This window comes from Variovorax sp. MSC1_012 (assembly GCF_023667525.1).
Lineage (GTDB): Bacteria > Pseudomonadota > Gammaproteobacteria > Burkholderiales > Burkholderiaceae_C > Variovorax > Variovorax beijingensis_B.
In genome coordinates, this window is record NZ_JAMOZJ020000002.1 from 341690 (window position 1) to 454386 (window position 112697).

The 112697-nt window shown below is 66.9% G+C and carries 107 protein-coding genes and 1 pseudogene (1 of these 108 cut by a window edge); 53 read left to right on the forward strand and 55 right to left on the reverse strand.

From position 1 onward, the window contains the following. The 4 genes from L1081_RS26955 to L1081_RS26970 form a co-directional block, all read right to left on the reverse strand. Positions 1-212: the 5' portion of a DUF2169 domain-containing protein gene (locus L1081_RS26955; RefSeq protein ID WP_489417695.1), read on the reverse strand. It extends 1129 nt beyond the left edge of the window; only the first 212 of its 1341 coding nucleotides appear in the window; the start codon lies at positions 210-212; its stop codon lies off the left edge, out of view. Between the two features lie 7 nt (positions 213-219). Continuing rightward, complete coding sequence (gene tssI / locus L1081_RS26960; protein WP_489417696.1) at positions 220-2481, reverse strand: type VI secretion system tip protein TssI/VgrG; 2262 nt, start codon at positions 2479-2481, stop codon at positions 220-222. Positions 2482-2580: 99 nt separating this feature from the next. Beyond that, positions 2581-3063 (reverse strand): Hcp family type VI secretion system effector, encoded by a 483-nt coding sequence (locus tag L1081_RS26965; RefSeq protein WP_319427133.1) that lies wholly within the window; start codon positions 3061-3063, stop codon positions 2581-2583. A gap of 243 nt (positions 3064-3306) precedes the next feature. Then, positions 3307-3540, reverse strand: a complete 234-nt coding sequence (locus L1081_RS26970) for a hypothetical protein (RefSeq protein ID WP_489417697.1) — start codon at positions 3538-3540, stop codon at positions 3307-3309. 517 nt (positions 3541-4057) lie between these two features. Here L1081_RS26970 and L1081_RS26975 point away from each other — a divergent pair. From L1081_RS26975 to L1081_RS27040, 14 genes are all read left to right on the forward strand, one after another. After that, a complete protein-coding gene (locus L1081_RS26975) occupies positions 4058-4552 on the forward strand; it encodes a pentapeptide repeat-containing protein (protein WP_489417698.1) in 495 nt (164 codons plus the stop codon). A 124-nt stretch (positions 4553-4676) separates the two neighbouring features. Then, a complete protein-coding gene (locus tag L1081_RS26980) occupies positions 4677-5576 on the forward strand; it encodes a LysR substrate-binding domain-containing protein (RefSeq protein WP_489417699.1) in 900 nt (299 codons plus the stop codon). Positions 5577-5711: 135 nt separating this feature from the next. Then, positions 5712-6722 carry a tripartite tricarboxylate transporter substrate-binding protein gene (locus L1081_RS26985; protein ID WP_489417700.1) on the forward strand — a complete coding sequence of 337 codons (1011 nt, stop codon included), beginning with the start codon at positions 5712-5714 and terminating at the stop codon, positions 6720-6722. Between the two features lie 29 nt (positions 6723-6751). After that, complete coding sequence (locus L1081_RS26990; RefSeq protein WP_489417701.1) at positions 6752-7660, forward strand: amidohydrolase family protein; 909 nt, start codon at positions 6752-6754, stop codon at positions 7658-7660. Continuing rightward, positions 7657-8643, forward strand: coding sequence for a tripartite tricarboxylate transporter substrate-binding protein (locus L1081_RS26995; RefSeq protein ID WP_489417702.1), 987 nt, complete (start codon positions 7657-7659; stop codon positions 8641-8643). Before L1081_RS26990 ends, L1081_RS26995 begins: the two co-directional genes overlap by 4 nt. A 41-nt stretch (positions 8644-8684) precedes the next feature. Further along, entirely contained in the window at positions 8685-9374 is a 690-nt protein-coding gene (locus L1081_RS27000) for an RraA family protein (RefSeq protein ID WP_489417703.1), read from the forward strand. After that, a complete protein-coding gene (locus L1081_RS27005) occupies positions 9371-10297 on the forward strand; it encodes an NAD(P)-dependent oxidoreductase (protein WP_489417704.1) in 927 nt (308 codons plus the stop codon). Before L1081_RS27000 ends, L1081_RS27005 begins: the two co-directional genes overlap by 4 nt. 74 nt (positions 10298-10371) lie before the next feature. Next, entirely contained in the window at positions 10372-11349 is a 978-nt protein-coding gene (locus L1081_RS27010; protein ID WP_489417705.1) for a tripartite tricarboxylate transporter substrate-binding protein, read from the forward strand. A gap of 54 nt (positions 11350-11403) precedes the next feature. After that, positions 11404-12360 (forward strand): tripartite tricarboxylate transporter substrate-binding protein, encoded by a 957-nt coding sequence (locus tag L1081_RS27015; RefSeq protein WP_489417706.1) that lies wholly within the window; start codon positions 11404-11406, stop codon positions 12358-12360. Positions 12361-12367: 7 nt separating this feature from the next. After that, a complete protein-coding gene (locus L1081_RS27020; RefSeq protein ID WP_489417707.1) occupies positions 12368-13255 on the forward strand; it encodes an amidohydrolase family protein in 888 nt (295 codons plus the stop codon). Between the two features lie 32 nt (positions 13256-13287). Continuing rightward, on the forward strand, positions 13288-14214 hold the full coding sequence (locus tag L1081_RS27025) for an SMP-30/gluconolactonase/LRE family protein (RefSeq protein WP_489417708.1): 927 nt from the start codon (positions 13288-13290) through the stop codon (positions 14212-14214). A gap of 134 nt (positions 14215-14348) precedes the next feature. Further along, positions 14349-15479 carry a saccharopine dehydrogenase C-terminal domain-containing protein gene (locus L1081_RS27030; RefSeq protein ID WP_489417709.1) on the forward strand — a complete coding sequence of 377 codons (1131 nt, stop codon included), beginning with the start codon at positions 14349-14351 and terminating at the stop codon, positions 15477-15479. Positions 15480-15573: 94 nt separating this feature from the next. Continuing rightward, entirely contained in the window at positions 15574-16035 is a 462-nt protein-coding gene (locus tag L1081_RS27035; protein ID WP_489417710.1) for an Lrp/AsnC ligand binding domain-containing protein, read from the forward strand. A gap of 12 nt (positions 16036-16047) precedes the next feature. Continuing rightward, positions 16048-16722, forward strand: a complete 675-nt coding sequence (locus tag L1081_RS27040; protein ID WP_489417711.1) for an aspartate/glutamate racemase family protein — start codon at positions 16048-16050, stop codon at positions 16720-16722. Here the strand turns inward: L1081_RS27040 and L1081_RS27045 are convergent. Genes L1081_RS27045 through pcaB form a run of 3 tightly spaced genes read right to left on the reverse strand, consistent with a single transcriptional unit; the run spans position 16717 to position 20533 of the window. Then, a complete protein-coding gene (locus L1081_RS27045) occupies positions 16717-18144 on the reverse strand; it encodes a lyase family protein (protein WP_489417712.1) in 1428 nt (475 codons plus the stop codon). The two genes, L1081_RS27040 and L1081_RS27045, sit on opposite strands and share 6 nt — an antisense overlap. 2 nt (positions 18145-18146) lie before the next feature. After that, the gene (locus tag L1081_RS27050; RefSeq protein WP_489417713.1) at positions 18147-19121 is read right to left on the reverse strand and encodes a tripartite tricarboxylate transporter substrate-binding protein; all 975 of its coding nucleotides are present in this window, start codon (positions 19119-19121) and stop codon (positions 18147-18149) included. Between the two features lie 35 nt (positions 19122-19156). Further along, positions 19157-20533 carry a 3-carboxy-cis,cis-muconate cycloisomerase gene (gene pcaB / locus L1081_RS27055; protein WP_489417714.1) on the reverse strand — a complete coding sequence of 459 codons (1377 nt, stop codon included), beginning with the start codon at positions 20531-20533 and terminating at the stop codon, positions 19157-19159. Between the two features lie 96 nt (positions 20534-20629). On the opposite strand from pcaB, the gene L1081_RS27060 reads away from it, so the two are divergent. After that, positions 20630-21379 (forward strand): UTRA domain-containing protein, encoded by a 750-nt coding sequence (locus L1081_RS27060; protein WP_489417715.1) that lies wholly within the window; start codon positions 20630-20632, stop codon positions 21377-21379. Here the strand turns inward: L1081_RS27060 and L1081_RS27065 are convergent, their stop codons facing one another. The 7 genes from L1081_RS27065 to L1081_RS27095 all read right to left on the reverse strand — a co-directional run bounded on the left by L1081_RS27065 (position 21380) and on the right by L1081_RS27095 (position 28982). Then, complete coding sequence (locus tag L1081_RS27065) at positions 21380-22348, reverse strand: tripartite tricarboxylate transporter substrate-binding protein (RefSeq protein ID WP_489417716.1); 969 nt, start codon at positions 22346-22348, stop codon at positions 21380-21382. A gap of 20 nt (positions 22349-22368) precedes the next feature. Continuing rightward, the gene (gene argH / locus L1081_RS27070) at positions 22369-23904 is read right to left on the reverse strand and encodes an argininosuccinate lyase (protein WP_489417717.1); all 1536 of its coding nucleotides are present in this window, start codon (positions 23902-23904) and stop codon (positions 22369-22371) included. Between the two features lie 105 nt (positions 23905-24009). Beyond that, positions 24010-25464, reverse strand: a complete 1455-nt coding sequence (locus tag L1081_RS27075) for an FAD-dependent oxidoreductase (protein WP_489417718.1) — start codon at positions 25462-25464, stop codon at positions 24010-24012. Next, positions 25461-25769, reverse strand: coding sequence for a 2Fe-2S iron-sulfur cluster-binding protein (locus L1081_RS27080; RefSeq protein WP_489417719.1), 309 nt, complete (start codon positions 25767-25769; stop codon positions 25461-25463). Before L1081_RS27080 ends, L1081_RS27075 begins: the two co-directional genes overlap by 4 nt. Then, positions 25753-26886, reverse strand: a complete 1134-nt coding sequence (locus L1081_RS27085) for an FAD-dependent oxidoreductase (protein ID WP_489417992.1) — start codon at positions 26884-26886, stop codon at positions 25753-25755. Before L1081_RS27085 ends, L1081_RS27080 begins: the two co-directional genes overlap by 17 nt. Positions 26887-27116: 230 nt before the next feature. Continuing rightward, positions 27117-28016 carry a LysR substrate-binding domain-containing protein gene (locus L1081_RS27090; RefSeq protein ID WP_489417720.1) on the reverse strand — a complete coding sequence of 300 codons (900 nt, stop codon included), beginning with the start codon at positions 28014-28016 and terminating at the stop codon, positions 27117-27119. A gap of 39 nt (positions 28017-28055) precedes the next feature. Then, positions 28056-28982 (reverse strand): LysR substrate-binding domain-containing protein, encoded by a 927-nt coding sequence (locus tag L1081_RS27095; protein WP_489417721.1) that lies wholly within the window; start codon positions 28980-28982, stop codon positions 28056-28058. Positions 28983-29107: 125 nt separating this feature from the next. Here L1081_RS27095 and L1081_RS27100 point away from each other — a divergent pair, with 125 nt between their 5' ends. Both L1081_RS27100 and L1081_RS27105 read left to right on the forward strand, forming a co-directional pair. Then, positions 29108-29515 (forward strand): Rid family hydrolase, encoded by a 408-nt coding sequence (locus L1081_RS27100; RefSeq protein ID WP_489417722.1) that lies wholly within the window; start codon positions 29108-29110, stop codon positions 29513-29515. Between the two features lie 185 nt (positions 29516-29700). After that, positions 29701-30399 (forward strand): HAD-IA family hydrolase, encoded by a 699-nt coding sequence (locus tag L1081_RS27105; protein WP_489417723.1) that lies wholly within the window; start codon positions 29701-29703, stop codon positions 30397-30399. A 31-nt stretch (positions 30400-30430) separates the two neighbouring features. Here L1081_RS27105 and L1081_RS27110 read toward each other — a convergent pair whose 3' ends face one another. The 3 genes from L1081_RS27110 to L1081_RS27120 all read right to left on the reverse strand — a co-directional run bounded on the left by L1081_RS27110 (position 30431) and on the right by L1081_RS27120 (position 33123). Further along, positions 30431-31747: a HipA domain-containing protein gene (locus L1081_RS27110; protein WP_489417724.1), complete on the reverse strand. Its 1317-nt coding sequence runs from the start codon at positions 31745-31747 to the stop codon at positions 30431-30433. After that, entirely contained in the window at positions 31744-31968 is a 225-nt protein-coding gene (locus L1081_RS27115; RefSeq protein WP_489417725.1) for a helix-turn-helix domain-containing protein, read from the reverse strand. Before L1081_RS27115 ends, L1081_RS27110 begins: the two co-directional genes overlap by 4 nt. Positions 31969-32223: 255 nt before the next feature. Then, positions 32224-33123, reverse strand: coding sequence for a LysR substrate-binding domain-containing protein (locus L1081_RS27120; protein WP_489417993.1), 900 nt, complete (start codon positions 33121-33123; stop codon positions 32224-32226). Positions 33124-33165: 42 nt separating this feature from the next. Here L1081_RS27120 and L1081_RS27125 point away from each other — a divergent pair, with 42 nt between their 5' ends. From L1081_RS27125 to L1081_RS27135, 3 genes are read left to right on the forward strand one after another with little or no spacing between them, the layout of a single operon-like run. Then, a complete protein-coding gene (locus L1081_RS27125; RefSeq protein WP_489417994.1) occupies positions 33166-34644 on the forward strand; it encodes an amidase family protein in 1479 nt (492 codons plus the stop codon). Between the two features lie 43 nt (positions 34645-34687). Next, positions 34688-35653 carry a tripartite tricarboxylate transporter substrate-binding protein gene (locus L1081_RS27130; protein ID WP_489417726.1) on the forward strand — a complete coding sequence of 322 codons (966 nt, stop codon included), beginning with the start codon at positions 34688-34690 and terminating at the stop codon, positions 35651-35653. Positions 35654-35660: 7 nt separating this feature from the next. Further along, on the forward strand, positions 35661-37151 hold the full coding sequence (locus L1081_RS27135; RefSeq protein ID WP_489417727.1) for an MFS transporter: 1491 nt from the start codon (positions 35661-35663) through the stop codon (positions 37149-37151). Positions 37152-37171: 20 nt separating this feature from the next. On the opposite strand, the gene L1081_RS27140 is transcribed toward L1081_RS27135, so the two are convergent. Then, complete coding sequence (locus tag L1081_RS27140; protein WP_489417728.1) at positions 37172-37600, reverse strand: Rid family hydrolase; 429 nt, start codon at positions 37598-37600, stop codon at positions 37172-37174. Positions 37601-37694: 94 nt separating this feature from the next. Here L1081_RS27140 and L1081_RS27145 point away from each other — a divergent pair, with 94 nt between their 5' ends. After that, positions 37695-40097, forward strand: a complete 2403-nt coding sequence (locus tag L1081_RS27145; RefSeq protein ID WP_489417729.1) for an acetamidase/formamidase family protein — start codon at positions 37695-37697, stop codon at positions 40095-40097. Positions 40098-40305: 208 nt separating this feature from the next. Here the strand turns inward: L1081_RS27145 and L1081_RS27150 are convergent, their stop codons facing one another. From L1081_RS27150 to L1081_RS27165, 4 genes and pseudogenes are all read right to left on the reverse strand, one after another. After that, entirely contained in the window at positions 40306-40593 is a 288-nt protein-coding gene (locus L1081_RS27150; RefSeq protein WP_489417730.1) for a hypothetical protein, read from the reverse strand. A 92-nt stretch (positions 40594-40685) separates the two neighbouring features. Continuing rightward, positions 40686-41691, reverse strand: a pseudogene (locus L1081_RS27155) (IS30 family transposase); the annotation flags it as partial. Positions 41692-41788: 97 nt separating this feature from the next. Beyond that, positions 41789-42241: a hypothetical protein gene (locus L1081_RS27160; RefSeq protein ID WP_489417731.1), complete on the reverse strand. Its 453-nt coding sequence runs from the start codon at positions 42239-42241 to the stop codon at positions 41789-41791. Beyond that, positions 42241-46734, reverse strand: coding sequence for an RHS repeat-associated core domain-containing protein (locus tag L1081_RS27165; RefSeq protein WP_489417732.1), 4494 nt, complete (start codon positions 46732-46734; stop codon positions 42241-42243). The genes L1081_RS27160 and L1081_RS27165 overlap by 1 nt, the downstream gene beginning before the upstream one ends. Positions 46735-47573: 839 nt before the next feature. Here L1081_RS27165 and L1081_RS27170 point away from each other — a divergent pair. Then, on the forward strand, positions 47574-47789 hold the full coding sequence (locus L1081_RS27170; protein WP_489417733.1) for a hypothetical protein: 216 nt from the start codon (positions 47574-47576) through the stop codon (positions 47787-47789). A 68-nt stretch (positions 47790-47857) separates the two neighbouring features. Here the strand turns inward: L1081_RS27170 and L1081_RS27175 are convergent, their stop codons facing one another. From L1081_RS27175 to L1081_RS27190, 4 genes are all read right to left on the reverse strand, one after another. Next, positions 47858-49072 (reverse strand): MFS transporter, encoded by a 1215-nt coding sequence (locus tag L1081_RS27175; protein ID WP_489417734.1) that lies wholly within the window; start codon positions 49070-49072, stop codon positions 47858-47860. A gap of 31 nt (positions 49073-49103) precedes the next feature. Further along, complete coding sequence (arsN2, locus tag L1081_RS27180; protein WP_489417735.1) at positions 49104-50963, reverse strand: arsenic resistance N-acetyltransferase ArsN2; 1860 nt, start codon at positions 50961-50963, stop codon at positions 49104-49106. 304 nt (positions 50964-51267) lie between these two features. Further along, positions 51268-51591 (reverse strand): metalloregulator ArsR/SmtB family transcription factor, encoded by a 324-nt coding sequence (locus L1081_RS27185; RefSeq protein WP_489417736.1) that lies wholly within the window; start codon positions 51589-51591, stop codon positions 51268-51270. Between the two features lie 452 nt (positions 51592-52043). Further along, positions 52044-52943, reverse strand: coding sequence for a LysR substrate-binding domain-containing protein (locus L1081_RS27190; protein ID WP_489417737.1), 900 nt, complete (start codon positions 52941-52943; stop codon positions 52044-52046). Between the two features lie 99 nt (positions 52944-53042). Between L1081_RS27190 and L1081_RS27195 the strand changes: the two genes are divergently transcribed. The 3 genes from L1081_RS27195 (at position 53043) to L1081_RS27205 (ending at position 55203) form a co-directional block, all read left to right on the forward strand. After that, positions 53043-53372, forward strand: a complete 330-nt coding sequence (locus L1081_RS27195; RefSeq protein WP_489417738.1) for a nuclear transport factor 2 family protein — start codon at positions 53043-53045, stop codon at positions 53370-53372. Continuing rightward, positions 53369-54151 carry an oxidoreductase gene (locus tag L1081_RS27200; RefSeq protein ID WP_489417739.1) on the forward strand — a complete coding sequence of 261 codons (783 nt, stop codon included), beginning with the start codon at positions 53369-53371 and terminating at the stop codon, positions 54149-54151. Before L1081_RS27195 ends, L1081_RS27200 begins: the two co-directional genes overlap by 4 nt. 272 nt (positions 54152-54423) lie before the next feature. After that, positions 54424-55203 carry an alpha/beta fold hydrolase gene (locus L1081_RS27205; protein WP_489417740.1) on the forward strand — a complete coding sequence of 260 codons (780 nt, stop codon included), beginning with the start codon at positions 54424-54426 and terminating at the stop codon, positions 55201-55203. A gap of 79 nt (positions 55204-55282) precedes the next feature. On the opposite strand, the gene L1081_RS27210 is transcribed toward L1081_RS27205, so the two are convergent. From L1081_RS27210 to L1081_RS27275, 14 genes are all read right to left on the reverse strand, one after another. Beyond that, positions 55283-55885, reverse strand: coding sequence for a hypothetical protein (locus L1081_RS27210; protein WP_489417741.1), 603 nt, complete (start codon positions 55883-55885; stop codon positions 55283-55285). 97 nt (positions 55886-55982) lie between these two features. Further along, on the reverse strand, positions 55983-56672 hold the full coding sequence (locus L1081_RS27215) for an Imm70 family immunity protein (RefSeq protein WP_489417742.1): 690 nt from the start codon (positions 56670-56672) through the stop codon (positions 55983-55985). Continuing rightward, complete coding sequence (locus L1081_RS27220; protein WP_489417743.1) at positions 56635-57876, reverse strand: acetamidase/formamidase family protein; 1242 nt, start codon at positions 57874-57876, stop codon at positions 56635-56637. The genes L1081_RS27215 and L1081_RS27220 overlap by 38 nt, the downstream gene beginning before the upstream one ends. A gap of 22 nt (positions 57877-57898) precedes the next feature. Next, complete coding sequence (locus L1081_RS27225; RefSeq protein WP_489417744.1) at positions 57899-59548, reverse strand: ABC transporter permease subunit; 1650 nt, start codon at positions 59546-59548, stop codon at positions 57899-57901. 1 nt (position 59549) lies between these two features. Continuing rightward, the gene (locus L1081_RS27230) at positions 59550-60419 is read right to left on the reverse strand and encodes a transporter substrate-binding domain-containing protein (RefSeq protein WP_489417995.1); all 870 of its coding nucleotides are present in this window, start codon (positions 60417-60419) and stop codon (positions 59550-59552) included. 256 nt (positions 60420-60675) lie between these two features. Beyond that, on the reverse strand, positions 60676-61170 hold the full coding sequence (locus tag L1081_RS27235; protein WP_015865681.1) for an Lrp/AsnC family transcriptional regulator: 495 nt from the start codon (positions 61168-61170) through the stop codon (positions 60676-60678). 72 nt (positions 61171-61242) lie between these two features. Beyond that, the gene (locus tag L1081_RS27240; protein ID WP_489417745.1) at positions 61243-62646 is read right to left on the reverse strand and encodes an aminotransferase class III-fold pyridoxal phosphate-dependent enzyme; all 1404 of its coding nucleotides are present in this window, start codon (positions 62644-62646) and stop codon (positions 61243-61245) included. Between the two features lie 150 nt (positions 62647-62796). Next, entirely contained in the window at positions 62797-64155 is a 1359-nt protein-coding gene (locus L1081_RS27245) for a DUF3526 domain-containing protein (RefSeq protein ID WP_489417746.1), read from the reverse strand. Next, entirely contained in the window at positions 64152-65579 is a 1428-nt protein-coding gene (locus L1081_RS27250) for a DUF3526 domain-containing protein (RefSeq protein WP_489417747.1), read from the reverse strand. Before L1081_RS27250 ends, L1081_RS27245 begins: the two co-directional genes overlap by 4 nt. Continuing rightward, complete coding sequence (locus tag L1081_RS27255; protein ID WP_489417748.1) at positions 65576-66343, reverse strand: ATP-binding cassette domain-containing protein; 768 nt, start codon at positions 66341-66343, stop codon at positions 65576-65578. Before L1081_RS27255 ends, L1081_RS27250 begins: the two co-directional genes overlap by 4 nt. A 19-nt stretch (positions 66344-66362) precedes the next feature. Further along, on the reverse strand, positions 66363-68453 hold the full coding sequence (locus L1081_RS27260; RefSeq protein WP_489417749.1) for a TonB-dependent siderophore receptor: 2091 nt from the start codon (positions 68451-68453) through the stop codon (positions 66363-66365). Positions 68454-68653: 200 nt separating this feature from the next. Further along, on the reverse strand, positions 68654-69013 hold the full coding sequence (locus L1081_RS27265; RefSeq protein ID WP_489417750.1) for a hypothetical protein: 360 nt from the start codon (positions 69011-69013) through the stop codon (positions 68654-68656). Positions 69014-69074: 61 nt separating this feature from the next. Next, a complete protein-coding gene (locus L1081_RS27270) occupies positions 69075-70007 on the reverse strand; it encodes an NAD(P)-dependent oxidoreductase (protein ID WP_489417751.1) in 933 nt (310 codons plus the stop codon). Between the two features lie 9 nt (positions 70008-70016). After that, complete coding sequence (locus tag L1081_RS27275; protein ID WP_489417752.1) at positions 70017-70895, reverse strand: GNAT family N-acetyltransferase; 879 nt, start codon at positions 70893-70895, stop codon at positions 70017-70019. A 501-nt stretch (positions 70896-71396) separates the two neighbouring features. Between L1081_RS27275 and L1081_RS27280 the strand changes: the two genes are divergently transcribed. The 14 genes from L1081_RS27280 to L1081_RS27345 all read left to right on the forward strand — a co-directional run bounded on the left by L1081_RS27280 (position 71397) and on the right by L1081_RS27345 (position 86715). Continuing rightward, entirely contained in the window at positions 71397-72062 is a 666-nt protein-coding gene (locus tag L1081_RS27280) for a haloacid dehalogenase type II (RefSeq protein ID WP_489417753.1), read from the forward strand. 31 nt (positions 72063-72093) lie between these two features. Next, positions 72094-73386, forward strand: coding sequence for an FAD-dependent oxidoreductase (locus L1081_RS27285; RefSeq protein ID WP_489417754.1), 1293 nt, complete (start codon positions 72094-72096; stop codon positions 73384-73386). Between the two features lie 78 nt (positions 73387-73464). Beyond that, positions 73465-75087, forward strand: a complete 1623-nt coding sequence (locus L1081_RS27290; protein ID WP_489417755.1) for an ABC transporter substrate-binding protein — start codon at positions 73465-73467, stop codon at positions 75085-75087. Positions 75088-75109: 22 nt separating this feature from the next. Continuing rightward, positions 75110-76066 (forward strand): ABC transporter permease, encoded by a 957-nt coding sequence (locus L1081_RS27295; RefSeq protein ID WP_489417756.1) that lies wholly within the window; start codon positions 75110-75112, stop codon positions 76064-76066. A 10-nt stretch (positions 76067-76076) separates the two neighbouring features. Continuing rightward, positions 76077-76985: an ABC transporter permease subunit gene (locus L1081_RS27300; protein WP_489417757.1), complete on the forward strand. Its 909-nt coding sequence runs from the start codon at positions 76077-76079 to the stop codon at positions 76983-76985. Beyond that, positions 76985-78634, forward strand: a complete 1650-nt coding sequence (locus L1081_RS27305; RefSeq protein WP_489417758.1) for an ATP-binding cassette domain-containing protein — start codon at positions 76985-76987, stop codon at positions 78632-78634. Before L1081_RS27300 ends, L1081_RS27305 begins: the two co-directional genes overlap by 1 nt. After that, positions 78631-79719, forward strand: a complete 1089-nt coding sequence (locus L1081_RS27310) for a tartrate dehydrogenase (protein WP_489417759.1) — start codon at positions 78631-78633, stop codon at positions 79717-79719. Before L1081_RS27305 ends, L1081_RS27310 begins: the two co-directional genes overlap by 4 nt. Positions 79720-79749: 30 nt before the next feature. Further along, the gene (locus L1081_RS27315; protein ID WP_489417760.1) at positions 79750-81228 is read left to right on the forward strand and encodes a succinate-semialdehyde dehydrogenase; all 1479 of its coding nucleotides are present in this window, start codon (positions 79750-79752) and stop codon (positions 81226-81228) included. Between the two features lie 89 nt (positions 81229-81317). Continuing rightward, positions 81318-82322 (forward strand): MerR family transcriptional regulator, encoded by a 1005-nt coding sequence (locus L1081_RS27320; RefSeq protein WP_489417761.1) that lies wholly within the window; start codon positions 81318-81320, stop codon positions 82320-82322. Positions 82323-82570: 248 nt separating this feature from the next. Then, a complete protein-coding gene (glnH, locus tag L1081_RS27325; RefSeq protein WP_489417762.1) occupies positions 82571-83320 on the forward strand; it encodes a glutamine ABC transporter substrate-binding protein GlnH in 750 nt (249 codons plus the stop codon). 22 nt (positions 83321-83342) lie between these two features. Next, complete coding sequence (glnP, locus tag L1081_RS27330; RefSeq protein WP_489417763.1) at positions 83343-83999, forward strand: glutamine ABC transporter permease GlnP; 657 nt, start codon at positions 83343-83345, stop codon at positions 83997-83999. After that, entirely contained in the window at positions 83996-84724 is a 729-nt protein-coding gene (gene glnQ, locus L1081_RS27335) for a glutamine ABC transporter ATP-binding protein GlnQ (protein ID WP_489417764.1), read from the forward strand. The genes glnP and glnQ overlap by 4 nt, the downstream gene beginning before the upstream one ends. A 1-nt stretch (position 84725) precedes the next feature. Continuing rightward, positions 84726-85784 (forward strand): C45 family autoproteolytic acyltransferase/hydrolase, encoded by a 1059-nt coding sequence (locus tag L1081_RS27340; protein ID WP_489417765.1) that lies wholly within the window; start codon positions 84726-84728, stop codon positions 85782-85784. After that, positions 85744-86715, forward strand: a complete 972-nt coding sequence (locus L1081_RS27345) for an SIS domain-containing protein (protein ID WP_489417766.1) — start codon at positions 85744-85746, stop codon at positions 86713-86715. The genes L1081_RS27340 and L1081_RS27345 overlap by 41 nt, the downstream gene beginning before the upstream one ends. A gap of 9 nt (positions 86716-86724) precedes the next feature. On the opposite strand, the gene pyrF is transcribed toward L1081_RS27345, so the two are convergent. Continuing rightward, positions 86725-87420 carry an orotidine-5'-phosphate decarboxylase gene (gene pyrF, locus L1081_RS27350; RefSeq protein WP_489417767.1) on the reverse strand — a complete coding sequence of 232 codons (696 nt, stop codon included), beginning with the start codon at positions 87418-87420 and terminating at the stop codon, positions 86725-86727. Between the two features lie 111 nt (positions 87421-87531). Between pyrF and L1081_RS27355 the strand changes: the two genes are divergently transcribed. After that, complete coding sequence (locus tag L1081_RS27355; protein ID WP_489417768.1) at positions 87532-87972, forward strand: NUDIX domain-containing protein; 441 nt, start codon at positions 87532-87534, stop codon at positions 87970-87972. A gap of 27 nt (positions 87973-87999) precedes the next feature. Here the strand turns inward: L1081_RS27355 and L1081_RS27360 are convergent, their stop codons facing one another. Then, complete coding sequence (locus L1081_RS27360; RefSeq protein ID WP_489417769.1) at positions 88000-88539, reverse strand: cupin domain-containing protein; 540 nt, start codon at positions 88537-88539, stop codon at positions 88000-88002. After that, positions 88536-89285 carry an NAD-dependent epimerase/dehydratase family protein gene (locus L1081_RS27365; RefSeq protein WP_489417770.1) on the reverse strand — a complete coding sequence of 250 codons (750 nt, stop codon included), beginning with the start codon at positions 89283-89285 and terminating at the stop codon, positions 88536-88538. The genes L1081_RS27360 and L1081_RS27365 overlap by 4 nt, the downstream gene beginning before the upstream one ends. A gap of 87 nt (positions 89286-89372) precedes the next feature. Here L1081_RS27365 and pdxR point away from each other — a divergent pair, with 87 nt between their 5' ends. The 3 genes from pdxR to L1081_RS27380 all read left to right on the forward strand — a co-directional run bounded on the left by pdxR (position 89373) and on the right by L1081_RS27380 (position 92554). After that, complete coding sequence (gene pdxR / locus L1081_RS27370; protein WP_489417771.1) at positions 89373-90818, forward strand: MocR-like pyridoxine biosynthesis transcription factor PdxR; 1446 nt, start codon at positions 89373-89375, stop codon at positions 90816-90818. A gap of 64 nt (positions 90819-90882) precedes the next feature. After that, complete coding sequence (locus L1081_RS27375) at positions 90883-92127, forward strand: glycerophosphodiester phosphodiesterase family protein (protein ID WP_489417772.1); 1245 nt, start codon at positions 90883-90885, stop codon at positions 92125-92127. A 148-nt stretch (positions 92128-92275) separates the two neighbouring features. Then, positions 92276-92554, forward strand: a complete 279-nt coding sequence (locus L1081_RS27380) for a hypothetical protein (protein WP_489417773.1) — start codon at positions 92276-92278, stop codon at positions 92552-92554. Between the two features lie 40 nt (positions 92555-92594). Here the strand turns inward: L1081_RS27380 and L1081_RS27385 are convergent, their stop codons facing one another. The 5 genes from L1081_RS27385 to L1081_RS27405 form a co-directional block, all read right to left on the reverse strand. Beyond that, positions 92595-93764: a hypothetical protein gene (locus L1081_RS27385; protein ID WP_489417774.1), complete on the reverse strand. Its 1170-nt coding sequence runs from the start codon at positions 93762-93764 to the stop codon at positions 92595-92597. 27 nt (positions 93765-93791) lie between these two features. After that, positions 93792-94499 (reverse strand): MOSC domain-containing protein, encoded by a 708-nt coding sequence (locus tag L1081_RS27390; protein WP_489417775.1) that lies wholly within the window; start codon positions 94497-94499, stop codon positions 93792-93794. Continuing rightward, positions 94496-95188, reverse strand: a complete 693-nt coding sequence (locus L1081_RS27395) for a glutamine amidotransferase (protein ID WP_489417776.1) — start codon at positions 95186-95188, stop codon at positions 94496-94498. Before L1081_RS27395 ends, L1081_RS27390 begins: the two co-directional genes overlap by 4 nt. A 4-nt stretch (positions 95189-95192) precedes the next feature. Continuing rightward, positions 95193-95762, reverse strand: coding sequence for a redoxin family protein (locus L1081_RS27400; RefSeq protein WP_489417777.1), 570 nt, complete (start codon positions 95760-95762; stop codon positions 95193-95195). A gap of 64 nt (positions 95763-95826) precedes the next feature. Then, positions 95827-96372, reverse strand: a complete 546-nt coding sequence (locus tag L1081_RS27405; protein WP_489417778.1) for a peroxidase-related enzyme — start codon at positions 96370-96372, stop codon at positions 95827-95829. A gap of 108 nt (positions 96373-96480) precedes the next feature. Here L1081_RS27405 and L1081_RS27410 point away from each other — a divergent pair, with 108 nt between their 5' ends. Beyond that, on the forward strand, positions 96481-97332 hold the full coding sequence (locus tag L1081_RS27410; RefSeq protein ID WP_489417779.1) for a cupin domain-containing protein: 852 nt from the start codon (positions 96481-96483) through the stop codon (positions 97330-97332). Positions 97333-97681: 349 nt separating this feature from the next. On the opposite strand, the gene L1081_RS27415 is transcribed toward L1081_RS27410, so the two are convergent. Beyond that, positions 97682-98593, reverse strand: coding sequence for a LysR substrate-binding domain-containing protein (locus L1081_RS27415; RefSeq protein ID WP_489417780.1), 912 nt, complete (start codon positions 98591-98593; stop codon positions 97682-97684). A gap of 125 nt (positions 98594-98718) precedes the next feature. Here L1081_RS27415 and L1081_RS27420 point away from each other — a divergent pair, with 125 nt between their 5' ends. The 7 genes from L1081_RS27420 (at position 98719) to L1081_RS27450 (ending at position 105457) form a co-directional block, all read left to right on the forward strand. Beyond that, on the forward strand, positions 98719-99882 hold the full coding sequence (locus tag L1081_RS27420) for a CoA transferase (protein ID WP_489417781.1): 1164 nt from the start codon (positions 98719-98721) through the stop codon (positions 99880-99882). A gap of 48 nt (positions 99883-99930) precedes the next feature. Continuing rightward, the gene (locus L1081_RS27425; RefSeq protein WP_489417782.1) at positions 99931-100848 is read left to right on the forward strand and encodes a dioxygenase family protein; all 918 of its coding nucleotides are present in this window, start codon (positions 99931-99933) and stop codon (positions 100846-100848) included. A 12-nt stretch (positions 100849-100860) separates the two neighbouring features. Further along, on the forward strand, positions 100861-101667 hold the full coding sequence (locus L1081_RS27430) for a citryl-CoA lyase (protein ID WP_489417783.1): 807 nt from the start codon (positions 100861-100863) through the stop codon (positions 101665-101667). Next, on the forward strand, positions 101664-102632 hold the full coding sequence (locus L1081_RS27435; protein ID WP_489417784.1) for a tripartite tricarboxylate transporter substrate-binding protein: 969 nt from the start codon (positions 101664-101666) through the stop codon (positions 102630-102632). The genes L1081_RS27430 and L1081_RS27435 overlap by 4 nt, the downstream gene beginning before the upstream one ends. A 52-nt stretch (positions 102633-102684) precedes the next feature. Then, positions 102685-103671, forward strand: coding sequence for a tripartite tricarboxylate transporter substrate-binding protein (locus tag L1081_RS27440; RefSeq protein ID WP_489417785.1), 987 nt, complete (start codon positions 102685-102687; stop codon positions 103669-103671). Positions 103672-103722: 51 nt separating this feature from the next. After that, the gene (locus L1081_RS27445) at positions 103723-104532 is read left to right on the forward strand and encodes an AadA family aminoglycoside 3''-O-nucleotidyltransferase (protein ID WP_489417786.1); all 810 of its coding nucleotides are present in this window, start codon (positions 103723-103725) and stop codon (positions 104530-104532) included. 64 nt (positions 104533-104596) lie between these two features. Further along, entirely contained in the window at positions 104597-105457 is an 861-nt protein-coding gene (locus L1081_RS27450; protein WP_489417787.1) for an NmrA family NAD(P)-binding protein, read from the forward strand. Between the two features lie 27 nt (positions 105458-105484). Here L1081_RS27450 and L1081_RS27455 read toward each other — a convergent pair whose 3' ends face one another. The 6 genes from L1081_RS27455 to L1081_RS27480 all read right to left on the reverse strand — a co-directional run bounded on the left by L1081_RS27455 (position 105485) and on the right by L1081_RS27480 (position 111255). Then, positions 105485-107272 carry an alkaline phosphatase D family protein gene (locus tag L1081_RS27455; RefSeq protein WP_489417788.1) on the reverse strand — a complete coding sequence of 596 codons (1788 nt, stop codon included), beginning with the start codon at positions 107270-107272 and terminating at the stop codon, positions 105485-105487. A 144-nt stretch (positions 107273-107416) separates the two neighbouring features. Beyond that, entirely contained in the window at positions 107417-108010 is a 594-nt protein-coding gene (locus L1081_RS27460) for a hypothetical protein (protein ID WP_124960812.1), read from the reverse strand. A gap of 151 nt (positions 108011-108161) precedes the next feature. Next, the gene (locus L1081_RS27465) at positions 108162-108422 is read right to left on the reverse strand and encodes a hypothetical protein (protein WP_489417789.1); all 261 of its coding nucleotides are present in this window, start codon (positions 108420-108422) and stop codon (positions 108162-108164) included. A 122-nt stretch (positions 108423-108544) separates the two neighbouring features. Continuing rightward, a complete protein-coding gene (locus L1081_RS27470; RefSeq protein ID WP_489417790.1) occupies positions 108545-109366 on the reverse strand; it encodes an ABC transporter permease subunit in 822 nt (273 codons plus the stop codon). Between the two features lies 1 nt (position 109367). Then, positions 109368-110216 carry an ABC transporter permease gene (locus L1081_RS27475; protein WP_319442644.1) on the reverse strand — a complete coding sequence of 283 codons (849 nt, stop codon included), beginning with the start codon at positions 110214-110216 and terminating at the stop codon, positions 109368-109370. Positions 110217-110247: 31 nt separating this feature from the next. Then, positions 110248-111255, reverse strand: coding sequence for an extracellular solute-binding protein (locus L1081_RS27480; RefSeq protein WP_489417791.1), 1008 nt, complete (start codon positions 111253-111255; stop codon positions 110248-110250). 319 nt (positions 111256-111574) lie between these two features. Here L1081_RS27480 and L1081_RS27485 point away from each other — a divergent pair, with 319 nt between their 5' ends. Then, positions 111575-111988 (forward strand): RidA family protein, encoded by a 414-nt coding sequence (locus L1081_RS27485; protein ID WP_047783773.1) that lies wholly within the window; start codon positions 111575-111577, stop codon positions 111986-111988. Positions 111989-111993: 5 nt separating this feature from the next. Then, positions 111994-112665 carry a DUF1028 domain-containing protein gene (locus L1081_RS27490; RefSeq protein ID WP_215245500.1) on the forward strand — a complete coding sequence of 224 codons (672 nt, stop codon included), beginning with the start codon at positions 111994-111996 and terminating at the stop codon, positions 112663-112665. Positions 112666-112697: the final 32 nt, after the last annotated feature.

Consider the following 112697-nt stretch of genomic DNA (forward strand, 5'->3'; position numbering starts at 1 on the left):
CGCGGGCTGGATGCGCCGACCTCGCCCCAGTACTCGTCGGCCAGCGTCAGCGGCGCGGGATCGTCGTCGTTGACCATGGCCTTCCAGCGGCCCGAGGCATCGCGCCGCAGCCGGTAGCCGACCTTCATCGCAATGACGCGATAGCCGCGGTCCTTCTGGTCGAGGGCGCGGAAGCACAGCGCATCGAAGGGCGTGAGATTGCGAAACTCCACGGCGCGCTCAATTGAGGTCGATGTCCTTGCCGCTGACCTGCACCGGCCCGCTGGCAGAGAAATCGAACGACGAACCGTTGATGGTGACCACGCCGTCCGAGGTCATGACCAGCGAGCTCTTGCCGCACACCAACTGGATGCGATCGCCGGCCTGCAGGATCAGCGTCTGGCCCACGTCCACGCGCTTGGACTGCCCGACCTGCTCGGTCTGCATCAGCGCCACGCTGGTGTTCATTGCCGCGCCCACCGACACCTGGTAGCCCAGGCCGATGGTCAGCGCCTTGGCAAGGCCGATGGTCTCGGCCTTGGCCAGGGCCACCGTCTCGGCCTTGTTGCCGCCGATGGTCACCACGCGGTTGTCGCCGATGTCGATGGTCTCGTTCATGCCCACCGTCTCGGTGCGATTCATGCCGATGCCGATGGTCTCGTTCAGGTCGACGGTCTCGGTGCGGTTCTTGTGCACCGTGATGGTCTCGTCGAGGTCCACGGTCTCGGTGCGGTTCTTATGGATCGTGATCGTCTCGTTGCCGTCGACCGTCTCGGTGCGGTTGTTGTGCACGGTGATGGTTTCGTCGTGGTCGACGGTCTCCGTACGGTCGTGCTTCACATGCACGGTCTCGTCGTGGTCGATGGTCTTGGTGCGGTCGTTGCCCACCCAGTGCGTCTCGTCGTGCTCGACCTCGATGTCCTGGTTGCGCTCCGCATGCAGCCACAGCTGCTCCTGGCCCTTCTTGTCCTCGAAGCGCAGCGCGTTGGCGTTGGCATCGGTCGCGCCTTCGGAGCTGCGCGTGAGCAGGCCGCTTTGCGTGGCGTTGTCCGGCAGGGCCCATGGCGGCATGTTGTCGGCGTTGTAGACGCGGCCCGTGACGATGGGGCGGTCGGGGTCGCCGTTCTCGAAGTCGACGATCACCTCCTGGCCGATGCGCGGGATCTGGATGCCGCCGAAGTTGGTGCCCGCCCAGGGCGAAGACACGCGCACCCAGCACGAGCTGTTCTCGTCCTTGGTGCAGTAGCGGTTCCAGTGGAAGCTGAGCTTCACGCGGCCGTATTCGTCGGTCCAGATCTCGCGCCCGGCCGGGCCGGTGACGATCGCCGTCTGCGGGCCGGTGGTGCGCGGCCGGGGCACCGGCGGCGCGGGCGCACGGAACACCTTGCTCGCCGGGATCACCTCGAAGTCGACGCGGCACTCGAACTCCTGCTGCGCGCTGGCATCGCCCACGTCCTGCAGCCGCAGGCGGGCGTCGGTCACCAGGTACTGACGGTTCGACTCGTTCTGGGGATGGCGCTCCAGCGTGACGAGGCAGCCCGGCACCACCGCGCGCAGGTTGCCCGCGCCGCTGGCGCGCTCGCCCTGGCTGCCGGTCTCTTCCATGCGCGTGCGCACCAGCTGCTCGCCTTCGGACTCGACCACGTAGTCGCCCGGCCAGCCGTAGCGCTCCCAGCTGGCCTGCGCCGTCTTGCGCGGCATGGCGCTGACCTGCTGCAGCTCGGCCTTGGGGCGCTTGAAGTCGAAGTCGCTGGTCACCCAGCGGCCGCTTTGCAGCGCCTCGCAGGCATTGAAGCGGTCGCAGTGCTCCTCGCGCACGGTGGCTTCGGCCGCATGGAAGGGAATGCGCTGGTAGCCCGCATGGGCGAAGGGCTGGTGCGAGGCCATGTCGTCGACGATCACCAGCTTGTGGCTGCGCTCTTCGTGCTCGAAGTAGAAGTACAGGCCCCACTCGTGCAGCAGGCGCAGGACGAAGTCGTGGTCGCTCTCGCCGTACTGCACCTGGAACTCGCGCGGCGGATAGCTGCGTGTCGCACGCACGTCGAAGGGCAGCCCGTATTTGCCGAGCACCTCGCGCACGATGTCCAGCACGTTCTGGTTCTGGAAGATGCGGTAGTCGCTGGTGCGCGTGGCCAGGGTGAGCCAGGGCTCGATCACGGCTTCGTACAGCGCGCGCCGGTTCTCCAGGCGCAGGAAGCGCACGCGCGTCACGAGACCCGAGAGATGGCGTTGCTGCGGCCCCGAGCCGGGGCGCCCGTCGAGCACGATGTGGGCGGTGAGGGCCTCGCCCACCAGCTGCTTGATGGCCACGTTGGCGGCCTGGCGCTCGTTGTAGCCAGGCTGCTCGGGAGTGGCCAGCGTCAGGGTGTAGTGGAACAGCCGGCTGAGCCCTTCGTCGCCTTCGATGGCGATGGGCTCCAGGGCCGGCTCGCCGCCCAGGGTGGGCATGGCCGACGATGAAACGCTGAGAACACGCGCCAGCTGCGCGGAACCTGATGGCATGAGATCCCCCTGGTCGTCGGGCTCATGGAATGAGCCGTGGCCGGAATGCCCGGGACCTCGGCTTCGGCGAGGCCGCGCGGGCAGGAAGGCAAAGGGAAATCAGGATTCCCGGTTTTCCTTGATGTTCCAGGCCAGCACGGTCTCCGCGCCCTTGCCGCCCTTGTCGGTCTGCTCCCAGTACTGCTGCTTCACCTTGGCCGCCTGGAACGCGAACTGCACCAGCACCGCATCGCCGCCCTGCTCGGCCGTGTACTGCACCGAGGTGACCAGCACTTCTTCCAGCGTCACGCGCGTGTATTCGATCTGCGAGCCCCCGGCCTTGCACACCGACACTTCCACCTTGCTCAGGTGCTTGCCGCTCGCGCAGTTCTTCATCACCGACGGCGCCGCCTTGTCGATGCGCGCGAGCACCTGCAGGTCATTGAAGCTCGCCTTGCCCACACCGCCCCCGCCACCGCTGACCATGTTGCCAGGCTGCGTCGCTCCCCATGCGAACGACTTGATATCCGTCCAGTCCTTGTGGTTCGAGTCCTTGGATTCGCCGTTCGCGCCCTCGACGCGCATGAACATGTCTACTGCCATAGTGAATTTCTCCTGAAGTCATTGAAGCGAAGCTGTCTGCTGAGATGAACAGCACGGGATGCGTCGATGAGCTCCTGGTGGGAGTCATTGATCAAGCGTGACTCTAGTAAGAGTCCGTTACTTGTGCATGACCAAAACCGCCCTCGCGATTTTTTAGAACTCGTTCGTGAATTTTTTCCGTCAGCAATACGAAGTAGTTTTTGACCTGATATCGCTTTCGAATTATTTTTGCGTCGCCTTCATTCATTCATGCGAACCGCAGGATCGCCGCAACTCGTCATAGCCTTTCTGCGTGATGGTCAGCACCTGCGCGGCTTTCTCGATGCCCGAGAGAGTCAGCGGGCGCGAAGGTGCGGGAACGAATGCGACCACCAATCCGGCGGCTCTCAAAATCCTGACCCTGTCGATGTCTTCGGGCGAGGTGATTGACTTGGGCAGGCGGGTCGATGCGATGCTTCGGAGCAGGTCCATGGTCATGGCAATCTCCTTGTGTTCAGTGATCGCCCTGATGTGCGATCGATGAGATGCCGCCGGCCTCGAGGACCCGCACCGCAGGCGGGTGCCAAAGGCAACCTCTACCAGCGCCGGCGAGCATCTTCTGCAGTATTGCTCCCCGACGTGAAGGGCAGATGACGGTGCGATCAGCAGCCAGGCTCAGCGGCGCAACGGCGCGAGACGCGCCCGACCCACTGTCACATGCATTTGTTCACGCATGGCGCACCCAGCCGCATGCATTGCTACTTTCGGGTGCTTACGCGGCGTCGAGCAGGACTTACATAATCAAACAACGGACCGCCCTGTCACAGAGGCGGTCGTCCACGGGGAGGATCCATGTCAATTCACGGCGGCGCGTGCATGCGCGCCGGCTTGTCGCCATGACCAACGCGCCATCAGCCAATGTGCTGTGGAAGCCGGTGGACAATGCTCCACGCGTCATGGCTCGCCCGACGATCTGTTCATGCCAACTGCTGGCGCCTGAGTTCTCTCTTCCATCATGAGTTCCCAAAAAATCATCACCGACCACGACCTCTGGCGCAAAGGCATGGGAGGCGCACCCGCGGGGCTGGTCGGCCAGGCCGACAGCCTGGCCTATGCCGGCCTCGATCTCGACCTGGCCCAGTTCGTCAATTCCACTTTCAATGGCAGCAGCTTCGCGGTCACGACCTTCAGGCAGGCAGTCTGGCGCTCCTGCGGGTTCACTGGCTGCAACTTCACCGGCTGCGACTTCGAAGGCATCGCGCTCACCGACTGCGTCTTCACCGGCAGCGTGTTTTCTCAATCCCAACTGCGGCACAGCCGGCTCAGCGGCTGCCGGTTCAGCAACTGCCAGTGGGACGCCCTGAACTTCGACAGCAGCCATTGGACCCAGGTCGCCATCCTGGGCTGTACCGGAACCAGCGTGCGGGCCGACGGCCTGTCCGGCGAGCAGGTCGACTTCACCGGCAGCCATTTCGAGCAACTGGAATTTCGCAACGCGCGGATCAACTGACGCGCCTTCTTTCCAGGGTGCGGGGCGCTATATTGCGAACAGCCCGTGCCCGTCGGCACGGGGCAAGACCATTCGCTCGAGGGCCTGGCGCCATGCGTCGCGCAAGAGCAAACCAGGAGGCATTTTGGATCTGCGCGACCTGCAGTACTTCGAGGTCATTGCCGAACTCGAGCACATGGGCCGCGCCTCCCAGCGGCTGCACCGCACCCAGCCCGCGCTGACGAGCTGCGTCAAGCGCCTGGAGGAAGCCTGCGGCGCGGCCCTGTTCGAGCGAACGGGCCGCGGCATCCGTCTCACGGCCGCCGGCAAGGCCCTGCTCAAGTGGGCGCAGCGCACGCGCTTCGACGTGGAGAGCGCGCGCCGCGAGATCGGCGACATCGGCCGCGGCCTGGCCGGCAACATCCGCATCGGCATCGTGCCCACGGCCGCGCAGTTCCTGCTGCCGCCGGCGGCGCGGGAGCTGATGAGCGAGGCGCCGGGCATCACGCTTCGCACGACAGTCGCCCTGGGCGACATCCTGACGCCGCTGCTGCGGGCCGGCGAGATCGACCTGATGGTCGGCACCGAGGGCACGCAGGAGCCGGGCTTCACCTCGAAGCTGCTTGCCGAAGACCCGATCGTCGTGGCCGCAATCAGTTCGCACGAGATCTTCAAGAAGACGAGGCCGACGCTCAAGGACCTGGCGGGCTATCGCTGGGTGCTGCAGCCGCCCGGTGCGCCGACGCGCGACTGGCTGGACCAGACCTTCGACCGCAGCCACCTGCCGCGACCCCAGGTGCAGGTGGAAAGCACGATGCTGCTGATGCTCCCGAGCCTGATCGCCGAGACCGGCCTGCTGAGCTTCATCTCGCGGCTGCATCTGCAGGAAGGCCGCTCGGGCGCGGCGCTGCGCGAGGTGAAGGTCCGCGGCGTGACCATGCGCCGCCGCATGGTGGTCACCTACCGCGAGAGCGGGTACCTCTCGCCGGCGGCGCAGCGCCTGGTGGTGCTGCTGGCCAAACACGGGCGCTTTCGATCCCGCTGATACCCCAAGCGGCATTTATCGGTTCCAAGAAATTATCGATTGGACCGTTAAGGCTGCAGCTCGAATACTTGCCTCCATCGAACGCACCGGACCCGCTTCACAGGGCCGGGCAGTTCGGCCACTGGAGACAAGTTCATGCCCTCTTTCCCGCTTCGTGCCGGCGCTTCGCGTCGTCTCGCCATTGCCGCCGCAAGCCTGGTTGCCGGCGTCACCCTCCTCGCGCCCGCCGGTGTTCTTGCGCAGGCCTCGTATCCTTCGCGGCCGATCCGGCTGATCGTGCCGTTCCCGGCCGGCGGCGGCACCGACCTGATTGCGCGTGAGGTCGCCAACAAGGTCGCCACCAGCAACGGCTGGTCGATCGTCATCGACAACAAGCCCGGCTCGGGCGGCAACCTCGGGGTCGATGCGGCCGCCAAGGCCGCGCCCGACGGCTACACGCTGGTGCTCGGCCAGACCAGCAACCTGGCGATCAATCCCACGCTCTACGCGAAGCTGCCCTACAACCCGGAAAAGGACCTGACACCGATCGGCCTCGTTGCCAGCGCGCCGCTGGTGCTGGTGGTGGCGGCCGATTCGCCGTACAAGACACTGGCCGACCTGGTGGCCGCGGCCAAGGCCAGGCCCGAGGCGCTCAACTATGCAAGCTCGGGCAGCGGCACGGTGGCGCACCTGGCGACCGAGCTCTTCCAGAAGACCGCCAACGTCCGGTTCACGCATGTGCCCTACAAGGGCGCCGCGCAAGGGTCGACCGACCTGATCGGCGGCCAGGTCCAGATGTACATGTCCTCGGTGCCGACGCTGATCGGGCACATCAAGAACGGCAAGATGCGCCCGATCGTCGTCACCTCGCGCAAGCGCACCACCGACCTGCCGGATGCGCCGACGGTGGACGAGTCGGGCTACAAGGGCTTCGAGGCCGCGACATGGTTCGGCGTCGCGGGCCCGGCCGGCCTGCCGAAGGACATGGTCGCCAAGCTCAACGCGGCGTTCAACAAGGCGCTGCAGGACCCCGAGGTCAAGCGCAAGCTCGCGAGCCAGGGCGCCGAGGTGAAGGGCAGCACGCCGGAAGAGTTCGGCGCCTACATCCGCGAAGAAACCGTGCGCTGGGGCAAGGTCGTCAAGGACTCGGGCGCCAAGGTCGATTGACCGCAAGCCGCCGCGGATCGAGGCTCGCCATGCAGACGCTGGATGAAGAGAAGGTGACGGCACCGTTCTCTGCGGGACAAGGCCGCACGCAGGTCCGCGTGCCCGCCGGCGCATGCGATTGCCACGTGCACGTGTACGACGGGCGCGTTCCCGCCGTGCCGGGCGCACGACTCATGCCACCGGACGCGAGCCTCGCCGACTATCGGCAACTGCAGCAGCGCACCGGGACCGAACGGGTGGTGTTCGTGACGCCATCGACCTACGGCACCGACAACCGCCTGACGTGCCAGGCGCTGGCCGGCTACGGCGAAGGTTCGCGTGGCGTCGCCGTGATCGACGAATTCGCCGGCGATGCGGAACTCCAGATGCTGCATGCCGCGGGTGTGCGTGGCATTCGCCTCAACCTCTCGCTGGGGGTCGCGAATTCGCCGCAGCAACTCGAAGCGCTGGCGGCGCGCGCAGCGCCGTACGGATGGCACCTCCAACTGCTGGCTGCGCCGGACGTGCTGGCTGCACTCGAAAGCCGGCTCTTGCAATTGCCGGTCCACCTCGTCTTCGACCATCTGGGGCGCATCCCGCCGTCGCTTGCACGACGGCATCCGGCCCATCGGCTGATCCATCGCCTGCTCGACGCAGGCCGCGCCTGGGTGAAGCTGTCGGGCGGCTACATCGTGAGCGAAGCCGGCCCGCCGGCCTATGCCGACGTCGCGCCGCTGGCGCGCGGCTACCTGCAGGCCGCTCCCGAGCGCGTCGTATGGGGAAGCGACTGGCCCCATGCGTCGGCCACTGCGGGCCATCAACCGCTGCCCGACGACGCCCGACAGATGGAACTGCTCGCGCAGTGGGCCGGCGACGCGGCGGCCCTGCGGCGCGTGCTGGTCGACAACCCGGCCGTGCTCTACGGCTTCGATCTCGCTCTCCACAAGGGACAATCATGACCCTGTTCCGCCGGCGCGCACTTGCCGCCATCGCCCTGTCGCTTCTGGCCATTGCAACAGCCCCAGCCAAGGCGCAAGGCGATTGGCCGGCCGGCCGGCCCATGACATGGGTGGTGCCCTATCCGCCGGGGGGCACGACGGATATCCTGGGCCGCGCGATTGCCTTGCGCCTGGGCGCGTCGCTCGGCACAACGCTGATCGTCGACAACAAGGCTGGTGCCACGGGCACCATCGGCTCCGCCTTCGTCGCAAGGGCGGCGCCCGACGGCTACACCCTGCTCGGAACCTCGATCGGACCGCAGGCCATCGTGCCCAACCTGGTGCCGAAGATGCAGTACGACCCGATCAAGGCCTTCGAGCCTGTCGCGCTGATCGGAACGATCCCGCACGTGCTGGTGGTCGGCAGCAGCCAGCCATTCCGCACGGCGGGCGAACTCGTAGCGCAGGCCAAGGCCCAGCCCGGCGCATTGTCTTTCGCCTCGGGCGGCACCGGCACCATCTTGCAGATGCAGGGCGAACTGCTGCGTTTGCAGACCGGCGTGCGCATGACGCATGTGCCCTACAAGGGCGATACGCCAGCCCTCCAGGACGTTCTCGCGGGCCACGCGAGCTTCATGTTCGCGCCAGTGGCCGCGGCGCTGCCGCACATCCAGGGCGGCCGGCTCCGTGCACTGGCCGTGACCTCGGCGGCGCGGCTCAAGGCCCTGCCCGACGTGCCGACCATGGGCCAGGCGGGCTTCAAGGACTTCGTGGTGGAGCAGTGGCAGGCGGTCTATGCCCCCGCCGGCACGCCCGCAGCGGTGGTGCAGCGCCTCAACCAGGAGATCGTGCAGGTCCTGAAAGACGCCGAGCTTGCCGCCATGGCCGACCGGCTCGGCATCACGCTGGTCGGCAGCACGCCGCAGCAGCTTGCCGACACCCAGAAAGCCGACCTCGCCAAGTGGGGCCGGGTCATCAAGGACGCCGGCGTCCGGATGGACTGAGTCCGTCCACCCACACCTTTTCCATTCCCGAAAGAAAACCCATGTCCTCCAACCCTCCCGACATCATTCGCGATTTCGAGCGCGTACCCGCGCACATCGTGGCGCAGGCCGCGCAATTCCAGCCCGCCATCCTGGCCGACGTGGCCGGCCGCCGAGGCGCGATGCACGGACGCATCAAGGCGCTGCGCCCTCGCATGAAACTCGCCGGCCCCGCCTTCACGGTGGAGGTGCGTCCCGGCGACAACCTCATGGTTCACGCCGCCATCGCGATGGCCAGGCCCGGCGATGTGCTGGTGATCGACGGCAAGGGCGACCAGGGCTCGGCGCTCATGGGCACCATCATGATGACGGCCTGCCAGAAGCTCGGCATCGCGGGCGTGGTGATGGACGGCGCCTGCCGCGACAGCCTCGAGATCGACGAGATGAACTTTCCCGTGTTCTGCGTGGGCACCAACCCGAACGGCCCGACCAAGAACATCGCGGGGCGCATCGGCCATCCGGTTTCGGTCGGCGATGTCACGGTGCGCCCCGGCGACTTCGTGATCGCCGACGGCGACGGCGTGGTGGTCGTCGAGCGCGAGAAGATCGAGACGCTGCTGCCCGCAGCGGCCCGCAAGGTCAGCGACGAGGCCGCGCGCATTGCCGCCATCAAGGAGGGCGACACCGCGGCCAAGTGGTTGAACGGCGCGCTGCGCGCGGCCGGCGTGCTCAAGGAAGGAGAGGCCCTGTGAGCACCATCCTGGTGACCGGCGCCGACCTGGCGCCGCAGGCCATCGCGCTGCTCGAGGGCCACGAAATCGTCTATGCCGGCAAGGCCCCGACCGAGGACGACCTGGTGGCGCTGTGCCGCGCGCATGACCCCGTCGCCATCATCGTGCGCTACGGCAAGGTCGGCGCCGTTGTGATGGATGCGGCGCCCTCGTTGCGCGTGATCTCCAAGCACGGCAGCGGCACCGACACCATCGACAAGATTGCGGCCCAGGCGCGCGGCATCGAGGTGGTCGCGGCCGTGGGCGCGAACGCCGCCGCGGTGGCCGAGCAGGCGCTGGCCCTGCTGCTGGCCTGCGCCAAGTCCGTGGTGCAGCTCGATGCGCGCATGCATGCCGGTCACTGGGACAAGGCCACGCACAAGAGCCTCGAACTCGGCGGCCGCACCATCGGGCTGATCGGCCTGGGTGCGATCGGACTGCGCTTTGCCCGCATGGCCGATGCGCTGGGCATGCGCGTCATCGGCTTCGATCCCTATGCCGCGAATCTTCCGCCCCATGTGACGGCCGTCGACCTGCCGACGATCTGGCGCGAGTCCGATGCGATCTCGCTGCACTGCCCGCTGACGGAAGACAACCGCGGCCTGGTCAGCACCCGCACGCTGGCCCGGTGCAGGCGCGGCGTGATCCTGGTCAACACCGCGCGCGGCGGCCTCGTCGACGAGGCGGCGCTGCTGGCCGCAGTGCGTTCGGGCCAGGTGGGCATGGCGGGCCTGGACAGTTTCGCGGTGGAGCCGATGGCTGCGGGCCACCCTTTCCAGGGCGAGAAGAACTTCGTGCTGAGCCCGCACATCGGCGGCGTGACCGGCGATGCCTATGTGAACATGGGCGTCGGCGCGGCGAACAACGTGTTGCAGGTGCTCGCACGACAGCCGGCCACGAACTGAACTTCGGCGGCTCCGCGTCCGCCGAACGCATGCCTGACAAACGCGCCGCAGCTTCCAACAACGAGAGACAAGCCATGAAGATCTATCTGACGACGGTGTCGCTGGCCGTTTCGGTGGGGCTGTGCACGGCACTGCCCGCCGCTGCACAGACCGCCTGGCCCGCCAAGCCGGTACGAATCCTTGTGGGCTTTTCCGCGGGCGGCCCCACCGACGCCATCGCGCGCGCATTCGCCGAGCATGCCGTGCGCGCGCTCGGCCAGCCTTTCGTGGTCGACAACAAGCCGGGCGCCAACACGATCCTGGCGGCGGAAGCCGTAGCCGCAGCCGCACCGGATGGCTACACCTTGCTGCTGGGCGCGACCAACCACACGATGATCCCGGCGCTCTACAGCCATCGGGTGAAATTCGACGCGGTCCATTCGTTCGCCCCGGTGTGCTCGCTGGCAGTGAGTCCGACGGTGCTGGTGGTCGGGCCGACGATGGCCGCCAACACGGTCAGCGAGTTTCTGCGGGAGGTGAAGGCAGCGCCCGGCAAGCGCACCTATGCCACACCGGGAAGCGGCAGCTCCGGTCATTTCGCGAGCGAACAGTTCACGCGGCTGACCGGCACGTCGATGAACCACATTCCCTACAAGGGCGCAGCCCAGGCCATGACCGACCTGATGGGCGGACAGGTGGACAGTTCCTTCGCAACCCTGGGGTCGGTCCTCCCGCAGGTGCAGGCCGGCAAGCTGCGCGCACTCGCTGTCGCTGCGCCCAGGCGTTCGGCACTGCTACCGGGCGTGCCGACCTTCGAGGAGGCCGGCATCCAGGGCTACGCCGCCGACGCCTGGTACGGCCTGCTGGCGCCGGCGCAAACGCCGCCGCAGGTCCTGGCCGCGCTAAGGCGCATGGCGACCGAGTTTGCCAACGCGCCCGCGACGGTGGAGAAGCTTCGGATGCTCGGAATGGAAGCGCGGAGCACCTGTGCCGGCGAGTTCGGCGCGCAACTCGCCAACGAAGTGAAAGCCTATGGCGAGCTCGCGCGCGCCCTCGACCTGAAAGCAGAGTGAGTGGGTGCGCTGCGCTCTTGCTCCTGTCTACCCAACCATTCATCGAGACGACAAATGAAAACCATCATCCGCCGCGTGCTGGCGATCTGCTTCCTGGCTGCAGCCTCGGCGCATGCCGCCTTTCCCGAGCGGCCGATCACCCTGGTCGTCCCCTACGCGCCCGGCGGCTCGGCCGATGCGCTGGCGCGCGTGCTCGCCGTGCGCATGGGCGCGAAGCTGGGCACCAGCGTGATCGTCGACAACCGCCCCGGCGCGAGCGGGACCATCGGCGCGAGCTTTGCCGCCAAGGCCCCGGCCGACGGCTACACCGTGCTCTACGACGCCACGCCCTACTCCATCAATCCGCACCTGTTCCCGCGCATGCCGTATGCGGCCAATGCGCTGCAGCCGCTGACGCTGGTCTCGCTGGCGCCGAACATCCTCATCGTCAGGGCCGAGTCTCCGATCAAGGACGTGAAGGACCTGGTCGCCAAGGCCAAGGCCGCACCGGGCAAGCTGAATTTCGCCTCCGGCGGCAGCGGCACGGTGCAGCGGCTGGCGGCGGAGCTGTTGCGCCAGCGGCTCGACCTCGACATGGTGCACGTCGGCTACAAGAGCGGCGGACCCGCCATCGTCGATGTGACCGGTGGCCAGGTCGACTTCATGTTCAGCACCATCGCGGCGTCCTATCCGCTGGTTTCCTCGGGCAAGCTGCGGGCTCTCGCGGTCTCGTCGCCCGAGCGCTCCAAACGCCTGCCGGACGTGCCGACGGTGGCCGAATCGGTCGTGCCGGGCTACGAGGCCTTCGAGTGGAACGGCCTGCTGCTGCCGGCCGGCACGCCCGAGCCCGTAGCCGCCAAGCTGCACAAGGCGCTGGTCGAGGTGCTGAAGGAAGACGAGGTGAAGCAGCGCTTTACCGACGTCGGCGTGCAGGCCGTCGGTTCCACACCGGCCGAGTTCGCAGCCTTCCTGAAGAAGGAAGACGCGAAATGGGCCGAGGTGATCCGCAAGGGTCAGATCAAGCTCGACTGATCCGTCGATGGCCGATCTTCCGCTCAGGCATCCCGTGCCGCATTCGGTCGGGCTCGAGCAACCGTCCCGCAGGCTGCCCGCCGGTGCCTGCGACAGCCACATGCACATCTTCGATCCGAGGTTCGCACCCTCGCGGCACTGGAAGCGGCAGCCACCCCGCGCCGAGGTCGCCGCCTATCGCCAGCTCCAGGAGCGGCTGGGCACGTCGCGCACTGTCGTGGTGAACCCATCGACCTATGGCACCGACAACGCCTGCATGCTCGACGCGCTGGCGCAGCTCGGGGCGAGCGCGCGCGGCGTCGCAGTGGTCGGCGCCGAGGTGGACGATGCGCAGCTCGAGTGCCTCGCGGCGCAGCGGGTGTGCGGATTGCGCGTGAACTTCGTGACGCCGCAATCCTGGGGCGCCACTACGCCGGACATGCTGACGACGCTCGCGCGCAAGGCGGCGCGCCTGGGATGGCACATCCAGGTCTTCGTCCACCCCGGGCAGCTGGTCGAACTGGCGCCGTTGCTCGAGGCCTTGCCGACCTCGCTCGTGATCGACCACATGGCGCGCATCGATCCCGTCGAAGGGCCGGCCGGCGCGGCCTTCGCCACGCTGCGCCGGCTGCTCGACAGGGGCAACACCTGGGTCAAGCTGTCGGGCGTCTACATGCGCTCGCGAGAGGGTGCGCCGGCCTATGGCGACGCCCATGCGCTGGGACGTGCGCTGGTGCAGGCCGCGCCGGAGCGCGTGCTCTGGGGCAGCGACTGGCCTCACACCACCGAGGCACCGGGCACGGTCGACGACGCCGGCCTGCTGAACGTGCTGCGCGCCTGGTGCGGCGACGACGGCGTGATGGACCGTATCCTCGTCGACAACCCCGCAGGGCTCTACGGTTTCGGCAAACCCTGATTGCGGCGCCTGTGCCGCGACGGAGACTTCCCTTGTTCCTTCTTCAGCCTCCCGAAGTTCGAGACCTCGAAGTGTTCACGCGCATGCCTGATGCCTTGCGCCGGCGCGAACCCAGCGCCTGGGCCGACGCCAACCGGGGCGGCCAGGCCACCGACTCCTTTCTCGAGGGGCCGGTGTTCGACGAGGCCGGCAATCTCTACGTGGTGGACATCCCGTTCGGCCGCATCTTCCGCATCGACCCGGCCGGCGTGTGGACCTCGGTGGCCGAATACGACGGCGAGCCGAACGGCATGAAGTTCCTGGACGCGCACACGCTGCTGGTCACCGACTACAAGAACGGCCTGATGCGCGTCGACGTGCGCACGGGCGCCGTCACGCCTCACCTGCAGCGGCGCAACACCGAGCGCTTCAAGGGCGTGAACGACCTGGTGCTGGACGCGCAGGGAAACATCTACTTCACGGACCAGGGCCAGACCGGGCTGCACGATCCCACGGGCCGCCTCTACCGGCTGCGTCCGGACGGCCAGCTCGACCTGCTGCTGGGCAACGTGCCCAGCCCAAACGGCGTGGCGCTCTCGCCCGACGGCAGGCTGCTCTACCTCGCGGTGACGCGCGGCAACTGCGTGTGGCGCGTGCCGCTGCTGGCCGACGGCAGCGTCGCCAAGGTGAGCCAGTTCTTCACCTCGTACGGCCCGAGCGGGCCTGACGGGCTGGCGGTCGATGCAAAAGGGCGCGTGATCGTCGCCAACCCGGGCCTGGGCTACGTCTGGCTGCTGAACGCCCGTGCCGAGCCGGTCGTCGTGCTTCGGGGACCGGCGGGGGCTTCCACGACCAACCTTGCCTTCGGCGGCAAGGACCGCAGCACACTCTACGTGACTGATTCGACCCATGGGAACATTCTGATGGCGCAGCTGGACGCGCCGGGATTGATGCTGCACCGCGGGCGGCGCGGAGCCTGAGTCCTCCGAAACGTCACGCGGCTTCGTCGAAACGTCGAGAAGACTGCCGCCTTCGACGTTCTGCTCTCTACCGCCTGCCAGCCTTCGCTTCTACATTTTCTCTACGGAGCCATAGCTCCTTTCTGGAGAAAAAAATGTCGAAGCTACACGTCAAGAATGTTCTGGTGCTGGGCGCGGGCAAGGTGGGCAGCACAGTGGCGGACATGATCGCCGAATACCACCGCATTCCCGTGACGCTGGCCGACCAGCGCGCCGGCCAGCCGTCCAGCGATCCGCTGGTGCGGCAGATCACATTGAACGTGGAGGACGAGGCGGCGCTCGCCAGCGAACTGGCTTCGCACACCGTGGTCATCAACGCGCTGCCGTTCTTCCTGGCCGCGCGCGTCGCCAGGCAGGCGGCGCGGTTGGGCGTGCACTATTTCGACCTCACGGAAGATGTGGCGGCCACGCATGCGATCCGCCAGCTTTCCGACGAAGCCACGTCGGTGCTGATGCCGCAAAGCGGACTTGCGCCCGGCGTGATCGGCATGCTCGGCGGCCACCTCGCGGGGCACTTCGACGAGCTCTACGACCTGCGCCTGCGTGTCGGCGCGCTCACGCGCAATGCCACCAACAGCCTTCGCTACAACTTCACCTGGAGCATCGACGGCGTCATCAACGAATACTGCAACGCCTGCGATGCGATCGTGAACGGCCAGCTCGTGTCGGTGCAGGCGCTCGAGGGCCATGAGACCTTCACGCTCGACGCGGAGGCCTTCGAGGCCTTCAACACCTCGGGCGGACTGGGCACGCTGTGCGAGACGCTGCGCGGCAAGGTGCGCAACCTCGACTACAAGACCATCCGCTATCCGGGCCATCGCGATGCGATGAACTTCCTCTTGCACGACCTGCGCCTGATCGAACGCCGCGACCTGCTGCGCCAGGTGCTCGAACATGCGGTGCCGCACAGCCGCGAAGACGTGGTCATCGTGTTCGCCTCGGCCTCGGGCATGCGCGGCGGCCGCTTCGAGCAGGAAACCCGCCTGGGCCGCGTGTTCGGCGCCAGGCTTCGCGGCAAGGACCGCACCGCGATCGAGCTCACCACCGCGGCGGGCGTGGTCGGCGTGTTCGAGCTGCTGCTGCAGGGCAAGCTGCCCCGCGCCGGCTTCGTCGGGCAGGAGCAGGTGCCGCTCGAGCAGTTTCTCTCGACGCGCGTGGGCCACTACTATCAGGGGCTCGGCGTGACCGCGTCCCGCCCTTCGCAGCAGGAACTCGCCGAAGCCTGAGCGCCTTGCGACTCCGCGGGCGCCATGATCAGGCAGCCTCGTGTGCGCAGTGCTTTAGCATGCCGCACGATTCCCACTTTCACGAGGCTGCCCGATGGATGGAAGACTTGACGACCTCGACCGCCACCTGCTGAGCCTGCTCCAGGCCAACGCCAGGGAGCCCGCCGCCAACCTGGCGCGAAAGCTCAACATCGCGCGCACCACCGTGGTCGCGCGCATTGCCCGGCTCGAGCGCGAGGGCATCGTGGCGGGCTACGGCGTGCGCCTGGGGCACCAGCTCGAACATGCGGCCGTTCGCGCGATCTGCGGCCTCAGCGTCAATGCGAAGAATGCTCCTGCCGTGATCCGGGCGCTCGAGCGCGTGCCCGAAGTGGAGGAGCTCTCGGCCGTGAGCGGCCAGTTCGACTACATGGTCTTCCTGCGCTGCGACACGCCCGAAAAGCTCGATGTCCTGCTGGACCAGCTCGGCCAACTGGACGGCATCAACCAGACGCAGACCTCCATCGTCCTGAGCCGGAAGATCGATCGCCGCAGCGCCCTTCCCTCGGTCTCCTGAGTTGACTCCGACATGAACGCTGCTGCGCCTGGCTTTCTCGGTGTACTCATGCTCGACACGCGCTTTCCACGGCCGCCGGGCGATGTCGGCAATCCGCAGACCTATGCGCGGGCCGGCATCCCGGTGCGCTTTCTCACGGTGGAAGGTGCATCGCCCCGACGCATCGTCAAGGAAGCCGATCCGCGCCTGGTCCAGCCTTTCGTCGACGCCGCGGTGCGGCTGGTTGCGGAAGGTGCGTCGATGATCACCACCAGCTGCGGCTTCCTGGCCGCGTACCAGGACGTACTTTCCCAGGCGGTTCCGGTGCCGGTGCTGACCTCGAGCCTGCTGCAGGTGCGGCACTGCGTCCGGCCGGGCATCGTTACCTTCGATGCGCAATCGCTGACGCCGCGGATCCTGCAGGCTGCCGGCGTGCCCGCGGGGACACCTATCATGGGCGTGCGCCCGGGCTGCGAATTCCATCGCCGCATCCTGGACAACGACACCGTGCTCGATCTTGCCGAGGCGCAGCGCAATGTCGTCGAAGCAGCAGTGCACTTGGTGCAAGCCTGCCCTTCCATCGAGCGCATCGTGCTCGAATGCACGAACATGCCGCCATACCGCGAGGCCGTGGCTGCGGCCGTCGAGCGCGAAGTGCACGACATCGAGACGATGATCCTGAAGGCGTGGCGTGATGGGCTTTCATGACCCCCCGCTGAGATTCCCTCGCGAATGCTCTGGGCTCCCGGCCAGCGTGCGGGCATCCACGAGCCGGTCGTAAGTTGCTTCGTCCAGCAATCCGAGCGACAGCGCTGCCGCACGCGGCGTGATTCCCTGCTCGAGCGCCGCGGAGGTGATCCGCGCGACCTTGTCGTAGCCAAGGACCGGATTCAACGCCGTCACCAGCAGCAATGCGTTCTCGACATTGCGGGCCAGTTGCACACTGTTCACCTCGACCTCCTGGACCAGCCGAAGGGCAAATACGCGCGATGCGTCCGCAAGCACCCGGATCGATTGGAGCAGATTGGCAATCAGCACGGGCTTGGCCACGTTGAGCTCGAAGTTGCCTGAGGCGTTGGCCATGGTGATGGTCGCGTGATTTCCGACGACCTGCATGCAGGCTTGCACCAACACCTCCGCGATCGTCGGATTGCGCTTGCCCGGCATGATCGAACTCGTCAGGCCGTCGTCCGGAATCTTCAGTTCCCCCAGGCCGCACCGCGGACCGGACCCGAGCCAGCGCACGTCGTTGGCCACCTTGATCAACGAAGTCGCAATCACGTTGAGTGCGCCGGACACTTCAACCAGGGCATCGTGGGCCGCCATGCCCTCGAACTTCGACGGATTGGGCGAGAATTTCCGCCCCGTGAGCGCACGGATCTCCTCGCAGAAGAACACGTCGAAACCGGGCGGCGCATTCAAGCCGGTGCCGGCCGCGGTTCCGCCCTGCGGCAGCGACAGGAGCCGCGGCATCGTGGCGTCGATCCGATCGATCCCGTGCGCGACCTGGCGGGCAAAGGTGTCGAACGCCTGTCCCATCGTCATGGGGACGGCGTCCATCAGGTGGGTGCGCGCGATCTTCAGGACGTCGGCAAAGGCATTGGCGCGCTCGCGCAGGCTGTCCTGCAGAAGGACGAGCGACGGCTTCAGCCGCTCCTCGAGTTCCAGCACCGTGACCAGATGCATCACCGTCGGGAAGCTATCGTTCGAAGATTGGGAGGCGTTGACGTGGTCGTTGGGATGCACCGGAGATTTGCTGCCCAGTGGCTGTCCGAGCATTTCATTCGCCCGGTTCGCGATCACCTCGTTCGCATTCATGTTGGTTTGCGTACCGGAGCCTGTCTGCCAGACGGTCAGCGGAAAATGCGCGTCGAAGCGCCCGTCGCGCAGCTCGCTGGCCGCTGCAACAACAGGCTCCGCCAGCGCCGGGTCGAGGGCGCCGCACCGCAGGTTCGCACGGGCCGCCGCCATCTTCTGCAATCCGAAGGCGTGGATCAGGCAGGACGGAAAGCGCTCTTCGCCGATGTCGAACACGCCGAGCGCGCGCTGTGTCTGCGCGCCCCAATAGCGATCAGCGGCAATCTCGACCGGACCGAATGCATCGCCCTCGAAGCGAGTGCTGCTGCGCATGGTCAATCCAGAGAGATATTTGCCTTGGCCGCCACGGCCTTCCAGCGAGCGACCTCGCTCTGGGTGTGCCTGGCCAGCGCCGCGCCGGTGTACTGCTCGGCCGGCAGCAACTGGATGGCCTGCTCCGCCATGCGGTCGGTGAACGCCTTGTCCGTCATGACCTTCTGGTAGGCCGCCTGTACCTTGTCGAGCACCGCCTGCGGCGTGCCCTTCGGCGCGTAGATTCCATACCAGGTCGAGGCCTCGAAGTTCGGCAGCACGGTCTCGGCCAGCGTGGGGACGTCTTTCAATTGCGTGAGACGCACCTTCGACGTCACGGCCAGCGGCCGCACCTTGGCTTCCCTGATCTGGGGCAGCGCGGTATTGGTTTGATCAAATATCCCGTCGACTTGTCCGCCGATCACGTCGATCAGGGCCGGTCCGGCTCCCTTGTAAGGCACCTGCGAAATCTTGATGCCGGCCGAGGAGGCGAACAACGCTGCGATCAGGTGCGAGCTGGAACCCACGCCCGCGTTGCTAATGAACATCTTGTCGGGATTGGCCTTGGCAAATTCGACCAGCGCCTTGATGTCCTTGGCCGGATGCTCCTTGCGCACCATCAGCACCAGCGGCGTGTCGGGGAAGCGGAACACCGGCGCGAAGTCTTTCACGGGGTCGTAGTTCAGCTTCTTGTACAGCGCAGGCGCAGCGCCCATGTACCCCATGTGGCCGACGAGCATCGTGTAGCCATCCGGTGCGGCTCGCGCTGCCTTGGCGGCGCCCACGGTTCCTCCCGCGCCGGGCGCGTTGTCGATGACGATTGGCTGGCCGATCTCGCGGGCCACGCGTTCCGCGATGGTGCGCGCCAGCGCATCGGTCGGGCCACCCGCCGCGAACGGCACGATCCAGGTGACAGGCTTGGCGGGATAGGTCTGGGCCAGCGCGGTACCCGCGACAAGCGCCAATGCCAGCACGGCATACTTCCAGGTCGGCTTCATCTTGATTCCTTGGGTTGATTCGAATTCCGGACGCCTCAGGCGCCGGCTTCGGCAGACAGCGCCAGCGCGCGGTCCACCATCTGTGGCGCAAGGCCAAGGTAGTTGGCGGGATCGGTGAGCCGATCGATGGTGGCGCGGTCGAAATGCTTGGTGACCTCCGGCAGGGCTGCCAGCGCCTCGGCCAGGGTGCCGCCCTTCTCGTTCACGGTGCGGCAGGCGTCATAGACCACGTCGTGCGCCTGCTGGCGGCCAATGTGCGGGGCCATGCCCATCATCACGGCCTCGGCCACGATCAATCCCCGGCTGATGCCCAGGTTGTGGGCCATGCGCGCTTCATCAACGATCAGTCCGCCGAGCGCGAACTTCGCCTGGTGCAAGGCACCCGAGGTCAGGATGAAGCTTTCGGGAATGGCGATCCACTCGGCATGCCAGGGACCGGTGGCCCGTTCGAAGTCCTGCACCATCGCATCGACCATCAGGCCCGCGTGCTGCCGCACCGCTTTCGATGCCGCGAGCATCAACTCGCTGGAGATCGGATTGCGCTTCTGCGGCATCGTGCTCGATGCGCCGCGTCCCTTCACGAAGGGTTCGTAGACCTCGGCGAACTCCGTCGACGCCATGATCATGATGTCGAGCGCGATCTTGCCGAGCGAGCCGGTCACGAGTGCCAGCAGGTTCACCGCCTCCGCGAAGCCGTCGCGCGCCACATGCCACGTGGTGGCGGGTACGCCGAGTCCCAGTTCCTCGGCCATCGCCTGCTGGACTTCGAAGCCCTTGTCGCCCAGGGAAGCCAGCGTGCCGGCGGCGCCGGCGAACTCGACCACGGCCACGCGTGGGCGCAGTTCGGCCAAGCGCTGCTGGTGCCGGTCGAACATCGCCAGCCAGATCGCTACCTTGTAGCCGAAGGTCACCGGCAGCGCTTGCTGCAGATGGGTGCGGCCGGCCATCGGCGTATCGCGATGCTTTCTCGCCAGCGCGGCCAGAATGCCGCGCAGCTCGCGGATGTCGGCTTCAACGCTGTCGAGTGCGTCGCGCATCTGCAGGGCGACAGCGGTGTCCATGATGTCCTGCGTCGTCGCACCCCAGTGCACGTAGCGGCCTGCCTCCCCGCACATCTCGGCCAGCTGGTGCACCAGCGGCAGGATCGGATAGCCGACGATGTCCGTCTCTTCCCGCATGTGGTCGAAGTCGATGCACTCGATCCTGGACTCGCGTGCGATCGCTTCGGCAGCCTCTTGCGGAATGACGCCGCAGCGGGCCTCGGCTTTGGCCAGGGCGACTTCGGCATCGATGTAGCGCTGGATCAGCGCGCTGTCTGAGAAAATCTCACGCATCTTCCGGGTGCCGAATGCATCGCGGAACAGGATGGAATCAACCACGGTGCTGGCCATGGGGAGCGAAGGAATCGGCATGGATACTGGTTTGCTGAAGTTGGACACCAATATGTCCGGACATATTCAACTTTATATGTCCGGACATAACTACAACACGGGGTTTACCCTGAAGTCATGAACACAACCCTCGAACCCGCGCCGCAGAAGGCCAATTTCTCCAACATTGCGCGCCACCTGACCGAGGCCATCACGTCGGGGCATTTCGCTGTGGGTACGTTGCTGCCGACCGAGCTCGAGCTCTGCAAGCACTACGGCACCAGCCGGCACACCGTGCGCGCCGCGCTGGCCGAGCTGCAGCAGATGGGCCTGGTGTCGCGGCGCAAGAACGTGGGCACGCGCGTCGAGTCCGCAAAGCCGCGCGCCAGCTTCAGGCCGTCATTGGCGTCGGTGGACGATCTGCTTCAGTTCGGCGCGGAGCACGTGCGCGTCGTGCAATCGATCGAGACGGTGAGCGCCACCGGCGATCTGGCAACCGAGCTGGGTTGCGGCGAGGGCGTAGCGTGGCTGCGCATTTCGAGCCTGCGCATGGAGGGAAACGAAGATGGGGTGCCTATCGGGTGGACCGACGTGTACATCGACCCGAACTACGCGAACATCGCCGGCCTCGTGAAGGCGTCGCCCGACACGCTGATCAGCTCACTCATCGAGGAGCGCTACGGCCGGCACATTGCCGAGATTCACCAGGATGTCCGGGCAGTCACCATGGAGGACGGCGCCGTGGCCCGATCGCTCCAGGTCAAGGCCGGCTCTTCTGCGCTGAAGATCGTCCGGCGCTACTTCGATGCCCAGGGCGAGGTGTTCGAGATTTCAGTCTCGGTGCATCCGGCGGACAGGTTTTCGGTTTCGATGCGACTGCGCAGATGATCAATCGAGCTTCACACCCACGGCCTTGACCACCTTGTCCCATTTCTGCGAGTCGGCAGTGACCAGCTTCGAGAATTCGGCCGGGCCGAGCGCGCTGGCCTCCATGCCCATCTTGCCGATGGTCTCGCGGATGGCGGGGGTTTCGACCACGGCCGCGATCTCCTTGGCGAGCCGGTTGACGACCGGCTGGGGTGTTCCTCCGGTGGTGAACACGCCATACCACGAGACCACTTCGTAGCCGGGCAGGCCCGATTCGGCGACCGTCGGCACGTTGGGCAGGGCATCGACCCGCTTGCTGCTGGTCACGGCCAGGATGCGCACCTTGCCCGTGTCGGCGCCCGCGCGCGCCGACGGCAGGCTGGCGAAGGTGACCTGCGCCTGCCCGGCCATCACGTCCTGCATGGCGGGGGCATCGCCGCGGTAGGGAATGTGCGTGATGAACACGCCCGCCATGTTCTTGAAGAGTTCGGCCGCCAGGTGCGAAATGGTGCCGTTGCCCGGCGAGGTGACGTTGAGTTCGCCGGGATGCGCCTTCGCATAGGCGATCAGCTCGCGCACGGAACGCACGGGCAGCGCGTCGTTCACGACCAGCGCATTGGCCGACTTTGCGACCAGCGACACGGCCTGCACGCCCTTGATCGGGTCATACGGCAGCTTGCTGTAGATGGAAGGCGCAATGGCCTGCCCGCCGACCGAACCGAGCAGCAGGGTCTGGCCGTTGGGCTTGGCGCGCGCCATTTCTCCAGTGGCCACCGTGCTGCCGCCGCCCGGCTTGTTTTCGACCACCATCGTTTCCTTGGTCTGCAGCTGGAACTGCGTGGCCACGGTGCGCGCGATCACGTCGTTGCCGCCGCCCGGTGCAAAGCCGACGAGCAGCCGCATCGGCGAAGGCGGCAGATCCTGTGCGAAGCCCTGGCTCGCGGCCGCGGCCATGACGAAAAAGGCCGGAATGAACCTGAAAAAACCCATGTCTGTTCCTTGGTTGAATTTCAGCCAACCGTCTCGGGCTGGCGCTGTACCGTCGTCGAAAGGGCGAGTCTCCGGATGCTTGTCTTGAGGCCTTGCCTGGCCTCGGTGAACCTGTTCCTGCGCGCGTCGTTCGCCGCCTGGTCGGCGGCAGCAATCGCTTCGAGTTGCGAGATGCGCTCCTTCAGGCGCGACGGTGCCGGACCGCCCACAACCACGCGGCCGGCCACGCTGGCGAGCGGGTCGAGGCTCGCGCGCACCTCTTCCTCGCTCAGGTCCAGCGGCGCGCCGAGCTGCTCGGACGCCGCGGCATTCACCATGGCAAGGTCGACTTCATCGGCGCCCAGCGACCGGTCCATCGCCTGGCGCACGACGGCGCCCACCACGTGGTGCGATTCCCTGAAGGACAGCCCGCATTTGCGGACCATCAGGTCGGCCAGGTCGGTTGCGGAGCTGAAATCCCTGCGCACGCGGCGCAGCATGCCTTCGGCATTGGGCGTGGCGCTGCGCACCACCAGGTCAAGCAGCCGCAGGCTGCGCAGGCATTCTTCGCCGGCTTCCCAGAAGCTGCGCATGCCTTCGCGGTTGCCGTCGCCGGTGTGGCTGAAATTGACGCCCTTGATGGTGGACAGCGACGCGCCGAGCAATCCGAGCAGGTGGCCGGCCTTTCCCTTGAGGTACTCGAGCACCACCGGGTTTTTCTTCTGCGGCATGATGCTCGAGGTGCCCGCGACGCGGTCCGGAAAATCGATCAGCCCGAACTCATGGGTGCACCAGACGAAGTAGTCCTGCGCGAACCGGCTCCAGCCCACCGCGCAGATCGCCATGGCCGAGAGCAGCTCCATTGCGAAGTCGCGCGAGGCCACGGCATCGAGCGCATTTGGCACGACACCTGCGAAGCCCAGCATGCGAGCCGTCGCCTCGCGATCGATGGGGAACGAGGTGCCCGCGAGTGCACAAGCGCCCAGCGGGCAAAGGTCGATGATGCGTTCGACCTGCCGCACCCGCTCGATGTCGCGCGACAGCGCCTCGGCAATGGCGCAGAGATAGAAGCCGTAGGTGATGGGCTGCGCGGGCTGCAGGTGCGTATAGCCGGGCATGACCGTCTCGCCATGAAGGCGCGCACCTTCGAGCGCCGAACGCCGCACGGTGCCCAGCGCGTCGATGAGCTGGAGCGCCATCTCGCGTGCCCGCATGCGGTCCATGGTGGCGAGGATGTCGTTGCGGCTGCGCGCCATGTGCAGATAGCCGCCGACGTGGCTGCCCGCCACTTCCATCAGGTAGGCCTCGTAGTTGAAGTACGCGTCCTCGATCGACGGATCGAGCGGCACTTCGGCCATGCCTTCGGTCTCGATCTTCCCGAGCGCGGCAGCCAGCTGGGCCGCCTCTTCCGCCGGGATCAGATCCACGTCGCGCAGCATCAGCAGGTGCGCCTGGTTCACGTCGTTCAAATGCTCGAACACCGCCGGAAAATCCTTGGCCAGGCGTGGGCCGTAGATGTTCTCGGTCACTTCCGCGGCGGTGCCTTCGGTGAGGCGTCGGCTGACTTTTGATTTCATGCGGCCAGTATCGGCAGCCAGCCCGAATCCGGTCAAATAGGAAAATGGCGGGTGCCTATGCATTCCTGATATGCCCTCTCGGCACTTGGCAGAAAAGGCGTTCACTTACTTGCGGATGCGGATGACGGCATCGCGCGACGCATCGGTCTGCGGCAGCGTCGCGAATTCGCCCAGCGTCACCGGCTTGATCGGAAAGCGGATGCGGTAGTAGCCCACGTCGCGCGGATGGCGGCCCTGTTCATCGGCGATGAGCTCCGTCACGGTGAGCCCGCAGAAGCGCCCCTGGCACGGCCCCATGCCGCAGCGCAGGAAGCTCTTCATCTGGTTGGGCCCCTGGCAGCCCAGGCGCGCGGTCTCGCGCACCTGCGCAGCCGTGACCTCCTCGCAGCGGCAGACGATGGTGTCGCCCGTGGGGCGGCGGAATGTGTCGGGCGCGCGATAGAGAGTTTCGAAGAACTCGCGGCCCCGGCTTGCGCGCGCGAGGGCCCGCTGGTGCGGCCGGCCTTCGCTGTCGCGGCGGGCCTTGTCGATCTTGCCGAGCGACATGGCTGCGTGCAGGGCTGCGAGCCGGCCGCGATGTTCGGCCGCCATGGCGCCTGCGATGCCGGCGCCGTCGCCGGCGATCGTCACGCCGGATACCGAGCTGGCACCCCACGCATCGACCACCGGCTCCCAGCAATCCTGGCGCTCGCTCCAGGCATGTTCGGCGCCGATGGCCCGAGTGAGATTGGTGTTGGGAACGACGCCCTGGTGCAGCAAGAGCTGCTCCGCCGGCACCGTATGCGATCGGTCTTGCGCGCTGTAGCGCACCTGCTGCAATGCGCCCTTCTCGCCCAATGCTTCGATCCCGGTGACGCCGCTGACGATGGGAACGCCGGCGCGCACCGCGCGCAACAGCTTGAGCCCCTTCGCGAGGTACGCAGAACGCAGGAAGCCCCAGGCATGCGGCAGCGCCTGGCGCCAGCGTCCGGGCGGCGTGATCTCCAGGATGGCATCGATCCGCACGCCGGCGTTGAGGTATTGCCAGGCCAGCAGGTAGAGCAGCGGCCCGCCACCCGCGAGCACCGTACGGCCGCTCGGCACCACCCCGGCGGTCTTGAGCAGGATCTGCGCGGCACCGGCCGTAATGACGCCGGGCAGCGTCCAGCCGGGAATGGGAAACGGGCGCTCCTGCGCGCCGGTGGCCAGGATCACGTGGCACGCATGCAGCAGATGCGTCTGGCCATCGGCCGTGTACGCGACCTCGAAGCCGCCCTTCTCCAGACGGTTCATGGCCCAGACCATCGCGCCAGCCACATGCCGCGCGCCGGAGCGGGCGAAGGGCTCCAGCAGTTCGAAGCCGTGCCAGTAGTCCTCGCCCAGGATACGGCGGTCGCGCAGCGGCGTGGCGCCCACGGCGCGGTAGATCTGCCCGCCGGGCGCGGGCTGTTCGTCGATCAGCACCGTGTCGGCGCCCAGGCTCGCTGCCTGCGTGGCGGCGACCAGGCCCGCCGGGCCGGCGCCGACCACGAGCAGGTCGCAGGCGCCGATGGGCGTGTCGTTCGAAGCGCTGCGGTTCATGCGGCCACCTCGCGCGCACCGGACTGGCGGCCAACCACCATGCCTTCGCGCACGGGCGTCATGCAGGCCTGCTGGTTGGCGCGGCCGTCGATGGTGACGAGGCAGTCGTAGCACACGCCCATCATGCAGAACGGCCCGCGCGGCGAGCCCGACACAGCCGTGTCGCGGCAGGCGTTGGAACCGCCGGCAAACAGGGCCGCCGCCAGGCTGTCGCCCTCGCGGCATGCCAGCACGGCGCCGTCCACCGTGACGCGCACCGTCCGCGCCGAGAGTTCGGTGGCGGCCGCATCAAGTCTTCTGAACATGGAATCTCCGGGTTGAAAACGGGTCGAGCTCACTCGCCAGGGCGCCCTCGCCGATCATGGGCGCGAGCCTGAGCGCATGCGCCGCGGCCAGGGTGACGCCGCTGTGGCAGGTGGCGATGAACGCGCCGGGGTGCGTGGCGGATTGCTCGTAGACCGGGAAGCCGTCTTGCGCGCGCACCCGCAGCGCCGACCAGGAGCGCACCACGCGCACCTCCTTCAGCGCGGGCAGCGTGCGCACCGCGCGGTCGGCCAGGGTGGCCAGCACGGGCAGGGTCACGACGTCGTCCGCGTAGCCGGCATCTTCCTGCGAATCGCCGATGAGCCAGCTGCCTTCGTCGTTCTGCCGCAGCGTGACGAAGGGCGTGGTCAGCAGCCGGCGCGTGCGTTCGAGCACCAGGATCTGGCCGCGCTGCGGCGCCATCGGCAGATGCAGCCCCACCTGCGCGCCGAGCACCTGGTTGTGCAGGCCCGAGGCCAGCACGATCTTGCGCGCGCGCACCCTGGCCTTGGCCGTTGCGAGCACAAACTCGCCGCCGCGCTGCTCGATCGACTGAACGCCGTGGTGCGGCAGGTAGTGAATGCCGGTGCGGTCGAAGGCAATGTGCAGCGCGCGCAGCAGCTTGAGCGGATTCACCGTGCCATCGACGGGCGTCCAGATGGCGCCGGTCACTTCAGGTCCCAGGCCGGGCACCAGCTCGGCCGCCTCGTGGTAGTCCAGCAGCTTCCACGGATAGGGCTCCATGCCGGGCTGCGCGAGCAGCCGCTGCATCCAGGCGACACGGGCCTCGACCTCGAGGTCGCCGAGGAGCGGGATCATGCCGCCGTTCTGCTCGAGCGCCACGTCGACGCCGGTGAGTTCGAGCAACTGCGCGGCAAGCCGCGGCCACAGGCGCGTGGAGCCCAGCGTCCAGCGTCCGTAGTCGCCCATGCCCATGCCCTTGCTCTGCACCCAGACCAGCCCGAAATTCCCGCGCGAGGCCCGAAAGGCCACGTCGCCCTCGTCAAGCACCGCCACATGCTCGGCCGAGTCGCGCAGCCCGTAGGCGATGGCGCTGCCGACCAGGCCGCCGCCGATCACGGCCACATCGAAGACGGCCGGTGTCGTCGCGGACACCATCAATCAGTTCTCCAGGCAGTTGCTGCAAGGAAAGGAAACAACGAAGGGGGGCTCCAGGCCCGAGGCAAGGTCATCGATCGAACTCGTGGAAGAAGTGGCAACAGCTGCGCGGTCCGCCCGCGTCGCACGCGGGAGGCACGGTGTCATCGAGTATTGCGGCACCCTTCCCCGGGCGCAAATACGGTTCCGTCAGGCGCCCATCCGGAAACCGTATGGGCTGCCGCAGCGTGTCAGTCCGCGAGGGTCTGCAGTTCGCTCGTGATGACCTGCTGCACGAGCTCGGCGAAGCGCTCCACCAGCGCGCTACCCGGTCGGTTGCGCGGCAGCAGCAGGTAGCTGACGAAGGGTACCTTGGGCCGGAACGGCCGCACGTGAATGCCCATATGCACATAGTTGCGCGCGACCAGCGGATTGACGATGCTCACGCCCAGCCCCAGGCCGACCATGTGGCAGATGGTCGAGCCATAGGGCGTCTCGAAATGCATGATGCGGCGGTCGCGCGCCGCGAAGGCCTCGTCGACCGCCGCGCGCAGGCCGTCGCCGTGCGCCATCGAGATGAAGGACTCGCCGTCGAGGTCCGCGGGCTCGATCCAGGACTTGCCGGCCAGCCGATGGCCCGGCGGCAGCACGCAGCAGCCCGCCACGTCGCAGACCGCATGCGCATCGGTGGTCGAGCTGCCGGGCAGGTAGGAGACCAGCCCCAGGTCGCACACATGGCCTGCCACCCACTCCGACACCATCTGGGAGCTGTTGGTGTCCATGGCGACGGTGACCTCGGGATGGCTCGCGTGAAACTGCTGCAGCACCGTGGGCAGCACGCTCATCGCGAGCGAGGGCACGGCGGCAACGCGCAGGCGGCCCTTGCCGAACTGCCGGATGTTGCGCGCCGCGTCCTTGAGCGCATCGAGCCCGACGAAGGCGCGGTCGACCTCGCGCATGAAGGCCAGCCCCTCTTCAGTGGGTGTCAGGCGGCCCGCATTGCGGCGGAACAGCTCGAGGCCGGTGGAGGCTTCGAGCTGCGAGATCAGCCGGCTGACGTTGGGCTGCGAGGTGTACAGGTCGGATGCGGCCGCCGTCATGGAACCGGAGCGCATGACGGCACGGAATGCGTCGACTTCCTTGAACTTCATGGGCGGGAGTCTAAGTTGGACGCAACTGCGCCCGACGGGTCACGCATCGCCCAGCGCGGCAATCGGCGCATGGCGCGCCATCAGCTCGTCGATCCAGTCGATGAACACCCGCAGCCTCGCGCTGGCATGCCGGTTCGGCGGGAACACCACGTACATCGGCATCGCGCCGAAGTGCCAGCCCTCGAACAGCGGCACCAGCTCGCCCTGGGCCACGTGGGGCGCGGCCATGTAGTGCGGCAGCCAGAGAACGCCCATGCCCGCCACGCCGGCCGCGAGGTAGGCATTGCCGTCGTCGACCGCGACCACGTGGCGGCCCTGCAGCTCGATGTGCTCGGCGCCCCGCTGCATACGCAGTGCAGCAACCTTGCCGCTGCGCGTGCTCAGGTAGCCCACGATGCGGTGGTGGGTGCCCTCGAGCTCGCTCGGGTGCACGGGCGTGCCGGCGCGTTCCAGGTAGCACGGCGCCGCAAAGACACCGAGCCGCAGCTCGCCCACGCGGCGCGCCGTCAGCGATGAATCGGTGAGCTCGCCGCCGCGCAGCACGCAGTCGACGTTGTCGCCGATCAGGTCGACCATCCGGTCGCTCACGCCGAGGTGGAGCTGGATCTCGGGATGGCGCGCATGGAACGCCGGCAATGCGGGCACAAGGATCATGCGGGCGAAGGGGGTGGGCACGTCCACGCGCAGGCGCCCCCTCGGCGAGGCCGAGGCGCCGGACAGGCTGGCGTCTGCATCCTCCAGGTCGGCGAGCAGCCGCACCACGCGGTCGTAGTAGGCGGCGCCATCGGCCGTGACCTTGACCTGGCGCGTCGTGCGGTTCAGGAGCCTCACGCGCAGCCGCGCCTCCAGCTGCTGCACCAGCTGGGTCACGGTGGTCTTGCTCATGTGGAGCGTCTGCGCCGCCTTGGTGAAGCTGCCCGCCTCCACCACGCGGGCGAAGGCCTGCAGCGCATCGAATCGGTCCATCTCTGTGCCTCGGGTCGATTGTTTGGGCTGAGCAAACAGTCATTGTGCGTCCTGCCTGTTTATCCAGCGGCCGCACAGTCCTAGAGTCCACCGATCGCAACCTCCCTTTCCAAGAAAGCCGATCCATGTCCGCACGCAACGTTGTCTTTCCCGCCGGCCGCCAGGCGCTCTACGAACGCAACCGCTATTCGCCCGCCATCCGCTCCAACGGTTTTCTCTTCGTGTCGGGGCAGGTCGGCAGCCGGCCCGACGGCTCGCCGGAGCCCGATCTGGAAGCGCAGGTTCGGCTCGCGTTCGACAACCTCAACGCGATCCTCTCGGCGGCGGGCTGCAGCTTCGACGACGTGGTCGACGTGACGGTCTTCATCGTCGACCCCGAATCGAAGTTCGAGACGATCTGGAAGGTGGTCGCGGAGTATTGGGGCGAGGCGCCACACCCGACGCTGACGGGCATCGGCGTGACCTGGCTCTACGGCTTCCAGTTCGAGATCAAGGTGATCGCGAAGCTTCCGGACGAGCCCGCGGCCGGCTGACGGACCGCCCGCATGGGCCATGGCGATACAAGATGCCGCCACGGCATCGATTGCGAAATCACATGCTGATTGGTGCGCCCACTTCGATCCGGAAAGGAACAGCGAGGCTCCTATGCTCGTGGCGAACGACCCGTGTCGTCTCTTCGCCGCTGCGCGCCTTTTCCATTTCGATTGGAGCTGTTCCCATGTCCCTGCAGGATTTCAAGGTTCTCACCTTCGACGTCGTCGGCACGTTGATCGACTTCGAGGGCGGCATGCTCGCCTACCTCCGCTCGGCGGTGCCCGATGCCCGCGTGAGCAACGACGAATTCCTGGCCGCCTACCGCCGGGCACGCGCTGACGGCCAGGCCGGCTGGTACCCCGACGACCTGGAGCGCTGCTGGCACGCGATCGCACCCGCGCTGGGCCTGCCCGACAGCGATGCGCTGGCCCGCGGCCTGCGCGATTCGGTGGCGCAATGGCCGGCTTTCCCGGACTCGGTGGAGGCACTGCAGCGGCTGCGCAAGCGTTTCAAGCTGGTGACGATGACCAACGCGCAGCAATGGGCGCTGGCCCATTTCGACAAGACGCTGGGCTCGCCCTTCGACATGCTGCTGAGCTGCGACGATGCGCTGTGCGAAAAGCCCGACGCGCGCTACTTCGCCTATGCGCGCGGCCGCTTCGAGGGCGCCTGGGGCTACAGGCAGGCGGACAACCTGCACGTGGCGCAAAGCCAGTACCACGACATCGGCATCTCCAAACAGCTGGGCATCGCCACCTGCTGGATCGAGCGCCGCCATGCGCAGAAGGGGTCGGGCGGCACCATCGAATCCAAGCACACCGCGCCCGACTTCCACTTCCGCACGCTGGCCGAACTGGCCGATGCCGTCGAGGCGGGCCGCTGACCATTGCGCCACGGCGACCTCCTGCGGGGCATCAGCGCTTTCCCAGGAGCGGCGAGCGGCCCATCTTTTCCCGCGGGGCCGATATCGCGGGCTTCACATCCGAGAAACGCGCCCGCTTGATCGCGACGTCCAGCGACGGCAGGCTCCAGGTCCTCTGCAGGCGCAGGCTGTTCATTCCGGCGTTCCAGGCATGCAGCATCCGCTTGCCCGTCTCGCGGAATCCGGGATAGCGGCCGGCCGCCTCGACCACCTGCGGGGTCACGTGGACGATGGACTCGCAGATGCGATCCACACGCTCTTTGGTCTGAGCAGGCATCACGCCGCAGCGTGTCTGCAGAAACCGCTCCAGCGCCTTGCCCGGCATCCAGGTGCTGCGCCCTTCGACAGGCATACCCGGCGGATTCTTCGCATAGTCGTCGTAGACCGTCGTGGTCAACATGTCGTAGACGGGAGCCAAGGCGATGCTCTCGCGCGACGTGTAGAGCAGTGCGATGTTCTTGGTGTGGCAGTCCGCGTTGCGCAGCGCATAGGTCAGCAGCAACAGATCCGCCAGCTGCGACAGCGCCGCATTCTGTTGTGCTGGCGAATCCACGACATCCTTGATGCGGCCGACCACACGCTCCCATGTCGACTGGTACTTTTCTTCAGGCCGCAGCGACAGCAGGCTGCAAAGGTCTTCCATGCCTTTGCGCATGGTGCCGTCGTCGTCGAAGCGATGCACCACAAGCGCTTGGCCATCCTCGGACACTTCGGTCATCGCGGCAGGAATGCCGGCCTGGCGCGACACTTCCATGCACAGGTGTTCATTGAGCGCGACGCCCGGGAGCCGAGCGGTGGCCCCCTTGATGATGTACCGATCGGTGGCCAGCGTCCCTTTGCCGTATTCGGTCAGTGCGTTCGGCGACAGGAACTTGGGGACGACGCCGGACACCCCGGACACGGCGTATCGGCGCACCAGGTCGACAAAGGCCGCCTCGGAGTTGTCGCCGCGCAAGATTTCCCTCAATTCGAAGGGTACGGGTGGCTGTGTCGGGTCGGCACCGGGCGTGGCGACCTTCACGCGCCCGATGGCATTGCGTCCCACCACTGACAGCAGGTTGAGCGGCGATGCGCCGACCTGCGGCCCGAGTTGCTCCTGCAGAATCGACAGCAGGAAGCCCTCCGGCAGGTTCATCCGAAAGACGGGATGAAGGTCGGGATAGGCATAGGACTCCGTTCGCGCAGGCATCAGCAGCGAGACGAACTGGGCGGGTTCGACCTCAGGGTGATAGGCCATGACGTGGCGAAAACCATCGGCAGACTCCAGGGTCGCCACCGGCCTGTCATGGACGAAGACGTGCAGCTTCATCCGTGTGTTTCGCTGTCCTGCGCGAAGGCGCGTTGCCGCTCCGCCAGCGCGTCATCGAGCGTGAAGCTGCGCTTCATCGGCACGAAGCTCATCTCGTGGCCGAGCACCTCCAGCAAACGCAGCAGCTTGCGCGAGCCGAACTCGGCGACACCACCCGTCTCGAAGCGTGCAAGGGTGGACTGGCCCAGGCCGCTCAAAGCGGCGAGCTCCTTTTGGGTCATGCCGCGCTCCTTGCGCAAACGCGCGAGCGCACAGCCAAGATCAGGCAAACTGTTCATAAGCTTTATTTGCTATAAAAATCCATCCAATTATCAGCAGATTCAAGCGATGCATTCGCTGCCGACGGTCGGATATTATATCAAATAAGGCATCAACTGACGTATCCAGGAAATGCGTCATATGTCATCGAGCAGGGACCCAAACCCAAGGAGGAATCGTGAAATTCCCTTCCGTTTAATAGCAAATACAGCATTCAGCTAAGCCGCTTGCCGCAGCGAGGCGCGCGCGCACGCCAGGAACGGCTCGATCAGGGGACTCTGCCAATCGCTGCGCCAGCAGGCGGCGATGTCCATGCTGGCATCGGCGTTGCGCAAGGGCCTGAACACCACGCCCGGAGGCCGGCCGATCCGCGCGCAGGCGGGCAGGATGGCCACGCCCTTGCCCGCCAGCACGAGCGCCAGCGCCGACACCATGGTCTCGACCCGCTGTGCGATCGGCATGCTGACATCGTGCCGCCGAAGCATCGAGGCGACGACGGATTTGTCGACGTCTCCTTCGGGCATAGGGAGCCCGATGAGGGGCATGCCTGACAGCCGCTCCAGTGGAATGCTGGACATTCGGGCCAAAGGCGAATCCGCGCGCACGGCCAGCATCAGCGGCTGGGTTCCGATGCGTTCGGCTGCAATGCCTGCGTGGGCGATGGGCGGAATGCAGATCGCCACGGACACGTCCGAGTCGGTGATGGCCGAGACGTTGTTGAGGGCGTTCAGTTCCACATACTGGACTTCCACGTCCGGCAGCTTCGCCCGAAGCATGTTTTCCAAACGGGGGAGCACCAGGTACGACAGCACGACCATGGTCCCGATCGTGAGCCGGCCCCGGCGCCCCGACCCGATCGCCCGCGCCGCGTCGAAGCCTTCGTTGGCAAGCAGCAGTGCTTCCTTCGCACGCTGGAAGAGCGCATTGCCGGCGTCGGTGATCTCCATGCCGCGCGCCGCCCTGCGGAACAGCGGCGTGCCCACCGCCGCCTCCAGGTTCTTGATGTGGACCGACAGCGGCGGCTGGGCCATGTTGAGCCGGCGTGCCGCCTTGCCCACGCTGCGTTCCTCGGCCACCGCCACGAAGTAGCGGAGCGTTCTGAAGTCGGGTGCTGCCATACGCTGGTCGTATGCCTTTTCAAGAAAACAGTATTGGACTCGATGTTGCGGCGCATCAATCATTTGCGCATGCAAAAGTTTCCTCGTCTTCCGAAGTCCGATATCTGCGAGATGTCCGCCGCGGCGATGCGCATACTCGTTGCGCAGCGCAAGCTCTCGCCGGTGGAGATCGTGGAAGAAGTATTGCGCCGGGCCGACGCCGTCCAGCCGCACCTGAACTGCTTCATCACGCTTTGCCACGAGCAGGCGATGGCGCAGGCCCGCGAGGCGGAAAGTGCCGTGACGAGGGGCGAGACACTGGGCCTGCTGCACGGCCTGCCCTTCACGGTGAAGGACATCGTCGACACCGAGAACGTCAGGACGACCTACGGCTCCTTGCTGCATCGCGACCACGTTCCCACGCAGGACGCCGTCGCCGTGGCGCGCATGCGCCAGGCCGGCGCCATCCTCATCGGCAAGACGACCACCTCCGAGTTCGGCGCCAAGTGCCTGACCGACGCCCCTCTGTTCGGAAGCACCCGCAACGCATGGGATGCGACACGCACGAGCGGCGGCTCGAGCGGCGGGGCGGCCTCGTCCATCGCGGCCGGCATCGCGCCGCTGGCCATCGCCACCGACGGCGGCGGCTCGACCCGCATTCCCGCCGCCTGCAACGGCGTGGTCGGCCTGAAGCAGAGCCTGGGCGTGGTGCCCCACAGCCAGGTGCAGGACGCTTTCGGCAACTACACCTATGTGACGCCCACCACGCGCAACGTGGCCGACACCGCGCTCATGCTGCAGGCCATGACCGGCGCCCACGGGTCCGATCCCTGGTCACTGGGTGTGCCGGCGCAGCGCTACTTCGACGCCCTGCAGCCCGGCGGCGATCTGCGCGGCAAGCGGATCCTCTACTGCGCAACGCTCGAGGGGCGTCCGATCTCCGCCGACGTCGCCGCCGCCTTCGAAGCCGCCCTTGCCACGTTGCGTTCGATGGGCGCGGAGCTCGAAGAGATGTCGAGCGAGGGATACGACGTCGAGCCGGTGTGGCGGGTGATCAACCACACCAGTTGGCGCGGCCGCTTCGCCCCGCTGGTCGCGGCGCATGCCGACCAGCTGAGTCCGTCCTTGCTTCAACAGCTCGCGCTGGCAGAGCACGTCGACGGGGTCGCCTTCCAGCAGGCCATGTTCGCCAGGACTGCGCTCTTTCGCAAGGTCCAGGCCCAGCTGGAGAGCCACGACTTCATCTTCACGCCGACGCTCTCGCGCACGGCGCTGCCGATCGACCAGGACCTGTTCGGCAGCATCGAGATCGACGGCGAGACGCATGCCGAAGTGCGGGCGAACTGGTTTCCGTGGACGATGCCCTTCAACCTCACGGGCCACCCCGCCATCAGCCTGCCGTGCGGCGCAGGCCGTGACGGCCTGTCCATCGGCATGCAGCTCGTCGGCCGGTTCCGCGAGGACCTGCAGCTGCTGCAGGCCGCGTCGTTCTTCGAAGCTGCGCACCGGCCGGCGAACGCGCTGCCCACCCTCGCTTTCTGAGCCCGCCTCTCTCGTTTCGTTCTCAACTCAGCAGGTACCCACCATGGCCTCGTTCTTCAAGACACTTCTTCTCGGTGCGTCGATCGCCCTGATCGGCGCCGCCGCGCATGCCGATGCGCCCATCCGGCTGGTCATCGGCTTTCCGCCCGGCGGCGCGCTCGACAGCCTGGCGCGTTCGCTGGCCGAAGACTTGCGCACCACGCTCAAGGAGCCCGTGCTGGTGGAGAACCGGCCCGGCGCCTCGACGCGCATTTCCATCGAGGCCGTCAAGGCCGCGCGGTCCGACGGCCGCACCATCCTGCTGGGCTCGACGCCGCCCTTCGTTCTCTTTCCGATGACCTATGCGCGGCTGAACTACGACGTCGACAAGGACTTCATCCCGGTCGCGCACCTGGCGATCGTGCCCAGTGTCCTTTCCGCCGGCGCAGACCAGCCGTTCAAGACGGTTCCCGAATACGTCGCATGGATCAGGAAGAACCCCGCCGGCGCCAGCGTGGGGCTGACCAACCTCGGAGGCGGACTGCACTTCAGCGTGCTGCAGCTGTCCAAGGCCATCGGCGTGCCGCTCGCGCCGGTCACCTACAAGGGCGGTGCGCCGCTCGCGACCGACATCGTCGGAGGCCACGTGCCGCTCAGCGCCGACGCACTCGCCAGCCAGCTCGAGCTCCACCGCGCGGGCAAGCTGCGGGTCCTGGGTGTTGCGGGCACCCGGCGGCTGAGCTGGCTGCCCGACGTTCCGACGATCAAGGAATCGGGCTACGACGCCTTCGACCGCGCCAACGCCGCCTATGCCGCCTTCGTGCCGGCAGGGACGCCGAAGGACGTGGCTGCCAGGCTGGAAGCGGCCCTGCTCGCCGCCATGCGCAATCCGCAGGTGCGCGCGCAAGTCGATCGCATGGGCCTGGAGCCGACGGGGCTCCCCGGCGCGGAAGTGACGCGGATCATGAACGAGGACCGCGCGTACTGGCGCCCTATCGTGAAGGCCTCGGGGTTCAGGAGCGAGGACTGAATCGAGGATGGCCGACCACGACCGCGACGACGGCCGCAACGACGACGACGACGACGACGGCAGGGCCGATTGGGCGGTGCTCGTTGCCGCAAGTTCGGGCGCGCTGCTGTGCTGTCTCAATCTCAGCGCACTCAATGTCGCGCTGCCGGCCGTGGCGCGGAGCCTGCACGCTTCGCCAGCGCAGGCGAGCTGGATCCTGCTGTCCTACATGCTGGTCAGCACCGTCTGCATCCTGAGCTTCGGACGCCTGGCCGATCTCTGGGGACGGCGCCGGCTCTTCCTCGCGGGGCTGTGGCTCTTCGTGGCCGCCTGCGCGGCATGTGCCCTCGCACCCACCGCCGAACTGATGCTGGCGAGCCGCATCGCCCAGGCCATCGGTGCGGCCGGCGTCATGGCCAACGCCAGCGCCTTGGTGGGCGATGCCTTCGGCCGCCGCAGGATGGGGCTGGCGCTGGGCGTGCTCGCCATGGTCGCGGCGCTGGCCCAGGTCGTGGGACCGCTGGCGGGCGGCTTCGTCGTGTCGTGGTGGGGATGGCGCGCTCTTTTCATGCTCAACGTGCCGATCGGGCTTGGCATGCTGACGTGGTCATGGAAGGTGCTGCCCCGCAATGCGGCCGCCGGGGCCGAAGGCTTCGACCTCGCAGGCGCGGCGCTGTCCCTCGTCGGCATCGGATGCGTGACCTATGCACTCTCGATGGCCGGCACCCACGGCTGGACCAGCACGCCGGTGTGGGCCTTCATGCTCGCGGGGCTGTGCGCCATCGCCCTCTTCTCCGGCGTTCAGATGCGCGTGGCCAGCCCGCTGGTCGACCCCTCGCTGTTCAGCGACCCGGCACGCCGGACCGCCTACGCGGGCATCCTGCTGCTGTCGATGACGCAGGCGGCCCCCCTGCTGCTCGTGGCCTTGTACCTGCAGGCCTGCGCGGGCCTGCAGCCGTCGCAGGCGGGCCTGCGCATCGCACCGGTGGCATTCGGCATGCTGATGGCTGCGCCGCTGGCAGGCACCCTGACGCGACGCTTCAGGCCCGAATCCATCTGCGTGGCCGGCATGCTGCTCGCGGGATTCGCATTGGCGCTGCTGGCCGCCCTGCTGCAGCCGGCGATCGGCGCCGTGCAGCTGTCGCTGTGCCTCTGGGTGCTCGGCCTGGGCATCGGAAGCTTCGTGACGCCGAACAACACATCGATCCTCCAGAGCGTGGCGCCCCGGCGCCGGGGCATCGCCAACGGCGTCCGGTCGACGCTGCAGAACACCGGCATCATGATCGGCACCGCGCTGACGCTGAGCGTGGCGATGGCGCAGCTTCCACCCGGCTCGCAGCGCATGATCCTGGGAGGCGGCGGCGCGGGGCTTTCGAACCCGGATGTGGCGGCCTTTACCCAGGGCGCCAGTCACGCGCTGGTTGTGCTGGCGGTCCTTTGCCTTGCCGGCGCGGCGCTGATCGCCGCGACCCTCTACCGGAACGCCAGCGCAGGGCCGGCAGTCCGCGCGGGCGCATAGGGCCTCGCGCGAGTTGCCGCTCAGAACATCCCGGGCAGGCCGGCCGCGGCCTGCGCGTCGCCACGCCGTGCCACGAGATCGATCTCGATGCGGGCCCCTTTCGCCAGGCCGGTCACGCCGACACAGGTCCGCGCGGGCCGCCGACCGCTCGCGAAATGGCTGGCGTAGACCGCGTTCATCGCCGCGTAGTCTTCATCGAAGTGCGTGAGGTAGACGCGCACCGACAGCGCGTGCTCCAGGCCCAGTCCGCAACCAGCCAGCACCGTCTGGAGGTTCTTCAACACCTGGCGCGTCTGCGCCTCGATGCCTGGGGGATAGGGTGCGTCCAGCGAGGTGCCGGTGAACGGCATCTGCCCGGTGACGAACACCCAGCCGTCCGCTTCGACCGCGTGGCTGAACGGAGCGACCGGTTCTGGTGCACCGGGGATCATGTGAAAGATGGGGGACATCGCATCACTGCAAGCCAGTTGCGTGCCAACTGCGGCGCCGTGGCGAGTGGCACGTGTCTTGCGCGCCCTGCGCAAGCAACCAGAAAGCGCCACCGTGCAGTTCGAACAGTTCTCGACCGACTCCTATCCGGTGCACCAGCGACCCCACGCCTGGCGCGATGCCCTGCACCTGCACCGCCTCAGGCCGCAGATGGCGCCGGCGGCGGCGCCCCTTTATGGCACGCTGACCGCCGGGCGCAGCGCACGCGGAGTCGGGATGGCGCGCATCACCTCGTCGCCCCAGACCATCCAGCGGCTGGGCGACGCAGCCGATGCCGTCTGGCTCGCGCTGCACCTGAGCGGCGATGCGGCGCTGCACGATGGCCGGCGGACCATCGAGCTGGCCCCCGGCGACATCGTCTTCGGACCGGCCCAGGCGCAGGCGGGGCTGGATTTCCGCTCCAACTTCCGGCAGTTCATGGTATCCATGCCGCGTGCCAGCCTGAAGGCCCGCTTGCCCGGCGGTCCCGCATTCGCGCTCGGCCACCTGTCGGGCCGCGCCGGCCTGGGCCGCATGTTCGCGGGCACGCTCACGGCGCTGGCCGACGCCTTCGATACGCTGAGCGACGACGACGTTGCGCCGGTCGAGTCGGCCCTGTCGGAGTTCATTGCAACGAGCCTGGCCGCCCGCCAGGACCCGGCCTCCCCCGCCATCAGCAGCACGCGGGCCGCCACGGTGCACCGGCTTTGCCAGCACGTCGAGGCCAACCTGAGCGACGCATCGCTGTCCCTGGCCGCCGTGGCGGCCCACGAGCGCCTGTCGGAGCGGCTGGTGCAGAAGCTCTTCGAGGGCCTCGGCCAGACCTTCACGGCCTACGTGCGCCAGTGCCGCCTCGAACGCTGCCGTGCCGACCTTGCCAACCGCCAGTACGGGCACCTGTCGATCTCGGACATCTGCTTTCGCTGGGGCTTCAACGACCCGGCGCATTTCAGCCATTGCTTCCGCGACCGCTACAGCATGTCGCCCCGGCAGTACCGCCAGCAGGCCAACGAGGCCAGCCAGCAGTCGCTGCGCAAGCGCATCCGCCGCGGCTGGCCGTCGGGCTACTTCGAGACGCCGGCCGAGGACCCGATGGCCTCGGCCACCCGCATCGACGCACGGGCCATGGCCGATGACGGCGCCGCAACCGCAGCACAGGCGGCGTCGGCCCTGCAGCACGGCAGCAGCGTCGTGGCCGGCCACCATCACCACCTGCCAGCCACCGCGCAAACCATCCACTGGGGCTACTTCGGCCGCTCGATCCCGCCCGTGCTGACCATTGCCTCGGGCGACATCGTGACGATCGAGACGCTGACGCAGCACGCCTATGACGACCACGAGCGCATGATCAAGGGCGACTCCGGGGCCGAAAGCGTCTTTCAGTGGACGCGCGAGCACAAGGCCGTGGACCGCCGCGGCGCCGGCCCTACCGATGCGTCGATCTACGGCCGGGGCAGCGGCGAAGGATTCGGAGTGCACATCTGTACCGGGCCCATCTACGTGAAGGATGCGCAGCCCGGCGACGTGCTGGAGGTGCGCATCCTGGATCTCGCGCCGCGCCTCGCAGCCGATGCCAAGTACGAAGGCCGGGCCTTCGGCAGCAATGCCGCCGCCTGGTGGGGCTTCCAGTACGACGACCTGATCGAGGAGCCCAGGCAGCGCGAGGTGGTGACCATCTACGAGGTCGACTGCAGCCAAGGCCATGCCTGCGCCCATGCCGTCTACAACTTTCGCTGGACGCCGCAGCTCGATCCGAACGGCGTGCTGCACCCAACCATCGACTATCCCGGCATCCCGGTCGACCGCGCATCGATCGTCGAGAACCACGGCGTGCTCCAGGGCGTGACCATTCCGGTGCGCCCGCACTTCGGCGTGATCGCGGTGGCGCCCGCCGAGACCGGCCTCGTCGATTCGGTGCCGCCTTCATGCTTCGGCGGCAACCTGGACAACTGGCGCATCGCCAAGGGCGCCACCCTCTACCTGCGGGTCGCGGTCGACGGCGGGCTGCTGTCGGTGGGCGATCCGCACGCCTCGCAGGGCGACAGCGAGCTGTGCGGCACGGCCATCGAATGCTCGCTGACGGGCGTGTTCCAGATCGTTCTGCACAAGGCCGACCGGCTGCAGGGCGAACCCTATGCCGACATCGACTATCCGCTGGTGGAAACCGCCGACGAATGGGTGATCCACGGCTTCAGCCATGCGGACTACCTGAAGGAATTCGGCGACAAGGCGCGCAGCGCGATCTACGAGAAGTCGTCGCTCGACCCGGCCATGCGCGACGCCTTCCGCAAGACCCGGCGCTTCCTGATGACCGCGATGGGGCTGACCGAGGACGAGGCGATTTCCCTGATGTCGGTTGCCGTCGACTTCGGCGTGACGCAAGTCGTCGACGGCAACTGGGGCGTGCACGCGGTCATCCGCAAGTCGTTGTTTGCCGGCCGGCAACGGCCGCCGAGTGATGACTATCAGAAGGGATGAGCCTTGCGTCACTTTGCATTGAAGCATCTACGCGCTGATCAATCACTGCGCTTGGAACCGTTGCTTCATGCAAGTTGGAATTCTTCGGGGTTTGCCTCCTTAAGTTTGGAATTTAGCGGCTAGATTGCGACCTTGACGCCGTCGCACAGGCCCGCTCCGCCAGTGAGTTGGCGGTAGCCGAAGACCGCACTCGGCCACTACCTGCCGCTCAACTATGTCCGCTTTTGGTGCGTCCACTACCTGAGGCGTGCGCGATAGCGGCTTCAAGGCTTGCAACCAATGCTTTTGCCTGCTCGACGTTTAACTCGACCTCTGTGTTTGCCACTACACAATCGTCTGTGATCGCTTCGTCGTCGAACTGCTTTTCGGAGATGTCGAGATCAGGATGAATTTCCCAAGTCTCGAGGTTGATGTGACCAGGATGAATGTTCGCGCTGACCTCCAAGAATCCCTGTCGATAGCGAACATCATTAAAGCGGATCTTTTTGGTACCCATGTCAGTAACTCGTCGGTCGGGAGCGAGAGGATAGCGCAGGGGTGGTCGTCACTGGCCTTGCTCCGAGCGAACGTCCGCTTGCCGGTGCGGATTCAACCGGTCGATGCAACACACTGACTGAACATTTCAGCCGGTGTCCGATAGCCAAGGGTCTTCCTCGGCCGCTCGTTCAATTGTCTGGCCATGGCGTTGAGCTTGGCCTGTGAGTAACCCGAGATGTCGATGCCCTTGGGCAGGTACTGCCTGAGCAAACCGTTGGTGTTCTCGTTGGTTCCTCGCTGCCAGGGATTCTGAGGATCGCAAAAGAACACCTTGATGTCGGTGGCGAGCGTGAAGCGCTTGTGTCCAGCCATCTCCTTGCCCCGATCCCAGGTCAGCGATTTGTAGAGTTCCTCGGGAAGCTTGCGAGCATGCTTGACCAGGGCGTTCACCACAGTCTCCGTGTCCTTGCCATCCAGCTTCACCAGCATGAGGTAGCGTGTCTGGCGCTCCACGAGGGTGGCGATCTGGCTGTTCTGACTACCGAACAACAAGTCTCCTTCCCAGTGACCAGGCACAGCTCGGTCCTCGACAGTCGCTGGGCGCTCGCTGATGGACACGGCATCCACGATCTGCCCGTGAAGCTCGGTTTTCTGGGTGTAGTGGCGTGAGCGACGCATCCCTCTTGTGCGCCTCAGGTGCTGCAACAGTTCCTTCTTCAAAGCGCCACGCGCTTGGATGAACAGGCTGCGGTAAATGGTCTCGTGTGACACGCGGAAGCGCTCGTCGCTGGGGGTAAGTATGCTTGAGCCACCCGGCAATCTGCTCTGGCGACCACAGCATCCGCAGCTTCCCGCTGACAATTCCCGCGAGAGCTCGATTGCTCACGAGTTTGCAGACCTTGGGTCGGCAGGCCCGAGTCCAAGCGGCACTGTCGGCCTCAATTGCACGGTAGCACTCTGCTCCCCCGTTGCGCTTGAGTTCACGGCTGATTGTCGAAGGTGCGCGACCCAGGCGCGCAGCGATCGAGCGGATCGATTGCCCTGCCACCACCAGGCGGGAGATCTCTTCCCGCTCAGCCAGCGAGAGCGCCACTGGCGAGCGACTTCTCGCAGGAGGCAGATGACATGAAAACTCTCATTCCGTCGGACCTCGATACGCGGTCCCGCGAAAGCTCTCGTGCACCGTGACTAGCAACCGCAGAAAGCCGTGCAGTTCAAGAAGATTTTTTCTCTGCTTCGATGCTCACGAAGACCTCGTCAGTGGGTTGATCCCAGACAGCACGCGCACGGTCGATGCCCCCCTCAAATTCAACCGCCAGCTTGGCGTTCCAGCAATTGGCGATGACATCTGCCAGTCCGCGAGCTTGATCTACAGAAAGATCGTCGAAGAGCCCGGTCACCTCGAGCAAATTGCTCCAGTACTGCGCGGACATGGGATCTGTAGCAAGCAGCGACGCATGCCTCTCCGGTTCGTAAAGGCTCTTCACGAACGTCTTGCCATCAACCAAGAGAAAATCTGGCCAAAACAACCTGGAGAACTGAACCACAAAGTCAACTGGCAAGTTAGCGGCTTTGTACATCGTCTGAACGTAGTCGATCCCCGTGACATGCTTCGGTGAATTGATGCGTTCGAATGCTTGGTATGAATTGTCCGATTGAGTGCTCATCAGTTCCTCGGTACTTCCTCTGGCTGGGCGGGACGCACTCGCCCCTTGTCAATGAAAACTCGGCCGTCAGGCGACGTGTTTGTGCCCCACTCCTTGACGTTAGGCCGAGGAATGCCCCCATGATCCTGGCCTGATCCCCGATATTGTTTCCCGGTTCCGTCGCCATTGTGCGTGGTGTATTGCCCGTCCTTGCCAGGAGACTCGATGATGGAGTGCGGCCGCTCATCTGCATCGGGCAATGGCGCAGGTGGTTGATTTCGCGACTTACCCCCGGTCGAGAACATTCGATCACTGATTCCCTTGCATAGGTCGAGGATCAACCCCGGGATCGTGAAATCAAGGGGTGAAACTGGCCTGGGTTGAGGCCACGAAAGCGCCGGTGGTGGGATGGGAATCCCGTCCAGATCATAAGAACTGCCTTGCGGAACTGGACTTGGACCAACCGGAATCGGTATGCCACGCGGCCCACGTACGACCGTTTGCAACCCTCTCGGATCAGTCCCGCCAAGCGGATTTCCATCAACATAGTTGAATCGGTTCCATCCGCCCACCAAACCTATGGGGTCACCTTGTTGATAGCGGCCAGTTCGGGGATCGTACGAACGGAAGTAGTTGTAGAAAAGTCCGGACTCTTCATCGGCATACTGTCCCGGGTACCTCAGGTTGAACTTCACCTCGGCGATGTTTGTGGTGCCCGGATTGGGTGTCGTCTCGAGATTGGCGAAGCGGTTCCTCGCCAGAGTCGGCTTGTCCTCGCCGAACGCGCTGTAGCTCCACTGCCAGACCGCCTGTCCGCTCGCATTGGTGAGTTTTCTTGGCGTGTTCAGATGGTCACTGTGTATCGCGTAGGTAGCGCCGTCGATCACCGCAGCAATCGGCATCGGCCCATTGGCCGTAGGGAGGTAGATGTACTGCGCTTGGCCAGCACTGTTGGCACCACCACTGCCCGTTTCCGAGAGCAACGCGCCAGCCTCGTCATAAACAAAGGCAAAGCCCAGTTGCTCGGCCTGAACGGTTGCCGGTGTCCATTCCTTCGCGAAGAAGGCGCTCAGTGCAGCACCCGCGGTCCCCTGCGGGGGATAGACCGGTTCGGTCTTGAACAGTCGCTGGCCCAAGGCGTTGTGCGCGTAGCGGACGGTGGGGCTGCTGTCCGTCGCGCCGGTGGTTGCCGTCTTCAGCCGTCCTTCGGGGTCGTAGGCAAAGCTGCGCAGACCATCGTTCGTGAGATCTCCATTGGCGTTGTAGCCATAGGTCACGCCGGTGGTGATGGTGCCCACGGTCTGGCTGAAGCCCGTGAGTCGGTTGCTGCCGCTGCCCACCGTATAAGTGCGACTGGTGGTCTGACTTCCGATGCTCCGCGTGCTGCTGCTGCGATTGCCGTTCGGGTCGTAGCCGAAGCCCGCGGTGTCGCCGGTCGCATTGAACCCGGTGATGCGCCCGACGGCGTCATAGCCCACGGTCCAGGTCACGTTGGCATTGGCGATCGTGCTGTTCGCAGGATTGGTGTCACCCGGCTTGTAGAGGTTCTGGGTCAGGCTGGTGATCCGGCCCGCGGCGTCGTAGACGTAGCTGCCGAACTCGGTCGCGGTCAGCCGACCGGCGGTGTCGTAGGTCCGGCTTGCAGAGAGAGCGGGCGACGCGAAAGCCCAGGTCCACGCGGTCGGCTGGCCGAGCGCGTTCCAGGCGATGCCCGTGAGCAGCGGCTGGGCGTTCCAGTCCACCCCTGTCAGGCGCCCCGTGGTGTCATAGGTGTACAGCAGCAGGCTGCCGTTGGGGTAGCTGATGGTGGCGAGGGTTCCGTTTGCATGGTAGCCATACATCACCTGTTGCACGCTTCCGCTCGCCAAGGTCTGCTGTTTGACAGCCACCCGGCCAAAGGCATCGCGGGTGTAGGCGGTGGTGCCGCTGCGGTCCGTAAAGGAACTGAGATAGCCCCTGCTTGCGGTCGTCGCGTCATAAGTCAGCGTGGTCGTTCGGCCATCCGCAAAGAGCAACTGGGTCGGACGGCCGAGCGCATCGCGGGTGATCGTGGTTGCCTGTCCCAGCGCGTCGGTGATCTGCTTGGGAAGACCGAGGGCGTCGTACTGCGCGCTCCCGGCCCCCGTGTCGGCGCTGGCTTCGGTGGTCGAGTTGCCCAATGCATCGCGCGTGTAGCTGGTGGCAACGCCCTTGAAATCAGTAGCGCTGGTGACGGAATCCAGGGCGTTGTAGGCGAGCGCGGCAGTCGCGTTCGCAGCGTTGGTGATGATCTTCACACGACGCAGGCCATCGAGCCCGTACTGCGTGGCCTGATTCAGGCCGTTGGTCTCGGAACTCAGTTCGCCGTTGGCGTCGTATCCGAAGCTGTTCGTCTGGTTCGGCCCTTCGGTCTTGCCCGACAGGCGGTTGAGGTTGTTGATGGTCCGCACGGCATTCCAGGCGACCGCACCACCGCTGTTTTGGAACTGCTCGCCCGTGCGATTGCCCATGGGGTCGAGCGTGTAGGTGCCGCTCTCGCCGCGGTTGTTGCTCCAGCCAATCAGGCGGTGCGCGGCGTCGTACGTATAGCTCAGCACGAGTCCCGCGGGCAGCGTGACCGTGTCGACAGCGCCTGTTGATTTGTAGGTCAGCGTGGTGGTCTGCTGGCCGGCCAGTCCGGCACCGACCGTCTTGGTCAACAGACGATCCCGGTTGTCGTAGGTGTACGTGGTGACGAGACCGTTCGGCGCCGTGACGCTCGTGACCCGATTCGCGCTGTCATAGGCATAGAGGGTCGCGTGGCCCAACGCATTGGTCACTGTCGTGAGGTTGCCGTACGTGTCGTAGAGATAACTGGTCACCGCGCCGTTCGGCTCGGTGTGCGTGTCGGCCAGGTGTTGTGCGTTATAGGTCCACTGCCAGGTTCGTGTGGTGTTGGGCGAGGTGGCCGTATCGGTCACGGCGCGACTGAGCAGATTGCCGTTCGCGTCATAGGTGTAGGTCGTAATGCGTCCGGTCTGCGTGACTGTGGCAGGAAGCCTGAACGTTGGATGCCACTGCGTCGTGACCGTCTGCGCTTCGGGAGTCCCGGATGCCCGCACCACGGTCGTCGGCAAGCGACGCACCGGGTCCCAGGTGGTGGTGGTGACCACGCCCTTGAAATCGGTCTCGGAGGTCACGAAGCCGTTGCCGTCCTGGGTGCGGGAGGCCGCGTCGGTGCCGCCGCTGCCGGAAGGCAAGGAACCGCCGGTCACGGCCAGTGCGCCCTTCGTGGTGCCGTAGCTGTAGCTGCGGCTCGTGCCGAGGGGATCGATGACGGTCGCGGAGTTCGCGGAGGGGTAGCTCACCTGGTAGCGGTTCACCGTTCCCGCAAGTTGCGTGTCGACGGCACGGCCTTGGGCGTCATAGCTGAAGGTCGCGAAGCGTGCGCCGGTTTCATCCAGGATGCCCGTCAGGGCTTGCGGATACGTCGCGTTCTCGTAGACATAGGTGCGAGTCTTCGTGTCGGGGTACGTGACCACAGACAACCGTCCCGCGGCGTCATAGGCGTAGGCGATGCTCCGCAGATCGGGCGTCGACACGGATGCGAGCAGCCCATTTGCGTTGTAGTTCAGCGTCAGCGTACGGCCGAACCCATTGGTGATGGTCGCCAACTGCCCCGCCGTGTTGTAGGTATACGCGGTGACCCATCCGTTGCGCTGCGTGAGGGTCTGCAACTTGCCGTCGGCCGCGAACACCAATGTCGCGTCATCGTCGGCGCGGCGGTATGACCAGGTGCCATTGCCCGCCTGCACCAGCGTGTCTGCGCTGTTCGTGGTCGTCCAGTTGGTGGCGCCCGAGGGCTTGGTGAATGCCCGCAGTGTGCCTTCTGCGTTGTTGATCGCGACCGACGTGGGATTGACGGCGGGAGTGAACTTCAGGACTGTCGCATGGTTGTGAGCCCAGGCCTTGCTCAGCGAACCAGCCGGACGGGCTGCATCGGCGCCCCACGTGCTGCGATAGGTGCGCTGGAACGAAAGCGGCGAAGGCCCGCCGTCGACGAAGTCGAGCTCCGAGCGGTACTTCTCCGCAGTGGCCGGAAGAATGGGGGCACCAAACATGGCACCGTCATCACGGCGGCACGATTGCTCGGGCGCCGCGCACTTGCCCGTGATCGGATCGACCAGCGAAGGGTCGCACGCTGGCGCCGGCTCCTCGAGTGGGCCGTACACCAGCGTGTCGACCACCTCCACAGGCAGCCAGACGTTGAACTGCCGCTTCTCGATGCTCCCTCGGCAGATCCGCTCACCCAGTCCCATGTCGGGTCCGGTGTAGGCATTGCTGTATCGATGCGGAAGGGGACTGGTGGCCGTGTAGCCTGCCATGCGCCGCTGCAGCTCGCCAATGATGCAGGCGTCTTCAGGGGTGGGGTAGTGGGTCTGGCTCGTGTCATAACGCGAGTCCAGCCAGTAGCTCGCGGCGCTCGCATGCGTTCCGAAGGTCAGGGCCAGAAAACCCAGGCTGATCCACAGCCACTTGGCAATGCGCGATTTCATCGACCCACTCCTCGCTATTTTTTTGGACGAGGCGAAGCGCGGCCGATCCTGCGCCAGAAAGCTGCGCGGATCTGTCATGCATCGCCCTCAAGGCATGCAGGTCGTGCGTTGATGCTGCGTGATGCGTCGCCTTTGCGCATGGCTCGCCATGGCAACTGACGCTCCCTCCTTGTGCATCCCTGCCCTCCCGGCAGCACCTTCTTTGGTCTTGAGGCCATCGAAGGTGGGCGCAAGATACGCGAGCGCTATTCAATCTACAAATGCAGAACTAAAGACACATTGTGTTTCATCGGGGCTTTGGAATGGTTAAGTTGTCTCGCCCGTTGACTGAATTCTTTTGGCTGCTCCGGCCTTCCAGCTGCCTCAGCAAAGGAAGCAAATCGTTTTGCCTGCCAGGCGAATTCAGGATGACTTGCCAAGTGGATACCTTTCAACTGCGATCGCGATCAACTCTCGGAAGCCAGCTTTGCAGCGAAAAACGGACTGTCGCTGCTCAAGGCTAGACTTCCGAATTCGGCCAGGAGCGGAACTTCACGACGCTCTCTCATTTTGATTCCGTCTGCAGTGTTAAGGGATGGCTACAGAGGCCCGAAGAACGGGTTTACCCCTGCCTCCAAGCAAAAGTCGTAGTGCATCGTAGATGGCATGCGCCAGCTAACGATCGCCGTTCCGCGGCTACTGCACGCATCGCTTGAACGATGCTTGGAGCACGGGCCCAAGTAGGTCCGTTCGGCCCACCGGCAGCCGAGGAAGGCTGGGATCCGAGTAGCCATATCGCCCGAAGCAGTTCCGCAGTACAGTGGTTCGACGCCCAGAAGAGCGCGTCGAGGCGGACCTACATGACTACCTTCATCCTGCACGTTGATGCCGAGATGGACGCGCTAGAAGTGGCCGAGATTCTCGACAGAATGGGTGTGACCGAACACGACTGCGTGGCACTGCGTTTGCATCGGGCGGACGAAACGTTTTGGGACTGGTGCATGTGCGGCACCAGCGAAGAGATGGAAGCTGCGCTTGCAGTGCTCGAATCGCAGACCGTCTCGAACATCCACTGATGCCGCCATCCTCTTAGCGCGGCGGCCTCATCTCGTCGATCCAGGGCTCCGGGCGTGGAGCCCAGCGCTCACTGCCCGGGTCCCGAAACGGAGACTCGCGCCTGCGGGGTGGCCGCACGCGGCATCATCATCAAGGCACCAAAGGCCAGCACACCGAGCGCAGCCGTCAGCCAGAGTGCCCCGACGCCCCAGCGGGCTAGACAAAACCCGAACAGTGCGGGTGCGAGGGCTTGGCAGATACGCGCCGGCACCATCAGTAAACCTTGCCTGGCACCATACCCCCGTGGACCAAATAGCGCTAGGGGGAGCGTACCTTTCGCAATGGTCAGGACACCGTTACCGGCGCCATGCAATACCGCGAAGAGTGCTACAGCCGGTGCTCCCGCCACTAGCAGGATAGCAGCCCCTATTGGATGCGCCAGCGCCGCTATGCGTGCCGACGACAACGGGGATAGGCGACGCAGAAAACTAAACTCGAGAATACGACCCACAACCTGCGCCGGGCCCACCAGGGCACCGATGCCCACCGCGACGGCAAGCGAAGCACCGCTGTCCTGGAGGAGCTGGGGCAAGTGCGCCGCCATCGCCGTACTGCTGAACCAAGTGATGGCGAAGACCAGCGCCAGCAAACCGGCGGCCAACCTTGGACGGTCGACCAGCTCGAGGGTTGCGGGTGGAGTGCTTTCAACATCCTGAGACTCAGCCCGCATAGAGGGTTGGACCATCCGTGGGACGGACCAGTTCAGCGGGAGCCCGATGAAGAGATGCATCGCAGCCCAGCCAAGGCATGCACCGCGCCAACCAAACTGCACCTCCATCAGCGTGGACAATGGCCAGCCCACCGTGCTCGCAAATCCTGCAATCAGCGTAATACCGGTGATGGCGCCTCGAGCGTCGCGGCCATACAGATGCACCAGGGCCGCAAATGCGGCCTCGTACAAGCCGCTACCCATCCCCACACCGATGACGGCCCAGGCGGCGAACAGGCCCCAAGGTCCGTCTGCTATGGCCAAGCCGGTCAAGCCCACCGCAAAGGTGAGATTGGTGGCCAGCAGCACCGGGCGACCACCCCAACGGTCAATCGCATTGCCGGCGACCGGCCCGATGAAGGCGGAGACCACCAGCGCCAAAGAAAACGCCATGAAGGTCGTCGGGATGGAAACTCCAAGGTCTGGGGCCATCTTGGGAGCCAGCATCGCCGGCAGGTAATACGACGAAGCCCATGCAAGGGTTTGCGCCGTACCCAGTGCCGCGACGGTTCGCGCACGGTGGGAGTTATGCATGGCTTGTTGTGAGCGGTCGATAGGTGGAGCCTCAGCAGCAAGCGGTTTTAGCGGGTGCCGGCTGTTTTGCAGGTGCACTACAAGACTTCGGTCCGCATCCGGCAGCGACTTCCTTGGCATTCGGTGCCAAGATTGCAGATGGCGTTCCACGAGTTGCACTTGCGCTGACCGCTTGGTCGACGGTATCCAGGCTACAGACCCCAGTTTGAGGAAGCTCCAACTCCACGCGGTCGGCCGCGTCCAAGTCTCCTGCAAGCGCCGCCACGACGGAGCGCGCTTGTTCAAAGCCGGTGGCCATAAGGAACGTTGGCGCACGCCCATAACTTTTGACCCCCAAGGTGTAGAAGCCGGGCTCGGGGTGGGCCAGCTCGCGGTGACCATGGGGGCGCACCGTTCCACAGCTGTGCAGGTTGGGGTCAATGAGCGGGCCGAGCGCTGCTGTTGACTCCAGCCAAGTGTCGAGCTTGAGCCGTAGCTCGCGCGTCATGTCCAGGTTCGGACGCTGTCCCGTGGCGCAGATGATTTCGTCGAAACCAGCGAATTCGCTTTCTTGACCGCCCGCATCCAGGCCCACCACGGTGATGGCACCGTCCTCTCGTCGCAACCCCGTAATACGCAAACCGGCGATGAACTCCAGGGTGCCAGAGTCATGCAGCGCTTTCACCGCGCCGCCCAACTGACCACGGGCTTGCAACGCGTCTGCGGCGCCCCCGCCGAAAACGCGTGTGAGCACCGGGGATCGAACGCTCCAGGCGAAGCGTGTCTCAGGCGCCCGTCGTGCGAGCTCCGCCAAGGCGAGCAAGGCGTTGGCCGCAGAGTGGCCAGCACCAACCACCAATGTGCGCTTGCCTGCATACCGTTCGCGTTGCGGCCCAAGTACATCTGGGATACCGTAAAAAATGGACTCTTGCAGTTCAGTCTCACCCGCCGCCGGCAATCCGTTTGCGCCCAAAGGATTGGGGGTGGACCATGTGCCGGTCGCATCGATGACTGCTCGGGCGCGAAGCTCCACCGGTCGGTCATGTTGCACGGCCTGAATGACAAATGGCGCCTTGTCGCGACCCGCTGACTTCACTTTGTCGAAGCCCTCGCGGCTGACCGAGACCACGCGAGTATTGAGTCGCAACATCTTGGCAACTTGGGGCAGAGCGGCAAAAGGTGCAAGCACCATCTCGACCACCTCACTCGCCAGTGGAAGCTCCGTGGCCGGCGGCTCTGCCCACCCGGTTGGCCGTAGCAACTCGGCCATCGCGTGGTCGACGTTGTATTGCCAGGTCGAGAAGAGACGCACGTGACCATAGTCCAAGAGATTGGCGCCCACTTGGTCGCCCGCGTCCAGTACCACGGCGTCAATGCCGCGCTGTATGAGTCTGGCTGCGGCGGCCAGGCCTGCGGGTCCGGCGCCGAGAACAGCGACTGGCAATCCGTCGCCCATAAGCGATGTTTCCTGCAGCGTGACGGACATCAATGCGGCGCAAGCAGGACAAGCTCCTTGGAACTCCGCGGACGCCTGCAGTGCTGCGGGGATGTTGTCACGGGTACCGCGCTTGAATCCAAACTGCACAAAATATTCAGGCGCAGTCACTGTGAGCAGAAAAACTTTCGCAATCTTGCGTCGTTTGGCCTCTTCTAGCAGGCGTGAAACGAGTACCTTGCCAATCCCCTGACGCTGCAAAGCGGGAGCTACCGCAACGGAACGCAGTAGTGCGACGTCACCGTAGACCTCGGCTCCAGCGGTCGCCACCACATTACTGTCACGCGTGGCGACAAGGTATGTGGCGAGATGCGTGTGTGCACCTTGGAGTGGCAGGTTATTCGCCTCCAGCAGCGCGGCAATGGCGGGCCAGTCTGTACTGGCTGCGGGACGAAGAGAGAGGTTCAAGTTCGACATGGTTTTTCCTTCCGCGGGATAAGACAGACAAAGAATTCCCTCGCGCCTTCAAGAGGCACGTTAACAAGGAGGATTCGGATGGCGTGGCGAACGAGTCCCTACATCGCCCAAGAAGGAGCGAAGCGGTATATCGTTTGCCAGGGAGTTAGGTCACATGCGGAACGGTCGCCATCGCAGGTGCGCGCGGCGAATCCAAACATGTCGGGGGTCGGACGACGCACCACGGTCGCGAAAACTGCCGACACAAGCCACCTCATGCCATACGACCAACTGATGATGGGCAGAGGTTTTCATCTGGTCGACCTCAGCACGCGCACTCGGAGGCTTTTGGGCTCTCGAGAGGTTGCCCCGAACAGCAGTTAGCCATCATGAATGAAATCAGGGCGTTCATCTGGTCGTACGCCGCACGGTAGGTCAGGCTGCGACCCTCTCGCTCCTGCGTGACGAGCCCTGCGTTGTTCAACTCTTTCAGGTGAAAAGACAGCGTCGCAGCAGGCACCTCGAGCAACTCAACGATGGCGCCGGGGGTCATGCCCCTCTGCCCGGCAACCACAAGTGCACGGAACACTTTCAGCCGCATGGGCTGGGCCAATGCTGCTAGCGCCTTAATGACTTCATTTTCTTCCATGATTCCATTGTTATGGAAAAATAGATAAGTTGCAACACGAACTTGGTATTGGGTGAGGCTTTAGACGAGCTGCCTGAAATTTGGGCGGCTGCTTTGGAGAAATCTGAACTACCGCTTCGGGCCCATACCGGCTGTCCGACTTTTCGGAAAGCGGTCGTTCATTCTGGCCGGTCAGCGCGCATCGTTGGCTGAGTTCCAGCGCCTGCTCATCGTCTGGTAGTAGGCCTCTTCGGGCCGTTCAAAAGAGGCACCTGCGAAGTCTGACAGTGCTTGCGCCAATGAATCGCTCACAAGTAGGTGGCCGACGGGGACGGAGACGCCAAGGCCAGGCCGGGGCCGTTCAGCACCACGATCTCGCCTCCCTTGGCTGGCGCTCGGCACAAACCTTTCAAGGGTAGAGATGTGCTGGAATTTCTGAATCTCAAAGGCGAGTATTCAGAACCCGACCTAGCTCAGGGAGCTTTCTCCAGCATGCAGTCTATGAAGGCGCGCAGCGCGGCCGGAACGTGGCGCCGGCTGGGGTGATACAGGAACAGCCCTGGCCTTGCAATCGACCAGTCGGCAAGAACCTCCACCAGGCGCTGCTGGGCGAGCAGCGCATCGACTCGTTCGCGATCGAAGGCATAGGCGATCCCCAGTCCTTGCAGTGCAGCAGCGACACCCATGTCTGAATGATTGGTGACCAACGGTCCGTCCACCGCCACTTCGGTCCGCTTGCCCTTCTTTTCGAACTCCCAGCGGTAGGCACTCCCGTCGCTCTGAAGTCGCCAGTTGATGCAGGCGTGGCCTTGCAGATCGGACGGTGACCGCGGTGTACCGCGACGCTCCAGATAGTCCGGGGATGCCACGGCCACCATCTTCACATCCGGCGTCAAGCGCACGGCGATCATGTCCTTCTCCAGCTTGCCTCCGACGCGGATGCCAGCGTCGAATCGACCCGCAATGATGTCGCTCAGTCCGTTTTCGACCACGATGTCCAGTGTGACCTCCGGGTGCGCCCGGTGAAACCGACCCAGGCGGGGGCCGATCACCGTCCAGGCGGCCATCCCGAGGGTGTTGATGCGCAGCGTGCCGCGCGTCTGACCTGCCATGGCGCTCGCTTCGTTCACGGCATCGGCCATGTCCTGAAAGAGCGGCGCGATGCGCCCGTACAACTGCCCCCCGGTCGCGGTGGTGGCAACGCTGCGGGTCGTGCGATTCAGCAAACGCGTACCGAGCCGCGTTTCCAGCTGTCGGATGGTTTGACTCAGCGCGGAAGCAGACAGCCCCAGATGCTCCGCGGCGCGGGCAAAGCTCGCACGTTCCACCACCGCGGCAAAAGCCTTGAGCTCGGCAAATTCCGCTCCGCGCATTGTGTATCGTCCTCTACATAGCTCGTGAAGATTCTAGAAGATTCACTTATTGGTGTGCGACGCGCATCCTTGCCACTTCACTTCCGAGGCGTTGTCACCATGAGCACCCCGACCCTTCCCGATCCCATCTCGGCCTACTTCGTGGCCGACGCGCAGAGCGCCGAGGCACTGGCCCGATGCTTCATTCCACTAGCCAGCGTGAAGGATGAAGGCCACACCCACACCGGCCGCCGCGCGATTCAAGAATGGAAGGCCGCCGCAGCGGCCCGGTACGGGGACAAGGTCGAGCCGTTTGCGCTGCATCAGGAGGGGGGAGTCCAGGTCGTTCGGGCTCACGTGGCCGGCGATTTCCCCGGCAGCCCGGTCGACCTTCAGTATCGCTTTCGCCTCGAACGTGGCCTGATCGCGTCGCTGGAGATCACGGCATGAGCTTCGATCTTCAACTCCAAGGGCAGCGAGCGCTGGTCACCGGCGGTACCAAGGGTGTCGGCGCGGCTGTCGTTCAAGGTCTGCGCGGTGCCGGCGTGCAGGTGATGGCCACGGCGCGCTCCGCGCCCGCGTGGTCGATCGGGGACGTAATCCATGTTGCTGCCGATCTTTCGACGGCCGAGGGCGCCGCCAAGGTCGCGCAGTCGGTGCTCGACCATTGGGGCGGCGTCGACATCCTGGTCAACGTGCTCGGCGGCTCCAGTGCACCAGGCGGCGGCTTTGCAGCCCTTGATGATGCGCGCTGGTTCGCTGAACTGAACCAGAATCTCATGCCCGCCGTCCGACTCGATCGCGCACTGCTGCCCGCCATGCTCGCGCAGGGTTCAGGCGTCATCGTCCACGTCAGCTCGATCCAGCGCCTGCTGCCATTGCCGGAATCCACGACCGCCTATGCGGCGGCCAAGGCGGCGTTGTCTACTTACAGCAAGGCGTTGTCGAAAGAGGTGACACCCAAGGGCGTTCGCGTGTTGCGCGTGTCGCCGGGATGGGTCGAGACCGAAGCGTCGGTGGCGCTGGCCGAGCGCCTTGCCGACCAGGCCGGCACCGACTACGAGGGCGGCAAGCGGATCATCATGCAATCGCTTGGCGGCATTCCGCTCGGCCGGCCGGCCAGACCGCAAGAGGTCGCTGACCTGATCACGTTCCTTGTGTCACCACGGGCGGGCTCGATCTCGGGTTCGGAGCACTTGATAGACGGGGGAACCGTCCCGACGGTCTAGGCGCGCCGGGTCCATCGGCAGCTGCATCTCGAACATGAAGCAGGCCAGCGGCCCGCGCATCCCGCGAGGGGTTGTTCGTGTGCGCCCCGATCTCGGATGCGCCCATCGTGCCGCACATCTTTATTGCACGATTTCGTCAATCTGCACAACGCCGTTTTGCAGAAGTGCAATCTGTAGGCTTAAACATCTGACTTTGTGGCCATTTTCGCAACCCTGTTCAACGCTTTTTTTTCTACCATTTTCAATCTTTCCATCCACTGCTCGGGCCCCCCATGAACTCACTGATTCGCAAGCTTTTCATCGCCGCTGCGACCACCGCCAGCATCGTCGGCCCCGGTGGCGGCGCACATGCGCAACAGGTGCAGGCAAAAAATGTTGTACTGGTGCATGGCGCCTTTGCCGATGGTTCGGGCTGGCGGGGTGTCTATGACGAGCTGATTAACAGAGGCTACCGAGTCACTATTGTTCAGAATCCTCTGACTTCGTTGGCCGACGACGTGGCGGCGACCCAGCGGGCGCTCGCCCGCCAGGACGGTCCCACGATCCTCGTCGGTCACTCCTGGGGGGGCACGGTCATCACCGAGGCGGGCACCAACCCGAAGGTGGTCGGTCTTGTCTATGTCAGCGCTCTCTCGCCCGACGCCGGCGAGACCACGAGTGAGCAGTACGTCGGATTCAGTGCCCCCGACTTCGTGATCGACACGCAAGCCGACGGCTACGGATTCGTCAGTCTGGAGAAGTTCAAGATCGGCTTCGCCGGTGATGCCAGCGATGCGGACGCCGCGTTCTTGCGTGACTCGCAGGTGCCGATCAACATGTCGGTGTTTGCGACCAAGCTCAATCACGCCGCATGGCGAACCAAGCCAAGCTGGGCGGTGATCGCGACCGAGGACAAGGCCTTCGACGTGCGGATGCTGCACAAGATGGCCCAGCGCATTGGTGCCACGGTGGAAGAGGTGAAGGCAAGCCATGCGGTCTTCATGACCCAACCGAAGAAAGTCGCCGACGTGATCGATCGTGCCGCCAGGCAAGCGGGGCGCAAGGTCCCATGATGCCATTGAATGCAAGGCAGTCCGGCTTCAGCGGCTGGCCGCGAGGAGGCGTCTTGGTGATTGTCCTCATGCCGCGAGCTCAGCAGAGCTGAACGAATGTTGTGAACGCGTCTTTCGCCGGGTCATGGAAAACATACACCGCCGCCTCGTCATGAAAGTAGTCGGCCACAGGAAACTGCCCCAGGAAGACCAAAGGGCCAGCATCTCCGATGGGCCACGCTGGAGACTGCAACCAGCGCGGGGGCTGCTTGGCGTACTTAAACAGTTCCAAGATTCTCTGACGCAGCCATGCCTTTCTCTGTTTGGAAGGCAGGGGTGGCGCGGCATCGAGTAACGAGGCAAGGAACTTGACGTCCGCGTCGAGCCAGCGCGGCTGGGCATCGAGCAGCAGCGCATATTCCGCCGTTGCGGCCCCGGCCAGCGCCGTCTCCACTCCGTGCTTCTGGAGCAACGAGACCAGTACGTCCTGTGCGTTGAGCACGTGGCCCGGGTCGCTGAGGTCGAGCCCGATCAGGTAGTGGAACAGCGTCGTCCCCGTTTGGCAAAATCGAGGAGCGCTCTCTGCCGAGAGCAAGGTTTCAATGTCCGAATCGTTATAGAGCTGTTGCTCGAACTCGGACACCGGGGTTTTGCCAGAGGCGAAGTCGCTCAGTTGTTGCAGGACTTCAGTTGATGGAGGCATTCTCGAAGGCTTCTAGATTGGCATGCGCCGCGAACGACCGGTCTCGCGGGACTGGTGGCAATCGGCTGAATGACTGCATATGGCCGACTGAAGCACGTTACTGGAGAACGGCATCTTGCTTTTCCTCGACAGAGGCGGCCAGGGCCTCCTCGAGTATTTGGAACACGTCGCCTCCGGTGCTCGACACGAAGTAGTTGCCAAGGCTCGTGATTTGCGATGCGATGTTGTCGCCCCAGGGCGGTTTGGACTGGCGATTCTCGATGTCCCACACCACGCACGCGGGAGGCAATTTGCTCAGTGTCGCTTTTGCCTGTTGCAGTTCCGCGAGCGCGAGCAACGCATGCGCATGAGGCAAACGACCTTGGTAGAGCTCGTTCATCAGGTGGGGGAAGCAGCTGCCCCAGCCGGTAGGCTCGCAATGCGCGCTGATAGTTGAGAAGAACGAGTGCACGAACGACGGTGCACCAAGCTCGTCCGTGATTGAACCTACCGTTACTCCGACTGCCATCAGCACTCCTCGTGAACCGGCATCGCGTCTTGCGTCGCCTTCTATGACTGCTATCGGGTGCATTCTGCCTCGGAGCTGTACGGCCGGTTCTGGCCGGCGGCCGTCGGTCGCATTCTGCCGCGTCTCCGGCCCGCGCCGGTGGCCAGCCCAGCGCGCACGCGCAGCGGCTGGCGCCTCCATGCGGCGAGCAAGACACCCCAAGATGGTCCAGCGGCCGACCGAAGTGCACCGAGCCCTGCAGTCACCGGTTCGTGAAGACGCTCTTGCGGATCGAACCATGGATGCCCCAGTTGGCGTCCACCACCTGGGTCACGCCGAAGTCGGCCGCCACCGACAGCAACGCGATGGCCTCGTCCTCGCTGAGGCGGTGCACCGTCATCAGGAAGCGGCGCAGCTTGCGGAAGGCGTCGCGCATGGCCGGGTCGAGCGACGACTTGCCGGCGATCGCCGTCTGCGCCTCGGGCCCGAGCGCGGCCAGGTAGTTGGGGTAGGTGAAGCCGTAGACCGACCACAGTTCTTCGGTCTCCAGCAGCGGATGGTCCAGGCCCTCGAGCAGGGTGCCGCCCAGTTCGGACTGCTTGTGCAGGATGAACTCGAAGTCGCCCGTCAGTGAGGTCTCGATGGCCGTGCCGCCGAGCTCGCTGTCGCCCTGGGCGGCATGCGGGTCGCCCACCGAGAAGAAGGCGCCAGGCACGGCCACCGGGTAGTACATGCGTGCGCCCTTGCCGACGCGCCAGTCGTCGATGTTGCCGCCGGTGTAGCTCGGCGGAATGGAACTGACGAAGTCGGACTCCGACGGCGCAAGGCCCATGGTGCCGAAATGCAGGCGAGCCGGCACCTTGACGTTGCGCAGGATGTCTTCGCGCTTGCGCACCAGCGCGTGGTCGACGCGCACGCCGGGGTAGTCGATCATGGTGTGCACCACGCCGTCGGGGTCGGTCTGCGGCGTCCACACGTAGTTGTAGACGGCACGTGCGAAGGGCTCGCCCGAGGTGTCGAGTTCGAAGATCGTCACCACCTCGCGCGGCCTGGGCTCCTCGATCAGGTCGCGGAAATGGAAGCCCCAGGATGCGGCTGCGTTCGAGCCGAAGCAGCGGCCCGCATAGCAATGGTTGCAGCTGGGCCGGGGGCGCACGTCGAGGATGCGCACCTCCAGCACGTCGCCCGGCTCCGCGCCTTCGATGACGACGGGGCCGGTCAGCAGGTGCACGCCGACACCCTCACCCTCGCCGAGCTTGAAAGGCCCCTCCACGGGACCTGCGCCGCGGCGCGGCACGGCCTTGTGCTCGCGCGTCCACGCGAACACCGACTCGGCGCCGGGGTCACCGGCGACCATGCGCTCATAGTCGTCGTTGGCATGGTGGGTCAGGGTCTCGATCGTCACCCGGTCGCCAGAGTTCACGACGAGCGACGGCGCGACCGCCTTGCTGAAATAGCCCCAGTGGACGGTTTGGGGGGAGACAGGCAGGGTGTGATGTTTCATGGGGTCCTTCAGGGAGCGGGGCTCAGGCGGGCGTGGGCGTCGAAGCGGCCGGCAGCACGTCGGCCGACATCACGCGCAGGAAGCGGGCGGTCTCGCGGTGCCGGGGGTGCTGCAGCACCTCGAGCGCGGGCCCGCTCTCGACGATGCAGCCGCCGGAAAGAAACACCACGCGGTCGGCCACCTCGGCGGCAAAGCGCAGCTGGTGGGTGGAGATGACCATCGTCAATCCTTCCTCGACGGCAAGTCGGCGAATCACCTCCAGCACCTCGTTGACCAGTTCGGGATCGAGCGCCGACGTGGGCTCGTCCAGCAGCAGCACGCTGGGCCCCGGCGCCAGCGCGCGGGCGATGGCCACGCGCTGCTGCTGGCCGCCGGACAAGTGGCGCGGCAGCGCGTCGACGCGGTGAGCCAGGCCCACCCGCATCAGCAGTTCACGTGCGCGGCGGTCGGCTTCCGCGGCCGACCAGCCGTGCACCCAGCGCAGCGGGCCGGCCACGTTCTCGCGCGCCGTCAGATGGGCGAACAGGTTGAACTGCTGGAACAGCATGCCCACGCCCAGGCGAGCGCGCTCGCGGGCCAGGTCGCTCGGGGTCATGAGCTGGCCGTCGGGCCGGTAGCCCAGGCGCTGGCCGCCGACATGGACCTGCCCGGCATCCCAGCTCTCGAGGTGGTTGATGCAGCGCAGGAGCGTGCTCTTGCCCGAGCCGCTCGGGCCCAGCAGCGCGACCACTTCGCCGGCCTGCACCGTAAGGCTCAGATCCCTGAGCACGGCCTGCGGACCATAGGCCTTGGACACGCCGCTGATGCGCAAGGCCACCGGCGCATCGGCCAGCCGCGAAGCGCGCGCCGCGCGCTCGATGGCGGGCGCCGCGGGAACCGGCCGCGCGGGCGGTGCCGCGTCCTCGGGCTCGGGCACCGGCACCTCGGCCGCTGCTGCTGTTTCCCCCGAAGGCGAAGGGCCCGCGGCCGGCGCCGCGGCACGATGCCATGGCAGCCATCGCGCCAATCCTCGCAGCGCCTGCGGCCGGTCCAGGTCGAAGCGCGCTTCGAGTGCCAGCTGCACCAGGCTGATCGCGCCGGTCAGCACCAGGTAGATCAGGCCGGAGGCGAAGAAGACCGAGAAGAAATCGAAGGTCGACGAGGCCAGCTGCGAACTGCGCAGCGTGAGTTCCTGCACTGCGATCACCGACGCGAGCGATGAATTCTTGAGCGTGCTCACCGCCTCGTTGCCCATCGCGGGGATCATCGATCGCAGGGCTTGCGGCGCGACGATGCGGCGCATCAGCACCCGCGGTGTCATGCCCAGGGCCTGCCCGGCCACCACCTGGCCACGGTCGACACCGACCACGCCCGAGCGGAACATCTCGGCGATGAACGTGGCCTCGTTGAATGCCAGCGCCAGGCCGGCGGCCAGGAGCCCGGGCAGCACGATACCCACGTGGGGCAGCGCGTTGTAGAAGAAGATCATCTGCAGCGCCAGAGGCGTGCCGCGGAAGATCACCGCATAGCCGCGGGCGAATGCAGCCAGCGGCTTGAAGCGGCTGAGCTGCATGGCCGCAAGCACCAGCCCCATCACCACCCCGCCCGCCAACCCGATGCCGGTGGCTGCAAGCGTGAAGACGATGCCCTGGATCAGGTAGGGCATGGAGAGGTAATGGAGGAACAGGTTCATCTCACTTCGCCACGAGCAGGCGCGGTGCCTCGAGGTTCTCGACCGGCAGGCCGTTTTTCTTGAGCAGTTCGGTCTGGATGCCAGCCTTCTGGATCGCCACCAATGCGGCCATCACCGCGTCGCGGAAGTCCGCCTTGCCCTTGGGCACGGCGATGCCCACCGAGTACGGAAGCGTCACCGCGGCCGCCTTCTCCAGCTTGTCCGGATACGCCTTGACAGCACTGTCGACGGTGTTGACGTCGTTGATGTAGGTGTCGGCGCGGCCGGCGAGGATGGCCTGGATGCAGTTCTGGTTGTTGTCGTAGAGCTGGATCTCGGGCTCTGGCTTGCCCATGGCCTTGCACTGCGGCGCGAGCGCCTGGATCAGCGGCACCTCGACATAGCCGGTGTTCTCGGCCGCAGCCGTGCCGCACAGCGAGCTGTTGATGCCTGTGATCTTCTTCGGGTTGCCCTTGGCCACCAGGACGCCGTCGAACACCTTCGAGTAGGTGATGAAATCGGCCGCCTTGGCGCGCTCTTCGGTGGCGTAGATGTCGGAGATGACGATGTCGGCCTGGCCGGCCTGCAGCGTGGTCAGCAGCGCCGCAAAGGTCACGGGCTTGTAGGTGAGCTTGAAGCCCAGGCAGCCGCCGATGGTCTCGCCCAGATCGATGTCGAAGCCGATGTATTTGCTCGGATCCTTGGGGTCGATGGTTTCGTATCCCGGCGTGTGCGGGTTGATCGCGTTGACCAGGGTCTTGCCCTTGAATTGCGGGTATTTGGCTTGCAGCGCAGTGCACTCGGCCGGCGCCTTGGCGGCCTCGGCGCGGGCCGGTGCCGCGGTCAGCGCGAGGGCCGAGAGGCCGGTCGCCGCGACGGCCACGGCGCGCATGCCAGCCAGTGCGAAGGCGCGAAGCCGGACGCAGCGTCCGGCCGGGAGGGGAAGGTTTTGCATGGTCCGAGGCTCCTGTGGAGACGGTGCGAGCCGGCTGGCACCACGCCAGCCTGCTGCACCGCACCATGCAAGCGTAGGAGCCGGGCTGCCGCCGCACTTGTCCGTGGGCGCACGACTGCTTGTGCGGCCCCTCCCCCGCAGCTACCGGCGCATCACGCGAAGGGCAGCCGGGGCCTGTTGTTGGCGCAGGCGCTCAGCGCGGATGAGGAAACAGCCGCTCGATCGGGCAATGCGTCTTGATGAACGGCGACTTGATGACGATGTAGCTGAAGTACTTGGAGATGCCGATGTTGCGTTCGAGCAGTTCCTCGATCACTTCCTGGTAGTGGTTGACGCCGCGCGTCAGGAAGCGCAGCAGGTAGTCGTAGCCGCCGCTCACCAGGTGGCATTCGAGCACCTCGTCCACCTCGCGGATCGCGGCCTCGAAGCGCACGAAGTCCTCGCGGTGGTGGTCTTGCAGCGTGACCTCGGTGAACACGGTGAGGGTGTCGCCGAGCTTCTCGAGCCGCAGGTGCGCGCCGTAGCCGGCGATGTAGCCGGCCTGCTCCAGCCGCTTGACGCGGATCAGGCAGGGGCTGGGCGACAGGCCGACCGCATCCGCGAGGTCGACGTTGGTCATGCGCCCGTTCTGCTGCAGCTGGGCCAGGATGCGCAGGTCGAGTCGGTCGATCTTGAAAGCTTCAGACATGGCCATCCTGAAAAAACGAAAGAGGATCCGATTCTGCTTTGCCAGCGCGGTGCCGGGGTAGTGCTTTCCCGCTCAGGCCGCCAGCGCCGCGCGCACGTCGGCGGCGTCCAGCACCTCGTCGAGCGTTTTCTTCAGGCGCGCGAACATCTGGGCGAACTCGTCCTCGGTGAAGGTGAGCGCCGGCGCAAAGCCCAGGATGTGGTCGCCGAAGGAGCGGAACACCAGGCCGTTGCGGTAGCCCGCGGCAAAGATGCGGTCCGCGAGGCCGAGCGCCGGATCGAAGCCGCGCTTGCCTTGCTTGTCGCTCACCAGCTCCAGTGCACCGAGCAGGCCACGGTGGCGCGCATCGCCCACCAGTGGATGCGCGCGCAGCGCATCGAGCCCGGCCGCGAAGTGCGCTGCGCCGCGGTGCCCGTTGGCGAGCACGCCGCCCTCTTCGTACAGGCGCAGCACCTCGAGCGCGACCGCGGCACTCACCGGATGCGCCGAATAGGTCGCGCCATGGCCGACCGGCACACCCGCGGGCGTACCGTCGGCGATGCCAGCGTAGACCTTCTCCGACATCATGGTCGCGCCCATCGGCACGTAGCCCGAGGTCAGGCCCTTGGCCATGGTCATCAGGTCAGGCTCCACGCCTTCGGCCTCGCAGGCGAACATCGGGCCGGTGCGGCCGAAGCCGGTGATGACCTCGTCGACGACGAAGAGGATGTCGAGTTCGCGTGCGGCATCGCGCATGGCCTTGAGCCAGCCCTTGGGCGGCACGATGACGCCGCCCGAGCCCTGGATCGGCTCGCAGAAGAAGGCGGCCACGTTGTCCGCGCCGAGCTCGGCCACCTTGGCGCGCAGCGAGGCCACCGATGCGGCGATCAGGGCCTGCGGGTCGGCGCCGTCCGCATGGCGGTACGGGTTGGGCGACGGAATGTAGTGCTGCGTGGGCAGCGGCAGGTCGAAGCCACGATGGAAGGCGGGCAAGGCCGTGAGGCCCGCGCCGGTCGACGAGGAGCCGTGGTAGCCGCGCTCCAGTGCGATGAACTGCTTCTTCGACGGCTTGCCGATGGCGTTGTAGTACTGCACGATGAAGCGCACGGCGGCATCGACCGCCTCCGAGCCGCCGAGCGTGAGGTACACGCGCGTCAGCGATGCGGGCGTGATCTGCACCAGCTTTTCCGCGAGGCGGATGGCCGGCTCGCTGCTGAAGTGGAAGTAGCCGGTGGCGTACGGCAGGCGCCGCATCTGCTCGGCCGCGGCCTGCACCACGCTCTCCTGGCCGTAGCCCACGTTCACGCACCACAGGCCCGCGAAGGCATCGAGCAGTTCATGCCCGTTCGCGTCGGTCAGCCATGCGCCGCGGGCCGAGGCCAGCACGGTGGGGCCGCGCTGCTCGTGCGTGCGCCAGGGCGAGACGGGGTGGATGAGGTGGGCACGGTCGATGGCGTCGAGCGTGGCGTGGCGAGGCAATGCAGTGGGGTGTGTCATGGTGGGCGGAGGTCTGGCCTTTGGATGTCCAAAAGCTTAGGCCGCACGCCCCTCGGGCGGGTGCTGCATTGGGGGCCTCGCACAAAGCAGACTGCGGTTGTGCGAGTCGCTGCAGCAGATCCTGCCGTCGTGCACAGGTCATGGCTGCCTTCACCCCGGCCGCACTCGGCCGGTGGCGGCCACACCCAGCACCAGGCCCAACATGGCCATCAGCCCGAGTCCCAGCAATTGACCCGCAGGTTTCTCCGCGGACCTGGCCGACGGGCTGAAGCGCGGCTGGGCGGCGAAGTCGCGCAAGCCGAAGCGCACTTCGTTGAACAGGTAGGGGTAGTAGTAGGCCCGCAGTCGCGCGTGGAAATCCGCGATGCGGTCCTGATAGGCCAGCTGCGCCTGCAGGTCGGTGTCGGCCTGGCGATGCAGTGCGGCCTGCACGCCGACGCCCGGCAGCAGCCAGCCCAGGCGCGAGGTCCAGCGCTGGCGCGCGAGCAGGCCTTCGCGGTACGCCGCCACCTGCGGCGCCACGCTCTGGTCGCCGAGCTGCTGGAAGGCGTAGTACCACTTCCAGTGAAAGCCCGAGGGCAGCGGTGCCGTGTGCCGCCATTCGGGGTGCGTGCGGAAGAACTTCTCCATCGTGGCCTGCGGCGGCAGGTCCCAGGCAGCGTGCACGGCCTGCCGCTGCGCCAGCATCAGCTCCACGCCCTGGTGCACCGGCAGGGCGCGCGCAAGCGCCGCGTTGGCGATGGTGGGCAGGACGAGCGTCAGCACGGCCCAGCAGCCCATGAGGGCCGTGGCGTTGGCGGCGGAACTTCCGCCTCGTGTCGCAACGAGCAGCGCCAGGCCGCTCCAGAACGCGAGGTAGGCGGCCGTGACGCACAGGACGGTGGCCACGGCTGCCATCGCGGTCCCGCTGCCCAGCGCACCGGCCAGCGCCGGCAGCACCAGGCAACCGAAGACCAGCGCCATGCGCAGGCCCGCGCGGCGCAGCCACAGGCGCCGGCCGGCGCCGGGCATGGCCAGCAGCGTGCCCAGCCGGCCCGAACGGCGCTCGCTCGAGACGAGGTCGTGCAGCAGCGCGATCAGGAACAGCGGCGCCAGGTACACCAGCACGAAGGCGAAGTCGAAGCGCCCGGCCAGCGCCAGTTCGGGATTGAAGCTCTCGCCTTCGTGCAGCTGGGCCTGCAGCGCCAGTGCGCGCACGCGCAGCACGTAGGGCGCGGCATCGCGCAGTCCGAGCGCGAGGAACGCGGCCGGCGACGGCGCATCCCACGTGCCGTGGAAGGTGTAGTACGCGGCGGAGCCGGCGTCGCCGCCCTGCGCGTACTTGCGCGCCTGCGCGGCCAGGTCCTGCTGCTGCAACGCGGCCAGGCGCGCGATGGTCTGCTGCTGGCGGGCCACCTCGCGCATGCCCGAAAGCACGGCCAGGGCCGACAGCGCCAGCAGCAGCACCAGCGCGGCGACCGCCAGCCTCGATCGCACCAGCAGGCGCCATTCGTGGGCGAGCCAACTCATCGCGTGATCCTCCCCAAGCGGCGCGTGGCCAGTGCCAGGAGGCCTGCAAGGGCCGCCAGCCAGAGCAGCAGCACACCCGCGGCAGGCGCCGCGCGGCGCAGTGCCTCGGCGGGCGCCGCGGCCTCGTAGCGGAACTCGGCAACGCCATGCCAATGGTCATGGCCGATCCGGCTGTCGCGGCTGGAGCGGTCGCCGGCAAAGCTGAGCTTCTCGGCCTGCAGCCGGTTGAGTGCCTGCACCAGGCGGTAGCGGTGACGCTCGGCCTGCTCGACGAAGCGGCGGTAGTTCTGCAGATCGGTGCCCGCCGCGGCCATCGAGAGGCGGCGCAGCGCGATCACCGGGCTCAGCAGCGCGGCGCCATCGACGAGGCGCAGCTGTGCGGCCTGGCGCTCGAAGCCGGCGCCGGCGTAGCGCTCGAAGAGCGCGCTGGTGAGCCGCTCGCCTTCCATGCCCAGCAGCCCCTTGTAGTTGACGGGCAGGTCCTCCACGCGAGCGACGCCGTACTGCGCGAGCACCTTCTTCCTGAAGCCGGCGAAGTAGGGGTCGTCGGGGTCGTGGCTGTCACCCAGCGCGGCGAGGTCGTGCGCAACCGCGATGTCGGTCTCCAGGCGCGTGGGCAGCGCCAGCGCCGAGGCCGCGAGTTCAGGTGCCAGGCGCGGCACCAGCACGACGCCGATCGCCCAGATCGCGAGCAACGCCACGAGCGCGTCGCGCCCGCGCGCGAAGCATGCCGACACGCCGACGATGCCGACGGCCCAGATCAGCAGCCACAGGCCGTAGCCCGCCGCCAGCGCGGCGGCGAGGCTGGCAGGCGCCGGTGTCGTGGCGCCGATCCAGAAGAGCGCCAGCAGCGCCGGCAGCAACGCCGCCGCGGCCACGCCGCCCAGGGCCAGCACCTTGCCGGCCACGATCTGCCACGGCCGGACGCCCTGGGCGAGCAGCACGCGCAAGGTGCCCGATTCGCGTTCCCGCGCCAGCGCCGCATGGCCGACGAAGACGAGCAGCAATGGCGCCAGCACCTGCAGCACGAAGGCCGGCGTGAGCTGGCCGAAGCGCAGCAGCAGCGACGACTGCCGCACGTCGCCGAAATTGGCGCTGTTCTGCCGATGCCCCTCGAGGAAGAGCGTGTGGCCCGTGTAGGCGTCCACGCCCGAATCGAAGGCCGCCAGCGGGTTCAACGGCCGGAAAACGAAGTGCCCGTAGTGCACCATGCGGTGCGGGTGCCGGTCGGGCTGGGCCTCGAACTCGTGATCCACCTGCGCCTGGTGGCGCGAACGCTCGGCATCCGTCGTGCGGCGCTGCTCCCAGGCCGTGAAGGCTGCCACGGCCGTCAGCAGCAGCAGCAACGCCAGGCCCAGCACCGCGACGTGGTCGCGCCGCAGCAGGCGCCATTCCTCGCGCGCGATGCGCAGTGCGGCGCTCATCGCTGCGCCTCCTGGCCCGCGTAGCGCCGGTGCAGCGCGCGCACGTCGAAGCGCTCCGCGCCCGCGGCGGCGACTTCCTCGATCAGCCGCCCGGCTTCGATGAAGCCGATGCGATCGGCCACGTCGGCGGCGCCGAGCAGGTCGTGCGTCACCATGAGGACGGCCACGCCCTGCGCCCGCAGCAGCCCGAGGATGCGGCTGAACTCGGTGGTGGCCTGCGGGTCCAGGCCCGAGGTGGGTTCGTCGAGCAGCAGTGCCGGCACGCGGCGCGCCAGCGCCAGCGCGATCGACACCTTCTGGCGCATGCCCTTGGAAAACCCGGCGACGCGCCGCCCGTGCGCCGCGGCGTCCAGGCCGGCGGCCGACAGGGCCTCGTCGATGGCCTGTGCGCCGGCAGGCTGGCCCGCGAGGTGCAGCAGGTAGCCCACGTTCTCGCGCGCGCTCAGGTGCTCGTAGAGCGCCACGTTCTCCGGGATGTAGGCGAGCTGGCGCCGCGCGGCGGTCGGGTCGGCCACGGGATCGGCGCCGTTCACGCGCACGCGGCCGCTCGCGGGCCGCACGAAGCCCAGGAACAGGCTCAGCGTGGTGGTCTTGCCCGCGCCGTTGGCGCCCAGCAGCGCATAGATCTCACCGGCGCGGACCGTGAGGTCCAGCCCGTGCAGGATGGTGCGCGCGCCGTAGCCGGCAACGACGCCGTGGGCTTCGAGGGCGGGGTGGGATGCAGCCGCGGCATGCGGCGGCAATGGCAGGTCGGTCGGGGTCATGAGGGGCAGCCGCTCGCGTTCAGAACCTGGCCTGCAGGCCGACGGTGACGGTGCGCCCGCTGCCCGGCGTCACCCAAACGCGGCTGTAGGAGCTCGTGTAGTAAGTGGTGTCGAACAGGTTGTCGACGTCGAGCGTCAGGCGCAGCTGGGGGTTGATGCGCCAGTACGCGACCAGCTTGGCGGTGGTGTAGGCCGGCAGGTCGAACGCAGGCGTGCCGGCGTTGGCCTCGGCCTGCGTGCGGGCCTGGCCCAGGCGCTTGCCCATGTGCGTGATGCCGCCGCCGATGCCGTAGCGCTGGCCGTTGGCAAAGGCATCCTCGTAGACCGCGAGCACGCTGCCGTTGACCCTGGGCACGTTGAGCAGGCGCCCGCCGACCTCCAGGCTGTTGTCCTTCGCGATCTCCACGTCGTTGAGCACCAGGCTCGCGTTGACGCGCCAGTGCTTCGTGACCTGGCCCGCGAAGTCGAATTCGAGGCCGCGGCTGCGGATCTCGCCCGCGGAGACCGAGTAGCCGGTGTTCACCGGGTCGGCGGTCAGCACGTTGCGCTTGCGGATGTCGAACAGCGCGGCGGTGGCGCCGATGCGCTGGTCCGCGCTCTCCCACTTGGTGCCGAGCTCCAGCGCACGGCCGGTCTCCGGCGCGAAGCTGGCGGCCGCGAAGTCGGAGCCGACGTTGGGGCGGAATGAGCGGCCCGCGTTCGCGTAGAAGGTCCACTGCGGCGTCGGCAGCCAGCTCAGGCCGATGCGCGGCGAGGTCGCCGACGGATCCTGGTCGGCCGTGATGCCCGTGCGGCGGTTCAACAGCGACTGGCGGTAGGTGTCCACGCGAACACCGGCCACCAGCCGCCATTCGGGCGCGAGCCTGACGGCGTCCTGCACGTAGAACGCGGTGCCGCGCTGGCGCTCCAGCGTATCGATGTTCGCGAGCGGCGTGGGCCGGGGCTGGCCGTACAACGGGTTGTAGATGTTGATGGCATAGGGCCGCGCGGCCGTAGGGTTGGCCCGCAGCATCAGCGAATCCATCCTGAAGCGGAAGCTCTCCATGCCGAACAGCAGCTCGTGCTCGATGGCGCCCGTGCGGACCTTGCCCTGGAGTTCGGCCTGCACGGCGGTGTCGCTGGAGTCGAAGTCGCGGAAGCGCCGCTGGCGCGTCAGGTTGCCGTTGGCCTGCAGCGCAGCCGCCTCGGTGGCAAAGCCGTTGATCGAGGTCTCGCGGTAGGACAGGCCCACACGGCTGCGCCAGTTCGAATTCCATTCGTGCGAGAGGACGAACTGGTGGGTCTGGTTGTCGACGGTGACATCGCCATCGGCCGGCTCGCCGAGAAAGCGGCTGCGCGGAATCGCGCCCAGCCGGTTGTTCACCGCGACCACGCCGCGGTCCAGCGGCGTCCGGTGGCGCAGCACCTCGCCCGCGTACTCCAGCATCGTGTCGCGGCCCAGCTTCCAGGTGAAGGCCGGGGCGATCACCTCGCGCCTGGCGCTCACATGGTCGCGGAAGCTGTCGCGGTCTTCCACCGCGACGTTGAGCCGGTAGGCGAGGTTCTCGCCGAGGGGGCCGGTGCTGTCGAAAGCGCCGCGCTTCAGGCCGTGGCTGCCGGCGTACCCTTCGACCGAATGCGCAGCCTGCCAGAGCGGCCGCTTGGACACGATGTTGAGCGTGCCGCCGGGCTCGCTGCTGCCGTAGAGCGCGGCGGCCGTCCCCTTGAGGAACTCGATGCGCTCGACGCCCGCGAGGTCGCGCGGCGCGTTGAAGCCGCGGTTCGAGGAGAAGCCGTTCAGCAGCGTCGCCATGCCGGTGCTCTCGTTGCCCGGCAGGCCGCGGATGGCGATGTTGTCCCACAGGCCGCCGAAGTTGTTCTGGCGCGAGACCCCGCCGACATAGTCGAGCACGTCGTCGAGCTTGGTGGTGCCCAGGTCGTCGATGGCCTGGCGCGTGACGATGCGCACCGACTGCGGCAGCTCGCGCAGCGGCAGCTCGGTCTTGGCGCCCGCGGCTTCTTCCGAATGGTAGGCGCCCGACTCGGTGCGGCCGACCACTTCGACCGTGGACAACTGGGCGGCCTCGGGGCCGGCACCGGGAGACTGGGCGATGGCAGGGCCGGCGAACATCGCTGCGGCCGCAAGAGCCAGAGGAAGGGGCGCGCTGGCCCCCGGGCGTTGAATGGAAATCATGAGGAGACTCGGCAAGGCAAGAGGGAGGGCGCAGCGGCGGGCCCGGCAAGGGCCGGACACGCGGCACCCATGGCGCGTGGCTTCACGCCGGCGGCGAAGCTGCGGCGCGAGCGAAGTGGCCGCCGCGACGGCGGCCTTCAGGCCAGGAGTCGAGGTGGGTCGCGCGAGGCGAAAGGCCAATGCCCGGGGCTGGGAACGAAGGGCGGCAGTGCTTGCGGCCGTGGAAGACCGGCGTGCACTGGCAGCCCACGCGCGGCCGGTGGCGAGCTCAGCGCCGTGCCCAGGTGTGCGTAGGCCAGGCACCAGGCGCACGCGCCATCGACTTCCTGGCCATGCTCCGCCGCATCGGCATCGTCGTTCGCCTGCGGGACCTGCAGTGCCGCCACCGCGGCCTTTGCCTCCTGCAGATGCACGGCTTCGTGCACGGGCATGCCGATGACCGTGTTGAAGAACACGGCCAGCAGCAGGAGTCGGGTCAGTGCGCGGCGCAGGAACATGGCGGGTGGAGGGCCGGGATCATACCCTTGGGGCCGCGCCTCCCCGTCGCGGCAGAGCAGTTCAATAGCCTCTCGCGCGATCCACGAGCCCGGCCATCGGCTCGCCGGCCTCGAAGCGGCGCAGGTTGTCGAGCACGGCTTCGGCAGCGCTCAGCGGCTGCGTCATGCTCGCGATGTGCGGCGTGAGCTGGATGCGCGGATGGCGCCAGAAGGCGTGCGCGGGCGGCAGCGGCTCGGGGTCGGTCACGTCGAGCACCGCATCGCCGATGCGGCCGCTGGCGAGCGCGTCCAGCAAGTCGGCCTCGACCAGGTGCGGTCCGCGGCCCACATGCACCAGCCCGGCGCCCATGGGCAGCATCGAGAACAGCTTCGCATCGAGAAAGCCGCGCGTCGAATCGGTGAGCGGCAGCAGGCATACAAGGATGTCGGTGCGCGCAAGAAATGTGGGCAACTCATCGGCGCCCGCGTGGCATTGCACCCGCTCGACCTCATGCCGCGAGCGGCTCCAGCCCGCACAGTCGAAACCCAATGAGACCAGCTGCGCCAGCACGGCCTGGCCGAGCGAGCCCAATCCCAGAACACCCACGCGCCGCTCGCCGGCGGGCCGCACCGGCAGCGGCTGCCACCGGCCTTCCTGCTGCTGGCGGCGGTACTGCGGCATGTCGCGGTGCAGGCCGAGCACGGCGTGCGTCACATACTCGACCATGCCCTGCACGATGCCGGGCTCGACCATGCGCACCACCGGCAATGCAGACGGCAGCGCCGCGAAATCGAACTGGTCGACACCTGCGCCAGACGAAAAAAGCACCTGCAGATTCGGAAAGCGCTCGGCAAGATTCTCCGGCGGCACCCAGGCTGCGAGAAAGCGTACCTGCGCCGGATCGCCGACGTCGGGCCAGATGCGAAAGTCGATGTCGGGGCGGCGCTGCCCGAACACTTCGGCCCATTGGCGGCCGCGTACGGGGTCGGACTTGTAGAGGAAGGTGGTCTTCATGGTCAGGGGCTAGCCCACAGCCTGAGTCACGATCGCGAACAGCGACGGACCTTGCGCCTCAACAGCAAGCGGCTCGCCGCGCACCATCGTCGTCGGCGCATCCACGCGCAGCAGCCCGATGCTCTCGAGCCATTCGGCCAGGCCGCTGTCGAAATCGATGTCGATGCGCGTGAAGTGGCCGGCGTTCAACCCGGCAAGGTGCGCGATCAGCGCCTTCGCGCCCTCGGCGTCGGGCGCGACCACCGGGCCGATCGAATGGCCGCGACCGAAGCGCCGCAGCATCGCGAAGCCCTTCGGCTCGTTGTCGTGGTCGAGCACCACGCAGGCATCGGCGCCTTGCAGCAGCTCGGCGACCAGCGCATCGCGCGGCATGCCTCGCGCTGCCGCGTCGAGCGCCTGCAGCGCGGGCAGTTCGTTCAGGCCCGCCGGCCGCAGGCGCCAGCCCGGCTGCAGCGCGACCAGCGGTGCCGGCTGCGCAATGCCCTGGTGCTGCCGCACCTCGCCGGTTCGCACGAAGCCGAGCCGTTCGTAGAGCCCCCGGCCTTCCGCGGTGGCATGCAGCAGCACCGTGCGATCTTCAAGCCCCTCGAGCAGCGCGCTCATCAGGCGGTGGCCGATGCGGCGGCCCTGGCAGGCGGGCGAGACGATCACCAGGCCGATGGTGGCGTGGCTCTCGCCCCAGCGCCAGCGCAGGCCGGTCGCGATGATCTGGCCGTCGCGCTCGACCGCGATGCCGTCGGCGTGCGAGAACACCTGCTCCCAGTCCGCGGGACGGTGCGGCCAGCGCAGCTCGGCCGAGAGCGCATGCGCTTGTGGAAGATCGGCGGCCGTCATCGGTCTGAGCACCACGCCATCCATGGCGGGTGCGTTCGAAGTGGGTTCAGGCATAGGGAAAACTCTCTGTTGCGGCGGAATGGCGCATCCATCTTGGACGACATTGCGACGCCGCACCAGAGCGAAACGGGCCTCTTTCGCAACTTGCAAGCTTCGGTTGCAGCGCCCCCCGGTTTCGCAATTCGCTGCGGCGGCGCGCCTGCATACGCACACAAATGCTGTGCCAACCTGTCTAGGATCGACCGCCACTTTCCAGGACCTCCGCCATGCAAGCCTTCGATCCGCGAGACACCCATCGGCAACGACCTGGAACGCCAGATGGTCGAAGCCAGGCTGAGCTTCAAAAGTGTGCTCGTCGACTTTGCCGCGACGCACGCAGGTGCATGGACGCACACAGGCTGGGCACACCGCACGGCATGCCGTCGCCGCCCCCGCAAACCGCAGCTTCGTTTCGCCAGGCGCCGTTTTTCCCTACATACCTCGAGCGATGGCGTGCTGCAATCGCTTCGTAATGAGTTTGTCGCATTTGCCACCCTTCACAGAGGATTCGAGACCATGACCTTCCGTCCCAAGTACGTGACCTTCGACTGCTACGGCACCCTCACGCGGTTCCGCATGAAGGAGCTGACCGTCGACCTCTTCGCCGACCGCATCCGGCCGGAGCAGATGGATCAGTTCGTCGCCGACTTCACCGCCTACCGCTTCGACGAAGTGCTGGGCGCGTGGCAGCCCTACGAAGTGGTGCTGAAGAACGCCGTGCGGCGCCTGTGCAGGAAATGGAAGATCCAGTACCTCGACAGCGACGGCCAGAAGTACTACGACGCCGTGCCCACCTGGGGCCCGCACGACGACGTGGCCGCCGGGCTGGCCAAGGTGGCCAAGGAAATCCCGCTGGTCATCCTTTCGAACGCCTCGGACGACCAGATCCAGAAGAACGTGGCGATGCTCGGCGCGCCGTTCCACCGCGTCTACACCGCGCAGCAGGCACAGGCCTACAAGCCGCGGCTGCAAGCCTTCGAATACATGCTCGACTCGCTCGGCTGCAACCCGGAAGACGTGCTGCACGTGTCGTCCAGCCTGCGCTACGACCTGATGTCGGCGGACGACATCGGCATCGTCAACAAGGTGTTCGTCAACCGCGGCCACGGCCCGGGCAACCCGGCCTACCGCTACACCGAGATCCAGGACATCGGCGGCCTGCCGGGCGTCGTGGGCCTCTGATCTTTTTTTCATTCATCACCGGCCTCACGCCATGAAGCTCGACTCCTACTGGACCGATTCGGCGCCTGCGTTCGTGCCGCAGGCGCACGAGTTGTCCGCGCAGGTCGACGTCGCGATCGTCGGCGGCGGCTTCACCGGCCTGTCGGCGGCGCGGGCACTGGCCCAGCGCGGCGCGCGCGTCGCGGTGCTGGAAGCCGGCACGCGTGTGGCGGCCGAGGCCTCGGGGCGCAACGGCGGGCACGTGAACAACGGGCTGGCCGTGGACTATGCCGATGTAGCGGCCAAGGTCGGCGTCGACAAGGCCCGCGCCTGGTACCGCGCCTACGACGATGCGGTGGACACCGTGGCGCGGCTGGTGCGCGACGAGGCGATCGACTGCGACTTCATGCGCTACGGCAAGCTCAAGCTCGCCACGCGCGCCAACCAGATGGCCGCGCTCGAGCGCAGCGCCGAGCGCCTGGTCGGCGACGGCGTAGACACCGACGTCGAGATCCTCGATGCGACGCAGGTGCGCAGCGAGGTGCAAAGCGAGCGCTTCCACGGCGGCCTGCTCTACAAGCGCAGCGGCCAGATGCACATGGGCCGCTTCGCCCACGGGCTGGCCGAGGCTGCACAGCGCCACGGTGCGCAGATCCACACCGGCACGGCCGTCGACCGCATCGAGCGCCTGGGTCAAGGCCATGCGCACCGGCTGCACACAGCGGGCGGCATCGTCACCGCGCAGCAGGTGCTGCTGGCCACAGGTGCCACGCGGCATGGCGGCTACGGCAGCTTCGGGTGGCTGCGCCGTCGCATCGTGCCGATCGGCAGCTTCATCGTCGTCACCGAGCCGCTCGGCGCCGAGCGCGCGCAGGCGCTGCTCGCGGCCCGGCGCACCTACACGACGGTGGCGAACATCCATCACTACTTCCGGCTCACGCCCGACCACCGGCTGGTGTTCGGCGGCCGGGCGCGCTTCTCGGTCTCCAGCCCGCAGGCCGATGCCGCGAGCGGCGAGATCCTGCGCGCAGGGCTGGCCGAGACCTTTCCGCAGCTCGGCGCCGTGCGGCTCGACTACTGCTGGGGTGGCCTGGTCGACATGACGCAGGACCGCCTGCCGCATGCCGGCGAGCGCGACGGCCTCTACTACGCGATGGGCTACAGCGGCCACGGCACGCAGATGTCGGTCCACATGGGCGAGCGCATGGCCGCCGTGATGGACGGCGACGCGGCCGCCAATCCCTGGCAGGGCCGCGGCTGGCCCGCCATTCCCGGTCACCTTGGCCCGCCCTGGTTCCTGCCGGCGATCGGCCTTTACTACTCGCTCAAGGACAAGCTGGCCTGAGCGCCTCGCGAGTCCGCTGTTTTTTGCCCCGCGTTTGTTCTTCAACCTTCAGTCAACGGCCCACAGGAGTACCCCACCATGAGCGACAGCAGCAACAAGAGGTTCGAAGACCTCGTCGGTCCCGGCGAAAGCCTTCGCGTGATGGCGTCGCTCCAACGCGGCGCCTCCAGGCGCGACATCCTGGCAATGCTGATGGCCGGCGGCATGCAGGCCACGCTGGCCGGCAGCATGGCGGGCATGGCGGTGTCCGCGCATGCGCAGACGCCCAGGAAGGGTGGCCGCATCCGGGTGGCGGGCGCAACCGCCGCCGCCACCGACACACTCGATCCGGCCAAGCAGTCGAACCAGACCGACTACTCGCGCTGCAACATGATCTACAACGGCCTGACCTCGCTCGACGGCAGCCTCACGCCGCAGCCCGCGCTGGCCGAATCGTTCACCACCAAGGACGCCAAGACCTGGGTCTTCACGCTGCGCAAGGGCGTGACCTTCCACGACGGCAAGGCGCTCGCGCCGGCCGACGTGGTGTTCTCGGTGATGCGCCACAAGGACCCGGCCACCGCCTCCAAGGCCAAGATCCTTGCCGACCAGATCGAGAGTGCCAAGGCCACCGGCCCGAACGAAGTGACCTTCGTTCTCGGTGCGCCGAATGCCGACCTGCCGGTGATCCTGGGCACCTTCCACTTCCACATCGTCAAGGAAGGCACCACCGACTTCAATGCCGGCATCGGCACCGGCCCCTACAAGCTCAAGGAGTTCAAGCCCGGTGTGCGCTCGCTGATGGTGCGCAACGACGCCTACTGGAAGCCCGGCAAGCCCTACCTCGACGAGATCGAGTTCGTGGGCATCGGCGACGAGAGCGCGCGCGTCAACGCACTGCTCTCGGGCGGCATGGACCTGGTCGGCTCGGTCAACCCGCGCTCGGTGGCGCGCGTGAAGGGAACGCCCGGCTTCGGCATCTTCGTGACCCAGTCGGGCCAGTACTCCGACCTCATCATGCGCAAGGACGTGGGCCCCGGGGCCAATCCGGACTTCGTCCTCGGCATGAAGCACCTGTTCGACCGCGAGCAGATGAAGAAGACCATTGCGCTGGACTATGCGGTGGTCGGCAACGACCAGCCGATCGACCCGACCAACCGCTTCCACTTTGCCGGCCTGCCGCAGCGCGCCTTCGACCTCGACAAGGCGAAGTTCCACCTGCAGAAGTCCGGCATCACGGGCAAGGTGCCGATGGTGGCATCGCCCGCGGCGCTCTATTCGGTGGAGATGGCGCTGCTGCTGCAGCAGACGGCGCAGCGCGCGGGGCTGGAGCTCGACATCAAGCGCATGCCGGCCGACGGCTACTGGTCGAACCACTGGCTCAACAGCCATGTGGGCTTCGGCAACGTCAACCCGCGCCCGAGCGCCGACGTGCTGCTGACGCAGTTCTTCCAGTCGGGTGCGGCATGGAACGAGTCGCGCTGGAAGAGCGAGAAGTTCGACCAGCTGCTCGTGGCCTCGCGCGCCGAGACCGACCTGGCCAAGCGCAAGCAGATGTATGCCGACATGCAGACCATGATCCACCAGGACGCCGGCATCGGCATTCCGCTGTTCCTCTCGAGCCTCGACGGCCACAGCTCCAAGCTCAAGGGCCTGTCGCCCATTCCGCTGGGTGGCCTCATGGGCTACAACTTTGCCGAGAACGTCTGGCTCGAAGCCTGATCCGCGCATCGGAAGATCCTTCATGAACCATGTCATCCTGAAGCTTCTGGCCCAGCGCATCGCGCTGGCGCTCGTGTCGCTGCTGGCGGTTTCGGTGGTCGTGTTCTCGATCACCGCGGTGCTGCCCGGCGACGCCGCGCAGGAGCAGCTCGGCCAGGACGCCACGCCCGAGGCGGTGGCCGCGCTGCGCGCGCAGATGGGCCTGGACGTGCCGGCGCCGCTGCGCTATGCGCGCTGGCTTGGCGGGCTGCTGAAGGGCGATCTCGGCACTTCGAGCACCACGCAGATGCCGGTCGGCGAGCTCGTTGCCAGCCGCCTTCCCAACTCGCTGCTGCTGGCCGCCGTCACCGCCCTCTTCTCGGTGCCGATCGCGCTGGCGCTGGGCATCGCCTCGGCGGTGTGGCGCGGCTCATGGTTCGATCGCGCCGCCTCGACGACGGCCGTGGGCGTGGTGTCGGTGCCGGAGTTCCTGGTCGCAACGCTGGCGGTGCTGGTGTTCGCGGTGCAGCTGCGCTGGCTGCCGGCGCTGTCCTTCGTCAACGACATCGAGTCGATCGGGCAGATGCTGCGCGCCTTCGCCATGCCGGTGCTGGTGCTGTGCTGCGTGATCGTCGCGCAGATGATGCGCATGACGCGCGCCGCGGTGATCGACCAGCTCGAGGCGCCCTACATCGAGATGGTGCGGCTCAAGGGCGCCTCGCCGATGCGCATGGTGCTCGCGCATGCGCTGCCCAATGCGGTGGGGCCGATTGCCAACGCGGTGGCGCTGAGCCTGTCGTACCTGCTGGGCGGCGTGATCATCGTCGAGACCATCTTCAACTATCCGGGCATCGCCAAGCTGATGGTCGATGGCGTCTCGCAGCGCGACATGCCGCTGGTGCAGACCTGCGCCATGATCTTCTGCTGCGCCTACCTGATCCTGGTGACGACGGCCGACGTCTGCGGCATTCTCGCCAACCCGCGGCTGCGGCACCGCTGAAGGAAGCGTCATGGAAACGTCCACCTCTCCAACGGCCGTGAGCGCCACGGCTGTGATGGCCCCAGTGCCCCAGGAGCGCCGGGCCGGTCCGCTGCGCCGGCTCGCCGGCTTCGGCCCCTCCGGCCTGCTTGGCCTTGCGGTGCTGCTGTTCTGGCTGCTCGCCACGCTGCTCGGCCCCTGGCTGCTCTCGCACAGCGCGGCGGCCACGGGCAGCACCTCGAACGTCTTCGCACCGATCAGCGCGGAGCACTGGCTCGGCACCGACTACCTCGGCCGCGACATGCTGGCGCTGATCATCCAGGGCGCGCGCTACACGATCGGCGTTGCGCTGCTGGCCACGCTGCTGGCCAGCGGCACCGGCACCGTGCTGGCGCTCCTGGCCGCCGCCAGCGGCCGCTGGATCGACGCGGTGCTCAGCCGCGGCCTGGACACGCTCACGGCCATCCCGAGCAAGATGTTCGCCCTCATCATGGTGGCGGGCTTCGGCTCCTCGGTGGCGATGCTGGTGGTCACGGCTGCCATCATCTACGTGCCGGGCGCCTACCGCATGGCACGCTCGCTGGCCGTCAACATCAACGCGCTCGACTACGTGACCGTGGCGCGCACGCGCGGCGAGGGCACGCTCTACATCATGCTGCGCGAGATCCTGCCCAACATCCTGGGCCCGATGCTGGCCGACCTGGGCCTGCGCTTCGTCTACGTCGTGCTGCTGCTGGCAAGCCTGAGCTTCCTGGGCCTGGGCATCCAGCCGCCGGCGGCCGACTGGGGCTCGCTGGTGCGCGAGAACATCGGTGCGCTTGCCATGGGCGGGGCCTCCGTGATCGTGCCGGCGCTGGCCATCGCGAGCCTGACCATCGCGGTCAATCTCGTCATCGACAACCTGCCCGGCCGTTCGGCCAGAGAACGAGGAGCACGCTGATGGGCGCACCACTCACAGTCCAGGGCCTGAGCATCTGCGCCGGCGCGAACACGCTGGTCGACAACCTGAGCTTCTCGGTGCAGCCCGGCGAAGTGCTGGCGCTCATCGGCGAATCGGGTTCCGGCAAGACCACCACCGCGCTCGCGCTGATGGGTTATGCACGCAGCGGCTGCCGCATCTCGGCGGGCCGGGTGCAGATCGGCGACACCGACGTGCTGGCACTCGATGCGGCGCGACAGCGCGGGCTGCGCGGCCGCACGGTCTCCTACATCGCGCAGAGCGCGGCCGCCTCCTTCAACCCTTCGCGCACGATCATGGACCAGGTGGTGGAGCCCACCGTCATCCACGGCCTGTGCAAGCGGGCCGAGGCCGAGGCCAAGGCGGTGCAGCTGTTCCGCGAGCTGGCGCTGCCCGATCCGGAGAACATCGGCGCGCGCTATCCGCACCAGGTCTCCGGCGGCCAGCTGCAGCGGCTGATGGCGGCCATGGCGCTGATCGGCGACCCCGAGCTGGTGATCCTCGACGAGCCCACCACCGCGCTCGACGTGACCACGCAGATCGAGGTGCTGCGCGCTTTCCGCCGCGTGGTGCGCGAGCGCCGCGCCACCGCCGTGTACGTGAGCCACGACCTGGCCGTGGTCGCGCAGATGGCCGACCACATCCTGGTGCTGCGCAACGGCAGGATGAGCGAGCTCAACGCCACCGGGCAGATCCTTTCCGCCCCGGCCGACGACTACACCAAGTGCCTGCTCGCGGCCGCGCGGCCCGCGGTGCGCGCATCCGGCCAGGCCTCGGGCGATTCCGCGCTGCTGCTCGACGTGCAGGAGCTTTCATGCGGCTACGGCGCGGTGGACGCCAAGGGCCAGCCGGCCAAGATCATCCTCGAGGACATCAACCTCAAGCTCTACCGCGGCCAGGCCATTGGCGTGATCGGCGAATCGGGCTCGGGCAAGACCACGCTGGCACGGGCCGTCGCCGGCCTGCTGAAGCCCTGCCACGGCAGCGTCACCTTCGACGGGCACGCACTCGCGCCCACGCTGCAGCAGCGCGAGCGCGAGCAGCTGCGCCGCATCCAGATCGTGTTCCAGATGGCCGACACGGCGCTCAACCCATCGCAGACCATCTGGCGCATCCTGGCGCGGCCGCTGCAGTTCTACAAGGGCTTGCGCGGCGAGCCGCTCAAGCAGCGCATCTTCGAGCTGCTCGACCTCGTGAAGCTGCCGCGCACGGTGGCCGACCGCCTGCCGGGCGGTCTCTCGGGCGGGCAGAAGCAGCGCGTGAACCTGGCGCGCGCACTGGCGGCCGAGCCCGACCTCATCCTGTGCGACGAAGTGACCTCGGCGCTGGACACCGTGGTGGCCGCGGCGGTGCTCGACCTCATGGCCGAGCTGCGGCGCGAACTGGGCGTGTCCTATCTCTTCATCAGCCACGACCTGCACACGGTGCGCTCGGTGTGCGACGAGATCGTGGTGATGCAGCACGGCCGCAAGCTCTCGCAGGTGGCGCGTGCCGACTACGAACGCGGGCCGCACCATCCCTACTACGACCTGCTGGCGCGTTCCGTGCCCGAGCTGCGCCAGGGCTGGCTCGACGACATGGACCGCGCGGCCGCGACAGCCACGCCATCAACCACGGAAGCACTCGCATGACACCCACATTCCGCATTGCGCTGATCGCTGGCGACGGCATCGGCAAGGAAGTGATGCCCGAGGGCCTGCGCGTGGTGCTGGCCGCCGCCGAGCGCTTCGGCTTCGAGCTCGACTGCCGCACCATAGCCTGGGCCGGCTGCGACTACTACGCCGAGCACGGCCAGATGATGCCGGACGACTGGAAGGAACAGCTGCGCGGAGTGGACGCGCTCTACTTCGGCGCCGTCGGCTGGCCCGAGACCGTGCCCGATCACATCTCGCTCTGGGGGTCGCTCCTGAAGTTCCGCCGCGAGTTCGACCAGTACATCAACCTGCGCCCGGTGCGCCTGTTCGAAGGCGTGCCCTGCCCGCTGGCCGGCCGCAAGCCCGGCGACATCGACTACCTGGTGGTGCGCGAGAACACCGAGGGCGAATACACCTCGCTCGGCGGCGTGATGTACGAGGGCACCGAGCGCGAGATCGTGATCCAGGAGTCGGTGTTCTCGCGCCACGGCACCGACCGCGTGCTGAAGTACGCCTGCGAGCTCGCCCGGTCGCGCAAGAGGAAGCACCTCACGGTGGCCACCAAGAGCAACGGCATCGCGATCAGCATGCCGTGGTGGGACGGCCGCGCCGACGCCATCGGCCGCGACTATCCGGACGTGACCATCGACAAGCAGCACATCGACATCCTCTCGGCGCGCCTCGTGCTACAGCCCACGCGCTTCGACGTGGTGGTGGCGAGCAACCTGTTCGGCGACATCCTCTCCGACCTCGGCCCGGCCACCACCGGCACCATCGGCCTCGCGCCCTCGGCCAACCTCAACCCCGAGCGCAAGTTCCCGTCGCTGTTCGAGCCCGTGCACGGCTCGGCGCCCGACATCTACGGCCAGAACATCGCCAACCCGATCGCCATGATCTGGTCGGGCGCGCTGATGCTGGACTTCCTCACGCAAGGCCAGGGCGCAGGCCGGGCCGCGCACGACGCGATCCTCGGTGCCATCGAAGCTGTGCTGCGCGACGGGCCGCGCACGCGCGACCTGGGCGGCACGGCCTCGACCACCGACATTGGAATGGCCATTGCCGAGCGCGTGGCGGCCGCCTGACCTCTTCATTCATCCAGGACCTTTTCGACCATGACACTGACACTTGAACGCCAGGACCTGATGCCCGGCCAACAGCTCATCGGCGCCGACTGGCGCGAAGCCAGCGACGGCCACCGCCTCGACGTGACCGATCCCGCCACCGATGGCGTCTTCGCGAGCGTGCCCGACGGCACCGCCGCCGACGCGCGCGCCGCAGTGAACGCCGCGCATGCCGCCTTCCCCGCCTGGCGCGCCGTGCCGGCCAAGCAGCGCGCGCAGATCCTCAAGCGCTGGAACGACCTGATGCTGGCGCACCAGGAAGACCTGGGCCGCCTCATTTCGCGCGAACAGGGCAAGCCGCTGGCCGAAGGCCGCGGCGAAGTGGCCTATGCGGCCAGCTATGTCGAATGGTTCGGCGAAGAAGCCACGCGCGCCAACGGCGACGTGATTCCCGCCCCCGTGACCGGCCGCCGCATGCTCGCGCTGAAGGAGCCCGTGGGCGTGGTTGCCGCGATCACGCCGTGGAACTTTCCGGCCGCGATGATCGCGCGCAAGATCGCGCCCGCGCTGGCCGCGGGCTGCACCGTGGTGTGCAAGCCGGCCGAGGACACGCCGCTGACCTCGCTCGCGCTCGTCAGGCTCGCGCAGGAAGCCGGCGTGCCGGCGGGCGTGCTCAACATCGTGACCGCCTCGCGCGAGCGCACGCCCGAAGTGGTCGACGTGTGGCTGGCCGATGCGCGGGTGCGCAAGATCAGCTTCACCGGCTCCACGCCGGTGGGCAAGCACCTGGCGCGCGCCTCGGCCGACACGCTCAAGAAACTGTCGCTCGAGCTCGGCGGCAATGCGCCTTTCATCGTGTTCGAGGACGCCGACGTCGATGCCGCGGTCGATGGCCTGATGGCCGCCAAGTTCCGCAACGGCGGACAGACCTGCGTGAGCCCGAACCGGGTGTTCGTGCAGGCCCGGGTGCACGACGCCTTCGTCGACAAGCTGGCCGCGCGGGTGGGCGCGCTGAAGGTCGGCCCGGCGACGGAGTCCGACTCGCAAATCGGCCCCATGATCAACGCGCGCGCAGTCGACAAGATCGAGCGTCACGTGCGCGACGCCGTGGCCCGGGGCGCGCGCATCGTGGTCGGCGGCGAACGGCTGCGCTCCGCGCGCTGCGACGGCCCCAACTACTACGCGCCGACCGTGCTCGTGAATGCCGATGCGGGCATGGAATGCAGCTGCGAAGAGACCTTCGGGCCCGTGGTGCCGGTCACGCGCTTCGAGACCGAGGCCGAGGTGATCGCCGCCGCCAACGACACGCCCTTCGGCCTTGCCGCCTACTTCTACTCGACCGACGTGCGCCGCATCTGGCGCGTGGCCGAGGCGCTCGAATCCGGCATCGTCGGCATCAATGAAGGCGCCCTCGCCGCCGAAGCCGCGCCCTTCGGCGGCGTGAAGGAATCGGGCTACGGGCGCGAAGGCTCGGTGCACGGCCTGGACGACTACATGCACACCAAGTACCTGTGCCAGGGCGGGCTCTGAGGCGGCGATCGCGCCTTTTCGGCATTCCGGCTTGACCCGGCCCCAGGGGCATCCTCTAAAAGGGGAAGATCCATCGAAAGGAACATTTCATGCGATCTTCCGCCCCGCACCTGAACCCATCCGAAGCCGCGCGGCGACTCGGCGTTTCGGCCAAGGCCCTGCGGCTGTATGAGCAGCGCGGCCTGGTCGAACCCGGCCGAACCACGGCGGGATGGCGGGCCTATGGCCAAGCTGAGATGGCCCGCGCGGCCGAGATCGTCGCTCTTCGCGCGCTCGGCTTCAGTCTTGCCCAGGTGGGACGGGTGCTGGAGGGCAACCCCCAAGGCCTGGAGCAAGCATTGGCCGCGCACCAGACGGCGCTGGAAGTGCAGCTTCGCCAGCTCACGCACACCGTCGAGAAAGTCCGCGACTTGCGAAGCGGCATTGCGCAAGGCCGGACGCCAAGCATCGGCGAACTCGCGGGCCTGCTGGCGCCCGCCAGCGAAGTGCGCCTTGCCTTCGACCTGCCGTGGCCCTGGGGCGGAGAGCGCTTCGAGCTTCGCGAGATCCGGCCGCTCAACTACATCGTCGGGCCGCTTGGCAGCGGCAAGACCCGGCTGGCGCAGCGCATCGCCGAAGCACTGCCCGATGCGGCCTGGCTGGGGCTGGACCGGCGGGCGGAGTGCGGCGCCGCTGTGTCCGAGCCTCGGGTCGACCGCGCGCTGGCATGGCTCGTGGAGGACGGCGCGACGCCATCGGATGCGCTGATTGCACTTCTGGCCGGGCTGGAAGCGGAAGGGCCCGATGCCGTGGTCGTGGACCTGATCGAGCACGGCCTGGACCAGGCCACCCAGGAGGCGCTGATCGCCCGGCTGCGCGGCCGCGGACCCAACGCGCGGCCGATCTTCATGCTCACGCGCTCCTGCGCGATCCTCGACCTGGCGGCCGTCGGGCCGGACGAGGCGATCATCCTTTGCCCCGCGAACCACAGCCCCCCGAGCCTGGTCGCGCCCTGCCCCGGCGCGCCGGGCTACGAGGCCGTCGCCACCTGCTTGGCGACGCCGGACGTGCGGGCGCGGACGGCAGGGCTTGTCGCATGGCGGCAGGCGGCCTGAGCACGATGGACAGCGCAGTTTTCGCGCGGCATCCGCAACTGGGCTGAACCCGCCTTTCATTTTTTTGCGCGCCGGGCGCAGGCATCGGCGCTGCGGCTGCGGTCGCGCCGAAGGCTGCCCCGGGCAAACCCGGGCTTGCGGCAAACACCGGACATGGCACACATTATGCAAATGGATTTGCGTATTCTGCAAATACGCAAATACATTTGCACCAACTCGGTGAGTCTGTCACCTCCAGAAGGATTGTCATGAAGAAACTTGTTCTCAAGCTGCTCGCAGCCGCGACGCTCGCCACGTCGATCGCCGCCCCCGCCTTCGCGGCCGGCCCTTTGCTCGTCGCCGTCGATACAGCCTTTGTCCCCTTCGAATTCAAGGAGGGCGACAAATACGTGGGTTTCGACATCGACCTGTGGGACGCGGTCGCGAAGGAACTCAAGCTCGACTACAAGCTGCAACCGATGGACTTCAGCGGCATCCTGCCGGCACTGCAGACTCGGAATGTCGATGTCGCACTGGCGGGCATCACCATCAAGGACGAGCGCAAGAAGGTCATCGACTTCTCGGACGGCTACTACGACAGCGGCTTCATCCTCATGGTGCCCACCGCCAGCAAGATCACCGGCGTCGCGGACCTGAAGGGCAAGACCCTGGCCATCAAGACGGGCACCTCCGCCGCCGACTATGCGAAGGCCAACTTCGCCGGCACGGAGCTGCGCCAGTTCCCGAACATCGACAACGCCTACCTCGAGTTGATGACCGGCCGCGTGGAGGCCGCCATGCATGACACGCCCAACGTCCTCTACTACATCGCCACCGCAGGTGCAGGCAAGGCGAAGGCGGTCGGCCCGCAGATGATGGCGCAGCAGTATGGCATCGGCTTTCCGAAGGGCAGTCCGCTGGTGGCGCAGGTGAACGGCGCGCTGGCAAAGATCAAGGCGGATGGACGCTACGCGGCAATCTACCGGAAGTGGTTCAAGACCGAACCGCCGAAGTCCTGATCGAGCAGCAGCGGAGCAAATCATGGATTTCGACTGGTCAGTGATTGCGGGCGCACTGCCGGCCTTGCTGAAGGGAGCCCGGCTCACGGTGCTCATCACGGTGGCAGGACTGCTGGGCGGCACCTTGCTGGGCCTGTTGTTCGGCTTGATGCGCGCCTATGGCGGCAGATTCGTCAGCAGCATCGGCTTTGCCTACGTGGGGCTGGTGCGCGGCACGCCCATCGTGGTGCAGGTCATGTTCATCTACTTCGCGCTGCCCGGGCTGCTGGGCGTGCGCGTCGACCCGATGACCGCGGCCATTGCCTCGATCATCATCAACTCCGGCGCCTACATCGCCGAGATCGTGCGCGGTGCCTTCCTTTCGGTGCCCAGGGGCCTGAGCGAAGCCGGGCTGGCAATGGGGCTGCCCCGGTGGCGCGTGCTGGCGTTCGTCGTCGGCCCGGTCGCCTTTCGGCGCATGACCCCGGCGCTGGGCAACCAGTTCATTGTGAGCCTGAAGGACACCTCGCTCTTCATCGTCATCGGCGTCGGCGAACTGACCCGCCAGGGGCAGGAGATCATGGCGGCCAATTTCCGCGCCATCGAGATCTGGACCGCCGTCGCGGTGATCTATCTCATGCTGATCGGGGTGCTGACGCTGGGCCTGAGAACCGTCGAAAGAAGGATGCGCGTCCTGTGAACATCGTTGAATTCAAGAATGTCGAGAAGCACTTCGGTGCCAATGTGGTGCTCGACCGGGTGAACCTGCAGATCGGCCAGGGCGAGGTCGTCGTGCTGATCGGCCCCTCGGGTTCGGGCAAGTCGACGCTGCTGCGTTGCATCAACGCGCTGGAGCAGATCAACGGCGGCGACCTGCTGGTCGGCGGGCTGAGCGTGCGCGGCGGCAATGCCGTGACGCGCGAAATCCGCCAGGAGGCGGGCATGGTGTTCCAGCAGTTCAACCTGTTCCCGCAGATGACGGCGCTGGAGAACGTAGCCTTCGGGCCGCGCCAGGTGCGTGGTGCCTCCAAGGCGCAGGCGCAGGCCCAGGCGAAGGAACTGCTCGGCAAGGTCGGCCTGGCCGAACGCATGCACCACTACCCGAGTGAGCTCTCGGGCGGGCAGCAGCAGCGCGTGGCCATCGCCCGCGCGCTGGCCGTCAAGCCGAAGCTGATGCTTTTCGATGAGCCGACCTCCGCGCTCGACCCCGAGTTGCGCCAGGAGGTCTTGCGCGTCATGCAGGCGTTGGCTGAAGAGGGCATGACGATGGTGGTCGTGACCCACGAGATGCAGTTTGCCCGCAAGGTCGGCACGCGGCTGATCTTCATGGAACACGGCCACATCACGGTCGACGGCCACCCCGCCGAACTTCTGGACAACCCACCGAACCAGCGCCTACGCGAATTCCTGCAACACGTGGAGTGACATGCCGAAACTGATCTACCTTGAAGCCGGAGGCTCGCCCTTCGAAACCGGCCGCGCCCTGGGCCGTTTCGGTGCCGCGGCAATGCACGGCTACGCGCAGCGATCCCCTGCCTGGGCCACAGTCGTGCATCACCGCGGTACAGCGATGGCCAAGGCCATGGCCGCCCAGGTACAGACTGGTTTTCCGCGCGTCTGGGACGAACTGCGGGGCCTGGCCGCCGGCTTGGAACTGCCGTTCGAAGACGTGTTCCTGTGGAACTGCCGCGGCGATCTGTGGGCCATGGCGCCCGACGGATGCACCACCGTGCAAGAGGCCGGTACCATGCGCCGCATCACGCACAACGAAGACGGCGATCCGGCCTTTGCCGGGCATTGCGCAATCGCGGCCTGCGCGGTGGAGGGCGGCGCATCCTTCGCATCGTTCGTCTATCCCGGATCGCTGCCTGGGCACACCTTCGCGGCGACCGAAGGCGGCCTGGCCATGACAGTCAACAACCTGCGGTGCCTGGGGGTGCGCCCCGGCGTCCCGCGGATGGTGCTGACTCGGGCACTGCTCGAGGCGGCGAATCTGGAACAGGCGCTCGCGCTGCTTCGTTCAACCCAACGTGCGGGAGGCTTCCACCTCACCCTGGCGCACCGTGATGAGCCTCGACTGCTCAGCGTGGAGTTCAGTTCCGAAGCCTGTTCGGCCGTCGAGATCACGGGCCGCGCGCTGCATGCCAACCATGCGCTGCACGCGCCGCTGCGCGATTTGCCGCAAATCGTCACCGGCTCGTCGCAGCACCGCCAGCAGCGCGGCAACGCTCTGCTGGCGGGCGGCGATTCGAATGCAGCCGATCCCTTGCACGTGCTTGCCGACCATAGCGATGCTGCGTTTCCGATCCTGCGCGCCGATCCGGCCGACAGCGATGGCGAGAACACGATGGCGACGGCAGACATCCGCATCGGTGCGTCGCACATCGAATGGCAGGTGTACGAGCATCCAGCGCAGCCGCCGCGATTCCATATGATCGACGGCCATGCAAGCACCGAAAAAAGCCAGCGCGCCCACTCCGCCTGACACCGGGTCCAACGCCTCGCCACCACGCACTGTCGAGGCGCTGCGCGCGCTGACGGTGCGCGTGGGCCGAGGCGATGCGCTGATCTCGATGGGCGGCAAGGCGCACAGCGTGCTGGCGCGCCTGGTCGAGCGCCCGGAAGAGGTGGCGGTGCGAACGATCACCGAGTTGGCCGAATCTCTGGGTGTGAACGCATCGACGCTGACGCGCCTGGCAACCCGGCTCGGCTATGCGGGCTTCGTCGATTTCCAGACGGTGTTCCGGGACGGCCTGGCCTCGCATCACCGCCACTTCTACAGCGAGCAGGCCGGTCGATTGGTTGCGCATGCCTCCGAGCGCTCGCAATCGGGGCCTGGCAGCGAGCGTCCGGAAATTGCAACCATGGTGCAGATTGCCAAGGATTCGATCGCGAACATCGAGGGCTTCCTCGCGCAACTCTCGGCCGACGAACTGAAGCAGGCAGCCCGGCTGCTTGCCACGGCGCCGCGAGTCCGCGTACACGGGCTTCGGCAATTCAGCGCGCTGGCGAGTTTCCTGAGCTACGGCCTCGCCATGGTGCGAGGCGATGTGGCACTGCTCGATCCGCACGGGCTCGGCGTTGCCGAAGGGCTGGCCCAGTTGCAGCCTGGCGATCTGGTGGTGGTGACGAGCGTCGAGCCCTACACGCGCAGCATCGCCGAGACGGCCGCGGCTGCTGCCGCCGCGGGCATGGTGGTCATCGCCATTACCGACAACCGGGCATCGCCGCTTGCGACCTTCGCGAAACATGCGTTCTTCGTGCCGCACGGCAGCACCTTCTTCAGCAACTCGATGGGCGCCTACGTCATCTTCTGCGAGGGCCTGCTGAACCTGATCGCCACCGATCTGGGAAAAAAGGCACTGAAGGCGCTTGAACGGCGTGAACGTTTCATTGCCGACCTGAAGATCGAATAGCGCTTGCTTTCACCGCACCGCCGACAGCTCCGCGCGCAGCGCGGCAAAGGCATCTGCGGGATTCGAAGCGCGTGAGATCGGACGGCCGACGACCACGTGCGTCGCGCCGGCGCCGATGGCCTGCGCCGCAGTGGTGAAGCGCGCATGGTCGCTCTTCGAATCACTGGCCAGCTGTATGCCGGGCGTGACGATCAGAGTGTCCGATGGGAGAGTCTCCCGGAGCATCCGCGCTTCCAGCGGCGAAGCGACGACACCGTGGCATCCCGCGGCAACGGCAAGCCGCGCAAGGCGCAGAACCTGTTCGCGCACCGTCGAGCCCACACCCACTTCGCGCAAGTCTTCGTCGTCCATGCTGGTGATGACGGTGAGCGCGAGTACCTTCAGGTGAGGAAAGCGGCGCGCGGCCTCGACCGCGGACCGAAGCACCGCCGAACCGCCCGAGGCATGGACAGTCACCATCGAGGCGCCGATCTGCCCCGCTGCGGTGACTGCCGCCGCGACCGAACTCGGGATCTCCAGCAGCTTGAGGTCCAGGAACACGCGCTTGCCGCCCTCCACGAGCTCGCGCACGACCGAAGGCCCGGCCGCGGTCAGCAACTGCAGGCCGACCTTGTAGAACGTCGCTTCGGCGCCCAATTGCCGCACGAGGCCTGTGGCCGATGCAGCGGCGGCGAGGTCGAGCGACACGATGATGCGACTGTCCAAGCGGTTACCTCGTCTGGAAGATCGGTCCAGCATAAGCGATCGTGTCGCCTGTCCACACGGGGCGCGGCGGAGGTGGCGCGGCTGACTTCGCCTGGCGACAATCGCCTGACCATGAAAACCACCTCCTACGGCGTGCTCATCGTCAACGAGCAAGGCCAGCTTCTCATGGCGCACGCGACGGGCCAGAAGCACTGGGACATCCCCAAGGGCGGCGCAGAAGCAGGCGAATCCGCGCGCGAGGCGGCCATCCGCGAGGTTCGGGAAGAGACGGGCATCGAGCTGGCCACAGATTCGATGGAGGAGTTCGGGCGCATGCCGTACCGTCCGGCCAAGGACCTGCACCTGTTCCGCGCCTTCGTGCACACGCGCGACTGCGACATTGCGGCATGCAAGTGCACGAGCTTCTTTCCTCACCATGCTTCAGGCGTGATGACGCCCGAGGTGGACCAGTTCAAGTGGGTGGACCCCGCGGACGTACCGGCGCTGGCCGCAAAGTCGATGACGGCGCTGCTTCGGACGCTGCCCGGCTTCGGAACGACGAGGGACATCTGACGCCGTTGGCACCTCGATGAGCCCCGCTCAATCGGCATCGGGCGGCAGCACCAGCGGACCGCAGTTCTCGTCGGCAATAAACACCGCCAGCAGCTTCGCGGGGCGCACCGGATCGGGGTTCTCCGCAAAGAGATGCAGTGTGCGCGGCGGCTCGAAGAAGGTCTCGCCGCTCCTGTAGGTGCCCACCGGACCGCCGCCGAGCTGCGAGCGGATGGTGCCTTCGAGGATGACCGCGGTCACCGAGCCCGGATGCCGGTGGGCCGGCGAATAGGCCAGCGGCGGAAAGTCGACGAGCACGGTGGTCACCGCCTTGCCCGGCACGTTCGGCAATGCCTCGCACGAGAGCACCTTCACCGAAGTCGCGGGCCTCGCATCGGCGCCCGATCCCGCGGGCGCCGGGGCCGACGAGAACATCGGCCGGGCCACGCTGCTGCACACATCGGCGAACCATTGCGCCGCCTCCTGCCGGTTGCCGTGCGGCATCAGCGCCCAGCCGGCGGCCAGCACCAGGGAGAGCGCCGCAATGCCCGCGCCTAGCGGGCCGCGATGAAGCCGGGCCGCCTTCACGATGCGACTCCCTGCCGCTGGCGCAGCCGCAGCGATGCCTGCCAGCCCAGTTCGCGCCTGGCCTTCTCGCTGCTGACTTCGGGGTTGTCCTCGGCAATGTTGAAGACACCGCCGCGAGCATGCCGCAGCGCCAGCACCGTCGCCCAGGCCGCCGCCTCCACATGGACCGGGCACGCGCCCCTGGACTCGGAGGTCGACGTGCCGGGACCGTAGAACTGCCCGTAGCGCAGCACCGTGCCCGTGAGGCCCGCCGTGCCCAGCACGCTGCGCTCCAGCGCCGCCACGCCGCCCACGCTGACACCGCGCGTGCCTTCGGCCGCGAGATCGAGCGGATCTTCCTCGACGTGCGGAGTCGCGCCGGGCGCATAGAGCCAGGCGATGCTCTGCGCCACCAGCCGGCGGCTGCCGGCCGCCAGCGCCGCGGCCACGAGGTTGCGCGTGCCTTCAGTGCGCACGCGCGCATTGCGATGGGCGGCATCGGCCATCCGCTTGGGATCGAGATCCCGCGGCAGGTCGGTGAGCTGGTGGATCACGATCGCCGGTGCGATGCGCATCAGCGCCGCGCGCAGCGCTGGCGCGTCGAACACGTCGACGACGACAGGCACCGCGCCGCTTGCCTCCAGCGCCTGCGCGCGCTCGGCGCGCCGGGTGCTGCCGTACACGATATAGCCCGCGTCGACCAACAAAGGCACGAGGGCGCTGCCGATGGCCCCGGCCGCACCCGCCACGAATATCTTCTCGCTCATCGCATGTCCTCTTTCCACTGGATGTTCGGAGCTTAGGTTTTCGATGCCCCATTCCAAAGAGCCAAGATTCGTCAAAATGAATGGGCCATGACGCAAGAGAAGAAACCGCCCGCCGCCCTCCTCGCGATCGACCGCACAGCGTCCACGCCGCTGCACCGGCAGATCTACGAACGCTTCCGCACGGCCATCGAGCAGGGCTTGCTCCGCCCCGGCAACCGCGTGGCCTCGGCGCGCAGCCTGGCCAGCGGACTGGGCGTGGCGCGCGGCACCGTCGAGGCAGCCTACAACCAGCTCGCGGGCGAAGGCTATTTCTCGCCGCAGGGCCAGGCGGGCACGGTGGTCTCGCCCTCGCTGCCTTCCCCGCGATCGGCGCGCCGCACGTCCCGGCAAGCCGAGGCGCGGGCCGTGGAACAGGACCTGGCCGAACCCGCGCCGCCGCCGCCCCTGCAGCTGGGCATTCCGGCGCTCGATGCCTTCCCGCGCAAGCTCTGGGCACGCCTGGTGTCGCGCCGCGCCAGGGCAACGACCGCGGCCGAGATGTTCTATGGCGATCCCTCGGGCCATCCGCCGCTGCGCACGGCGATTGCCGCCTACCTGCGGGTGTCGCGCGGCGTCGCGTGCCATCCGTCGCAAGTCTTCGTGACCGGCGGCTACCGCGCATCGCTCGCGCTCATCTCGCACGCGCTGCTCGCAAGGGACGAGCGCGTGTGGGTGGAAGACCCGGGCTATCCGCCGACGCAGGAGGTGCTGCGCAGTGCCGGCCAGCGCACGGTGCCTGTGCCGGTGGACGAAGAAGGCCTGGTCGTTGCGCGTGGCATGCGCAAGGCAGCGGAGGCGAAGATGGCCGTCGTCACGCCCTCGCACCAGGCGCCGCTCGGTGTCTCGATGTCGCTCGCGCGCCGGCTGCAGCTGCTCGCCTGGGCCTCGCAGGCGAAGGCCTGGATCGTCGAAGACGACTACGACGGCGAATACCGCTACACCGGCCCGCCACTGCCCGCGCTCAAGAGCCTCGACCGCCATGACCGCGTGCTCTACGCCGGCAGCTTCTCGAAGGTGCTGTACCCCGGCTTGGCGCTCGGCTACGTGGTGGTGCCCGATGCGCTGCGCGGCGCCTTCGGCGAGGCCGCGCGGACAGGGTCCAACGGATGCCCGCAGCTCACGCAGGCAGTGGTTGCCGATTTCATTCGAGAAGGCCACTTCTCGCGCCACTTGAAGAAGATGCGGTTGTTCTATGCGCGCCGCCGCCACATGCTCGCGGCCGCGCTGCTGAAGACCTTCGGCGACGAAGTGCGCATCGACCTGCAGGCCGGCGGCATGCACCTGATCGCGCGCTTCGACCGGCGGCGCGAAGGCGACGAGGAGCTGGGGCGCCGCGCGCAACGCGCCGGACTGAACTGCCAGCCGCTGTCCGCGCGGGGCACGGCAAGTTTCCGCGACGCGGGGCTGCTGATCGGCTTCACCAACATCGGCTCCGCGATACACGCGCAACAGCTTGCAACGATGTTGCGGACCGCCCTGGACCGAAAGCCATGAGAATTCACCGGCCTGTCATGCAGGCCGCCTAAGGTCCGTCCGCACACCAGCGAGGAGACTTCCCATGCACACCCTGAAAAAGATCTGCAATGCGTTCTTGGGCCTGGGCCTGCTGCTCGCCGCCGCGGGCCCGGCCACCGCGCACGAGGAGAACGCACGGCGCCGCGCCGACAATGCGCCGCTCGTGATCGGCCATCGCGGCGGGGCCAATGGCTACCTGCCCGAACACACGCTGGAAGCCTATGCGCTCGGCATCTCGCTGGGCGCCGACTACATCGAGCCCGACCTGGTCGCCACCAAGGACGGCCACCTGATCGCCCGGCACGAACCCAACCTGATTGACACCACCAACGTCAAGGACCTGCCGCAATTCGCCAACCGCCGCCGAACGGTCATGCTCGACGGCGTGCCGACCGACGGCTTCTTCGCCAGCGATTTCACGCTGGCCGAGATCAAGCAGCTGCGCGCCGTGCAGTCCTTTGCCGAGCGCGACCAGTCCTTCAACGGCAAGTTCCAGATCCCGACGCTGGCCGAGGTGATCGACCTGGCCAAGCGCAAGTCCCGCGAAGAGGGGCGGCGCATCGGGATCTATCCCGAAACCAAGCACCCCACCTATCACCAGAGCATCGGCCTGCCCCTGGAAGACAGGCTGCTGAACGTGCTGAGCGCGGCCGGCTGGAACCAGCGCAATGCACCGGTCTTCATCCAGTCCTTCGAGACCGCCAACCTGCGCTATCTGCGGAGCAAGACAAGCGTGCGCCTGATCCAGCTGGTGGACGCCAACGACGTCAAGCCCGACGGCACGCTGGACCTCAGCAAGCCCTACGACAAACCCTACGACTGGGTGGTGTCGAACCGCGACGGCCTCTTCAGCGATCTGTTGACGCCGCGCGGCCTGCAGGAAGTGAAGGGCTATGCGGACGGCATCGGCCCGTGGAAGCCGTACCTGATTTCGAGCGCGTGCAAGACCGTGCAGGCAGGCGCGTGCGCCGACGTGACCGGCGACGGCGCCATCGACGAGCGCGACCGCGTGCTGCTGCCCCCCACCAACGTGATTGCCAATGCGCATCGGCTGGGACTGCTGGTCCACCCGTATACCTTCCGCAGCGAACAGAAGCGCCTGACCGGCAGCTTCGGCGGCAACGCGGTCAATGAGTACCTTGCGTTCTACGAGGCTGGCGTCGACGGCGTGTTCAGCGATTTCGCGGACACGGCGGTTGCGGCACGCGCGATGTTCCTGCTCAAGCACGATCCTGACTACGCCGCCTGCCTCGTCAATTCGCGCAAGTGCGAACGCAATAACGATTGATTGGGCGCTGCCGGGAATCGCGGCCGTTCCCGTGCAGGTCCGCCACGACGGTCGATGGTCCGAGCGGTGGGCGTTGCTTCGATCATCCCGGCTACCATCCCGACATGCTCACGAACGGATTCGCGCATGTCTCCAAGGTCCTGGCCCGATGAATATGCGGCAAGCCAGATCGTGGGGGCCTTTTGCCTGCGCATCCATTCTCAGCTTCGTGGCCTACAGGACCCTTTCCGCAAGCGAGTGGTATTACGCGCTCCTGTGGCTGCTGGCTGGCCTGAGCGCCGTGCTTGCGGCGAGGCTTCTCCTGCAGACCGGCTTCAGGACTTGGCCTGTCGCAGCAACAGCCATCGGCCTGCTGGCCGGCCAATGGTGGCTGGCAGAGGCTCTGATCCTGCGAGCGTTCTGGCGCCTCAACGGGTTCGGCCCTTGATATCCGCCCAAGTGCCGGGGCGACCTTCGCCGCATGCGCTTCAGCGAGGTGCGCTTGCTTCAGGTCCTTCGGTGCCGTCCGGCTCTCTGCGCTGAAGATCGATCCGCAGCCCCGCGACGGCGCCGTTCTCGACGTGCAGCGCGAAACGCATCGCCGGATCTTCGACCAGCATCTCGATCACCAGCTTCGCCGTTGCCTCGTCGAAGCCCATCTGCACGCCCTTCCAGGCCGCTGCGGCATTACGGGCCGCGAGTGAAGCCATCTCCACCTTGAGGCCGCGGCCGACGGAATGGGAGTGCAGTCCGATCGCATGGCGCCCTTCGAGATGCACTTGCAGGCCCGGCACGGCGACGAGCCCCTCGCCAAGCCACAGCTCGCCCGAGAGCGACGTGCGGCCGAGCAGCAGGCGCGCCTGCTGTGTCAGCCCATGGCCAGGCCCCCTGTGGCCCTGTCGCAGCATCGATTCGGCAAAGGCCTGCAACTGCAACTTGCCGCGCTCGGAGACCCAAGGGCCCAGCAAGGCGCCGCGGTGCTCGAACACCACGCCCGCGAGCGGCGCCGCGGCGAACTGGTACAGGTAGCTGCGCCCGTTGGGCGCGTCGACATAAATGCCCATCCGGCTCACGCCCATGCGCGAGTCGGGCCCGACATGCTCGACCGTCGCATCGTTGAAGTCGATCTGGCCGTCGCGAACGGGCACCGTGACATCGGCGTCGAACAGCAGATGCGCGTCGGTGATCTGGCCGCGGATAGAGCCTTCGGCCTCGCCGAGGGGTGCAAGATGCCACGCATCGGCCACCGCATGGCCGGCCGCGGCGTCGGGCGTCGCTGCCGCTGCGTCCGCGCCCTGGCTCGCCTCGCGGATCTTCTGGATCTGGGGCGGCAGCACCAGCGGGCCATGCAGCTTCAATCCCGAACACTCGGCCTTGTCCGCCTGGACGGAAACCAGGCGCGGCACGCCGGCCTCGGCGCGCAGCCGGGCCACCAGCTCGTGCACGTCGATGCAGTCGATTTCGAGGACGAACGGATCCGACGCAAGCCGCAGCGCCATCGCCTCGAACCGCCGGACCCGGAGTTCGACGGCACCGTCCGGCATGGATTGCCACGTCACGCCCTCGAGCGTGCAGCGATTGCGCCCGGCGTCGCCGGAAGCCCCGAGTTCCGATCCGAGTGCGAGTTCGATGAGGGAGGCCGCGAGCGAGACGGTCATGCCGTGCTTCTACCAGACCTCGCGGGATCATGCGCCGTTCGGCGGCAACCGCAGACGCGGCTCCCAGTCTTCGACATGCCCCGAGGCCGCGCGCTTTCGGAAGGTCTGGCGCCAGCGTTCGGCGAGCGACGGCAATTCGGCGGCACGCTCCCATTCGGGCGCCGCGTGCGCGTCCCGGGTGAACAGCAACGCAATGAGACGCGACAAGGGCCAGTCCGGGTGCGGTCGCTCCACCAGCACGGCCTGCGCGCCGGCCCGCACCCAGCCGGGTTCGAGCGTGCGGTAGTACCAGCCCGTGCGGCCGCGCGCCTGCATCTCGCGCGCCATGCCGCGCTCGCCGAAGCGCAGGTCGAGTTTCCAGCAGGGCTGCCGGCCCTGCGACACCTGCACCAGCGCCTCGCCGAGGCGCACCACGTCGCCGATGCACACGTTCGATTCGTCCCAGCCGCGGGAGGAGATGTTCTCGCCGAACGCGCCCGGACTTGCAAGCAGGTCGGCGCGGCGGCTCCAGGAAGCCCAGCCCGCATAGTGCTCGCGAGGGTAGTGATGCACCGCCTTCTCGACACCGCCGTGGATGCGCAGGTCGGCTTGCGCATCGCCCTGCAGGCCCGTAGCCGACAGCCACAGTGCATGGTCCACGGGCAACTTGCGGATGCCGCTCGACGAGCGCCCGTCGGGCAGCAGCGCCACCTGGCCCACCAGCAGCGCATCGATCACTGTGGCGCCTGGCGTCATTCGAGCTGCCCCAGCCAGACCGTCAACATCGCCGCGGCGGCCGTGCAGGGTCCGGAGCCCAATGCGGCGCTGCGGGCGCGCAGCGCGGGTATGTCGACACCGGCCTGGACGAGTTCGCAGGCATGCCCGATCAACCATGGTTCGATGCGCGACGGGTCCGCCTCCGGATGGAACTGGAGCGCCAGCGCATGGGACCCCAGGCTGAACGCCTGGTGCGGCGTGGAAGCCGTGCTCGCGAGCAGAGCGCCGCCCGGCGGAACGTCGAAGGTGTCGCCATGCCAGTGGAGCACCGGGCTGCCTTCCAGCGGCGCAAGGCAGGAGGCCTTGCCGGCCTCGTTCAATTCGACCGGCGCCCACCCGATCTCCTGGCGCGCGGCCGGATACACGCGCGCACCGAGCGCGCTGGCCATCAGCTGTGCGCCCAGGCACAGCCCCAGGGTCGGGAGCCGAAGCGCCAGCCGCTCGCGCAGGCCCGCCAGTTCGTCTTCCAGCCATGGATAGATTCGGGTGTCGTAGGCGGCCACGGGACCGCCGAGCACGACGACGAGCCCGGCGCCACGCCATTCGTCGATGCCAAGCGGCGAGACGCCGGCCTGCCGGTACTCGATCTCGTAGCCGGCGTTCACGAGCACGCGCGCGAACGAGCCGAGGTCTTCGAAGGCGAGGTGCTGCAATGCGATGCACTTCATGGCGTCAGGCTCCATCGGCCGGGCAGCCCTCGCCGCGGCACCCGCCGTGCGCCGCTGCAAGGCCATCCGCATCGCCCGGGGACCGCGTGATCAGCGTCGCGGGTACCTCTTCGGCAGCCAGCTGGCCGATGGCCGCGCCGAGCGCCATGTCGTCGAGCTGGCCGAAGTGGCTCAGCCGGATGCGGCCTTGCCTGTCGATGAGAACGATGCTCGGCGTTCCCTGCAACTGGTATGTTCGCATCGTCGCGGGAATGCTGCCGCGAGAAGGCGCGTCGATGCCGATGGGAAACGTGAGGCGGTACTCCTGCACGAATGCGGCGAGCGCCGCGGCGGTCATCACGTCCTGGTGCTCGAACACGGTGTGCAGGCCGATCACGGCAACGTCCCTTGCATCGAAAAGCTGTCGCGTCTTCTTCGCCTGCGGAAGGCCGTGCGACACGCAGGCCGGGCAGAGCATCTGGAAGGCATGCAGCACCACCACGCGGCCGCGCAGCGACTCGAGCGTGAGGGCGCTGTCCGTGTTGAGCCATTGGACAACCTGCAGCGCAGGCGCCGGGGGAAAGTTCTTCGGCATCTCGAATGCTCCAACGTGAAGGCAACCAGGAAGCGGCCGCGCCGCCCCTGCACTATCGCTCCGGTCAGGCGGCCGCGCGCAGCTTGACCGACGGAAAATCGACCGGTACGTCGAAGGCCACGTTCACATAGTTGGTGAACAGGTTCAACGCCACGTGCGCCACGATCTCGACGATCTGCACATCGTCGAAGCCGGCGCTGCGAAGCGCCTCGACATCGGCAGCGCCGACCCGGCCGCGCGCATCGACCAGCTTGAGCGCGAAGCGCAACGCGGCCGCCGTCCGCGGGTCGGAAGATTCGCCCGCCTGGGCCGCCGCCATGTCCGCGGCGGACACCCCGGCCTTGCGGCCGAGCGCCGTGTGCGCGGCCAGGCAATAGTGGCATGCGTTGCGGTCGGCCACCGCCACGGCGATCTGTTCGCCGAGCTGCGCCGCAATGGCGCCGCCGCCGAGCGCGCCGAACGATCCCCACATGCTCTGGAGCGCGGCCGGCGAATTGGCAACCGCGCGAAACATGTTGGGCGTGGCGCCGAAGGTGCCATGGATGTTCGCCAGCAGGGCCTTGGCTTCGCCGGTGGCTGCGGCTTCGTTCACGAGTGGGACGCGAGACATGAAAGTCCTTTGAAGAAGTGGAGGAACGAAGCCAGTGTCTGCGCATGCACCGTATGATTGGGATCGTTTCATCCGAATAAGATACCTTTTCGTCCAGAATTGCCCCTCATGCCCCCGATCGACAGGCTTTCCTCTCTGCTCGAGCGCTTTCATGTGCGGGCCCATCTGTTCCATGCCGGCCCCTTGTGCGGCACCACCCGGTTCGCGGCCCGGGAAGGCCGCGGCTTCCTGCATGCGCTGCGGCGCGGCGAGATGGTGGTCACGCACTCGGCGCGCGCCGGCGTGCCGCGCAAGCTCGCCGTGCAGGCGCCCTGCCTTCTTTTCTATCCGCGGCCCCTGGCGCACAACTTCCACAACGCGCCGGCGGAGGGCTCGGACTTCGTCTGCGCGACGCTCGATTTCGATGGCGGCGAGGCGCATCCCCTTGCGCGCGCGCTGCCGCCCCTGGTCGTCCTTCCGCTCGATGCCGTGGAGGGCCTCGAACAGTCGCTGGCGCTGCTCTTCGCCGAGACCACCCGGGTGCTGTGCGGCCACCGCCTGCTGGCCGACCGGCTGTTCGAGGTCGTGCTGATCCAGCTCCTGCGCTGGCTGCTCGATCACCCGCAGGAGAGCGAACCTCCTCCGGGCCTTCTGGCCGGACTCGGCGATGCGCAGCTGGCGCGCGTCCTGGTCGCCATGCACGAACGCCCTGGCGACCCCTGGACGCTGGACCGCATGGCACGGGAGGCCGGCCTGTCCCGCAGTGCGTTCGCCCAGCGCTTCAAGGCCGTGGTGAGCGCCACGCCCGCGGACTACCTCGCCGGCTGGCGCCTCACGATCGCACAGGCCGAGCTCAGGAAGGGCGCATCGCTCAAGAGCATCGCGGACACGCTCGGCTACGCCAATGCATCCGCGCTGTCGCGGCTCTTCACGCAGAAGATCGGCATGTCCGCGCGCGAATGGCTGGCCAGCCGGCAGTGAGCGCGCCGTCTCGCCACTCGGACCGGGCAGGGTTCAAGTTCTTTCATGGCGAAATTTAGTCATTTATTGACAATCGCCTAGTAATTGCAACAAACCAGCCGGATGGCACAGCGCTCCGATCCGTCCCTGCCGGGCCGTCGATGCCACTTTTGCGCGGCGGCAATTGGTGATGCCCAACAGCCTGCCCTCGGGCTTGAGCGATGCGTTCGCGCAGGATCCGGCGAAACAAAGGCAATGGGCCGCCTTCCTCCAGAGGAACCAGCTGGGTGACCTGGATCTCGCCATGTCGTCGCGCGGTTGCGCAGCGAATTCCAAACGCTCCGAACCGCCTGAAGAGCCGATACCGCTGCTAGCGCACGCGCGGGGCCGCGCCCTGCAGGCTGCTGCGCAGCGCCAGCTTGCGCACGATGGTCGAGAACGCGCGCGTGGCCGCCGCGTCGCGTGCCACCGGCGACCACAGCATGCCGGGCGTGCGCACGGGCGTGGGGCTTTCCAGCCGGATGACCACGAGCCCCGAGAGCGGGTTCACTACGTTCGCGGCCACGATGGACGCGAGCTGCGTCTTGGCGACCAGGTCCATCATCGGCGCGAGCGTGTTGATCTCCGCCACCACGTGCGGCTGCGCGCCGCAGGAGCGAAAGCACTCGTCCAGCATCTGGCGCGTGGCAAAGCTGGCCGGCAGCAGCACCATCGGCAGGCGGTGCAGCTCCACCATGCGCACGCGCTTGCGCCGCGCGAGCGGATGTTTTTTGGCCACCACCAGCACCATCTCCTCGTTGTAGAGCGGCTCGAACTGCAGCGGCCCGGGCACGCTCGGCCGGTAGGCGATGCCCAGGTCCAGCGTGCCCTGCTGCAGGCGCGCGGCGATCTGGTCGGCCGACAACTCCTCGACCACCACCTTCACGCGCGGGTGCCGCCCCTGGAAGCTCGCGATGCAGTCGGGGATGAAGCCGAGGTTGAAGGTGTGGGTAGAGCCCACGCGCAGCTCGCCCGCCACCTCGGAGCTGTCCTGGCGCAGCGCGCCCAGTCCCAGGTCGATCTCGTGCAGGGCCTTGGTGCAGTAGTGCAGGAACTCGTCGCCGGCGTCGGTCAGGCTCACGCGCTTGCCGATGCGGTCGAACAGCGCAACGCCGATCTCTTCCTCGAGCTGCTTGATCTGGTGCGACAGCGTCGACTGCGTGACATGCAGGCGCTCGGCCGCGCGCGTGAAGTTCAGCGAGCCTGACAAGGCGATGAAGTAGCGCAGGTGCCGGAGTTCCATGGCTTTCCTCGGGAGCAATGATCGATGGCATCGATGCTAACGATGGAAAACAATCATTTTCCGAATTCGTGGATGCAACCTAAAGTTTCTCCAGCCCCCCGACAACAACGACAGGAGACCTCCCGGTGCAAAAAGTCCTCAGCGGCATCAAGGTGCTGGAACAAGGCACGTTCATCACCGGGCCGGCCGCCGGCATGTTCCTCGCGGACCTGGGCGCCGAGGTGGTCAAGATCGAGCAGCCCGGCGCGGGCGATCCGTTCCGCGCCTTTCGCGGCGGCCTCTACAGCCCGCACTTCCAGACCTACAACCGCAACAAGCGCAGCGTCACGCTCAACCCGAAGCTGCCCGAGGACGCGGCCGTGTTCGACGAGCTGGTCAAGGACGCCGACGTCTACATCCAGAATTTCCGCCCCGGTGCGGCCGAGCGGCTGGGCGCCGGCGAGTCCCGGCTGCGGGCCCTCAATCCACGGCTCGTGTATTGCGCCATCAGCGGCTTCGGGCAGACCGGCCCCGCTGCCGGGCGCCCCGCCTACGACACGGTGGCGCAGGCCGCGAGCGCCTTCCTCAAGCTGCTGGTGAACCCGGCCAACCCGCGCGTGGTCGGCCCCGCGCTCGCCGATGCCATGACCGGCTTCTACGCCGCCTACGGCGTGCTCGGCGCGCTGGTCGAACGGGGCCGCACCGGCCGCGGGCGCGCGGTCGAGGTGTCGATGCTGGAGGCCATGTGCCACTTCAACCTCGACGCGTTCACGCACTTCTTTTCGGAGAACGAGGTCATGGGCCCGTTCAGCCGGCCGAGCGTCTCGCAGTCCTATGTGCTGGAGTGCGCGGACGGCCTGTGGATCGCGCTGCACATGTCCTCGCCCGAGAAGTTCTGGCAGGGCCTGGCCAATGCCATCGAGCGCCCTCGCCTGTTCGCGGACCCGCGCTTCGCCTCACGCGAGGCGCGCATCGCGCACCAGGAAGACCTGATCGCGCTGCTCGGCGGCGTGTTCCGCCAGCAGACCCGCGCAGCGTGGTGCGCGCGGCTCGAGGCCGAGGACGTGCCGCACGCGCCCATGTACGACACGCGCGAGGCCATGGAAGACCCGCAGGCGCGGCACCTGCAGCTGCAGGTGAGCGCGCCGCACCCCGAGGGCGGCGAGTGGCACACGATCCGCTCGCCCGTGAGCTTCGACGGCGAGCGCGCGCTGGAAGTCACGGCCCCCCCCATGCTCGGGGCCGACAACGCAGCCATCGTCGATCCGATCCGCCAGCGCCTGGGGCAGCCGCCCACTGCCAGGCGCTGACCCCGGCGCAGCCTTCCAAGACAAAACGAGCCAGGAGACAAGAACACCATGACCCCATCGAACGAAAGCGAGCTGACGCAGACCGTGCTCAAGAGCCTGGAGGGAACGCGCGACGCGCGCTTCCTGCAGCTCATGCAGTCGCTGATCACGCACCTGCATGCCTTCATCCGCGACGTGGACCTGAAGCCCGACGAGTGGATGCAGGCCATCGAATTCCTGACGGCCACGGGCCAGACCTGCACCGACAAGCGCCAGGAGTTCATCCTGCTGTCGGACACGCTGGGTGCCTCGATGATGGTCGTGATCCTGGACCAGCTGCGCGCCGCCGCCGGCAAGCGCGGCCGCGCCGCGAACGAAGCCACGCAAGCCACCGAACTCACCGAGGCCACGCACGCCACCGTGCAGGGCCCCTTCTACTGGGAAGGCGCGCCCGACCTGCCGCTGGGCGCCGACGTGGCCCAGGGCGCCCGCGGCGAGCCGACCTTCTACAGCGGCCGCGTCACCGACACCCACGGCCAGCCGCTCGAAGGTGCGCTGCTCGACATCTGGTCGGGCGACGGCGAAGGCGTGTACGACATGCAGGTCGAAGGCGCCGCGATGCAGGCGCGCGGGCGTATCCGCACCGACCACGAAGGCCGCTACTGGTTCTGGTCGATCCGCCCGAGCTTCTATCCGATTCCGGTCGACGGGCCCGTCGGCCGCATGCTGGAAGCCATGGGCCGCCATCCGAACCGCCCCGGCCACATCCACATGATGGTCTCGGCGCCGGGCCATGTGCCCGTCACCACGCACCTGTTCGTGGCGGGCAGCCCGTACATCGAATCCGATGCCGTGTTCGGCGTGCGGCCGCGGCTCGTCGTGGACTTCGAGTCGCACCCGCCGGGCCGCGCGCCGGACGGCAGGTCGCTGGAAACGCCCTACTGGTCCGCGCACTACGACTTCCGCCTCGAACCCCGACACGCCTGAAAGACCACGCCCATGAAAATCGGAAAGTCCACCGTCCCGCGCACCGCCATCTGCACCTCGGACGAACACACCATCGTCGTGCGTGGCCAGGACCTGTGCCAGGAACTGATCGGGCACCTGTCGTTCACCGACTATTTCTTCCTGCTGCTCACCGGGCGCCGCCCCGATGCCGCGTGCAGCGCCGTGCTCGACGCCACGCTGGTGGCGATTGCCGAGCACGGCCTCGTGCCGAGCGTGCAGGCCAGCCGCATGACCTTCGCGGCCGCGCCCGATGCGCTGCAGGGCGCGGTGGCAGCCGGCATCCTCGGCTGCGGCTCCGTCATCCTCGGCGCGTCCGAAACCGCGGGCCGGCTGTTCATCGACGTGGCGGCACGCGTGGATGCGGGCGCCACGCTGCCGCAGGCCGCCACTGCGGCCATCACCGAACTCAAGGCCGCACGCGCCGCGATCCCGGGCTACGGCCATCCGCTGCACAAGGAACGCGATCCGCGCGTCGACCGGCTGATCGCCGTGGCGACGCAGGCCGGCGCCGACCTGCGCTATGTGCACATCGCGCAGGCGCTGGAAGATGCGATCCCGGGCATCGTCGGCAAGGACCTGCGCATGAACGTCTCGGCGGCGATTCCAGCGGTGCTGCTCGGGGTGGGCTTTCCGGTGGGGTCGCTGCGCGGCGTGCCGATCCTCGCGCGCACCGCGGGGCTGATCGCGCACCTCGCGGAAGAAGCCGAGACGCCGAGCGGCTTTGCGTTGTCCTACCAGGCCACGCGCGAACTGCAGTACGAAGGCGCCGTGCCCGCGGGCTTCGGGACGGCGCCATGAAACGCCGCGCGGGCCTGGCCGCGACGCTTGTAGCCGCAGCGATGCTTGCGCAGGCCAGCAGCGCATGGGCCCAGGCAGGCGACGCGCGCCCCATCAAGCTGGTCGTGCCCTTCGCTGCCGGCACCACGACCGACATCGTGGGACGGGTGCTGGCCGAAGCGCTGGGGCGCCAGCTGTCGCAGCCGGTGATCGTCGACAACCGCCCCGGCGCGGGCGGTGCCATCGGCAGCGAGCTGGTGGCCCGCTCAGGGGCGGATGCACACACTGTGCTGCTGGGCACCGTGGGCACGCATGCCATCAACGCCTCGCTCTACAAGCGGCTTTCCTACCAGCCGCAGCGCGATTTCGTGCCGCTGGGCTTCGTCGGCGCCACGCCCACGCTGCTGGTCGTTCCCACGGCCGCGCCGTGGAAGACGGTGGCGGATCTGCGCCGGGCCAGCGGCAAGTCGGTGAGCTTTGCCTCGGCCGGCAATGGCACCTCGGGGCACCTGGCGGGCGAGCTGCTCAACCTGCGGCTCGGCAAGGACTTCGTGCACGTGCCCTACCGCGACGGCGCCCAGGCGCTCACCGAGGTGATGGCGGGCAACGTGCAGTTCATGTTCTATCACCCGGCCGCCGTGCTGCCGCAGATCCGCGCCGGCAAGCTGCGCGCGCTGGGCACATCGAGCGCGCGGCGAAGCATGGCCGCCCCCGACGTGCCCACGCTGGCCGAGCAGGGCATTCCGGACTTCGACCTGGTCGCGTGGTTCATGTTGTATGCCCCGGCCGACATGCCCGCCGCGCAGCGCGACCGCCTGCGCGAAGCCACGCAGGCGGTGCTCGCCCAGCCCGGGGTGCGCGACAAGCTCGCGGCCCAGGGCATCGAGCCCATGGCCATGGGCGCGGCGGACATGGCCGCCTTCGGTACGGCCGAGATCGCGAAATGGGGCGAGGCCGTGCGCCGCTCCGGCGCGCAAGTGGATTGAAGAAGACAGAACAACCCAACAAACGGGCACCCATAGCCCAAGGAGACAAGCCATGCGTTCGACCACAACCCTCGTCAAGAAGATGCTCGGCCTGGTGCTGGGCCTCACCAGCATCCTGGCCACGGGCCACGCAAGCGCCCAAGCCGCAGAGTGGCCCACCAAGCCGATCCGCATCGTGGTGGGCTTCGCGCCCGGCACGCCGCCCGACATCTTCGCGCGCATGTACGGCGACTACGCGAGCCGCAAGCTCGGCGTGCCGGTGCTCATCGACAACAAGCCCGGCACGGCCGGCAACCTCGCGTCGGACACCGTCGCCAAGGCGCCGGCAGACGGCTACACCTTCCTCTACAACCTGTCGACGGCGTTCACGATCAACCCGTACATCTACAGCAAGCTGCCGTTCGATCCCGACAAGGACCTGGTTCCCGTCGCCACCACGATGCGCCAGGGCCTCGTGCTGATCGCCAACACCAAGTTCCCGGCCAGGACCATCAAGGAGCTCGTGGCCGCGGCCAAGGAAAAGCCCGGCACCTATTCGCACGCCTCCTACGGCGCGGGAAGCCCGTCGCAGCTGATCGTCGAGTCCCTGAAGGACGAGGTGGGCATCACCATGCTGCATGTGCCCTACCGCGCGAGCCCCATCGCCGATCTCGTCGGCGGACAGGTCGACACGCTGATGGAGCCCATCGCCACGGGCTATCCGCTGATCAGCAGCGGCCGGGTGCAGGCACTCGCTTACTCGGGGCCCACGCGGCACCCCGCGCTGCCCGATGTGCCCACGCTTTCGGAGGTGATGCCGGGCTTCTCGATGATGTCGTGGCACGGCATCTGGGCACCCGCGAACACACCCGCTGCGGTGCTCAACCGGTTCAACGCGGTATTCGTCGAAGCCAGCAAGGACCCGGACCTCGCCAAGCGCATCAAGGACCTCAACAGCGAGCCGCTGGGCGTCACGCGCACCGAGATGAGCGCGATGGTGCGCCGCGATGCGGAGATCTACAGCCGCGTCGTGAAGGCGCGCAACATCCGCGTGGATTGACCTGCCGCGCCCATCGCTTCGCACTCATCATGGCCCTTAACATCGGCCGTGATGACCGCTTCACTGCCACCCGAAATCGCTTCGCAACTGTCGCAGGCACGCGCCGTTCTCGAGCGCCACCTGGCCGGCGCGCTGCAGGCCATCCACCTGTTCGGCTCCGCCGTCGATGGAGGGCTCAAGCCGCACAGCGACATCGACCTGATGGTGACCGTGGAAGCGCCGCTGCCCGCACAAGTCCGGCACGCGCTGATGGCGGACCTGCTGTCGGTCTCGGGCAGCCCCGGCGCCGGCGGACCGTGGCGCCCGCTCGAAGTGACGCTCGTGGTGCGGGACGAGGTCGTGCCCTGGCGCTATCCGCCGCTGCGCGAACTGCAGTTCGGCGAATGGCTGCGCGAGGAACTGCAGGCCGGCATCGTGGAGCCGGCCATGCCGGACCATGACCTCGCGATCCTGCTCAGCAAGCTCAGGCAGCACAGCGTCTGCCTGCTCGGCCCTCCCGCGATCGAACTGTTCGACCCCGTGCCCCACGCCGATTTCGCGCGCGCGCTGCTGGACACCGTGGCGCAGTGGAACGACGCGCCGGACTGGCAGGGCGACGAGCGCAATGTGGTGCTGGCGCTCGCGCGCATCTGGTTCAGTGCCTGCACCGGCGAGATCGCGCCCAAGGATGCCGCCGCGGCATGGGCGCTCGAACGCCTGCCGGGTGAGCACCGGCCCGTGCTGGCGAGTGCGCACGCGGCTTACCTGGGCCATGCGCCGGACAATTTGGCCGATCGTCCTACCCAGGTCACGGCGTTCGTGCGCTACACCAAGGCACTGATCGAGGATGTGGTCTGCGCAGGCCCTGCGCCCGCGCGGTGAGCCATTGCGCGCGATCGCACCTCAACAGACTTTCCTCCAGGCACGACGAACAGGAGAGACATCGATGTACGTCATCATGGGTGGTACGGGGCATGTCGGTTCGGCGGTCGCGCAAGCACTGCTCGACCGTGGCGAAGCAGTGACGATCATTACGCGCGATGCGAGCCGCGCCGGCGCATGGCGCGAAAAAGGGGCCGAGATCGCCGAGGCCAACGTCGAAGACGTGGCCTCGCTGCGCGCGGCGTTTCAACGTGGGCGCCGCGCCTTCCTGCTCAATCCATCCGCGGACACGTCGGCGGACACCGACACCATCGAGAGGCGCACGGTCGCCAGGATCCTGTCTGCGCTGGAAGGCTCGGGCCTGCAGAAGGTGGTGGCGGAATCGACCGGCGGCGCGCAGCCCGGCGAGCGCATCGGCGACCTGAGCGTGCTATGGGAACTCGAGGAGGGCCTGCGCCGCCAATCCATTCCGGCGGCCATCAACCGCGCGGCCTACTACATGAGCAACTGGGACGGGCTGCTCGACGCCGTCCGCAGCGTGGGCAGGCTGCCCACGATGTACGACCCCGACCTTGCCATTCCCATGGCCGCGCCGCGCGACCTCGGCGAGATCGCGGCCCGCAGGCTGGTGTCCCCGCTCGACGACGTCGGCATCCGCTACGTGGAGGGGCCGCGGCGCTATTCCTCGGCCGACGTGGCAAGGGCGTTCTCGCAGGCGCTCGGCCGGCCGGTGGAGCTCGACGTCACGCCGCGCGACAAGTGGAAGGAAGCGTACCGCAGCCTCGGCTTTTCCGAAGCTGCCGCGGACTCGTATGCGCGAATGGCCGCGGTGAGCGTCGACAGCGGCTTCGAGATGCCAGGCGATGCCCTGCGCGGCTCGACGACGCTCGAGGCCTACATCCGCGGCCTGGTGGCGCGATCCTGACGGCGGCACGCCACCCTCCACCCATGTTCAGGCAGCGAGCACCTGCAGGTTGCCGGCACCGGGCAGCACGCGCAGCGTGGCGGCCGTCCTCACCGAATAATCGCGGCTCAGCACCGTGCTGACCTCGATGTAGTCGCAGCGCGCCTCGGCCGGCGTGAGCGTCAGCACGGCATAGCCGCGCTTGCTGGTCTCGGCGTAGCGCAGGTCGTCGATGATGCGCCGGAAGCCATCGGACAGCAGGTCGTTGGCGATCAGCGGCAGCGCGCGCTCGAAGCCCGGCGACGACACCGACGAGGTTCCGAATTCCACGCCGACCCGCTGCCCGGAGGCGTCGGTGAGGTTCCCGGCCCAGGCGTTGTGCGTGTCGCCGGCCAGCGAGATCAGGTTCTTGCCCTGGTTGCGCGCCATGGCGAGCACGGCATCGCGCGCGGCCGGGTAGCCGTCCCACGCGTCCAGGTTGTAGGGCACCTTCTGCTGCGTGATCAGCGCGCGCTGGCTGTCGCTGCGCGCGGAATCCGGAAGCGCCTGCGCCGCCAGGTAGGCGGTCAGCGTCTCGACGCTGAAGTCGGTCGCGATGCTCAAGGGAATGACCATGCGCATCATGAGCACCTGCTGGCCGAGCACCTGCCAGGTGCAGGGCGATGCGGCCATGCGCTGTGACAGCCAGTCCACCTGCGGCTGGCCCATCAGCTGCCGCGTGGGCGCCGAGGCCTCGCCGGCCAGGTACTGCGAGAGCGTGACCTGCTTGTCGCGGCCGATCAGCCGGGTGTCGAGCATGTGCATCGAAGCCAGCGTGCCGAAGTCGAAGGAGCGGTAGATCCGCAGCGGGTTGGCCGGGTCGGGCAGCCGCGTCGGCAGCCACTCGTGGTAGGCCTGCACGGCCGCCGCGCGCCGTGCCGCAAAGCTGCCCTCGGTCGCTTCGTCGTGGTTCTCGGCCCCGCCGGACCAGGCGTTGTCGGCCAGGTCGTGGTCGTCCCACACCGCGATCATGGGCAGCCGCGCATGCAAGGCGCGCAGGTCGCCGTCGGTGCGGTACTGCGCATGGCGCAGGCGGTAGTCCGCAAGCGTCAGGATCTCGTGGTCGGGCCTCGACTCGCGGTCGATGGCAATGGCCAGCTGCGAGGCAAAGCCCACCCGGCCGAATTCGTAGATGTAGTCCCCCAGGTGCAGCACCACGTCGATGTCGGTGCGCTTGGCAATGTCGGCATAGACATTGAAGTAGCCGCTCGGGAAATTGGAGCAGGACACCACCGCCAGCCTGGCCTGCGATACGCCGCCCACCGGCAGCGTGCGGGTGCGGCCGATGGGCGAGCGGTCGTTGCCCATGAAGAAGCGATAGAAATAGGTGCTGGCCGGCTGGAGCCCCATGGCGTCCACCTTGACCGTGTAGTCGCGCTCGGGGCCGGTGCTCGCGGTGCCGCGCGCAACGATGATGCCGAAGCGCTCGTCGCTGGCCACTTCCCACTCGACATTGAGGGTGCCCGGCGCGGAGGCCGTCACGCGGGTCCAGAGGATCACGCGGTCGGACAAGGGATCGCCGCTCGCGATCCCGTGCTTGAACACCGAGTTGGGTCCGTCGGGCGGACGCCCACCCCCCACTCCGCCACCGATGCCGATGCCCCCTCCTCCTCCGCCGCCACCCCCGCCACATGCGGTCAGGCCGATGCCGCTGCCCGAGAACATCGCGAACAGCACGGCGCTGCGCAGCAGCGAGCGCCGGGTGGTGCCGCTCAGGGCTTGCGGGGGGTCGGTGTCTGCATCGTGAACGGCATGGCTTGCCTCGCCGTTGTTCTTCTTCTCGTCGTGGGTGCGCATGGCTGTCTCCTGATCCGCCGACGGCAAGACGCACGGCACGCCTCGGTCCCCGTTCGACGTCGGCGCCATTTGAATGTGAGGACCTTGGTTTTCAACGTAGGCTGCCGCCGATGCGCGCGTCAGCCGGAAGCGCACGGGGTACCCTCAGTTCAATGTGTCGAAGAGCCTGAAGATCCACGACAGCTGGTAGACCAGCGTGGCCGCCACGAAGACGGTGTGAAAGCGCTGGCTCGCCGTCCTGGCCGCCACGATGCACAGCGTCACGAGAACGGGCGTACGGATCAGGTACTCCAGTGCAAAGCGCGCGAAGTGCGCCTCGCCCTTGATCAGGGTGTCGACCACGTCGAGCAGGTAGGTTGCGGCCAGCAGGCCGAAGAACCACGCGCGGCGGGCATAGAAATAATCTTCATAGCTCGCATAGTCGCGCATGCTGTCCGGAAAGAGCAGCGCGCACAGCAGGAACAGGACGATCGCGTAGCTCACGATGAAGGCATAGGTGCCGAAGGTCCAGCTCTCGATCTGGTAGAGGCCGAACTCCCACCACCAGAAATGCACCAGCGCCAGCAGGACCGAAGCCACCCAGGCAAGGTGCACCGCATAGAGCCGGTACTGCGCCGGGTGCTGCACGATGCGCGCAACGCCCGACAAGAGCCGCGTGACGCCAAGGCCGATCACCATGCCCATGACGATGCGGATGTGCGGGAAGATGTCGTGGGCAGAGATGACTTGTTGCTGCATTCGGGGGCTTCATGGTGTTGGGACGATGCCAAGGGTGGCCAGGCCGTCGACGCCACGCTACAGCACCTGGAGGTGCGGCTCTGCGCAAGACCCTGCTGCGGCTGGGCGTTTTGCTCCGACGGCATGGCGCATTCCCGGCTGCGAACGCCTTCTATGCCTGGGCAATTCCCCGCATTAATGTGAGCAGGGCATGTTCGAGGTCCTGCTCGAAGTCGTACCGGAGGCTCTTCAAGCCGGGTAGCCCGCTGATTCTGGTTGCGCGCTGGCCCGAAAGGGCGCGAAGATTCAGCAGAGTGGTGAACTTCGCGCCGATCAATACGGCATCCGATCGATGGTGCGTGTGGGTGATGTCGATATCAAGTTCGAGATCGTGCTCGAAGCACGCATCGAACTCGATGTGCCGGGCAAGCAAGACCGCATCGGCGACATTGCAAAGCCGCCAACCCCTGATAGCAGATCCCGTCCCGTCAAAGAAACCCGATCGACAGCCAGGGAAGCACCGCCACTGCAGTCGTCCCCACCCGCAGCGCCACGCTAGTGGTTGTCCTCGATGTTGAGGACTTTCCCCAAGCCCAGAAAATAATTGGCAAACGCAAGCAGTGCCGCAGTCACCGCAATGTAGACAGCGGAGAGCGCCGCCAGGGTCGGGTCGGCAAACTCCCGAACATAGTTGTACATGGCCACCGGCAGCGTCTGCGTGTCCTGTGTCGTCACGAAAAGCGATGCGGTGAATTCGCTGAATGACATGATGGCGGCGAACAGCCATCCACCGAAGAGCCCCGGAGCCAGAAGAGGAACCGTGACGGTGAAAAGCACCTTCACCGGCGACCCGCCCAGGCTGGCCGCCGCCTGCTCGAGCCGTTCGTCCAGGTTCTCCATGGAAACATAGACGCTCCTGAGCACAAAGGGCAGCACCAGCATGACGTGGCACAGGATGACGATGCCGTATCCACGTTGCACCGAGGTCTGCGACACCAGGATGAGCAGGCCCAGCCCCAAGGTGAAATGCGGCACCACCAGCGGCGAATGCAGGATCGCGAGGAGGAGCTGCTTGCCGCGGAACTCCAGCCGCTTCACCGCGATGGACAGACACGTCCCGATCACCAAGGCCAGGAAGGAAGACCATCCGGTGACGACCATGCTCGAGCGAAATCCTTCCTGGAAATCCGGATAGCTGAACACCCGCACAAACCACTTGAGCGAATACGATTCAGGCGGAAAGGCAAGGATCGCTTTTTCGTTGAATGCGGCGATCGTCACCACCACCACCGGCAACAATACGAATGCAAGCAGGATGGCGATCAGCAGCGGCCCGGCAACACGCAGCGGCAGAGGCAGGGAACTTCGGATTTTCATTTCAATGTCCTCCAACGGCCTTCAGGCGCTTCGTCAAGAGTCCCAAGGCAAAGAGCGCCGCGGTCGTCATCAGCAGCCCCATCACGCTCAGGCTGGCTGCCAGCGGAAAATTCATGGAGGAAAAGCCGAGTTGGTAGACCAGGGTCGACACCGTGGGCACGCGGCCTCCGCCAATCATCTGGGGCGTCGCAAAGGCACTGAAGGTCCAGGCAAAGGCGGTCGTGATGCTGGCCAGAATGCCCGGCATCGAAAGAGGCAGCGTGACCGTGACGAAAGTCTTGACGGGGCCCGCGCCCAGGCTTTGCGCGGCCTTTTCATAGTCGCGGTTGATGTGCGAGATCGCCGTGGCGAGCATCAGGACCACCACGGGAATCGTCACGTGCACCAGCGCGACGAGCACGCCCAGGTGGGTGAACATGAGTTCGAACGGCCATTCGATCAAGCCGAGCTTTCGCAAGGTGCCGTTGATGAAGCCGTTGCTGCCCAGCACGGCGATCCACGAGTAAGTCCGGACGATTTCACCCAGGAATAGCGGCGTGATCGAAACGATCAGGATGAAGGATTTGAGAGCCCGGTTCTTCACGCGAACCAGGGCGTAGGCCAGGGGATAGGCGGCGACAAGCGAGAACACCGTCGTCTCCACACTCAGCAACAAGGTATTGGCAAACGCATCGAGATAGATCGACTTGCCCATGCCGGAGAAATTGGCGAAGGTCAGCCCGCCGACATCCAGTGAGCCGGGAACAAACGCCCGAAAGCTGAACTGGAACACCGCGGCCAGTGAGACGGCGATGCCCATCGCAACAATGACGGCTGGAGATACCAGCCAGGCCCGTAGATCGGAGCGCATTCCTGAACCTTGTTCCAGAGACCCAACGGGGTCAGTTCATGATGTTCTCGGTGAACCACTTGCGCCACTCGGCAGTCTTCTCGGCGCGCAGCTTGTTGTCGATGACGATGGTCTGGGTGTCCCACTGTGCCTTGGTGGTGAATACGCCCGGCAGCTTGGCGTCTTCGGCCGAAACCGTTGCGTTGTCGACGACCGGGCTGGCTTTCTTCGAAGCCACGATCCTTGACTGCACTTCGGGCGACAGCGCGATGTTCAGGAACTTGTGGGCCAGGTCGGCCTTGGTGCTTCCCTTCATGATGGCCATGGTGTCAACGCCGAGCACCGCACCTTCCTTGGGCATGACCACCTTGATCGGCACGCCCTGGCTGGCCATGTGGTACGCGTTCATCGAAAGAATGACTTCCACGGGCGTTTCCCCGGTGGCGATCAATTGCTGCGCGTTGGCGTCGTTGGTATAGAAGGCCTTGAAGTTGGGCTTGAGCGCCTTGAGTTTGTCCTGGCCTTTTTCCCAGGACCTGGCATCTCCGCCCGACAGCATGGCGGCAACCGCAATCAAGTGGCTGGGGTCGAAGTCAGGGGCGCTGATCTTGCCTTTCAGGGCCGGATTCCACAGGTCATTCCAGCTTTCGAATTTGACGCTGGGCGGCAGCAGGTCGGCGCGATAGCCGATGGAATACACATAGGCCCAGCTGCCGATGTGGTACGGGCTGATCCTGGCGCGGTCGACCAGGCGGCTGGCGTTCGGGATCTTGCTGTTGTCGAGCTGCTCGAACAGGTCGCTGTTCACGTAGAGCCAGCCGACATGCGAGGTCGTGAACGTGATGTCGCTTTCGGGCTTGGAAGCGAGCTTGGCCTTGTTCAGGCGGTCGATGGTGCCGCCGGTCACGTACTTCACCGGCACGCCGGTCTGCTTCGTGAACTCCTTGCCGATGTTCTCGTCGATGAGGTCGCGGAAGCTGCCACCCCATGTGCTCACCACCAGGGCGTTGTCCTGCGAGTAGGCCGATGTGACGGCCAGCGTGGCGGAAAGCACGCACATTGTCAAAAGCTTGCGAATCATTGAAAACCCTCAGATCGAAAAGTTGAACGTTGGTCGGAGCCGGCAATCCGTCGGCGAGTCGCACTGAAGGTGCAAGCATTGCGCCAGCACCATGCCCACTCACCTCAGCGACCGGATGATGTGGAACTCACGACTTGCGGCCAAGTCGCCTTTTACTTAGAGGTGCCTCAATTTTCCTGATGGGCGCGGGTCCGCGGGCAAAGCTCGGAAATTCCTAAACGGTCGCCCGGAAAATACAAATGGCACCGATGTCCGACGCCGATGACCATTGCCGTTCCCGTCATCAGCCCCCCGCAACATGAAACACACCCGCATCCGGCCTTTCAATACCAAGGTCACGTACCCGGAACAGAAGCTCGACAACGACCTTTGCCAGGCCGTTGTCGCTCGAGGCAGCACCGTTTTCCTGCGCGGGCAGATCGGACAGGACCTTGAAACGTCCGAGAGCGTCTGTATCGGGGATGTCAGCGGTCAAGCGGAGCAGGCCATGGCGAACATAGCGATGCTGCTCAAGGAGGCCGGCGGCGAACTCCAGGACATCTGCAAGATCACGATCTACATCATCGATCCGCGTTACCGCGAGGCCGTCTATCTCGTCGTGGGCCGCTGGCTGAAAGGGGTTTTTCCCGTATCGACAGGCATCGTGGTGTCTGCCCTGGCCCGTCCGGAATGGCTGGTGGAAATTGATGCCACGGCCATGATTCCCGACTGAGCCCCATGACGTTCTCCATCATCGCGCGCTGCCCCGCCACCGGGCAGTTCGGTGCTGCCGTTGCCTCGTCCTCCCCCGCGGTCGCCGCGCGTTGCATCCGCGGCCGCACGCACGTGGGCGCCGCCGCCAGCCAGAACATCACCGATCCGGATCTGGGCCCGCTCGCCCTGGACCTGCTCGCCAGCGGGCTGACGCCGGCGCAAGCGTTGGCCGAGCTGCAAAAGCGCCCCTTCATCGACTACCGCCAGGTGATGGCTATCGATGCGTCGAACCCGCCGGTGGTTTTCACCGGGGCCAAGGCGCTCGGCACCCTGGCCAGCGTGGTCGGCACGCATGCTGCCTGCGCCGGCAACATGCTGCTCACATGCGAGGTGCCCCAGGCGATGCTCTCGGCATTCGAGAGCGCCGAAGGCCCGCTGGCCGAACGCCTGATGCAGGCCATGCTCGCCGGCCAGGCGGCTGGTGGCGAGGAAGGCCCCGTGCATTCGGCCGGCCTGCTGGTCTACGGGGAGCAGAACTGGCCGATCGTGGATCTTCGGCTGGACTGGGTGGAGCTCGATCCGGTGCAGGCCCTCTACGCCACCTGGAAGGTGTACGAACCGCAGCTGCAGGCCTACATCACGCGGGCGCTCGACCCGCGCGCGGCCCCCAGCTTCGGGGTGCCTGGAAACCTCTGAAGGGCCGCCGGTACACTGGACTGCCAACGTCC

Excerpts from the sequence above, each read along its gene's own strand:
- tssI (WP_489417696.1), bottom strand. The coding sequence starts at position 2,481 with ATGCCATCAGGTTCCGCGCAGCTGGCGCGTGTTCTCAGCGTTTCATCG.
- L1081_RS26965 (WP_319427133.1), bottom strand. The coding sequence starts at position 3,063 with ATGGCAGTAGACATGTTCATGCGCGTCGAGGGCGCGAACGGCGAATCC.
- L1081_RS26970 (WP_489417697.1), bottom strand. The coding sequence starts at position 3,540 with ATGACCATGGACCTGCTCCGAAGCATCGCATCGACCCGCCTGCCCAAG.
- L1081_RS26975 (WP_489417698.1), top strand. The coding sequence starts at position 4,058 with ATGAGTTCCCAAAAAATCATCACCGACCACGACCTCTGGCGCAAAGGC.
- L1081_RS26985 (WP_489417700.1), top strand. The coding sequence starts at position 5,712 with ATGCCCTCTTTCCCGCTTCGTGCCGGCGCTTCGCGTCGTCTCGCCATT.
- L1081_RS26990 (WP_489417701.1), top strand. The coding sequence starts at position 6,752 with ATGCAGACGCTGGATGAAGAGAAGGTGACGGCACCGTTCTCTGCGGGA.
- L1081_RS26995 (WP_489417702.1), top strand. The coding sequence starts at position 7,657 with ATGACCCTGTTCCGCCGGCGCGCACTTGCCGCCATCGCCCTGTCGCTT.
- L1081_RS27000 (WP_489417703.1), top strand. The coding sequence starts at position 8,685 with ATGTCCTCCAACCCTCCCGACATCATTCGCGATTTCGAGCGCGTACCC.
- L1081_RS27010 (WP_489417705.1), top strand. The coding sequence starts at position 10,372 with ATGAAGATCTATCTGACGACGGTGTCGCTGGCCGTTTCGGTGGGGCTG.
- L1081_RS27015 (WP_489417706.1), top strand. The coding sequence starts at position 11,404 with ATGAAAACCATCATCCGCCGCGTGCTGGCGATCTGCTTCCTGGCTGCA.
- L1081_RS27020 (WP_489417707.1), top strand. The coding sequence starts at position 12,368 with ATGGCCGATCTTCCGCTCAGGCATCCCGTGCCGCATTCGGTCGGGCTC.
- L1081_RS27030 (WP_489417709.1), top strand. The coding sequence starts at position 14,349 with ATGTCGAAGCTACACGTCAAGAATGTTCTGGTGCTGGGCGCGGGCAAG.
- L1081_RS27035 (WP_489417710.1), top strand. The coding sequence starts at position 15,574 with ATGGATGGAAGACTTGACGACCTCGACCGCCACCTGCTGAGCCTGCTC.
- L1081_RS27040 (WP_489417711.1), top strand. The coding sequence starts at position 16,048 with ATGAACGCTGCTGCGCCTGGCTTTCTCGGTGTACTCATGCTCGACACG.
- L1081_RS27045 (WP_489417712.1), bottom strand. The coding sequence starts at position 18,144 with ATGCGCAGCAGCACTCGCTTCGAGGGCGATGCATTCGGTCCGGTCGAG.
- L1081_RS27050 (WP_489417713.1), bottom strand. The coding sequence starts at position 19,121 with ATGAAGCCGACCTGGAAGTATGCCGTGCTGGCATTGGCGCTTGTCGCG.
- pcaB (WP_489417714.1), bottom strand. The coding sequence starts at position 20,533 with ATGCCGATTCCTTCGCTCCCCATGGCCAGCACCGTGGTTGATTCCATC.
- L1081_RS27060 (WP_489417715.1), top strand. The coding sequence starts at position 20,630 with ATGAACACAACCCTCGAACCCGCGCCGCAGAAGGCCAATTTCTCCAAC.
- L1081_RS27065 (WP_489417716.1), bottom strand. The coding sequence starts at position 22,348 with ATGGGTTTTTTCAGGTTCATTCCGGCCTTTTTCGTCATGGCCGCGGCC.
- argH (WP_489417717.1), bottom strand. The coding sequence starts at position 23,904 with ATGAAATCAAAAGTCAGCCGACGCCTCACCGAAGGCACCGCCGCGGAA.
- L1081_RS27075 (WP_489417718.1), bottom strand. The coding sequence starts at position 25,464 with ATGAACCGCAGCGCTTCGAACGACACGCCCATCGGCGCCTGCGACCTG.
- L1081_RS27080 (WP_489417719.1), bottom strand. The coding sequence starts at position 25,769 with ATGTTCAGAAGACTTGATGCGGCCGCCACCGAACTCTCGGCGCGGACG.
- L1081_RS27085 (WP_489417992.1), bottom strand. The coding sequence starts at position 26,886 with ATGGTGTCCGCGACGACACCGGCCGTCTTCGATGTGGCCGTGATCGGC.
- L1081_RS27090 (WP_489417720.1), bottom strand. The coding sequence starts at position 28,016 with ATGAAGTTCAAGGAAGTCGACGCATTCCGTGCCGTCATGCGCTCCGGT.
- L1081_RS27095 (WP_489417721.1), bottom strand. The coding sequence starts at position 28,982 with ATGGACCGATTCGATGCGCTGCAGGCCTTCGCCCGCGTGGTGGAGGCG.
- L1081_RS27100 (WP_489417722.1), top strand. The coding sequence starts at position 29,108 with ATGTCCGCACGCAACGTTGTCTTTCCCGCCGGCCGCCAGGCGCTCTAC.
- L1081_RS27105 (WP_489417723.1), top strand. The coding sequence starts at position 29,701 with ATGTCCCTGCAGGATTTCAAGGTTCTCACCTTCGACGTCGTCGGCACG.
- L1081_RS27110 (WP_489417724.1), bottom strand. The coding sequence starts at position 31,747 with ATGAAGCTGCACGTCTTCGTCCATGACAGGCCGGTGGCGACCCTGGAG.
- L1081_RS27115 (WP_489417725.1), bottom strand. The coding sequence starts at position 31,968 with ATGACCCAAAAGGAGCTCGCCGCTTTGAGCGGCCTGGGCCAGTCCACC.
- L1081_RS27120 (WP_489417993.1), bottom strand. The coding sequence starts at position 33,123 with ATGGCAGCACCCGACTTCAGAACGCTCCGCTACTTCGTGGCGGTGGCC.
- L1081_RS27125 (WP_489417994.1), top strand. The coding sequence starts at position 33,166 with ATGTTGCGGCGCATCAATCATTTGCGCATGCAAAAGTTTCCTCGTCTT.
- L1081_RS27130 (WP_489417726.1), top strand. The coding sequence starts at position 34,688 with ATGGCCTCGTTCTTCAAGACACTTCTTCTCGGTGCGTCGATCGCCCTG.
- L1081_RS27135 (WP_489417727.1), top strand. The coding sequence starts at position 35,661 with ATGGCCGACCACGACCGCGACGACGGCCGCAACGACGACGACGACGAC.
- L1081_RS27140 (WP_489417728.1), bottom strand. The coding sequence starts at position 37,600 with ATGTCCCCCATCTTTCACATGATCCCCGGTGCACCAGAACCGGTCGCT.
- L1081_RS27150 (WP_489417730.1), bottom strand. The coding sequence starts at position 40,593 with ATGGGTACCAAAAAGATCCGCTTTAATGATGTTCGCTATCGACAGGGA.
- L1081_RS27160 (WP_489417731.1), bottom strand. The coding sequence starts at position 42,241 with ATGAGCACTCAATCGGACAATTCATACCAAGCATTCGAACGCATCAAT.
- L1081_RS27165 (WP_489417732.1), bottom strand. The coding sequence starts at position 46,734 with ATGAAATCGCGCATTGCCAAGTGGCTGTGGATCAGCCTGGGTTTTCTG.
- L1081_RS27170 (WP_489417733.1), top strand. The coding sequence starts at position 47,574 with ATGACTACCTTCATCCTGCACGTTGATGCCGAGATGGACGCGCTAGAA.
- L1081_RS27175 (WP_489417734.1), bottom strand. The coding sequence starts at position 49,072 with ATGCATAACTCCCACCGTGCGCGAACCGTCGCGGCACTGGGTACGGCG.
- arsN2 (WP_489417735.1), bottom strand. The coding sequence starts at position 50,963 with ATGTCGAACTTGAACCTCTCTCTTCGTCCCGCAGCCAGTACAGACTGG.
- L1081_RS27185 (WP_489417736.1), bottom strand. The coding sequence starts at position 51,591 with ATGGAAGAAAATGAAGTCATTAAGGCGCTAGCAGCATTGGCCCAGCCC.
- L1081_RS27190 (WP_489417737.1), bottom strand. The coding sequence starts at position 52,943 with ATGCGCGGAGCGGAATTTGCCGAGCTCAAGGCTTTTGCCGCGGTGGTG.
- L1081_RS27195 (WP_489417738.1), top strand. The coding sequence starts at position 53,043 with ATGAGCACCCCGACCCTTCCCGATCCCATCTCGGCCTACTTCGTGGCC.
- L1081_RS27200 (WP_489417739.1), top strand. The coding sequence starts at position 53,369 with ATGAGCTTCGATCTTCAACTCCAAGGGCAGCGAGCGCTGGTCACCGGC.
- L1081_RS27205 (WP_489417740.1), top strand. The coding sequence starts at position 54,424 with ATGAACTCACTGATTCGCAAGCTTTTCATCGCCGCTGCGACCACCGCC.
- L1081_RS27210 (WP_489417741.1), bottom strand. The coding sequence starts at position 55,885 with ATGCCTCCATCAACTGAAGTCCTGCAACAACTGAGCGACTTCGCCTCT.
- L1081_RS27215 (WP_489417742.1), bottom strand. The coding sequence starts at position 56,672 with ATGGTTCGATCCGCAAGAGCGTCTTCACGAACCGGTGACTGCAGGGCT.
- L1081_RS27220 (WP_489417743.1), bottom strand. The coding sequence starts at position 57,876 with ATGAAACATCACACCCTGCCTGTCTCCCCCCAAACCGTCCACTGGGGC.
- L1081_RS27225 (WP_489417744.1), bottom strand. The coding sequence starts at position 59,548 with ATGAACCTGTTCCTCCATTACCTCTCCATGCCCTACCTGATCCAGGGC.
- L1081_RS27230 (WP_489417995.1), bottom strand. The coding sequence starts at position 60,419 with ATGCGCGCCGTGGCCGTCGCGGCGACCGGCCTCTCGGCCCTCGCGCTG.
- L1081_RS27235 (WP_015865681.1), bottom strand. The coding sequence starts at position 61,170 with ATGTCTGAAGCTTTCAAGATCGACCGACTCGACCTGCGCATCCTGGCC.
- L1081_RS27240 (WP_489417745.1), bottom strand. The coding sequence starts at position 62,646 with ATGACACACCCCACTGCATTGCCTCGCCACGCCACGCTCGACGCCATC.
- L1081_RS27245 (WP_489417746.1), bottom strand. The coding sequence starts at position 64,155 with ATGAGTTGGCTCGCCCACGAATGGCGCCTGCTGGTGCGATCGAGGCTG.
- L1081_RS27250 (WP_489417747.1), bottom strand. The coding sequence starts at position 65,579 with ATGAGCGCCGCACTGCGCATCGCGCGCGAGGAATGGCGCCTGCTGCGG.
- L1081_RS27255 (WP_489417748.1), bottom strand. The coding sequence starts at position 66,343 with ATGACCCCGACCGACCTGCCATTGCCGCCGCATGCCGCGGCTGCATCC.
- L1081_RS27260 (WP_489417749.1), bottom strand. The coding sequence starts at position 68,453 with ATGTTCGCCGGCCCTGCCATCGCCCAGTCTCCCGGTGCCGGCCCCGAG.
- L1081_RS27265 (WP_489417750.1), bottom strand. The coding sequence starts at position 69,013 with ATGTTCCTGCGCCGCGCACTGACCCGACTCCTGCTGCTGGCCGTGTTC.
- L1081_RS27270 (WP_489417751.1), bottom strand. The coding sequence starts at position 70,007 with ATGAAGACCACCTTCCTCTACAAGTCCGACCCCGTACGCGGCCGCCAA.
- L1081_RS27275 (WP_489417752.1), bottom strand. The coding sequence starts at position 70,895 with ATGCCTGAACCCACTTCGAACGCACCCGCCATGGATGGCGTGGTGCTC.
- L1081_RS27280 (WP_489417753.1), top strand. The coding sequence starts at position 71,397 with ATGACCTTCCGTCCCAAGTACGTGACCTTCGACTGCTACGGCACCCTC.
- L1081_RS27285 (WP_489417754.1), top strand. The coding sequence starts at position 72,094 with ATGAAGCTCGACTCCTACTGGACCGATTCGGCGCCTGCGTTCGTGCCG.
- L1081_RS27290 (WP_489417755.1), top strand. The coding sequence starts at position 73,465 with ATGAGCGACAGCAGCAACAAGAGGTTCGAAGACCTCGTCGGTCCCGGC.
- L1081_RS27295 (WP_489417756.1), top strand. The coding sequence starts at position 75,110 with ATGAACCATGTCATCCTGAAGCTTCTGGCCCAGCGCATCGCGCTGGCG.
- L1081_RS27300 (WP_489417757.1), top strand. The coding sequence starts at position 76,077 with ATGGAAACGTCCACCTCTCCAACGGCCGTGAGCGCCACGGCTGTGATG.
- L1081_RS27305 (WP_489417758.1), top strand. The coding sequence starts at position 76,985 with ATGGGCGCACCACTCACAGTCCAGGGCCTGAGCATCTGCGCCGGCGCG.
- L1081_RS27310 (WP_489417759.1), top strand. The coding sequence starts at position 78,631 with ATGACACCCACATTCCGCATTGCGCTGATCGCTGGCGACGGCATCGGC.
- L1081_RS27315 (WP_489417760.1), top strand. The coding sequence starts at position 79,750 with ATGACACTGACACTTGAACGCCAGGACCTGATGCCCGGCCAACAGCTC.
- L1081_RS27320 (WP_489417761.1), top strand. The coding sequence starts at position 81,318 with ATGCGATCTTCCGCCCCGCACCTGAACCCATCCGAAGCCGCGCGGCGA.
- glnH (WP_489417762.1), top strand. The coding sequence starts at position 82,571 with ATGAAGAAACTTGTTCTCAAGCTGCTCGCAGCCGCGACGCTCGCCACG.
- glnP (WP_489417763.1), top strand. The coding sequence starts at position 83,343 with ATGGATTTCGACTGGTCAGTGATTGCGGGCGCACTGCCGGCCTTGCTG.
- L1081_RS27340 (WP_489417765.1), top strand. The coding sequence starts at position 84,726 with ATGCCGAAACTGATCTACCTTGAAGCCGGAGGCTCGCCCTTCGAAACC.
- L1081_RS27345 (WP_489417766.1), top strand. The coding sequence starts at position 85,744 with ATGCAAGCACCGAAAAAAGCCAGCGCGCCCACTCCGCCTGACACCGGG.
- L1081_RS27355 (WP_489417768.1), top strand. The coding sequence starts at position 87,532 with ATGAAAACCACCTCCTACGGCGTGCTCATCGTCAACGAGCAAGGCCAG.
- L1081_RS27365 (WP_489417770.1), bottom strand. The coding sequence starts at position 89,285 with ATGAGCGAGAAGATATTCGTGGCGGGTGCGGCCGGGGCCATCGGCAGC.
- pdxR (WP_489417771.1), top strand. The coding sequence starts at position 89,373 with ATGACGCAAGAGAAGAAACCGCCCGCCGCCCTCCTCGCGATCGACCGC.
- L1081_RS27375 (WP_489417772.1), top strand. The coding sequence starts at position 90,883 with ATGCACACCCTGAAAAAGATCTGCAATGCGTTCTTGGGCCTGGGCCTG.
- L1081_RS27380 (WP_489417773.1), top strand. The coding sequence starts at position 92,276 with ATGAATATGCGGCAAGCCAGATCGTGGGGGCCTTTTGCCTGCGCATCC.
- L1081_RS27385 (WP_489417774.1), bottom strand. The coding sequence starts at position 93,764 with ATGACCGTCTCGCTCGCGGCCTCCCTCATCGAACTCGCACTCGGATCG.
- L1081_RS27390 (WP_489417775.1), bottom strand. The coding sequence starts at position 94,499 with ATGACGCCAGGCGCCACAGTGATCGATGCGCTGCTGGTGGGCCAGGTG.
- L1081_RS27395 (WP_489417776.1), bottom strand. The coding sequence starts at position 95,188 with ATGAAGTGCATCGCATTGCAGCACCTCGCCTTCGAAGACCTCGGCTCG.
- L1081_RS27400 (WP_489417777.1), bottom strand. The coding sequence starts at position 95,762 with ATGCCGAAGAACTTTCCCCCGGCGCCTGCGCTGCAGGTTGTCCAATGG.
- L1081_RS27405 (WP_489417778.1), bottom strand. The coding sequence starts at position 96,372 with ATGTCTCGCGTCCCACTCGTGAACGAAGCCGCAGCCACCGGCGAAGCC.
- L1081_RS27410 (WP_489417779.1), top strand. The coding sequence starts at position 96,481 with ATGCCCCCGATCGACAGGCTTTCCTCTCTGCTCGAGCGCTTTCATGTG.
- L1081_RS27415 (WP_489417780.1), bottom strand. The coding sequence starts at position 98,593 with ATGGAACTCCGGCACCTGCGCTACTTCATCGCCTTGTCAGGCTCGCTG.
- L1081_RS27425 (WP_489417782.1), top strand. The coding sequence starts at position 99,931 with ATGACCCCATCGAACGAAAGCGAGCTGACGCAGACCGTGCTCAAGAGC.
- L1081_RS27430 (WP_489417783.1), top strand. The coding sequence starts at position 100,861 with ATGAAAATCGGAAAGTCCACCGTCCCGCGCACCGCCATCTGCACCTCG.
- L1081_RS27435 (WP_489417784.1), top strand. The coding sequence starts at position 101,664 with ATGAAACGCCGCGCGGGCCTGGCCGCGACGCTTGTAGCCGCAGCGATG.
- L1081_RS27440 (WP_489417785.1), top strand. The coding sequence starts at position 102,685 with ATGCGTTCGACCACAACCCTCGTCAAGAAGATGCTCGGCCTGGTGCTG.
- L1081_RS27445 (WP_489417786.1), top strand. The coding sequence starts at position 103,723 with ATGACCGCTTCACTGCCACCCGAAATCGCTTCGCAACTGTCGCAGGCA.
- L1081_RS27450 (WP_489417787.1), top strand. The coding sequence starts at position 104,597 with ATGTACGTCATCATGGGTGGTACGGGGCATGTCGGTTCGGCGGTCGCG.
- L1081_RS27455 (WP_489417788.1), bottom strand. The coding sequence starts at position 107,272 with ATGCGCACCCACGACGAGAAGAAGAACAACGGCGAGGCAAGCCATGCC.
- L1081_RS27460 (WP_124960812.1), bottom strand. The coding sequence starts at position 108,010 with ATGCAGCAACAAGTCATCTCTGCCCACGACATCTTCCCGCACATCCGC.
- L1081_RS27470 (WP_489417790.1), bottom strand. The coding sequence starts at position 109,366 with ATGAAAATCCGAAGTTCCCTGCCTCTGCCGCTGCGTGTTGCCGGGCCG.
- L1081_RS27475 (WP_319442644.1), bottom strand. The coding sequence starts at position 110,216 with ATGCGCTCCGATCTACGGGCCTGGCTGGTATCTCCAGCCGTCATTGTT.
- L1081_RS27480 (WP_489417791.1), bottom strand. The coding sequence starts at position 111,255 with ATGTGCGTGCTTTCCGCCACGCTGGCCGTCACATCGGCCTACTCGCAG.
- L1081_RS27485 (WP_047783773.1), top strand. The coding sequence starts at position 111,575 with ATGAAACACACCCGCATCCGGCCTTTCAATACCAAGGTCACGTACCCG.
- L1081_RS27490 (WP_215245500.1), top strand. The coding sequence starts at position 111,994 with ATGACGTTCTCCATCATCGCGCGCTGCCCCGCCACCGGGCAGTTCGGT.